At 50.5% G+C, this 115,343-nt stretch carries 97 protein-coding genes and 2 riboswitches (2 of these 99 cut by a window edge); of the genes, 72 read left to right on the forward strand and 25 right to left on the reverse strand.

From position 1 onward, the window contains the following. From GGC63_RS08285 to GGC63_RS08305, 5 genes are all read left to right on the forward strand, one after another. Positions 1-51: the 3' portion of an NAD(P)-dependent alcohol dehydrogenase gene (locus GGC63_RS08285; RefSeq protein ID WP_192701887.1), read on the forward strand. It extends 1,002 nt beyond the left edge of the window; the window shows 51 of its 1,053 coding nt (coding positions 1,003-1,053); the start codon falls outside the window, past its left edge; it ends in the stop codon at positions 49-51. 404 nt (positions 52-455) lie between these two features. Beyond that, the gene (locus GGC63_RS08290) at positions 456-1,211 is read left to right on the forward strand and encodes a carboxymuconolactone decarboxylase family protein (protein ID WP_192701888.1); all 756 of its coding nucleotides are present in this window, start codon (positions 456-458) and stop codon (positions 1,209-1,211) included. Between the two features lie 39 nt (positions 1,212-1,250). Then, entirely contained in the window at positions 1,251-2,114 is an 864-nt protein-coding gene (locus GGC63_RS08295) for an aldo/keto reductase (protein ID WP_192701889.1), read from the forward strand. Between the two features lie 82 nt (positions 2,115-2,196). Further along, a complete protein-coding gene (locus GGC63_RS08300) occupies positions 2,197-2,607 on the forward strand; it encodes a cupin domain-containing protein (protein ID WP_192701890.1) in 411 nt (136 codons plus the stop codon). A 242-nt stretch (positions 2,608-2,849) separates the two neighbouring features. Further along, positions 2,850-3,371 (forward strand): TetR/AcrR family transcriptional regulator, encoded by a 522-nt coding sequence (locus tag GGC63_RS08305; RefSeq protein ID WP_192701891.1) that lies wholly within the window; start codon positions 2,850-2,852, stop codon positions 3,369-3,371. A 26-nt stretch (positions 3,372-3,397) separates the two neighbouring features. On the opposite strand, the gene GGC63_RS08310 is transcribed toward GGC63_RS08305, so the two are convergent. Both GGC63_RS08310 and GGC63_RS08315 read right to left on the reverse strand, forming a co-directional pair. Then, positions 3,398-4,156: a hypothetical protein gene (locus tag GGC63_RS08310; protein WP_192701892.1), complete on the reverse strand. Its 759-nt coding sequence runs from the start codon at positions 4,154-4,156 to the stop codon at positions 3,398-3,400. 173 nt (positions 4,157-4,329) lie between these two features. Continuing rightward, positions 4,330-4,734 carry a DUF2188 domain-containing protein gene (locus GGC63_RS08315; protein ID WP_192701893.1) on the reverse strand — a complete coding sequence of 135 codons (405 nt, stop codon included), beginning with the start codon at positions 4,732-4,734 and terminating at the stop codon, positions 4,330-4,332. Between the two features lie 150 nt (positions 4,735-4,884). Between GGC63_RS08315 and GGC63_RS08320 the strand changes: the two genes are divergently transcribed. The 7 genes from GGC63_RS08320 to GGC63_RS08350 all read left to right on the forward strand — a co-directional run bounded on the left by GGC63_RS08320 (position 4,885) and on the right by GGC63_RS08350 (position 9,774). Continuing rightward, on the forward strand, positions 4,885-5,412 hold the full coding sequence (locus GGC63_RS08320; protein WP_192701894.1) for a hypothetical protein: 528 nt from the start codon (positions 4,885-4,887) through the stop codon (positions 5,410-5,412). 95 nt (positions 5,413-5,507) lie between these two features. After that, positions 5,508-5,867, forward strand: a complete 360-nt coding sequence (locus GGC63_RS08325; protein WP_192701895.1) for a phage holin family protein — start codon at positions 5,508-5,510, stop codon at positions 5,865-5,867. 272 nt (positions 5,868-6,139) lie between these two features. Next, the gene (locus tag GGC63_RS08330) at positions 6,140-6,844 is read left to right on the forward strand and encodes an HAD family hydrolase (protein ID WP_079914864.1); all 705 of its coding nucleotides are present in this window, start codon (positions 6,140-6,142) and stop codon (positions 6,842-6,844) included. Positions 6,845-6,959: 115 nt separating this feature from the next. Beyond that, entirely contained in the window at positions 6,960-7,385 is a 426-nt protein-coding gene (locus GGC63_RS08335; protein ID WP_079914865.1) for a MarR family winged helix-turn-helix transcriptional regulator, read from the forward strand. A 60-nt stretch (positions 7,386-7,445) separates the two neighbouring features. Further along, a complete protein-coding gene (locus GGC63_RS08340) occupies positions 7,446-8,717 on the forward strand; it encodes an MFS transporter (RefSeq protein WP_079914866.1) in 1,272 nt (423 codons plus the stop codon). Between the two features lie 376 nt (positions 8,718-9,093). After that, complete coding sequence (locus tag GGC63_RS08345; RefSeq protein ID WP_412973856.1) at positions 9,094-9,360, forward strand: metal-sensitive transcriptional regulator; 267 nt, start codon at positions 9,094-9,096, stop codon at positions 9,358-9,360. Between the two features lie 24 nt (positions 9,361-9,384). After that, positions 9,385-9,774, forward strand: a complete 390-nt coding sequence (locus tag GGC63_RS08350; RefSeq protein ID WP_192701896.1) for a rhodanese-like domain-containing protein — start codon at positions 9,385-9,387, stop codon at positions 9,772-9,774. A 448-nt stretch (positions 9,775-10,222) separates the two neighbouring features. Here GGC63_RS08350 and GGC63_RS08355 read toward each other — a convergent pair whose 3' ends face one another. Together GGC63_RS08355 and GGC63_RS08360 are read right to left on the reverse strand one after the other, a co-directional pair. Then, complete coding sequence (locus tag GGC63_RS08355; RefSeq protein ID WP_192701897.1) at positions 10,223-10,819, reverse strand: TetR/AcrR family transcriptional regulator; 597 nt, start codon at positions 10,817-10,819, stop codon at positions 10,223-10,225. Between the two features lie 88 nt (positions 10,820-10,907). Further along, the gene (locus tag GGC63_RS08360) at positions 10,908-12,413 is read right to left on the reverse strand and encodes an FAD-dependent oxidoreductase (RefSeq protein WP_192701898.1); all 1,506 of its coding nucleotides are present in this window, start codon (positions 12,411-12,413) and stop codon (positions 10,908-10,910) included. A 274-nt stretch (positions 12,414-12,687) separates the two neighbouring features. Here GGC63_RS08360 and cdaS point away from each other — a divergent pair, with 274 nt between their 5' ends. Continuing rightward, positions 12,688-13,326: a sporulation-specific diadenylate cyclase CdaS gene (cdaS, locus tag GGC63_RS08365; protein WP_079914871.1), complete on the forward strand. Its 639-nt coding sequence runs from the start codon at positions 12,688-12,690 to the stop codon at positions 13,324-13,326. Positions 13,327-13,446: 120 nt separating this feature from the next. On the opposite strand, the gene GGC63_RS08370 is transcribed toward cdaS, so the two are convergent. From GGC63_RS08370 to GGC63_RS08380, 3 genes are all read right to left on the reverse strand, one after another. Continuing rightward, the gene (locus GGC63_RS08370) at positions 13,447-13,869 is read right to left on the reverse strand and encodes a DUF6526 family protein (protein WP_192701899.1); all 423 of its coding nucleotides are present in this window, start codon (positions 13,867-13,869) and stop codon (positions 13,447-13,449) included. A gap of 134 nt (positions 13,870-14,003) precedes the next feature. Further along, complete coding sequence (locus GGC63_RS08375) at positions 14,004-15,008, reverse strand: phosphodiester glycosidase family protein (protein ID WP_192701900.1); 1,005 nt, start codon at positions 15,006-15,008, stop codon at positions 14,004-14,006. Further along, positions 14,995-15,537 (reverse strand): RNA polymerase sigma factor, encoded by a 543-nt coding sequence (locus GGC63_RS08380; protein WP_192701901.1) that lies wholly within the window; start codon positions 15,535-15,537, stop codon positions 14,995-14,997. Before GGC63_RS08380 ends, GGC63_RS08375 begins: the two co-directional genes overlap by 14 nt. Positions 15,538-15,834: 297 nt before the next feature. Between GGC63_RS08380 and GGC63_RS08385 the strand changes: the two genes are divergently transcribed. From GGC63_RS08385 to GGC63_RS08410, 6 genes are all read left to right on the forward strand, one after another. Then, positions 15,835-16,512 (forward strand): response regulator transcription factor, encoded by a 678-nt coding sequence (locus GGC63_RS08385; RefSeq protein ID WP_192702244.1) that lies wholly within the window; start codon positions 15,835-15,837, stop codon positions 16,510-16,512. After that, positions 16,509-17,879 carry a sensor histidine kinase gene (locus GGC63_RS08390; protein ID WP_192701902.1) on the forward strand — a complete coding sequence of 457 codons (1,371 nt, stop codon included), beginning with the start codon at positions 16,509-16,511 and terminating at the stop codon, positions 17,877-17,879. The genes GGC63_RS08385 and GGC63_RS08390 overlap by 4 nt, the downstream gene beginning before the upstream one ends. 218 nt (positions 17,880-18,097) lie before the next feature. Further along, positions 18,098-21,211, forward strand: a complete 3,114-nt coding sequence (locus GGC63_RS08395) for an efflux RND transporter permease subunit (protein WP_192701903.1) — start codon at positions 18,098-18,100, stop codon at positions 21,209-21,211. A gap of 76 nt (positions 21,212-21,287) precedes the next feature. Further along, on the forward strand, positions 21,288-22,613 hold the full coding sequence (locus tag GGC63_RS08400) for an efflux RND transporter periplasmic adaptor subunit (protein WP_192701904.1): 1,326 nt from the start codon (positions 21,288-21,290) through the stop codon (positions 22,611-22,613). Positions 22,614-22,636: 23 nt separating this feature from the next. Further along, positions 22,637-24,376: a hypothetical protein gene (locus GGC63_RS08405; protein ID WP_192701905.1), complete on the forward strand. Its 1,740-nt coding sequence runs from the start codon at positions 22,637-22,639 to the stop codon at positions 24,374-24,376. Between the two features lie 151 nt (positions 24,377-24,527). After that, a riboswitch (cyclic di-AMP (ydaO/yuaA leader) is annotated at positions 24,528-24,666 on the forward strand. Positions 24,667-25,004: 338 nt separating this feature from the next. Next, complete coding sequence (locus GGC63_RS08410) at positions 25,005-26,177, forward strand: KamA family radical SAM protein (RefSeq protein WP_192701906.1); 1,173 nt, start codon at positions 25,005-25,007, stop codon at positions 26,175-26,177. Positions 26,178-26,298: 121 nt separating this feature from the next. Here the strand turns inward: GGC63_RS08410 and GGC63_RS08415 are convergent, their stop codons facing one another. Both GGC63_RS08415 and GGC63_RS08420 read right to left on the reverse strand, forming a co-directional pair. Further along, positions 26,299-27,042, reverse strand: coding sequence for an SDR family oxidoreductase (locus tag GGC63_RS08415; RefSeq protein WP_192701907.1), 744 nt, complete (start codon positions 27,040-27,042; stop codon positions 26,299-26,301). A 275-nt stretch (positions 27,043-27,317) separates the two neighbouring features. Continuing rightward, a complete protein-coding gene (locus GGC63_RS08420) occupies positions 27,318-27,695 on the reverse strand; it encodes a MerR family transcriptional regulator (RefSeq protein ID WP_192701908.1) in 378 nt (125 codons plus the stop codon). 491 nt (positions 27,696-28,186) lie between these two features. Here GGC63_RS08420 and GGC63_RS08425 point away from each other — a divergent pair, with 491 nt between their 5' ends. The 6 genes from GGC63_RS08425 (at position 28,187) to GGC63_RS08445 (ending at position 33,568) form a co-directional block, all read left to right on the forward strand. Further along, positions 28,187-28,897 carry an AAA family ATPase gene (locus GGC63_RS08425; protein ID WP_192701909.1) on the forward strand — a complete coding sequence of 237 codons (711 nt, stop codon included), beginning with the start codon at positions 28,187-28,189 and terminating at the stop codon, positions 28,895-28,897. Between the two features lie 369 nt (positions 28,898-29,266). Then, positions 29,267-30,025, forward strand: coding sequence for a sulfatase (locus tag GGC63_RS34400; protein ID WP_225948053.1), 759 nt, complete (start codon positions 29,267-29,269; stop codon positions 30,023-30,025). After that, positions 29,973-30,656 (forward strand): sulfatase, encoded by a 684-nt coding sequence (locus tag GGC63_RS34405; protein ID WP_225948054.1) that lies wholly within the window; start codon positions 29,973-29,975, stop codon positions 30,654-30,656. The genes GGC63_RS34400 and GGC63_RS34405 overlap by 53 nt, the downstream gene beginning before the upstream one ends. A gap of 339 nt (positions 30,657-30,995) precedes the next feature. After that, positions 30,996-31,757 carry an ABC transporter permease gene (locus GGC63_RS08435; protein ID WP_079914887.1) on the forward strand — a complete coding sequence of 254 codons (762 nt, stop codon included), beginning with the start codon at positions 30,996-30,998 and terminating at the stop codon, positions 31,755-31,757. Next, a complete protein-coding gene (locus GGC63_RS08440) occupies positions 31,733-32,560 on the forward strand; it encodes an ABC transporter ATP-binding protein (RefSeq protein ID WP_192701910.1) in 828 nt (275 codons plus the stop codon). The genes GGC63_RS08435 and GGC63_RS08440 overlap by 25 nt, the downstream gene beginning before the upstream one ends. A 21-nt stretch (positions 32,561-32,581) precedes the next feature. After that, positions 32,582-33,568, forward strand: a complete 987-nt coding sequence (locus GGC63_RS08445; protein WP_192701911.1) for an ABC transporter substrate-binding protein — start codon at positions 32,582-32,584, stop codon at positions 33,566-33,568. Between the two features lie 209 nt (positions 33,569-33,777). Here the strand turns inward: GGC63_RS08445 and GGC63_RS08450 are convergent, their stop codons facing one another. The 3 genes from GGC63_RS08450 to GGC63_RS08460 form a co-directional block, all read right to left on the reverse strand. After that, on the reverse strand, positions 33,778-35,283 hold the full coding sequence (locus GGC63_RS08450) for an IMP dehydrogenase (protein WP_192701912.1): 1,506 nt from the start codon (positions 35,281-35,283) through the stop codon (positions 33,778-33,780). A 361-nt stretch (positions 35,284-35,644) separates the two neighbouring features. After that, positions 35,645-36,337 (reverse strand): response regulator transcription factor, encoded by a 693-nt coding sequence (locus GGC63_RS08455; protein WP_079912288.1) that lies wholly within the window; start codon positions 36,335-36,337, stop codon positions 35,645-35,647. Between the two features lie 6 nt (positions 36,338-36,343). After that, positions 36,344-37,858 carry a sensor histidine kinase gene (locus GGC63_RS08460; RefSeq protein ID WP_192701913.1) on the reverse strand — a complete coding sequence of 505 codons (1,515 nt, stop codon included), beginning with the start codon at positions 37,856-37,858 and terminating at the stop codon, positions 36,344-36,346. 747 nt (positions 37,859-38,605) lie between these two features. On the opposite strand from GGC63_RS08460, the gene GGC63_RS08465 reads away from it, so the two are divergent. Beyond that, positions 38,606-39,562 (forward strand): hypothetical protein, encoded by a 957-nt coding sequence (locus tag GGC63_RS08465; RefSeq protein ID WP_225948056.1) that lies wholly within the window; start codon positions 38,606-38,608, stop codon positions 39,560-39,562. A gap of 308 nt (positions 39,563-39,870) precedes the next feature. On the opposite strand, the gene GGC63_RS08470 is transcribed toward GGC63_RS08465, so the two are convergent. From GGC63_RS08470 to GGC63_RS08480, 3 genes are all read right to left on the reverse strand, one after another. Further along, entirely contained in the window at positions 39,871-40,446 is a 576-nt protein-coding gene (locus GGC63_RS08470) for a GerMN domain-containing protein (protein ID WP_192701914.1), read from the reverse strand. Between the two features lie 20 nt (positions 40,447-40,466). Continuing rightward, the gene (locus GGC63_RS08475) at positions 40,467-41,861 is read right to left on the reverse strand and encodes an N-acetylmuramoyl-L-alanine amidase (RefSeq protein ID WP_192701915.1); all 1,395 of its coding nucleotides are present in this window, start codon (positions 41,859-41,861) and stop codon (positions 40,467-40,469) included. A 465-nt stretch (positions 41,862-42,326) separates the two neighbouring features. Next, positions 42,327-43,826, reverse strand: coding sequence for a discoidin domain-containing protein (locus GGC63_RS08480; RefSeq protein WP_192701916.1), 1,500 nt, complete (start codon positions 43,824-43,826; stop codon positions 42,327-42,329). Positions 43,827-44,107: 281 nt separating this feature from the next. On the opposite strand from GGC63_RS08480, the gene GGC63_RS08485 reads away from it, so the two are divergent. The 6 genes from GGC63_RS08485 (at position 44,108) to GGC63_RS08510 (ending at position 51,604) form a co-directional block, all read left to right on the forward strand. Then, complete coding sequence (locus GGC63_RS08485) at positions 44,108-44,551, forward strand: MarR family winged helix-turn-helix transcriptional regulator (protein WP_225948057.1); 444 nt, start codon at positions 44,108-44,110, stop codon at positions 44,549-44,551. A 93-nt stretch (positions 44,552-44,644) separates the two neighbouring features. Continuing rightward, positions 44,645-45,829, forward strand: coding sequence for a multidrug effflux MFS transporter (locus GGC63_RS08490; RefSeq protein ID WP_192701917.1), 1,185 nt, complete (start codon positions 44,645-44,647; stop codon positions 45,827-45,829). A 109-nt stretch (positions 45,830-45,938) separates the two neighbouring features. Then, positions 45,939-46,376, forward strand: coding sequence for a carboxymuconolactone decarboxylase family protein (locus GGC63_RS08495; RefSeq protein ID WP_079912297.1), 438 nt, complete (start codon positions 45,939-45,941; stop codon positions 46,374-46,376). Between the two features lie 332 nt (positions 46,377-46,708). Then, positions 46,709-47,638: a cysteine synthase A gene (cysK, locus tag GGC63_RS08500; protein ID WP_192701918.1), complete on the forward strand. Its 930-nt coding sequence runs from the start codon at positions 46,709-46,711 to the stop codon at positions 47,636-47,638. 274 nt (positions 47,639-47,912) lie between these two features. Next, entirely contained in the window at positions 47,913-48,914 is a 1,002-nt protein-coding gene (locus tag GGC63_RS08505; protein ID WP_225948058.1) for an ABC transporter substrate-binding protein, read from the forward strand. Positions 48,915-49,108: 194 nt separating this feature from the next. Then, complete coding sequence (locus GGC63_RS08510) at positions 49,109-51,604, forward strand: O-antigen ligase family protein (protein ID WP_192701919.1); 2,496 nt, start codon at positions 49,109-49,111, stop codon at positions 51,602-51,604. A gap of 72 nt (positions 51,605-51,676) precedes the next feature. Here GGC63_RS08510 and GGC63_RS08515 read toward each other — a convergent pair whose 3' ends face one another. After that, on the reverse strand, positions 51,677-52,087 hold the full coding sequence (locus GGC63_RS08515) for a VOC family protein (protein ID WP_192701920.1): 411 nt from the start codon (positions 52,085-52,087) through the stop codon (positions 51,677-51,679). 399 nt (positions 52,088-52,486) lie between these two features. On the opposite strand from GGC63_RS08515, the gene GGC63_RS08520 reads away from it, so the two are divergent. The 7 genes from GGC63_RS08520 to GGC63_RS08550 all read left to right on the forward strand — a co-directional run bounded on the left by GGC63_RS08520 (position 52,487) and on the right by GGC63_RS08550 (position 61,243). Beyond that, positions 52,487-54,223, forward strand: a complete 1,737-nt coding sequence (locus GGC63_RS08520) for a sensor histidine kinase (protein WP_225948059.1) — start codon at positions 52,487-52,489, stop codon at positions 54,221-54,223. Between the two features lie 74 nt (positions 54,224-54,297). After that, complete coding sequence (locus GGC63_RS08525; protein ID WP_192701921.1) at positions 54,298-55,101, forward strand: response regulator transcription factor; 804 nt, start codon at positions 54,298-54,300, stop codon at positions 55,099-55,101. 182 nt (positions 55,102-55,283) lie between these two features. Further along, the gene (locus GGC63_RS08530; protein WP_192701922.1) at positions 55,284-56,936 is read left to right on the forward strand and encodes an extracellular solute-binding protein; all 1,653 of its coding nucleotides are present in this window, start codon (positions 55,284-55,286) and stop codon (positions 56,934-56,936) included. 61 nt (positions 56,937-56,997) lie between these two features. After that, complete coding sequence (locus GGC63_RS08535) at positions 56,998-57,888, forward strand: ABC transporter permease (protein WP_079912303.1); 891 nt, start codon at positions 56,998-57,000, stop codon at positions 57,886-57,888. A gap of 22 nt (positions 57,889-57,910) precedes the next feature. Continuing rightward, on the forward strand, positions 57,911-58,795 hold the full coding sequence (locus GGC63_RS08540) for a carbohydrate ABC transporter permease (RefSeq protein ID WP_192701923.1): 885 nt from the start codon (positions 57,911-57,913) through the stop codon (positions 58,793-58,795). 320 nt (positions 58,796-59,115) lie between these two features. After that, positions 59,116-59,907 (forward strand): endonuclease/exonuclease/phosphatase family protein, encoded by a 792-nt coding sequence (locus GGC63_RS08545; RefSeq protein ID WP_192701924.1) that lies wholly within the window; start codon positions 59,116-59,118, stop codon positions 59,905-59,907. 25 nt (positions 59,908-59,932) lie between these two features. Continuing rightward, a complete protein-coding gene (locus GGC63_RS08550) occupies positions 59,933-61,243 on the forward strand; it encodes a CehA/McbA family metallohydrolase (protein WP_192701925.1) in 1,311 nt (436 codons plus the stop codon). A gap of 64 nt (positions 61,244-61,307) precedes the next feature. Here GGC63_RS08550 and GGC63_RS08555 read toward each other — a convergent pair whose 3' ends face one another. Then, positions 61,308-62,783: a protein adenylyltransferase SelO gene (locus GGC63_RS08555; protein WP_192701926.1), complete on the reverse strand. Its 1,476-nt coding sequence runs from the start codon at positions 62,781-62,783 to the stop codon at positions 61,308-61,310. A 296-nt stretch (positions 62,784-63,079) separates the two neighbouring features. Between GGC63_RS08555 and GGC63_RS08560 the strand changes: the two genes are divergently transcribed. Beyond that, on the forward strand, positions 63,080-64,084 hold the full coding sequence (locus GGC63_RS08560) for a LacI family DNA-binding transcriptional regulator (protein ID WP_079912308.1): 1,005 nt from the start codon (positions 63,080-63,082) through the stop codon (positions 64,082-64,084). Positions 64,085-64,632: 548 nt separating this feature from the next. After that, positions 64,633-66,555 (forward strand): threonine--tRNA ligase, encoded by a 1,923-nt coding sequence (thrS, locus tag GGC63_RS08565; RefSeq protein WP_192701927.1) that lies wholly within the window; start codon positions 64,633-64,635, stop codon positions 66,553-66,555. 69 nt (positions 66,556-66,624) lie between these two features. Here the strand turns inward: thrS and GGC63_RS08570 are convergent, their stop codons facing one another. Then, entirely contained in the window at positions 66,625-68,277 is a 1,653-nt protein-coding gene (locus GGC63_RS08570; RefSeq protein ID WP_192701928.1) for a sulfatase-like hydrolase/transferase, read from the reverse strand. Between the two features lie 29 nt (positions 68,278-68,306). Next, positions 68,307-70,523: a glycoside hydrolase family 3 C-terminal domain-containing protein gene (locus tag GGC63_RS08575; protein WP_192701929.1), complete on the reverse strand. Its 2,217-nt coding sequence runs from the start codon at positions 70,521-70,523 to the stop codon at positions 68,307-68,309. A gap of 125 nt (positions 70,524-70,648) precedes the next feature. On the opposite strand from GGC63_RS08575, the gene GGC63_RS08580 reads away from it, so the two are divergent. Then, on the forward strand, positions 70,649-71,866 hold the full coding sequence (locus tag GGC63_RS08580; RefSeq protein ID WP_192701930.1) for a helix-turn-helix domain-containing protein: 1,218 nt from the start codon (positions 70,649-70,651) through the stop codon (positions 71,864-71,866). Between the two features lie 24 nt (positions 71,867-71,890). On the opposite strand, the gene GGC63_RS08585 is transcribed toward GGC63_RS08580, so the two are convergent. After that, positions 71,891-73,255 (reverse strand): MFS transporter, encoded by a 1,365-nt coding sequence (locus GGC63_RS08585; protein ID WP_192701931.1) that lies wholly within the window; start codon positions 73,253-73,255, stop codon positions 71,891-71,893. A 545-nt stretch (positions 73,256-73,800) separates the two neighbouring features. Between GGC63_RS08585 and iolD the strand changes: the two genes are divergently transcribed. From iolD to GGC63_RS08620, 7 genes are all read left to right on the forward strand, one after another. Beyond that, positions 73,801-75,666 carry a 3D-(3,5/4)-trihydroxycyclohexane-1,2-dione acylhydrolase (decyclizing) gene (iolD, locus tag GGC63_RS08590; protein ID WP_192701932.1) on the forward strand — a complete coding sequence of 622 codons (1,866 nt, stop codon included), beginning with the start codon at positions 73,801-73,803 and terminating at the stop codon, positions 75,664-75,666. 39 nt (positions 75,667-75,705) lie between these two features. Continuing rightward, on the forward strand, positions 75,706-76,587 hold the full coding sequence (gene iolE / locus GGC63_RS08595) for a myo-inosose-2 dehydratase (RefSeq protein WP_192701933.1): 882 nt from the start codon (positions 75,706-75,708) through the stop codon (positions 76,585-76,587). A 133-nt stretch (positions 76,588-76,720) separates the two neighbouring features. After that, the gene (gene iolG / locus GGC63_RS08600; protein WP_192701934.1) at positions 76,721-77,746 is read left to right on the forward strand and encodes an inositol 2-dehydrogenase; all 1,026 of its coding nucleotides are present in this window, start codon (positions 76,721-76,723) and stop codon (positions 77,744-77,746) included. 16 nt (positions 77,747-77,762) lie between these two features. Further along, entirely contained in the window at positions 77,763-78,584 is an 822-nt protein-coding gene (gene iolB, locus GGC63_RS08605; protein ID WP_192701935.1) for a 5-deoxy-glucuronate isomerase, read from the forward strand. Between the two features lie 24 nt (positions 78,585-78,608). Further along, positions 78,609-79,604, forward strand: coding sequence for a 5-dehydro-2-deoxygluconokinase (iolC, locus tag GGC63_RS08610; protein WP_192701936.1), 996 nt, complete (start codon positions 78,609-78,611; stop codon positions 79,602-79,604). A 34-nt stretch (positions 79,605-79,638) separates the two neighbouring features. Next, complete coding sequence (locus GGC63_RS08615) at positions 79,639-80,469, forward strand: class II fructose-bisphosphate aldolase (RefSeq protein ID WP_192701937.1); 831 nt, start codon at positions 79,639-79,641, stop codon at positions 80,467-80,469. 17 nt (positions 80,470-80,486) lie between these two features. Further along, positions 80,487-81,956 (forward strand): CoA-acylating methylmalonate-semialdehyde dehydrogenase, encoded by a 1,470-nt coding sequence (locus tag GGC63_RS08620; RefSeq protein ID WP_192701938.1) that lies wholly within the window; start codon positions 80,487-80,489, stop codon positions 81,954-81,956. Positions 81,957-82,083: 127 nt separating this feature from the next. On the opposite strand, the gene GGC63_RS08625 is transcribed toward GGC63_RS08620, so the two are convergent. Next, positions 82,084-82,539, reverse strand: coding sequence for a GNAT family N-acetyltransferase (locus GGC63_RS08625; RefSeq protein ID WP_079912320.1), 456 nt, complete (start codon positions 82,537-82,539; stop codon positions 82,084-82,086). A 138-nt stretch (positions 82,540-82,677) separates the two neighbouring features. After that, positions 82,678-83,997, reverse strand: a complete 1,320-nt coding sequence (locus GGC63_RS08630; protein ID WP_192701939.1) for an ABC transporter substrate-binding protein — start codon at positions 83,995-83,997, stop codon at positions 82,678-82,680. A gap of 211 nt (positions 83,998-84,208) precedes the next feature. Here GGC63_RS08630 and GGC63_RS08635 point away from each other — a divergent pair, with 211 nt between their 5' ends. From GGC63_RS08635 to GGC63_RS08685, 11 genes are all read left to right on the forward strand, one after another. Then, the gene (locus GGC63_RS08635) at positions 84,209-85,114 is read left to right on the forward strand and encodes a helix-turn-helix transcriptional regulator (RefSeq protein WP_192701940.1); all 906 of its coding nucleotides are present in this window, start codon (positions 84,209-84,211) and stop codon (positions 85,112-85,114) included. 443 nt (positions 85,115-85,557) lie between these two features. Further along, positions 85,558-87,597, forward strand: coding sequence for a beta-galactosidase (locus GGC63_RS08640; protein WP_192701941.1), 2,040 nt, complete (start codon positions 85,558-85,560; stop codon positions 87,595-87,597). A gap of 201 nt (positions 87,598-87,798) precedes the next feature. Next, on the forward strand, positions 87,799-88,305 hold the full coding sequence (locus GGC63_RS08645) for an ADP-heptose synthase (RefSeq protein WP_192701942.1): 507 nt from the start codon (positions 87,799-87,801) through the stop codon (positions 88,303-88,305). Between the two features lie 409 nt (positions 88,306-88,714). After that, positions 88,715-88,813: riboswitch (cyclic di-GMP riboswitch) on the forward strand. 74 nt (positions 88,814-88,887) lie between these two features. After that, positions 88,888-90,918, forward strand: coding sequence for a methyl-accepting chemotaxis protein (locus GGC63_RS08650; protein ID WP_192701943.1), 2,031 nt, complete (start codon positions 88,888-88,890; stop codon positions 90,916-90,918). A gap of 227 nt (positions 90,919-91,145) precedes the next feature. Next, positions 91,146-91,796 (forward strand): GntR family transcriptional regulator, encoded by a 651-nt coding sequence (locus GGC63_RS08655; protein ID WP_079912326.1) that lies wholly within the window; start codon positions 91,146-91,148, stop codon positions 91,794-91,796. 165 nt (positions 91,797-91,961) lie between these two features. Further along, complete coding sequence (locus GGC63_RS08660; protein WP_079912327.1) at positions 91,962-92,306, forward strand: cupin; 345 nt, start codon at positions 91,962-91,964, stop codon at positions 92,304-92,306. A 47-nt stretch (positions 92,307-92,353) separates the two neighbouring features. Beyond that, entirely contained in the window at positions 92,354-93,412 is a 1,059-nt protein-coding gene (locus tag GGC63_RS08665) for a TAXI family TRAP transporter solute-binding subunit (protein ID WP_192701944.1), read from the forward strand. A 25-nt stretch (positions 93,413-93,437) separates the two neighbouring features. Next, positions 93,438-95,321 (forward strand): TRAP transporter permease, encoded by a 1,884-nt coding sequence (locus tag GGC63_RS08670; RefSeq protein ID WP_192701945.1) that lies wholly within the window; start codon positions 93,438-93,440, stop codon positions 95,319-95,321. A gap of 2 nt (positions 95,322-95,323) precedes the next feature. Next, a complete protein-coding gene (locus tag GGC63_RS08675) occupies positions 95,324-96,718 on the forward strand; it encodes a UbiD family decarboxylase (RefSeq protein WP_192701946.1) in 1,395 nt (464 codons plus the stop codon). 33 nt (positions 96,719-96,751) lie between these two features. Beyond that, positions 96,752-97,333: a UbiX family flavin prenyltransferase gene (locus GGC63_RS08680; RefSeq protein WP_079912331.1), complete on the forward strand. Its 582-nt coding sequence runs from the start codon at positions 96,752-96,754 to the stop codon at positions 97,331-97,333. A 13-nt stretch (positions 97,334-97,346) separates the two neighbouring features. After that, positions 97,347-98,786 (forward strand): 4-hydroxyphenylacetate 3-hydroxylase family protein, encoded by a 1,440-nt coding sequence (locus tag GGC63_RS08685; RefSeq protein ID WP_192701947.1) that lies wholly within the window; start codon positions 97,347-97,349, stop codon positions 98,784-98,786. Between the two features lie 161 nt (positions 98,787-98,947). Here the strand turns inward: GGC63_RS08685 and GGC63_RS08690 are convergent, their stop codons facing one another. Then, the gene (locus GGC63_RS08690; RefSeq protein ID WP_192701948.1) at positions 98,948-99,601 is read right to left on the reverse strand and encodes a FusB/FusC family EF-G-binding protein; all 654 of its coding nucleotides are present in this window, start codon (positions 99,599-99,601) and stop codon (positions 98,948-98,950) included. 390 nt (positions 99,602-99,991) lie between these two features. Here GGC63_RS08690 and GGC63_RS08695 point away from each other — a divergent pair, with 390 nt between their 5' ends. From GGC63_RS08695 to GGC63_RS08705, 3 genes are all read left to right on the forward strand, one after another. Continuing rightward, positions 99,992-100,807: a TrmB family transcriptional regulator gene (locus tag GGC63_RS08695; protein ID WP_192701949.1), complete on the forward strand. Its 816-nt coding sequence runs from the start codon at positions 99,992-99,994 to the stop codon at positions 100,805-100,807. Positions 100,808-100,920: 113 nt separating this feature from the next. After that, positions 100,921-101,655: an AzlC family ABC transporter permease gene (locus tag GGC63_RS08700; RefSeq protein WP_192701950.1), complete on the forward strand. Its 735-nt coding sequence runs from the start codon at positions 100,921-100,923 to the stop codon at positions 101,653-101,655. After that, positions 101,646-101,972, forward strand: a complete 327-nt coding sequence (locus tag GGC63_RS08705) for an AzlD domain-containing protein (RefSeq protein WP_192701951.1) — start codon at positions 101,646-101,648, stop codon at positions 101,970-101,972. The genes GGC63_RS08700 and GGC63_RS08705 overlap by 10 nt, the downstream gene beginning before the upstream one ends. Before the next feature lie 116 nt (positions 101,973-102,088). Here the strand turns inward: GGC63_RS08705 and GGC63_RS08710 are convergent, their stop codons facing one another. Next, positions 102,089-102,721, reverse strand: coding sequence for an NAD(P)H-dependent oxidoreductase (locus tag GGC63_RS08710; RefSeq protein WP_192701952.1), 633 nt, complete (start codon positions 102,719-102,721; stop codon positions 102,089-102,091). Positions 102,722-102,855: 134 nt separating this feature from the next. On the opposite strand from GGC63_RS08710, the gene GGC63_RS08715 reads away from it, so the two are divergent. From GGC63_RS08715 to GGC63_RS08730, 5 genes are all read left to right on the forward strand, one after another. After that, positions 102,856-103,215, forward strand: coding sequence for a winged helix-turn-helix transcriptional regulator (locus GGC63_RS08715; RefSeq protein WP_192701953.1), 360 nt, complete (start codon positions 102,856-102,858; stop codon positions 103,213-103,215). Positions 103,216-103,471: 256 nt separating this feature from the next. Next, positions 103,472-104,593 carry a nucleotidyltransferase domain-containing protein gene (locus GGC63_RS08720; RefSeq protein ID WP_192701954.1) on the forward strand — a complete coding sequence of 374 codons (1,122 nt, stop codon included), beginning with the start codon at positions 103,472-103,474 and terminating at the stop codon, positions 104,591-104,593. A gap of 63 nt (positions 104,594-104,656) precedes the next feature. Then, complete coding sequence (locus tag GGC63_RS08725) at positions 104,657-105,388, forward strand: aminoglycoside 3'-phosphotransferase (RefSeq protein WP_192701955.1); 732 nt, start codon at positions 104,657-104,659, stop codon at positions 105,386-105,388. Between the two features lie 25 nt (positions 105,389-105,413). Continuing rightward, positions 105,414-105,536 (forward strand): hypothetical protein, encoded by a 123-nt coding sequence (locus GGC63_RS34850; protein ID WP_256865443.1) that lies wholly within the window; start codon positions 105,414-105,416, stop codon positions 105,534-105,536. 124 nt (positions 105,537-105,660) lie between these two features. Next, positions 105,661-106,110: a methyltransferase gene (locus GGC63_RS08730; RefSeq protein ID WP_192701956.1), complete on the forward strand. Its 450-nt coding sequence runs from the start codon at positions 105,661-105,663 to the stop codon at positions 106,108-106,110. 150 nt (positions 106,111-106,260) lie between these two features. Here the strand turns inward: GGC63_RS08730 and GGC63_RS08735 are convergent, their stop codons facing one another. Beyond that, entirely contained in the window at positions 106,261-108,516 is a 2,256-nt protein-coding gene (locus GGC63_RS08735) for a helix-turn-helix domain-containing protein (RefSeq protein WP_318781006.1), read from the reverse strand. 379 nt (positions 108,517-108,895) lie between these two features. Here GGC63_RS08735 and GGC63_RS08740 point away from each other — a divergent pair, with 379 nt between their 5' ends. The 4 genes from GGC63_RS08740 to GGC63_RS08755 form a co-directional block, all read left to right on the forward strand. Continuing rightward, on the forward strand, positions 108,896-109,873 hold the full coding sequence (locus GGC63_RS08740; RefSeq protein ID WP_192702250.1) for an ABC transporter permease: 978 nt from the start codon (positions 108,896-108,898) through the stop codon (positions 109,871-109,873). Positions 109,874-109,906: 33 nt separating this feature from the next. Then, positions 109,907-110,800 (forward strand): carbohydrate ABC transporter permease, encoded by an 894-nt coding sequence (locus GGC63_RS08745; protein WP_192701957.1) that lies wholly within the window; start codon positions 109,907-109,909, stop codon positions 110,798-110,800. 71 nt (positions 110,801-110,871) lie between these two features. Next, positions 110,872-112,437 carry an extracellular solute-binding protein gene (locus tag GGC63_RS08750; RefSeq protein WP_192702251.1) on the forward strand — a complete coding sequence of 522 codons (1,566 nt, stop codon included), beginning with the start codon at positions 110,872-110,874 and terminating at the stop codon, positions 112,435-112,437. 203 nt (positions 112,438-112,640) lie between these two features. Then, positions 112,641-115,343, forward strand: partial view of a family 43 glycosylhydrolase gene (locus tag GGC63_RS08755; RefSeq protein ID WP_192701958.1) — the 5' end (the start) only. It continues 2,817 nt past the right edge of the window; only the first 2,703 of its 5,520 coding nucleotides appear in the window; its start codon is at positions 112,641-112,643; its stop codon lies beyond the right edge, outside the window.

Genomic DNA, 115,343 nt, shown 5'->3' on the forward strand with positions numbered 1-115,343 from the left:
GATGTCCGTTATCGGTTTGTAATCGACATCCGCACGATGGAGAATGAATAACGTTAGGGATAATCAACAAGCCATTGTCTTTTTGGACAACGGCTTGTTTTCGTATGATTCATAGATTTCTATCCAACAATGCCCCGAGAATGCCCCGAGTTGTGCTGCCAAGACTTGATGTGAAAAAGGCTTATTGACGTGCTGATTCGCACATTTCCCGCAGTTCGTTGATCTGCTCCTAGATAATCAACATTTGTTGATAAATTGTTTAGTAATGAACAAATTCAGCTACATTAACGATTGAAAAACCGTTGATTCTATATAAAATTATAAACAGATGTTGAATAAGTAAACAATGTTGAATATAAACAGGTCGGTCGGTTGGATCGCAGCTATATCAGTCGCAATTGCCATAATTCTTGCGGTGGTCTCATCTAGCCGTAAAACAAGCAGGAGGGTTATTGATGAACCGAATTGAAAAAAGCAAAGAAACATACAAACAGCTATTTGGCGATGGTGTCCCAGCGGCATATGCTACTGATCCTGATCTTCAAGACATCCTGAGCCGCTTTATTTTTGGAGAGGTTTTTTATCAAGGCACCCTGGACGATAAGCAGCGTGAGCTTATAACCCTAGTAGTGCTTACAACGAACCAAACCTTGCCCCAATTAAAGGCTCATGTTCACGCCGCGTTAAACGTTGGGCTCACACCAGTGGAAATCAAGGAGGCCATTTACCAGTGTGCGCCGTACATTGGATTTCCCAAAACATTAAATGCTGTTACTGAGGTCAACGAAGTCTTCAAAGCTAGAAATATTGCATTGCCGCTTGAGAGCCAAAAGCAGGTGGAAGAGGATAATCGGTTTGAAAAGGGGCTTACCGTGCAGGTAGAAATTTTCGGGGATGTCATTGCAACAATGCGGGAAAGTACCCCATCCAATCAAAAGCATATTCAAGACTACCTCTCCGCCTTCTGCTTTGGCGATTTCTATACCCGCGGCGGTCTTGATTTAAAGACGCGAGAGTTGCTGACGCTCTGCATTATTAGTAGCATCGGTGGCGCAGAAGGTCAAGTGAAGGCGCATGTACAGGGGAACAAAAATGTGGGAAATGACAAGGAAACCATGATCACCGCCATCACTCACTGCCTGCCCTATATGGGCTTTCCGAGAACACTAAACGCTTTAGCTTGCGTCAATGAAATGATTCCCGAAAATTAAGAGCTACAAAAAATATATCAATGCTAAGGAGACAAGAGCATGTTTAACGAAACTTACAAATTATCCAATGGTGTAGAAATTCCAAAATTAGGTCTTGGTACCTGGCTGCTTGACGATGAACAGGCAGCACAGGCAGTGCGTGATGCGGTATCTATCGGATATCGCCATATCGATACGGCACAGGCTTATAAGAATGAAGCTGGTGTAGGCGAAGGAATTCGTTCCTGTGGCGTCGCAAGAGAAGAGCTTTTCATAACGACAAAGGTTGCTGCAGAAGCAAAGAGCTATGATGCCGTTACACAGTCCATTGATGAGTCTTTAGCCAAAATGGGACTGGATTACATTGATCTTCTGATTATCCACAGCCCACAGCCTTGGAAGGAGTTTCGTGAGGAGAACCGTTATTTCGAGGAAAATAAAGAAGTATGGAAAGCCATGGAGAATGCTTATAAAACAGGCAGAGTAAAGGCAATCGGTCTTTCTAACTTCCTTCAGGATGATGTACAGAATATTGTTGCAAGCTGTGAGATCAAGCCTATGGTAAATCAAATCTTGGCACATGTGAGCAATACGCCTCTGGATCTTATTGAATTTTGTCAAAAGAATGACATCCTGGTAGAGGCATATTCGCCTATCGCACACGGTGCAGTCCTTGATCATGCGGAGGTGAAGGTAATAGCTGATAAGTATGGAGTGTCGGTTGCTCAGCTTTGCCTGCGTTATGATATCCAGCTTGGACTTGTAGTCATTCCTAAGACGGCCAATCCAGATCACATGAGAATCAATGCAGAGCTTGATTTTGTTATCAGCGATGCAGATATGGAGATGTTGAAAAATGTAGAGCCCATCCAGAGTTACGGTGAGCATAGCTTCTTCCCTGTATTTGGCGGGAAATTAAAGTAAACCATTATTAATGGGGGACTTTTTATAGTAACTGATCAGCTAGGGGATACCACTAGGAAGGATCATTATTGGAGGAATGAATATGGCAAAGCATGAAGAAGTAAAACATGGCGTTATTTTCCCAGTGGGCGAAAAAAATGAAGCATTTGCACAATATTTTGTGGGACAAAGCTATCTAAAAACATTAATTGCTGATCCTAAGGTGAATGTTGGCGTTGGAAATGTGACCTTTGAGCCAGGGTGCAGAAATAACTGGCATATTCATCGGAATGGATTTCAGCTCTTATTGGTGACTGGCGGCGAAGGCTGGTATCAAGAAGAAGGAAAGCCTGCTCAATCCTTAAAAGCCGGCGATGTTATTGTTACCCATGATGGAGTAAAGCACTGGCATGGTGCTGCAAAAGACAGCTGGTTCGAACACATTGCAATCACTGCGGGTACGCCGGAATGGTTGGAACCAGTAACCGACGAGGAATATAATAAATTGAACTAATAAGGAACTGGATCGGGAAGTTGTTTCTCAATCGATCATATAGCTCACTAGCGCTGGCTTCATAGAGGCTGAGGCTGTTCCCGGAGCAGAGCAACTGCTTAAAGGGAATAGCCTCTTTTTCTTGGATGAACAGGAGCTGGAAGGCATAGGAAGATGCAGTTGTAATTAACGGCAGATTAGCATACAATGTATGTATCTATTATTAATTGATCAATCAATAAAATAAAAAAGGGGGAACGAATATGGCAAAAGGAACAGCATCTGCAAATCGCCGTACGGAAATCGTATCAGCGGCGATTGAAGTGTTCGCAGAAATCGGCTACTACCGTGCAACGACGGCCCAAGTAGCGGAGCGCGCGTCAATCTCACAGCCTTACGTCTATCGCTTTTTTACGAAGGAGTCGCTGCTGGTGGAAGCGCTGGAGGTGTCCTGGCAGCGAATAGTGCAAGCCTTTCAACGCGTGATCGACACAGCGGCCCCGGAGCAATTGGAAATAGGCTTGATCCGAGCCTATGAGGGCATTATGGAGTCGCATCGCAGCGAGATTTTGCTCCAAATGCAGGCCCAGACGATACGGGAAACGCCGATACGCGACGCCATGAGACAGGGGCTAAGCCAAGTGAAGACGCTGGTGGAGAACGCCTTTATCCAGGCCGGAATCCCGGATGCGGATGAACGGACCTCGAATTTTTTGGCAAGAGGCATGCTGTGCAACGTATCGATGGCGATGGATATGCCGGATTTGATGGTGAAGAACAAATAATAACGAAAGAGGAGCAGGCGGATGCCTTACTCCTCTTTTTCGTTCATCTTTTGCAGCTTTGCCGGGTTGTTGATCTTGTACGGCACAGGATGCTTGGTAAGCTTCTTCGCAACGATTTTGCCCTCGAAGGTGAGCTTGTCCCCGACTTCGAGCTCGAGCTTCTTCAGCGTGGCGCTGTGGCTGGACCAGGCGTCGCCGACCTCCGTCTCCGGATCAACGATCTTAACGGCTTCGTAAACGATGACCTCATCGTCATTGTCGGAGAAATGGTTCGGAACGGTCGCAAACTCCTTCACGACAGCCGTCATTTTGACCTTCTCCTCCGGGAGCTGAAGCTTCTGCTTCTTTCCTTTGCCCTTCGCCGGTTCGGCGGTCTTAGGCGTTTCCGGCTCAGTCTCTTTAGCGGCGGCTGTGCTCGCAGCAACGGGCTGCGTCGCTATCTCCTCCAGCGGTTTGGCTGCTTCCGCTTCTGCAGGAGCCGAAGTCTGCGCTTCCTCTGTTATGGCCGTAGCCCGCTGTCCGTAGCTGGCGGCTTGCATCTCCTTCAAATAGGAGGGATGGATGCAGTGCAGCTGCTTGTTGTCCAATTCAATGATGGCCGTCATATTGTCGACATAGCCGATAATATGGCAGGCCAGATTCATGCCGTTGCCTTTGTAAAAAAACGTTTTACTCTTGATCGCCTTCTCGGAAAGCAGGCCCCATTCCTTGCATTTATCAATCTGTGCCGCCTCATCTTCAAAGGCGATATATGTCGTGGGCTCGATGGTGAACGCATATGCCATAGGGTTCTCCGCCTTTCTTATTCTCCCTTCCATTTTACCATTTTTGATGAGTTGTTTCATTATTTGGTGAGGAATGCCGAGACGACAAATAGCCTTCCTTATAATCGGAAGGCAAAGGGGAGATTTCGATAGTGTCCGCAGCCATGCACACCGGCTCCCTATACGACTCCGCTCTACGAATAATTATAGGACGTCTCCACCGTACCGTCTTGGCGATGAATGATAGCGCTCTTGTTCGAGTCGGATGCCTGCTGTTTGGCATAGTCGACAGCCTCTAGCTTGGTATCCGTACGAACCAAGGCTTGTTTCGCCCCCTCCTTCTTGACGGCCCAGCCATCGCCATCCGGGACGACATGGATATTGCTTTGTCGCGACCTAGGCGAGCTTGAACCGGCAGGATGTTCATACAAAGGATGGTCGTCATTCCACCTCTTCGCTTGCGCGGTCGCAATGGCAATGGCCCGGCCTTCCTCGTAGCCTTCCTCCAGCAAGGCATTTGCAATTTCTATCGCTTTCCCCCTCACACGCGGATCCAAATGCTTCATCGAAGCGGGATAATCATTCTTTTTCCATGGCATACAGGCTCCTCCTCCGAACGTTCTTATTCTGTAATTAGCCAGTTACAGAAGTTTCTAAACATAGGCTTCGCTTTGTTTTCCTTATTTAACCAATATGGTTTCTAACTGTGATAATATGGATAGGAATGGGGTTAAGGAGGCAAGGGAGCAATGGTTGGAATACTTTATTTTGTCGGGGCTCTTATTATTGTGGTTGGGGTGTTAGCGGGGGTTTTAGTCCCGCTGGGGCTCCCATTTATCGGCGGGTCTATTGTGAGCGGAATATTTTTGATGGCGCTGGGAAGAATCGTGGAGCTTCTCGAGAAGATCGAACGCAAGCTGCCGGGCCAACTGACTAGCCAAACACAGCAAGTACAGGAATACACCGTTAGCTCATCGGATTTCGAAGTGTATGAGTCCCGCAATGAAACGTACCGTTTTTTTACGCTGGACGGGGATGATTTTATTCAGGCAAGGGTCTTTAAACATTATATGGAGCTGCATGGGGAATCTATTGTATTCAAGCTGCCCAACCAGGAACAGAGAGAGTGGATCAAGGAACCGGCGTACCATGCGTCTGCCCACTTATTTACAAGGGATCATATTGTATTCGTTAGACTATCCTCTTTAAATATTAAAGCCTCGCGTTTAGGGGATTCCATTGTATTAAGCTATTCGGACAGTAAAATATTCATTTAACTAGCGGACATGAACGGGGCCATTGATGGATAGTATGAGAATAGAAGCACCCAGGCTCGGGAGATCCGCTTAGATGCAAAGGGAGGAACATAATCGTGAGAAATCTCCTCAATTTCCTAGTAACCCTGCTTGTATTTTGGATCGGAAATGAATATTTCCACCAATATGTTGCCATTAAGGATACCAAGACTTTAATCATTGCTTCGGTTCTAATGTTTGTGATCAGCCTTCTGTTTAGTCTTGCGATGGTTCTCTCCGTGCTGCTGATTACAGTAGGGATCGGCTGTCTGACGACGCCGGCTCTGATGCTGGTCTCGCTTATTTTAACACCAATCAAATTATGGCTTCTTGATAAATACTTGTACGGATTTGAAATTCACGGGTTCTGGACCTATGTCATCCTAACCCTGGTATTGAGCCTGTTTACGGTAAAAGTAAAGCACAAAAAGGACTGAGCAAGCTTACGATCATATCACAAAATATACCAGCGGCGCAATGCGAAACCTCCTCGTGTTGCGTTTTTTTATTGTAATTGAGGAAATGGAACAGCATTCAGAGGAGATCGAGAATATCGTGAAGGTCATTTCGGGAGGAAATCGCTACTTCTTCGTCTTCCTTGTCCAGGATGGCTGAAGATCTTCGCAGTTTGGTCGGTAACTTTAAGGTATAATAGGGGGAAAAGGTTGAGATCATCATCCTTGATGGAACGGGGAGGAGCGAAAACGAGATGCCCAAAGCCATTTTATTAGATATGGACGATACCATATTATCTTATGACCACGGGGTGGACACGGATTCGTGCTGGCGGAGATCCTTCGGCAGTAATCCGGGATGTGACCCTGAGGATCTGCTGGCAGAGATTAAAGCAGCGGCCCGATGGTATTGGAGCGATCCCGAGAGGCATCGAATAGGCAGGCTGGATCTCTATAAGGCTAGACAAGACATCGTTGGCATGGCCATGAAAAAGCTGGACGTTGAAAATGCCCCGCTTGTTGACACCATCGCCCATACTTACGGAGAAGAACGCGATAAGTGCGTTGCGCTGTTCCCGGACTCTATCGCCACCATCCAGGCTTTGCGGCAAAAGGGGATCAAGCTTGCACTATTGACCAATGGGAATGCGAAGCCCCAATGGGCGAAGATTCATCGTTTTGAGCTGGCACCGCTCTTTGACTGCGTCCTGGTCGAAGGTGAATTCGGCATCGGCAAGCCGGATGAACGCATCTATCTGCATGCGCTTGAGCGGCTCGAAGTAACTGCAGAGGAAGCCTGGATGGTCGGAGATAACTTCGAGTGGGAGGTAGCGGCGCCTCAGCGTCTGGGGATCCGCGGCATCTGGCTGGACCATAAGGGAGCAGGCGTACCTGCTGGCGCCACTGCTGTCCCTCACAGAATACTTAAGTCGCTGGGTGAGCTGCTTACCATGGTTTAACCGCGGGGGGCTATAAGCCCCTTTTTTTATTCTCATAAAAGAAATGATTGACAAAGGCGGCTCCTCCACATATATTTGTTGTACATACAAAATAAATCGAAAGGGGATCACCATAATGGACGAAGGCTTTTTACACGACTGCTTATTTTTTACCGCCAATCGACTAGGCCGCGCCATTACCAAAATAGCCGAGGAAGAATTCGCGCCGACCGGATTGACGCCTATGTACGGATACCTGATTCGCCTGGTGAATGGAACCCCTGGCATTACGCAGAAGGAATTGTCCGAGAAGCTGTCCATCACACCTTCAACGCTTACTAGATTCATCGATAAGCTGGAAGGCAAGCAGTTGGTGGAGCGGAAGGGGCAAGGAAAGACCGTTCTGGTCTACCCTACCGACAAAGGAATTGCTCTGGAGGGCACGATCCGTCAAGCATCGAAAAATTTACGCGCACGCTATGAAGCCATCCTCGGTGTAGAGGCAGCCGAACAGCTATCTTCTCTTATTGAGCTTTCAAGCGAACAGCTGGAAAAGAAATAATTTTTTAAAAATATTATTGTATGTACAACTAAATTAAAATAAAGAGGAAGTGAATCACAGATGGAGAGTCATCTCAAATCACCTCGATTTCATTATGGCTGGGTAGTGATCCTTGTTACCTTTGTAACACTGCTCATTTCCGCCGGGGTTCGTTCCATGCCCAGTATTCTGATTGTACCGTTCGAAAAAGAGTTCGGCTGGAACCGGGGCAGCATATCCGGAGTTATCTCTACAGGAATCTTTTTATATGGGATGGTAGGTCCGTTCTCGGCTGCCGTCCTGCAAAAGTATGGAATTCGCAGAGTCCTGATCATCACCTTGTCCGTATTGGGGGTCAGTATGGCGGTTACCCCGTTGATGACAGCCTATTGGCAGTATGAGATCCTGTGGGGGATTGTTTCCGGTCTCGCTACGGGAATGATGGCGAATGTGCTTGGCGTTACGGTCAGCAATCAATGGTTTGTGAAGCGTAAGGGGTTGGTCGTCGGCTTGCTGACGGCAAGTGCCGCTACCGGTCAACTGCTGTTCCTGCCCATGCTTGCGAAAATTATGGTTGAAGCCGGCTGGAGATATGCCGTCTATACGGCTGTTGCGGCTATTGTGATCGTATTGATCGCCGTCGCCATATGGATGCGAAACCATCCTTACGACGTTGGGGCCGCTCCTTACGGATCGGAGGAGGTGGTTCCGCCGGTGCCGTTTCAAGGAAATCTGTTCCTTAGTCCGTTATTGGCACTTCGGTCTGCGATGACGAACACGACCTTCTGGCTATTGGCAGGCACCTTCTTTTTTTGCGGATTTTCAACGAACGGGCTGATTGGCACGCATCTCATTTCGGCCTGTGGAGATTATGGGATTCCTGAAGTCATGGCTGCCGGATTGCTGGCCCTGATGGGGATGTTCGATCTGGTGGGAACGACGCTGTCAGGCTGGTTATCGGACCGGTTCGACAGCCGGAAGCTGCTGTTCTGGTATTACGGGCTTCGCGGGCTTTCTCTGCTGTTCCTGCCTTATGCCCTCGGCGCAGGTCCCAATATGCTGCTCGTGTTCTCCATCTTCTACGGTCTGGACTGGATTGCAACGGTACCGCCGACCGTGAAGCTCGCTGCCCAGGAATTCGGCAAGGAGAAATCCGGCATGATCTTTGGATGGGTGGTTGTGGCCCATCAGGTAGGCGCCTCGGTCGCGGCGTACGGCGCCGGAGCGATGAGAGAATGGTTCGGCAGCTACACAGTACCCTTCATCGCGGCGGGCTTCGTCTGCTTGTTCGCAGCGATGATGGCGATACGGATTTCTAAGGCCGGTGCCGCGGCCGCTCAGGTTCAGGCTTGATTTTGCTTCATCCCCGTGGATCAATCCAACGCGCAGGCTGCAGAAGGCAGCCTGCGCTTTTTGTGCGGCAGAACAGATGCGGGAAGCAGTAACGGATAAGCATCGCAAGATTTGTCAAAAATCGAGAAATCGGTGCGATGGGAGAAGGGAACCAGGCGGAACCGATGGATGCATCAAGATGCGGACATGAAGTTACGCCTGTTTGCCGTTGCCAAAGGGGCGTAGCGGGAACGCGAACGACAACCTTTTTTTCAGCTATCCCCCTTGAACTTCAATGATGGCCCTCCCTTTACGGGAAAGCTCTCCATGTATTGTATTCGTGCTCTCTATCGGAGATAATATACCTATACCGGTATAGCAGAAAGGATGGATTCGCATGTCCATGAAATACGATGACGATGTGAAAAAAAGATTAAGACGCATGGAAGGCCAAATCCGCGGCATCTTGAAGATGATGGAGGAGGAGCAGGACTGCAAGGATGTCGTAAGCCAAATCTCCGCAGTGCGAAGCGCCGCGGATAAAGCCATAGCCTATATTGTGGCTGTGAATTTGGAGCAATGCATTATAGAAGAAATAGAAGCGGGCAGAGATTCCGGCCCAGTCGTTAAGCAAGCGGTGGACCTGCTGGTCAAAAGCCGGTAATACAGGTGAGGGGGAGATAGAACCGTGGATATACAGCTTATTATCAAAATCGTCGCTGTCGCGTGTCTGGTCTGGTTCCTGTATTCGCGCTTTGCAGGGGTCAAGGGATTAAAGACATTGAATTCCGATGACTTTCAGCAGGAGCTGAAGGAGAATCCGAATGCGCTGCTAGTCGACGTTCGTGAGCCGGGGGAGGTCAAGCAGGGATATATTCCCGGCGCCGTCAACATTCCGCTGACCCAGCTGAACCGAAGATGGGGAGAGATCCCTCGCGACAAAAGCGTTTATTTATACTGCCGAAGCGGGATGAGAAGCAAGCAGGCGGCCCGCGTCCTGATTAGAAACGGCTTGCGCGATGTCGCTCATTTGCAGGGCGGAGTCGCTGCCTGGAAGGGCAAGCTTGTAGAGCAATAGGGAGGCCGTTAAGGCCTCTGAGACTATTGAAAACCTATGGAATCTGAACTATTGCCAACATACTCCGGTGGGGTATGCCCCTCCAGCCGCTGTTGAAACCCGTGAATAGGATTAGATTTAGCGGTATTTTCACGGGTTTCAAAGGCGGACGTAAACTCCTCCGAGGCATACCCCACCTCTATATGTAGCATAGTTCACGTAAAACCAGGTTTTTTAACAGACTAGGAGGCCGTCAAGGCCTCTTTTTATATTTCACGGCTTCCCGCAGAGGCCTCGATAGAGCTCGGGGGCTGGCATTAGCTTTCCTGCCTAGGACCCCGACGGCAACAAGCTCCACTTGTGGGGCGGATGGCCCAATGACAGCAGCCATGCTTAGCTGCCGCCGCAAGGAAAGATTAAAGGTCGCCCTCTCATGAGGACGATCTTTAATCTTCTGGGCCAGTCTGGTTTAACGAGCCCGGACGATTCGTAATAATACTTCAATCTCAGGCTTTTTGTAGCCCGAACCCTCCTGCGCATTCAATACCATGAGACCCGAGAGCACAGATAAGTAGGAGGAGATCAAATCCTCCAGCTTGCCTGCGGCAATTTCTCCTGCCTCTTGCCCTTCCTTGAATAGGGGGAGCAGCTGATCGACGAAGGATTTCATCGAGTATTGCTCAACGAGCTGCCTTGCTTTGTCCGGCACGCCGTCCGACGTACGGGCTTGGTGAATCAGCATAAAGTAGGGCGCTCCGTTATCATCCAGAATATCTTCGGTTAGAGCTCTAATTTTGTCGAGCGGGGTACCCGGAAGCCCGTAAAGACTTCGTATGGCGTCCTCCGATGCCAGCATAGCCTCTTGAACAAGAGTGTTGAACAGCTCCTCCTTGGATTTGAAGTAATGGTACAAGAGTCCGTGGCTGATTCCGGCTTCGGCTGCAATCATGCTCATCTTCGTTCCGATGATGCCGCGCCGGGCAAAGACCTTGAGGGCGGCCGCTATGATTTGCTCCTTCCGTTCATCACGGATTTGGTGTAGTTGTTCATCGTTTAAAGGCGCCAATTGTCATTCATTCCTTTGCCATAATGGGCTTGCTGCTAATGTCTGATGAATTATCTACTTAGGAGTATACCATTTTTGGCCTTTTCTTTTAAGAAGCTTCTTGATTGGACGCTTCAGACTGAAGAGGGCGCGGTACAAAGACCTCCTGCGAAAATTGCGGCAGGATTTGCTCCAATGCGGCTTCCAGCGAATCGCCGAAACGTAGGTTCAGTTCGTCCAGCAGCCTTTTTCCGTCCGCCGTAGCTTGAAGCACGGTCCTTACCAGCTCAGGCTTCATGATTTGTGCCGGTGATACGGATAGCGTGTTGACCGCCCAATACAACCCGAACAGCTCCCAGTTCTTTGTCTCCGTAGCATACTGCAGGAACAGAGCCGAATACCGTTTGCCCCAATCGATTCCTTTCAGAGGCTCGCTCCCGGCATATTCAACGCCTCCCCACTGCAAATCGTTGGCACAATTCAGCCACCATGCGGGTTCAATGACCTGCTGCAATTGTTGAAGCACGGTTTGCTCAAAATGAGGCTGGGGATCACTCCACTGCCGCTGCATGCAGCTTTGCAAGGTCTCTGCTTCGATGGCGGCGACTGTCATGCCCTGCCCGAAGATAGGATCATAGATGCAAAAGGCATCCCCTAATACCAGAAGACCGGCAGGCCACTCCGTCATTCGTTCGTAATGGTGGCGGTACAGCTCCGGAACGCGGAATCCTCTTGGCGGAGCAAGCGGCTCCAGCTGCTGAAGAATGTTAGAGAGCATCGGGCTCGGCAGCTCTGCCAACGCCTGATTAAACTGCTCCTCCTGAGTGGGAGGATAGTGACCGCCCGGCCGGTACAACAGTACCTCTGCAACCTGATGTTCAATAAAGGAAAAGCAGCCGGAGAAGGTTTTGTTCTCAGGGTCCCCTGCCATGACGATGACATCCCATTCATCCGCCAGATGGGTGAGATGGGGAGGCAGCTTATAACGGCGGGTACTGTACCCGATATCGGCCTTTAGTACATCCGCAGCGGGGACATCGTAACCCATGCTTGTAAGCCAGGCCGGCAGCTTGGAGGAACGCCCGCTTGCATCGAATAGCATATCGGCATGCAAGACCATTTCTTGCCCTTGGTTTCCGCGCCCACGAACCAGAACTCCTGTAACCTGGCTTCGATCTGCGGTAGACATAAGCTGGAGGACATCATGACGAGGTAGCGAACGTACGTTGGCAATTTGCTTCACCCGTTCCCTAAGTACCCATTCCAGCGCGGCTCTGCTGAATTTAACATCATGACGCGGATATTTGCCAACCATGCTTCCGTATGGGTTCATATTGTGGACGGTCTTGTTGTAAGACGATGGGGAACCGAGAGCCAATAAATCCTCTTCATAGCCGGGAAACAGGCGTGCCGTAATCTGCTTGCCTCGCATAGTGAAGCGATGGGGATGATAGGCCTGCGGAGTGCCGCTGCGCTCTCCCGGCCGTTCAGGAAATTCGTCCTTGTCTACCATGATTACTTCTTCGTAGTAATCCGATACGACTCTCGCGGTCAGTAAGCCCGCAATGCTCCCGCCTATGATCACAGCTGTGCCCTTTTTTTGCATTTCTTTCATAAGTATCACTCCTTCGAAATTTTAGATTGACCTAATCAGTCAACAATGAGATAAAAATAAAGGATTGACTTGTTTAGTCAATGCTGAGGCAATAATATAGATTGATTCATTCAGTCAACGTTAGAATACAGTACGAATCGCCAGCTGTCAATAAGCTGCTGCGTTGGAAACAATCATGTAATACTTGATGGAAGGAATGAGCATATTATGACTGTTGCTTTTTTAGCAAGGGCTCCCGTTTTTTCTAATAGCTTCATGATTTGAGGTGGATAAAATGCTGCAGATCAATTGTGATGTGTCCCCCATGAAAGAAGAGCTTAAACTGCATTTGAAGCAAATCGCGGACCAAATTCACCGCAGCCTGGAAGATATCAATAACGAAGACCATTGCTTGCTAAGCCAGTTTGATGAGATTCGGGATTCGTTCAATAAGATGGAGTCGATAGCGGCTTCCTTTTATTTGCAGTGCTACTTGTCCTCCTTTACGAATAACTATTTGGATCTGTCCGTCAGCATCCAACACTTGTCTGAGCGAAGACACGGGGCGCTGATTGTAGTGGAAAGAAAAGATCCGCTGGACATGTTCCTGCATTCCGGTATTCCCCTCGAAGCGACCTTGACCAGCTCGCTCCTGGAATCTGTGTTCTTCCCGGGAAGTCCGCTTCACGATGGGGCGGTGCTGGTCCGCTCTGACCGTATTGTATCGGCGGCGAACGTTCTCCCCGTATCCCATATTGCCGTAGACAAAAAACTCGGCACCCGCCATAGGGCAGCGATAGGCCTTACGGAAGTTACGGATGCGCTCGTTCTTGTCGTATCGGAGGAAACGGGCAAAACCTCGTTTGCATTCAAGGGGACGCTGCACCCCATTAATGCCGTCGATGCTATTGTTGAAATGGAGAAGGCACGGTAATTTTCAATGAGGCAAGCAGCGCATAAAAAAAGCATCTCGTGCACGCCAAGGCGTTCATGGGATGCTTTTCATTTTGGCTAAGGCATAAGAACCATTCAGCGATCCGAAGTTCAACCGTCTTTATACCCGGTAAAAATCGCCTCTCCACTGGGTGATTGCCTTCTTAATATCGGCTGGCGTTAGGCTCTTATTGACCGCCTGCTCACATAGCGCGGGGAACTGTTCGTCACCGGCAAAACGCAGCGCTACGATTTGTCTGATGGTAAGACGCGGATTCAGCGGCTTGCCTGTCAGCAGATAATGGCGGAAGTTCTCTTCGCCGCGGATGATGCGGTCCTGCAGCTTCGCAGCATAGGTTCTGGTCAGGATAACGGTAACCAATAGACCAATCGAAGCGAGAACGGTAAGTACAGAAACCCAGGAGAACGAAGTAATGAGATACACCACGCTGCCGATAAGGGTAATAAGGGCCAAGGGCGCGCCGATGAAGTGGAACAGCGGATGAACTCTTTTGTGATTATGGTAATTTTGCTCTTGCGGCATGAATAATCTCCTTTCTGTTTTTAAGAGAGTTTTGAATATTCTATTCTACTGCGGAGGGGATATTCCTTTTTCAGAAGAGGGAGTACTCTGAAGAAAATTGTATATTTTAGGCCGAAGAGCGATCTCGGTTATGTTTATGGTGTCGGGGGCTCCGTCCAAGGGCTGTCGACCTTGACTTCATCAGGCTTTTCAAAAACGAGAAATCCTGTAGGGAGCTCCATCTCTCCACTTTCTTGGGGCGAATGGGTGACCAGCTCGCCTTGAATGACCATTTCAGAGGAGGCCCCTCCGCCCAGAAGCCCTGCATTTATCGCGCCTTGATCGATCAACAGATCCTGAACTTCTTTCAAGGTAGCTCCGAGGCTATTGCTCTGCCTCCCCTCAATGACTACAAAGATCACACTTCCGTCTGCTTTTTGCCCGATGGCCGTTCGCGGATTTTGACCCCAATGATAATCACCTCCGGTAATCAAAGGCTTGCCATTCGCTATGATCCGCGGGAACGCCGATACTGCTTCTTTGATCTGCATGTCCTTTAGCTCATCCATGGTATAGGAACCAATAACCAGGCTTCCCTCATTCGTAAATCCTGCGATCGGATACTTCTTGGTATCCTTATCCACAAAGAGCACCCTGCCATCCGACACCACAACGCCAGAAGGAAGCAGCCCGCCGCCGGAACCTCCGTCGGATTTCACGTAATGCCCCGCGTTAACCCCCGCAATGGCTCCGGTCCGCCGGACCATGTCAGTGATCCGTTCTCCAGATTCCTGTTTGGACGTCGTGACAACCCGGATGGAGGTTGGGTCGGGTACAAGCAGCATTTTTCCTTTCCAATGTTCCCCCGAAATATCTTCGACCATGACGGGTTCTTCTGCCTCCCCCCGTGATAAGACCTGCTTCTCCGTAAGCTCTGCAGCATGTCTAGCTTCAAAGACGTATTTCCATGGGGAAAAGCTTAAGATCGCGATAACTGCAGCGAGGATTACAGCGCTTGTGATCCGGGTTAGTCGAATCCGCGAGAGGTTAGTTTGCTTGACCCTTTCTTCAACAGCAAGCATGGACCGTTGGGTAAAGGTTTTTTGTGAAAAGGGTCCGCTCTGTAAGCGACGATACCAATCCGGTTTAAATGGTTCCATATTCCACATCCTCCTTTAAGGAATCACTGACTTTGGCTCTTGCTCTATACAGCCGGGATTTGACCGCTCCTTCACTGATGCCAAGAAGCCGGGCAATTTCCTTTAGCGACATATCGTAGCGGGCATCCAGCACTAATACCTCACGGTATTTTTTGGGGAGCCGCATAACAGATTCCCACAAGCTATCGGTTAGTATCAAGTCCATAGCCTGCTTTTCAGCTGAAGCTTCAGTACCCGGAGCGCGTATGAAGCCGGTCAACAACACCTTACGGAAAAATGCCAAACGCCTGTAATTGAACGATGTATTCCGCGTGATGGATAAAATCCATGTTTTTACGCTGGATTCACCGCGATATTGGCAGATATGCGTATAGACCTTCACAAATACTTCCTGGGAAATATCGTCTGCGGCGTCGTGTCGTTTCGTTATTAAATAGGCATAATTCCATACATCCTGCCCGTAGGTCTGCATAAGCTGACGTAACGTCTCGTCGTCCATTCGGGTCAAGTACTTTAATGAGTCTTCCATGAATTGTATTCACCTCAATAAATTAGAAACCGCAGCAGGGGAAAAGGTTTCAGACTAACTGAAATAAATTAAGGCTCAGCATAACATCCAATTGAGGAAACAGATCGCCACATACCCCCATTTTGTTCATATTCAGTTCATATTCGTCCGATATGATACAATAGGATAGGAATGCGCCTCAAACTTACATACGTGGAAACTACGGCATCCGTCTTTTGAATTTAAGAAGCGGGGTGTCATTGAATATAGAAAGTCGAAGCGCTTCAGTCCTGTGTATCCATGAAAGAGGGAACGATGATGACTAAAGTGTTAATTGTGGATGATGATCCTTTTATTAGACAGCTGATCAAGGTGGCTCTGCGCAACGAAGAGATGCAGCTGCTGGACAGCGGCAATGGCCTGGAGGCGCTTGAGCTGCTGGAGAGGACAAGAGTCGATCTGGTCATTCTAGATATTATGATGCCCTTGATGGACGGATGGGAGCTGTGCAGGGAAGTGCGAAGCCGGTATCCCGATCTGCCACTGCTGATGGTCACGGCCAAGAGCGAGCCCGCCCATAAGGTGAAGGGCTTCCAGCTCGGTACCGACGATTATGTGGTCAAACCGTTTGATCCGATGGAGCTCGCCATGCGGGTCAAAGCGCTGATGAAGCGGTACCGGATAAACACCTCCCAAGTCATGGTGATCGGAGAGACGGAATTGAACCGCAAAAATCTCGAGGTGAACCGGCACGGCAAAAGGCAGACCCTGCCCCGGAAGGAGTTCGAGCTGCTGTTCACGCTGGCGGGTCAGCCGAACCGGGTGTTTACAAGGCAGCAGCTGCTGGATCAAATATGGGGGATGGATTATGAAGGGGAAGAGCGCACGGTGGACGTTCACATCAGGAGACTTAGGGAGCGATTTACCGAGGAGGCTTCCGACTTTTCGATTGTGACGGTGCGCGGATTAGGTTACAAACTGGAGCTTACCCTATGATCCGGTCCCTTTATGTTCGAGTCGCACTGACCTTCATTGTGTCGGTCATCCTGGGATTATGCATCGCTTTTTACGCATCGAATTACTGGTTTAGAGACCTGTTCGAATCGGAAATGCAGAAGGATTTATACAATGCGTCGGAGGATATGGTCGCTATTTTCCAGGAAATGAGAGGCACGGATATGGAGGCTTATTTACATAACCTTCATTGGGCCAAGAGGTACTTCGTCACGCTATATGATTCGAAGCTGAATAAGAGCGAGTTCGGTACCCGACAGGACCGGGTAAGCCTGCCGGAATCAGTGGTGCAGCAAGTATTGAACGGTCAGGCTGCCAGACAATCCGGGGAGCCCTCCGAGCAGTACGTAGGCTATCCGTTTAAAATCAACGGCAATAGCTATGCGATCTTCGTTCGTCCGGTCGTGCGAAATACGGAGGACAATTTCAGATTCATTCTGATTACCGTACTCGCCGTTACTTTAATTATAGGAAGCGTATGTGTGCTTATTGCAGCGCGTTATTTGGTAAAGCCCCTGAAATTGCTGACACAGGCTACTCAGCGTATATCGAAAGGGGATTTCGACATTACTTTCAGCTGGCTGGACCGCAAGGACGAGGTCGGCGACTTGGCCCGAAGCTTCAGCCATATGGCTGGAGAGCTGAAGCAGCTTGAGCTGATGCGGCAGGATTTTGTCTCCAGCGTGTCCCATGAGATTCAGTCACCGTTAACGTCGATCGCCGGGTTCTCCAAGCTCATTCGCTATACCGAGCTGCCCGAAGACGAGCGTAATCAATATTTGGAGATCATTATGAAGGAATCGGAACGGCTGTCCCGGTTAAGCGACAATCTGCTCAGCCTGGCGTCCCTGGAATCGGAGCATCATCCGTTTCACCCCATAGCTTATCGTCTTGACGAGCAAATTCGCCGGATCATCGTATCACAGGAGCCGATCTGGAGCGCCAAGCAGCTGCAGATGGAGCTGGCTCTTCCCCCCGTCATGCTGATTGCGGACGAGGACCAGCTCAGTCAGGTATGGATCAACCTGCTCAGCAATGCGATCAAATTTACACCGCAAGGCGGCAAAATCAAGGTGAAGCTGGAGCTGCTGGTCGACCGGGTGCAGGTGACGGTGCATGATTCGGGAATCGGCATATCGCAGGGAGAAATCCATCATATTTTTGACCGGTTCTATAAGGCCGATCGGGCCAGGCAGAGGGAAGTAGGCGGCAACGGGCTGGGCTTATCGATCGTCAGGAAGATCGTTGAGCTGCATCAAGGTGCAATTACTGTAGACAGCAAGCCGGGCAAAGGTTCTGTATTTAAAGTCATGCTGCCCGGCGTGATGAAGAAGAAGGCCTTCTCTTAGGTTATTACCGCCTATTCCGATAGAGGTTATTCGAGGCTTTGACGGGTAAAAAAGTAAAGGTCGTCCCAACGGACGGCCTTTTATTTTTTCCAAGAAAGGGCAGTACGTGCTTTTTTTTCAGTTAATTCATATTGAGTTCATATTGCCATATTATGCTAGAATTCGTACGCAAAAAAATAGAAATAAGAAACCAGGAAAGGACCGAGGGGAGTGCTGAAATGAACCGATTAACCCAGTTTTCCATGAAAAATGTATCGGCCTTGTTCATCATCATGATTCTCTTGTTCGGAAGCGGCGTTTTTGCGACAAGCAAGCTTAAGGTAGAGAACATGCCGAATGTATCGTTCCCTATCGTCATGGTAAGCGCAACCTACACGGGTTCGCCGAAGGACGTTATGGAGCAGGTGACCGAGCCTCTGGAGAAAAAGCTGGCCAACATCGAGGATCTGGATTCGATGAGATCGACCTCGAGCGAGAATAATTCCAGAATTTTGCTCCAGTTCAAGCAGAACGTGGACACCGATAAAAAGAAACAGGATATCGAGAGTCTGCTGCAGGAAGTCATGCTTCCGGATTCAGCAGGCACGCCGAAGGCGTCGACCTTTGGTGCGGCATCGATGCCTTCCATTTATTTGGTAGCCAATGCGGAGAATGGAATGAGTCAGACCGAGCTGGATAAGCTCTATGAAGATACGATCAAGCCGGATTTGGAATCGATCAAAGGCATCGACCACCTGGATTCCATCGGGGTTCGGGATACCAGTCTGGATATCGAATTGGATGCCGATGCCATGAACGCCTACAGCCTGACTCCGAACCAAGTCACCTCGGCCATACGGGCAGCTGTGACCAAAAGTCCGATCGGTACCGTGGAAGTAAGCGGCAACGATAAAAGCGCTCGGGTTACAGGCGATATTAAGAGTGTGTACGATATCGAGCAAATTGAAATTACAGGCGGCAAGGGTAACGTTATTACGCTGGACCGGGTCGCCAAGGTGAAATCGATCACCGAGTCGGATTTTGTCGGGCGCTTCAACGGCAAACCGGCCATTTCCATGATTTTGTACAAAACAGGAAATGCCAACGCGGTTGATTTCTCCGATTCCGTTGAGAAGCTGAAGGAACAATGGAAGACAACCATACCTAACGCGGTTTTCAAAACAACCTATGATAGCGCAGATGAAATCAGAGAATCGATCAACGGCATGCTTCGTGAAGGCGTGGTCGGAGCGCTGCTTGCTTCGTTCATGATTTTGCTGTTCCTGCGCAATGTGCGGATGACGCTAATCGTGCTTGTGTCGATTCCGCTGTCCATTCTTATCACGCTTCTGCTGATGTGGCAGCTTGGTTTAACACTCAATACGATGACGCTCGGCGGGATGTTCATAGCCGTAGGACGGGTTGTGGACGACTCGATCGTTGTTATCGAGAACATATACACCTCCCTGGAAAAAGCGCAGAAACGCAATGAATCCGTGATAATGCTTGCGACCAAGCAGGTATCGATGGCCATCACATCGTCGACGCTGGCTACAGTCGGTGTCTTCGCTCCGATCGGGATGGTCAGCGGGGTGGTCGGCGGATTTTTCCGTCCGTTTGCGATCACGCTCGCTTGTGCTCTGCTGTCCTCCTTGCTGGTAGCCCTGACCGTCATTCCGATGCTGGCCAAGCTGCTGGTATTGAGAAGCAAAATCGGTAAGGGTCATTCCCATGAGGAAGCACCGCAAGGCAAGTTTATGCAAACCTATGAGAACATTTTGCATTGGTCCTTAAAGCACCGGATCAAATCGCTACTAATGGCTGCGGTGCTATTCATCGTCACTCTGGCTGCAACGATTCCGGCTCTTGGGGTCTCCTTCCTTCCGGACGGCAAGCCTTCCCGGACGATGTATTTCGTGTTGAAGCTGCCTAATGAAACGGCGTTCGAGGCTACGAATGCGAAGACACAGGAGCTTGAGCAGCTGCTGATGGATGAGAAGGACAGCCAAGGGAATCCGTTGTTCACCTACGTAGAAGGCTTGGCTGGATATAACGGCAGCGGCACCGACCGGGTGACGTATGCTTCCCAAATCTACGTCGAGGTGAACGAGCATGTGGATCCCGACAAAGTGATGCAGCAGGTAAAGCAGTTCCTTCTCTCTGAGCTTCCAGCAGGCTCGGAAGTGCAGCCACGGGGCGTAGGCGGCGGTAACGGCGTATCCGGCACCGACTTCTCCTATAACCTGAAAGGGGAGGATCAGGACCGGCTGGAGCAGGCGGCAGCTATCGTCAAAGCAAAGCTGCAGGAGTTCGAGGAGCTAAGCGAGATTGAGGATAGCCTGAGCGACGGGAAAACAGAGGTTGAAATTGCCGTCGACCAGAAGAAAGCCCGCGCCTTCGGCCTGACGGCAGCTACGGTCCGTGAAACGGCGAGCAACTGGATACAGAAGCAAAGGCTCGGCGACTTAAAGCTGGACGGAGTGACTTACACGACTACGATCTCCATGGATAAATCCGATAAAAACTCGCTCGAGAAGCTCGGCAATATTCCGTTAACCGGAACGAACGGGTCTGTCGTCTATTTGAAAGAGGTAGCCAAGATCAACCTTGTACCGGGCGCCGTTTCCTTAGGGCGCGACGATCAGAAGCAGCTCGTAAGAGTAACCGCAAAGATTAAGGCGGAAAACAAAAATGCTGTCAGCGCCAAGGTATCTGCAGCATTGCGCTCGGTTGAGCTTCCTGACGGCGTAACCCCGGAAGTCAGAGGGGTTAATGAGGACATTAACGAGAGTTTCACGCAATTATTCATGGCAATGGCTGTTGCCGTCTTTATGGTCTATCTGGTTATGGTCCTTGCCTTCGGAAATGCCGCAGCGCCTTTCGCGATCTTGTTCTCGCTTCCGTTGGCCGCAATCGGCGGTCTGATCGGGCTGGTCATAACCCGACAGGCTCTCAATGTCACCTCCATGATCGGCTTTATGATGCTTATCGGGATCGTAGTGACGAACGCCATCGTATTGATCGACCGCGCCCAGCAGCTGCGCGAGGAAGGCTATACGGTGCGCCATGCCTTGATTGAAGCGGGTAAGGTTCGTTTCCGGCCGATTATCATGACGGCGGGTGCCACGATTATGGCACTGATCCCGCTGGCAATGGGGCTGTCCGGAGAAGGAGCCCTGATCGGCAAGGGCCTCGGGGTCGTTGTTATCGGCGGTCTGACGACATCGACGATTCTTACGCTGATTGTCGTTCCGATCGTTTATGAGCTTATAGAGGAAGTTAAGGCGTATATTTCGAGGAAAATCCATAGAGGGAACCCTCCGATGAACCATGAGGGGACTCTGGAAGGATAGGTCTTCTGAGAAATCCAAAAAGCGTGATTCTTATAGATCAGATAGAGATTTGCAAAAGCATGGAGGAGGCAAAGCAATGAAAAGGATCAGTGCGGGCAGTAGAAAATCAAAGATTCGCCCTATACGCGTGCTGGCTGTAATGACATTGGCTGCAGTTGTGGCGGCAATGGCCGCCGGCTGTTCGGCTCCCGGGGGACCTAAGGGAATGGCGGAAGCGCAGCTTAAGGTCAGAGCGGTGAAGACCGAGGCGATCACGAAGCAGCGGATAGCCAGCCCGACCGAGCAGGTTGCGGATATTTCCGCCGGAACGGCTATTGATATCGTGAGCAAAGCCAGCGGCGAAGTGATCGAGGTGCTGAAAAAACGCGGCGATTACGTGGAGAAGGGCGATGTGCTGTTCCGAATCGACAGCAGGGATGCGGAATCCGTCAAGCGGAAAAACGAGCTCGCGGTAAGGAGCTCCCAGGAATCTCTGCAAAAGGCCAAGGACGATCAGGTCAATAATCGGAAGGATTTGGCGGATGCGGTGCAAAAAGCGGAGGTCGCTTTGAAAAATGCCGAGCAGGATTATAACAAGATGCGTAATGATTACGATTCCGGCAATGCGACGGACCATCAGCTGGAGCAAGCGCAGCAGCAGGTAGATAATGCGCGAATGGCCCTGAATTCGGCCAAGAATAAGCTTGCCGCCAACGATAATAACAATACGATTGCTTCTGTTGAAACGCAGGCCGAAACCAATCAGCTGGCTCTGGAGGATTCGATCCGCTCGCTGGACAATTACAATGTCAAGGCTCCGGTCAGCGGCATTTTGACTGATTTCACGCCGGAAACGGGCCAAACCGTCAACTCGGCCTCCAAGCTGGGACAGGTGCTCCAAATCGATCCAGTTAAGATTAAGACCGAGTTGAGCGAGACGAATATGCAGCTTGTCAAAAATAAACAAGAGCTTGTGTTCTACAGTCCGGACGACCCTGATCATAAAGGGAAGGCCAAGATCAGTTACTTGGCTCCGGTAATGAGCGCCCAGACAAAAACGTACACGCTGGAGCTAGAGGTAGCGAACCCGGACCATCGCATCACCCCGGGAACGCGCGTCATGGTTCAATTGACGACGGAGGATGAAGAGAAGGTCGTTGTTGTGCCGACGTTGAGCATTATCCGCGAAGAGGGCGGAACCTATGTGTTCGTCCTTCAAGGAGATACGTACCAGAAGCGCCAAATAAAGCTCGGCAGAATCAACGGCTCGTATCAGGAAGTGCTGGAAGGCGTGAAGGAAGGCGAAAAGCTCGTCACGACCGGCCAGCATCAGCTTAAGGACGGGCAAAAAGTCGAAGCTGCAACCCAGGCAACGCCTGCCCCTTCAGGGGCGGCTCCTCAAGAGCAGCAGAAGGCGAAATAATCAGAAAGCGAGGGTCATGACATATGAGCAAACGATGGAAAAAGACGCTGGCGTCTGTCGTGCTGGGAACAGCACTCCTCATGCAGGGAGGCATCCAGCTTCCTGCGGCTTCTGCCGCATCTGCCGAGGAGGCGGTAAGCAACCATTTGACGGAGGCGATCCAGGCTGCTGTAAAAAGCGTCTCCGTAGAGTCTACGCCGGACGGCAGCCGTATTGCCGTTACCGTGCGGCTGTATAACGGAGCCTCCGCGAAGCAGCGCATACCGGATTACGAGCTTCGGGTACAGACGCAGGATGGCGTCGAATACACGCTGGATGCCAGCTCGGATAACAAAAAGGCGCTCAAGCCTATGGAGATTGGCGAGCTGGTCTACATGAGCACGGTGGACAGCAAGGCTTCAATGAAGCTTGCCGGACTGTCCTTTGTGAAGGTCGATCCTTATGCTTATCCTAAGGCGGAGACCGTCTTACTGAGTCTTCCGCTTGGCTCGGAAGTATGGTACCCGTCAACCGGGAGCGCGCTTCCCGGCAAGGAACTAGCGTGGGGAACAGCCTTCTCTATCCCTGGAATCAACTCCGACCTGACCTATACGCCGGTCGGTTATGAGAGACAGAATACGGAGAAAGGGCCCGTAGCGGTCGTTACGCTTTTGGCTGAGAATCCAGCCGGAGGGCGGGAAACGATTCCAGATTTTCGAATCGATGCGCGTGCAGAGAAGACGTACACCGGCGTAAGGACGGAAAAGGATGCGGTCGGGCTGGAGCCCGGGGAGAAGCAATATATTCATTTTGCGATTCCGCTCGAAAGCAATGTAAATCCGGCCCGGCTGCTCGTTATGACAACCGACCTGTTCCTGCCTGCAAGCTCTCAGGCAAGCGGCTCTCAAGCTTCCGGAACAAGCGGGAAAGCGGGAGTCGCTATCGACATCGGCAGAGTGGCCGTCTCGCTGCCTTACGGGAATCAAGCCGGTTCCGCTGTGTCATCGGCTTATGCTATGGGAACACCGATCGCGGTAGACCCTCTCTCCAAAATTCTGGATCATACGCAGGTGTCGCTGATGGAGCTTCATATGACCCAGAATCCGGGAGAAGGCTACAAAACGGCGGTCGGTAAGTTTATCCTTACCAGCACAAGCGATAAGCCGATACCGATACCCGCCTTTGATGCGGAGCTTGTGGGCAGCGGCGGTGCAGCCTATTCCGGTGTTCGCCAGACGGAGGTATCCGCTTCAATGAATCCGGGGCTGAGCTATGTCGTAAGCTATGCGTTTAACGTGCCGCAAACCGAAGCGGGAGAGGGGCTTGTCTTGAGGCTGCTCGACAGCCAGACGGCGGCTCCGTACAAAGTCGCTGTCGCTTCCGTACAAACGGCGCTGCAGAAGGAGACGGATTCCGATACGATGCAGCTGTATCCTTTTGACATCAGGCTGGTTAATTCCACGGTAGGCACGAACTACCTGGCTACCAACAGCTCATACTCCTATAAAATGAAGCTGGAGCTGGAGATCAAGCAGGCGGAAAATGTGGTGGTCGATTCCAATTTCTCCAAGCTGCATTTTGAGGTCGTCGACAAGCTGGGCCGTGTGCTGGGAACGGCGGATGGAAGCTTTACCGGAGCGCAGAGGCTGGTCAGCGGCATTCAAAATATTGTAACGAATAATATTCAGAGCGAGCAGTTCGAATTCCCGATATCGGTCAATGTGTATGAGTTATTCGAAACGCCGGGCGGCCAGGCCAAGCGGTTTTTGAAGACGTTGAACTAAACGGTACATTTGAGGTAGTCCCGATCGCCGGGGCTGCCTCTTTTCATTAGGACAATGTACCCCGTGGGATATTGTACTGGGAGAGCAATGAAGCCGTTGCGATCCCAAAATTATCCTGATACAATTTGACTCAACCCTAGCCGTAGTGTATTATAAGAATACGCTTAATTTCCGGTTTATTCATCGGAAAGCGGGGGAACCACTTTTTGGGGCGAATCATGATTTGCATGTAGGGAACCATCTTTCCCGAGCCCGGCAGCTAACCTCGTCAGCAGTGGATGGGTCAAATTGAATTTTTATGCATGCTGTATTGCATTCATTGACCCGTGGTTTCGGGTCTTTTTATTTTGGCTGAATGGACCCGAATAGAGCGATAGTCGGCGTTGTACCGGACTGTATGCAAGCAGTCTAAAGTACAAAGGCCCTGTTGCTGCTCGGGTCTTTTTGTTGTTATCGAAACCAATAATTATAAAATTTTACTCATTATGGTAAAAACATATTAAGAGCGAGGGAGGGATGCTGCCAGACATTCAGTTAGTACAGGCAAAAATGTAAGGAGGAAGCCAAGCCCGCAGGAAAGTAGGTTCACTGCAGCCTAAACAATCTGTCAATTCAAGGAGGATCCCCCATGCCGCAACCGAAATATATTACCGATATTAACAAAATCACGGAAATCCCGGAGCAGGATAGAAAGAAACTGCAGCAAATAACGGATAAGTTCGTGTTTCGCGTGAACGATTATTACCTGAAGCTGATAGACTGGAGCGACCCGAGCGATCCTATCAAAAAGCTGGTCATTCCGAATGATGGGGAATTGTCCGAATACGGCCGTTGGGATGCATCCGACGAGGATACGAACTATGTGGTCCCCGGGTGCCAGCATAAGTATAAGACGACGGCGCTGCTCATCGTATCGGAGGTGTGCGGTGCCTATTGCCGGTACTGCTTCCGCAAACGGTTGTTTCGTAACGATGTCAAGGAAGCGATGTCCGATGTCAATCCGGGCCTGGACTATATCGCCGCCCATCCCGAAATCAACAATGTGCTGCTAACGGGCGGGGACAGCCTGATTCTTGCTACGCCGAAGCTTGCCTCTATCCTGGAACGGCTAAGAGCCATCGAGCATGTGCAAATTATACGGCTGGGCTCCAAAATCCCCGTGTTTAATCCGATGCGAATTTATGAGGATGAGGCGCTGCTTGATACCATTCGCCAATATTCCACAGCCGACAAGCGCATTTATATTATGGCTCATATCAACCATCCTCGCGAGATTACACCTGAAGCCAAGCGGGGCTTCGAGGCGCTGCATCAGGCGGGTGCTATCGTCGTCAATCAAACGCCGATTCTTAAAGGAATCAATGATAACCCGGCCGTCTTGGCCGAGCTGCTCGACAAGCTCTCGTGGGCAGGCGTGACTCCTTATTATTTCTTTATTAATCGTCCCGTTGCGGGGAATCGCGATTTTGTCCTCTCGCTGCAGGAGGTGTACTGGATTGTCGAGCAGGCTAAAGCAAGAACCTCCGGCTTGGGAAAAAGAATCCGGTTATCCATGAGCCACACGTCCGGAAAAATCGAAATTTTGGCGATAGAGAACGGCAAGGCTTATTTAAAATATCATCAGTCCCGCGAAGATCAATACGGAAAATTCATGATAATGGACTGCCCCAAGGATGCAGCCTGGTTCGATGATTTGCCCGGAAACGAGCAGTATTGGAAGCGGCCCAAGAAAAAATCAGAGGCTATTGTCTCTGTAAATGAGCTTCCCGACATGCCGCGGGGGAGAAGCTTGAGCAGTTGATTTATAGGGGGGAGGCATCCTGCCAAGGATGTCTTCTTTTGTGTTTCACGTAATTAAAAATTATGTAGTAAATGAAATCGCCGCCCAACTTCACCACTAATGGAAGTTGGGCGGCATCGTTTTATAAGCTTTGCGATGTGGGGCGGACAATCAACTCGTTAATCGTCACGTTAGTCGGCTGCTTGATTGCAAACAATATCGTTTTGGCAATGTCGTTAGGGTCAAGTTGGTTCCATTCCTGACTCCCCAATTTCTCGAGCGCGGGATAAATCGAGTTATCCGTAATGGTATCATACAGCTCGGTTTCTACTGCCCCAGGGGAAATGAGGGTCGTCCGAATATTTTGTTTGGCCCCTAGTTCGGTTCGCATGCCTTCCGTTAACACCCGAACGGCATGCTTGGTAGCACTATAAATAGAGCTCGACGGGAAGAGGATGTGCCCTGCAATGGAGGAGAAATTAATAATATGTCCCTCATTGCGTTCTTCCATATGTTTGTACACTGCTGCCATCCCATAGAGGACACCTTTAATGTTCACATCAATCATTCGTTCCCATTCGTCAACCTTTAAATTCCTGAAGAACGAGAGCGGCATGATCCCGGCATTATTAATCAAGATGTCGATTTGTCCATAGGTTTGAATGGTTTCATCCGCCAATGCTTCAACGTTGGCACGCGAAGTGACGTCAGTCACCTTGTAGCTGGCTTCGCCTCCAGCATTGCGGATTTCTTCCTGCAGCTGCTGCAATCGCTCTTCCCGGCGAGCGGCAAGCATGACTTTAATGTCGTGTTGAGCGAGAAGCTTGGCCGTAGCCGCCCCCATTCCGCTGCTTGCGCCTGTGATGATTGCTACTTTTGTATTCATGTGTACTTCCCCTTTGTTCATTTATTAGCCATTCATCGCTGGCTTGATTCTAGGTTATCAATTAGAGTTTACTATAAGTCAAGCCCTGGCTAATAAATCATTTGTGCAGGTGAAAAACCCTATAATTACGTGGTTATTCACACAAAGTGGAGTGATATGGAAATGAATAAGACAAAATTCTTTATAGTTTACTCTAATGGATACACCCAAAAAAAGCGCGCCCACCAACCAGTGAACGCGCTCCACTTAGAGAGAAATATTGCAAAACGATCGATCTAGGGCAGCATCTTGGTTATTCCTTTTTCCTGCAGATCGTATAACGCCAGCTTGTAATTGATTTGCTCCAAATATTTAATCGTTTCCGAGAGGTCCTTCTCCACTTCTTCCTTATGCTTAAGCATCATTTGTTTACGTATCTTAAGCGTGCTCTCGCCTTCTTGGTACAAATCCACATATCGCTTGATCTCGGCAAGCGGCATGCCCGTCGCCCGCAGAGCCAAAATAAAATTCAACCATTCCATACTCTCTTCGTCATACGATCGATTGCCACTCGAATCTCGCTTAACGTGCGGCAGGATACCTTCCCGTTCATAATAACGAAGAGTATAGGGGGAAATCCCGGTTTCCTTCGAAATTTCTTTAATCGTGGACATTTCTTTCTCCTCCTGCCATTAAAGTAAACTCTAACTTTTTCCGTCGTTCATATCCATATTAGTGACTTGAGTAATTGATTAGTAAGGGATAATCCTAATGTAATAGCGGGGTTCAAGAACCTCTTGCTTTAGAGTTTACTGTAAAGATTAAGATGAATTCAAGACAATATTTACTGAGAGGAAAGATATTGATTATGCCCGATCAATTTGAAAATGGCCTTTTGTTCTGGACAAAGGACAAGAACTTGAGCCTTTAAATTGGAGGAGGCCTCCAGGAGCGGTTTTCTATTCATATTCTCTGACAGGACGGCTCAATTTCGGATCTAAACTAGACTTTCTGTGAGCGTGAACAAGGAATGGCCACTCGGATATAGGGTATGCCGACTACACATTAGCTCGGATGCTTCTTTCCAAATGAACATAGCTGCGGTATAATATGGAACATACGTTCTTGATCGATTGAGCATAGATGATGGGAGGAGGATTATCTCTTGTTTCTGAGAAGCGTTGAAATCATGAAAGAGAAGTTCCCGAATGAAGCGGCCTATCCATTTTGTATCCCGGCCTTGCGTGGAGCAAAGTCGATTGCTTTCCAGGGAAACGTCACCTTCTTTGTCGGGGAGAACGGCTCCGGCAAATCCACGATGCTGGAGGCTATCGCTTACCAATGCGGGTTTAATACCGCAGGAGGAGGGAGGAATAATGTTTATGAGGTCGATGCGTCTGACTCCTCCCTGGGCAATTATATCCGGTTATCCTGGATGCCTAAGATAACGAACGGTTTTTTCTTGCGGGCAGAGACGTTCTACCAGTTCGCAAGCCATATTGACCAGATGCCGGAAAGCTTGAAGTATTATGGCGGCCGCTCGCTGCACGCGCAGTCCCATGGAGAGGCATTCCTGTCGCTATTCCAGCACCGCTTCGGCAAACGGGCTATCTATCTGCTGGATGAGCCTGAGGCCGCGTTGTCGCCCGCCCGGCAATTGGCGCTCCTCCGGATCATGAAGGATTTGGAGAAGGAGGCGCAATTTATCGTGGCGACACACTCTCCGATTTTACTGGGCTACCCGGATGCTCAAATATTGAATTTTGATCATACTCCGGTAGCGCCGATCCGCTATGAAGAGACGCTGCATTATATTGTCACCCGCCGGTTTTTGGAGAACAGGAAGGCGGTGCTGGGCGAGCTATTTAGTGAGTAGCTTGCTCATTATGAACACGGAAGGGGCTCTATTCCTCTCTATTCCTTCCCAATAGCAGGCAGCTTTCATTCAATGGCGGAAAAAGAGGACCTGCAGAATAGAATTTTAATGTTAACATAATCTTACGTTCAGGTTCTTTTAATAATTGTGCTTTACTATAGAAATCGACCCCCCTTAACATAGATCGCTGCCCACAGCATATGGCTGTGGGCAGCGCTGGTTTTATAAGCTAACCGTTCGGACGCCGCGGTTAGCTTATTTGTTATGCATAAAAAAGGTTGAAAATAGTTCAACCTTTTGAGAGCGGATTCCCTCCCCTATAATAACAGTATCTCACGAACGAAACATAGACAGGAGGTAAGCGCATTCATGAGAATCATCTATTTGGATATCGATTCGCTTAGACCGGATCATATGGGCTGTTACGGCTATCACCGGAATACGACCCCTAATATCGATAAAATCGCGTCGGAAGGGGTAAGGTTTAACAGCTGCTACTGTGCGTCTTCTCCTTGTGTTCCTTCACGGGGCAGCTTCATATCCGGCCGCTTCGGGATCCATCATGGGGCTTTAACTCATTGGGGACCGGGAGGGGAGTTCCAATATCCGGAAGGGGACGGGCATAGCAAGGAAATTCCGTTCTTTACCCGGTATTTGCGTGAAGCAGGAATGAAAACGGTTACGTTCTCCTCCTTCGGAGACCGTCACCATGCCTGGTGGTATTTTGCCGGCTGGAACGAAGTGCATACCCATTCGCTTAAGGAAGGCAATGAGAATGCCGATGAGGTCAATGCGTCCGTCATTCCATGGCTGAAGCAATTCGGAAAGGAAGACAACTACTTCCTGCACATTCAGTACTGGGATCCGCATACGTTCTATACCTATCCCATCGAATATATGGAACAGTGGAAGGATGCCCCGGTTAAAGCTTTTCCTGATGAAGCCACGATAGCTTCCCAGCAGCAGCACAGCTTCCCGCGGTCGGCTCCGTTCCTGCACTGGGGGGACAAATACCCGGCAACCATGCCCGGCCAAATCGCGAATCGTAACGATTTCAAGCATGCCGTAGACGGCTATGACGGCGGGATCAGCTATTATAAGTGCCGATCACGGCGAATCGATGGGTGAGCAGGGGATTTACATCGAACATGCAAGCGCTACCGAAGCGGTGCACCATCTGCCGCTGATCATCAAGGCTCCCGGCATGCCGAACCCTGGCAAGGCGATTGACGGGTTTGTCTACAATGTGGATGTCATCGCAACAATTGCTGATATGGCCGGTCTGAAGGTACCTTCCGGCTGGGACGGCAAGTCCTTTCTCCCTGCACTCCAGGGAGAGCATTGGCAGGGCCGGGACTACCTGGTGATGGATCATGCGCTGTATGTTTGTCAAAGAGCAGTGCGCGATGAACGCTGGTACTTTATCCGCACCTACCATCCTGGCCTGTATCTTCATTTTGAGGAAGTCACCTTGTACGACATGGTGAATGACCCTAACCAAACCAGGAATGTAGCGGAGCAGTATCCCGAGATCGTCAAGGAGATGGATCATCGCTTGTCCCAGTGGCAGCATGAGCAGGTCCGCAAGCCGGGCTATAAGGCCGATCCGCTTCAAAAAGTCATCGAGACCGGCCCTTGGAAATACTTGACTGTCGACGATTGGGTACGAAGACTGGATCAGAAGGGCTGGCGCGAGGCGGCTAATGAGCTGCGCACCACTTACTGCAGGGAAGCCATTCAGCCGGCTTACGACGGCTAGGACTACAATATATCGCAGAAGAGCTTTCCGTTGAAAGCTTTAAGCTTTTGATTAATGCGACTGGGCTTTTCCAAGCAAGCTTAAGGTTGTTGAAAAACCTTGCTTGCGTGAACATCGCTAAATATGGAGGTGGGGTATGCCTTGGAGGAGTTTACGTCCGCCTTTGAAACCTGTGAAAATACCGCTAAATCTAATCACTATTCACGGGTTTCAATAGCGGCCGGAGGGGCATATCCCACCGGAGTATATTGGCAATAGTTCTAGCCCCATAGGTTTTTCAACAGACTTGAGTTGTCGAAGAAAGCTAGATCTTTCCCAAAGCTCTTAGGAGGTCACATCATGAAAAAATTACCGCACTGGATGCTTACCGTCATCTCCATCGTGGTGGGGATAGCCGTGTGGTATCTGCTGTCGGCGATACCGGCCATAGGCGCCATCATTACCAATCCGACCGTCGTCATCGAGACCTTCGTGTCCGAAGCGGCCAGCGGAAGAATGTGGACGAACGTGGGAGCCAGCCTGTTCCGGGTGCTTGGCGGTTTCTCGCTCGGTCTTATCGTAGCGATTCCCGTAGCCTTCCTGATGGGCTGGTACGGTGTCGTTCGCTCGGTCGTGGAGCCATGGATCCAATTTTTCCGTACCATTCCTCCCATCGCCTTGATTCCATTGGTCATCGTGGCCCAGGGCGTCGGCGAGTCTGCCAAAGTCACCGTTATTTTCGTATCGACCTTTCTGGTTATGGTCATTTCGATTTTTCAGGGCGTGCGCAACGTCGATCCGACCTTAATTCGGGCCTCCCGGGTATTGGGAGCGAGAGATAAGGACATTTTCTTTGAAGTCATCGTGCCAGCCTCGTTTCCTTATATATTGGTCGGTGTCCGGCTCGGTCTCGCCGCCGCCTGGACAACGCTGGTAGCTGCCGAGTTAACGGGTGCGAACAAGGGGCTGGGCAACATGATTATGGAGGCGAGCTTGTACTTCCGCATGGAAGTCGTAATTTTAGGCATCATTGTCATTGGCATTATCGGCTTGGCGATGGATAAATTGGTGCTCTTTTTAGAGAGGAGGCTAACCGGATGGCAGGAAGTGCGCAACACCTAGAAAAGCAAAGCAATGCAGCAGCGTCGGTGCCACCCAAAATTGAAATACGCCAGCTCTCGAAAGTATATAAAGGGAGAACGGGGGATGTCACGGCACTGCAAAACACCGATTTAACCATTGGTCAAAATGAATTCGTCTGTGTAGTAGGTCCGAGCGGCTGCGGCAAAACGACCCTTCTCAATATCATCGCCGGGCTGGAGGATGCTACATCCGGCTCGGTCAAGGTAGACGGCGTGGAGGTCAAGGGACCCGGTAAGGAACGCGGCGTCGTGTTCCAGCAGTATGCGCTGTTCCCTTGGAAGACCGTTCTGAAAAATGTCGAGTTCGGCTTGAAGCTTCGCGGTCTTAACAAGCAGGAGCGGAGAGAAACGGCCGAAAAATATTTGGAAATCGTCGGTCTGAAGGATTTTGCCCACGCTTATCCGAAGGAGCTGTCCGGCGGAATGAAGCAGCGTGTCGCTATTGCCCGGGCGTATGCGGTGCAGCCAGAAGTACTGCTTATGGATGAACCGTTCGGCGCTCTGGATGCGCAGACGAGAGCACAGCTGCAGGAGGAGCTGCTCAAAACATGGCAGACGGAGAAAAAGACCTGCTTCTTCATCACTCACGACGTCGAGGAAGCCGTCATTCTCGCTCAAAAGGTCATTATTATGAGCGCGCGTCCGGGCCGAATCAAGGAAATTATCGATGTGGACATTCCTTATCCGAGAGATCAAGCGACGAAGCTCGATGAACGTTTTGTTCAGATCAAGAACGAGATTTGGTCCAAGGTGTATCGCGAATATCTGGAAGTGGCAAAATAACCTTATAAAGGAGAGATTCCAATGCTTCTGAAACGGAAATCCATTCCTGTTCTGTCTGCTGTTCTCGGTTTGACGCTGCTGCTCGGCGCTTGCTCTTCGGGCGGCGGCGGAGGCGGTACGTCCCCGGCTCAAGCCCCTGAGCCTAATAAGCCAACCGGGAAGACGCCAACCATCAACGTGGCTTATATGCCGGATATGAACGGTGCTACGCCTATCGTGATCGGGGAGGAGAAGGGCTTCTTCAAGGAAGCGGGTATTAACGTCAATGCGGTCAAATTTTTGAGCGGCCCTCCGGAATTTCAGGCTATGGCTTCAGGCGATATTGATATCGCCTACATCGGACCCGGTGCCACCTTCCTTGCAGCGCAGGGCAAAGGGCATATCATCGATATCGTGAGCCTCGGCAAGAGCGATATGGTATTCGCGACGAAAAAATCCGGCATCAAGGAATGGAAGGACTTGAAGGGCAAAACGATCGGTGTTCCCAAAGGAACGTCCGGCGAAATGGTGCTGAATTTGGGGCTGGAAAGAGGCGGTCTTAAGCCTAGCGACGTCAATATCGTCAATATGGATGTAGCGGGAGCCGTATCTGCCTATGTTGCAGGCAAAGTGGATGCCGTTGCCATCTGGTCTCCCTACACGCTGGAAATCGAGAAGCAGGTAGGCAAGGAAAATATGGTGAAGCTCGGAGATAACAGCGACTTCTTCCCGGATTATATTTTCCCGGCAAGCTGGGTTGTGAATCCGAAGTTTTTGCAGGAGAAGCCTGAGCTGGTCGAGAGCTTTCTGAAAGCGATTGCCAAAACCACCGATTACAAGCTCAAAAATAAAGACGAAGCGGTAAAAATGACGGCGGCTTATACGCAAGTGCCGGAGGAATCTTTGAGAATGCAGCTCGATGCGTTGGATGGCTCGATAACAAGCGTGTTGCGGATGCATTCAAGGACGGGACCGCAAAAAAATGGTATGAAAACCTGGAGAAGCTGTTCGTGCAAAACGGCAATTTGAAGGAAGTTACACCAGCCGACAAGTTCCTGATGGCGAATCCGTTTCTTAAAGTCGTAGGACAGTAGGATTGAACGAAAAATAACCCCACAAAGCGGGACCTTGGCTTCGAGCAGATTCAGGTGCTTTGCGCAAGGGCACGAAATTCCATCATGTCAAAAAAAGGAGGGGACAGTCACTGACAGCTCCCCTCCTTTTTGCTATTCCATTCCTCAATGGCTATCTTCAGAAAGGCTGCTTTCCTTCAGAATGACATCGTGAGCGCCGCCTTCTACGAGGCTTGTCGCCGAAACAAGCGTAATTCGAGCTACACGCTGCAGCTCCTTAATACTGGTGGCTCCGCAGTTGCACATGGTCGATTTGATTTTGCCGATCGTTTTGTCCAGATTTTCCTGCAGGCTGCCTGCATAAGGGACGTACGAATCGACACCTTCCTCGAACAACAGGTTGCTTTTGCCGCCGGTATCATACCGCTGCCAGTTGCGCGCGCGATTGGAGCCTTCTCCCCAGAATTCCTTGACAAAGTTGTTACCGACTCTCAGCTTGCGGGTCGGGCTTTCGTCGAAGCGGGCAAAATATCTTCCCATCATGACAAAGTCGGCCCCCATGGCTAATGCCAGCGTAATATGGTAATCGTGAACGATACCGCCGTCAGAACAAATAGGAATATAAATGCCGGTTTCCTTGAAGTATTGATCTCTTGCTTCTACGACCTCCATAATGGCAGAGGCTTGTCCGCGGCCGATCCCTTTTTGCTCCCGGGTGATACAGATGGAGCCGCCGCCGATTCCGACCTTGACAAAGTCTGCACCGGATTCAACCAAGTACAAAAAGCCTTCCCGGTCGACGACATTCCCTGCGCCGATTTTGACATCGAAATTCGCTTTCACATATTGAATCGTCTCCCGCTGCCACTCGCTGTAGCCGTCGGAGGAATCGATGACCAGAACGTCCACTCCGGCTTCAACTAGGGCAGGGACGCGTTCCGTATAATCCTTGGTGTTAATGCCTGCTCCTACAATATAGCTTTTGTTGTTGTCCAGCAGCTCCAGCGGATTTTCCTTGTGAGCGTCATAATCCTTGCGAAATACGAGATACTCCAGCTTTTGCTGTTCATCGACTATAGGCAAGCAGTTCAGCTTATGCTCCCAGATCAAATCGTTGGCTTCGGATAGCGAAATGCCGGATTGGCCGTAAATTAACGTCGAGAAGGGTGTCATAAAATCACGGATAGGCTTGGTGAGAGGGTCGCGGCTGACACGATAGTCGCGGCTCGTGACAATCCCGAGCAGCTTGCCGCTGGCTGTGCCGTCCTCGGTAATGGCCACAGTGGAATGACCGGTTTTTTCCTTCAAATCGAGCACATCCTGGAGTGTATGGTCCGGTGTCAAATTGGAGCGGCTGACAACAAAGCCGGCCTTATAGCTTTTGACCTTGCGAACCATTTCGGCTTCTTCCTCAATAGATTGCGAACCAAAGATGAAGGAAATGCCTCCGCACCGGGCTAAAGCGATCGCCATCCCGTGGTCGGATACGGCTTGCATAACGGCGGATGAGAACGGGATATTCAGGGATATCGCCGGCTCCTCGCCTTCCTTGTATTTGACGAGCGGTGTTCTCAGGCGAACGTTCGCCGGGGTACAGTCCTTGGTCGTCAGATTCGGAATTAACAGAAATTCGCTGAAGGTGCGGGATGGTTCCAAGTAATACGTGGCCACTTCATTCATTCCTCCTTGGATTATTTTGGTGGGGATGATAGGTAAATTTTTTCAATCTTATCACTGAACCTTATTTGGGGTCAATGCTTTTGGATAAAAAAGATCGCAGCCGTTCCTTGCTGCGAGTCTTTTGAAAAACCCATAGATCTGAAAATGGCTTTGGTACCCGGTGGGGTATCCCCTTCCGGTCGCTGTTGTTCTCGGGAAATTTTGATTATATTCGCTTATTAGCGGGGATCTCCCGAGAACAAAGGCGAACGCTATCGCTCCTACAGGGGACACCCCACCTTACCTTTCGCATTTTTCGTATAATAGGTCCTTTCAGTCGCCTGACAGCCGTGCCCGGCTGCGTTAAGGCTGGCTAGCTGTGGCCTCTAACTTTGTGGATCAGGTGCTGTACATTTAACTCCCGCAGCATCGCAGTGACTTCCTTGGACCTTTTTTTGTTGAACTTTTTCAGGATCACATTCATTTGCGTTTTGATCGTAGACAGCTCCACCTGGCGGTGCTTGGCGATTTCCGCGATTTTCATATCCTTAAGAAGGAGCTCCAGGATCTCCAGCTCGGTAGGGGTCATTTGCGACAAAATGATAGTGGCTTTCAGCAAGCTTTCCTCGTTGCGGCGGATGCGTGAGAATTCATTTTTGATTTTATATGAAAATTCGGGCCGGATCTGCACAATCCCGTCGTACGAATTGCGAATGCTCGAGATGATGACCTCGGGAGAGCTTGTCTTCAGCACATAGTCGACAGCCCCAGTTTCAAAGGCATTAAATACGGTCTCATCATCTTCATGCACCGTCAGAAAAATAATTTTCATGTGCGGATACAGCGCAAGCACCTTCTCGGCGGTCAGAATTCCGTCGTTTTTCATATCCATTTCAATATCCATGACGACGATATCCGCTTGATGCTCTAGCAAGCGCTGCAGCACCTGCTTTCCGCTGGAGGCTTGTGCGACAACGGTCATATCGGTCTCACGGCTGATCAGCTCGCAAAAATGCTCGCGCAGCACGTCGAGATCCTCCGCGACAAGGATTCGTATCGGATTCATGAATTCTCAACTCTCTTTCTGCTCGGATTTCAACACATAGAGCGGAACAATAATTTGAAAGGTGCTTCCCTCGCCAGGCTTGCTGTCCAGATGGATGCGGCCGTAGTGGCCCAGCACGATATGCTTGCTGAAGGAGAGCCCGACTCCCCAGTTCTTGGTCGTATTCTTATTGGTATAGAACGGATCGAAGATCGTTTCTTGCAGCTCGGCTTCAATCCCCGGTCCGTTATCGATAATTTGGATAATAACCCAATTCTCCTCCACATAGCTGTTCAGCTGCACCAGGCCTCCGCTATCTTCGTCAATCGCTTCTATGGCGTTAATCACCAAATTGTAGAGAGCCTCCGACAAGTGTTCGGCATCCGCCAATACCATGCAGCCGTCATCGGGCATGACAGCCTCAAACTCGACATGCTCCGGGATGACCTTCAGCCGTTCGAGCGTTTGCTGCATGAGCGATTGAACCGCAACGGGTCTCAGATGAAGCTGGTTCGTCTTGAACGAGTCATAGAGCTGATCCAATCTGCCGAGAGTATGTGAGACGATATCGCTTGCCTTCGTAAGCGGTTGCATGGAGCTGTTTGCAGGTGAAGCTCCTTGAGCCGCAGCCTGTTCCTGAGCCTGCCGGATCAGCAGCTGAATCATGAGCAGCTGATTTTTGATAGCGTGTGTGAAGACACGGGCACCCATATTGGCGGTATTGAGCTTGCGCTGCAGCTGCAGATCGCTCTTGCCCATCGTTTTCTCTACTTCGGTATAGCGCCAAATCGAAAGGATGCTGATGACGGATAGAACGCCGGTAAAGCCGATGCTGGCATACCAGCCGAACAAAGTAAGAGGGGGATTAAAGTTGGAAAAGTCCGAATAAAGCACATAATACGTGCGTACATCGAACACCTGAAGCGGTCCCATAAAGCCGAGATAAAAATAAAACAATACAAGGGAGACCACACCGTACAGAATGTGCTTGCTCTGCTTCTTGACCCAGGGGATGGTCATTTTCCGGTACTTGCCTATCATGAGCGCCAACGCAACGAGAAGGGAGACGACGAGCCAGCCGCGAGTGACCCAGCCGATCATGTAAGTAACATTGCGGTCCAGGACGGACAGGGCCCATTTATAAATGATAGGATCATAAAAAATAATATTCGCGATGGGAAGCAGTGTATTGAGGGCGAATATTTTCCATAGCTGCTGAAACGGACGGTAGTAGAAAAGTGTCACCGACAGCCCGATCAGGCTGAAGACGAATAAAGATCGTCCAATCGTGATCATACGGCTGATGCCTTCAATCTTGATAGGCAAATCAAGCAGAAAGTTGCGGATGCTGTCATTGAAGAACAGAACGATATTGACTTTATAGTAAAATCCGCCGTACTTGGCTATGAACAGGATCAAGCCGGCCATGCTGAGAAACCAGCCGACCAGAACGAAGCCCATCCAATAGGCGGACGGATTGTGCGATTTGGTAATAAACAGAACGATCGCAGCAATCATGAGCACAATGAGCAGAATAGTCATACAATCACCCTCGCGATGAAGTATATCTATTTTAACATAAATAGGCCTGTCATTCGCGCTTTTTCGACATTCTTCCCCAGGCTGTGCACAGCAAATTTTTACTTTTCAAACGGATCGCTTTTGTACTATAATGGAACCTCGTCTGTATGGAGGAAAATGCAGTTATCAACATCATTATCCACATTATCAACAACACTCAAAAGCCAAGCTGTGCATAAATCGGCGTGTACTTATGAACATATCCACAGCATTGGTTATCCCCAGCTTTTTTCATCCACAGATCCGCTGCAGCCCAAAAAAAGCAGATTGCCTCGGTAATCTGCTTTCAAGCTTAACCCTTACCTAATGGGGGGATTGGCTGTGTTCATCTGGCATCCCTAAAGACACATTGCGAATAGTTGGGCGAATGGATTCGTTGAAGACTTCGTTTGTGTCTGTGGAAGCAATGGGAAGTTGCCGAAAATCACGACTCCGAAACCTACGCTTCCAATCCGATTTTATTCGTATACGTTACTAGTCCCAGAGGCAAGGTCGAAGTTATTACTAATATTTTCAATCATCGTATGGGGATTACTTCCTGTTGATGAGACCGAAGCTGTCACAGAGCTATCCTATAAATTTGAACTCTGGCCAGAATTCTATTAATATAGACTATATTTTATGTGGGTGATTTTAATATATTTACCAAAAAATAACTAGAATCAATTACATTATTTTATTGATACTTAAAAGAACGTGGTGATTAAGTTGAAAACTCAAAATATTGTTATTCAATGGATCAAGAAGAATTCGTTTGTTTTATTACTTCTGTGTGCATTTATTTCTACCGATATTTTATTTTCGGCTTGGGATCCCATGAGAACTTCCCTTGTCTTCTATAAGGATGATTTTAATAAGACATTATTAAGTCATAATCAAGTTAGGGAAGCACCGCTCTTTTATGGTAATTCAGCAGTAGCAGCGGCTTTTATCGAACAAGAATCATCCTTACCCTTAGTTGAGATGGGACTATCCTATGGAAAAATTGCCGATCTGCAGGCCATATTGAAAAAGGATTTATATAGACCTGAAGGCATGCTTATTATTGGGATCGACCCTCATATCATGTTGGATAAATTGGATACGGATCCAACCTACCCATGGTTTAAAAGTTATTATGTGCCTTACGTGTACTTTTATCGTGATTATATGAGAGAAGTCCTCGTTAACTCGGCAAAATCATTTGCTGGAAATATATCGCAAGGTAAATTAGGAGCAGATTTGGAAAAAGTATGGACTGACAAGATGCTCTATTTTGGACAGCTCCCTCCTGACAAACTGAAAGAAAAATGGGAAGGGTATGAGCGGCAGTTTGGCTGGATGTCCGTTGAAAAAGACTTTGTGAATAATTTGGAGGCATTAATCTGGGTTCTTGAGGAAAGCGAGAGAAGAAAGCTGCCTGTAGGTATTGTATGGATGCCAGTTAATTTTAGCGAAAAGTACCCTGCACAATCTTATTGGGAACCACTTCAAAAACGAATACAGACTATTCTAGAAGCCTATCAAGTGCCATCGCTGGATCTGAGAAATCAATATCCAAGTCAAAATTTTCATGATTTCGTACATATTGAGAGAGTTGTTGGTGCACCTAAATTTACCCAAGACATTAAAAACTGGTTAAAACAGCCTAATAGTATTAGGCTTCCCCAAAAAAGAAGCACATGAGTAGATTAAATTGCCGTAACAGTAATGTCCAAGGCAAAGTTATCATGGCAGCCAACAGCCCACTCTTAGCCCAACATTCTGTTAGACGATCTGGATAAAGAATTGACATTGTCCCGCAGCATAAATAACGCCCTTAATCGTTCCTACTGGAACAACCAAGGGCTAATGAGTCTAACTTCTTGCTATCTTGAAATTCGTTAACCATTAGGAACCGCGCCGTATGCGGACCGGCATGTACGGTGGTTGAGAAGACGAGGGCTAGCCGCCCTCACCTACTCGATTGACCTGGAAATCCGAAACCCAAGCGGCTATCGTTTGATCGGATGAGGCAAATCCATATGACCCATCAGCGATTCTGCGGCTTGGCCATCCACCAGAATATCAATGGAGTTGACTTCCGGGAATTGGAACACGGTTTGCCGGATTGCCTGCAGAAGCATAGATTCGCCTCCGGAGCCAAGGCGTCCTTCGTCCGAAAGGCTCACATCCACGGTCAGCGCACCGTCTTTAAAGACTACGGATTTATAGCCGAGAGCCTTAGCGAGAGGGACTACATTGCCGTTTTCCGGCGCTTTCTTCAAAGCTTCCAACGCCGCCTTGTACTTATCCTTATCCTCGCTATAGCTGATAGTGACTTCCTTCTCCACCAGCTTCGTCGCTTGATCGTCCCCATAGTATACCTTGATTTTGCTGGTCATAGGCTCTTTCTTCGCGGGCTGCTGAGTTGGCTGTGGAGTCGGCGCTGGTGTCGCCTGATTATTGACAGGCGGATTATCGGAGCCCTGGGTTGTTCCTCCATTGGCCAGAGGCTTTTGGCCGCAGCCGGATAAAGCCATTACGACAGCACCTGTAAGGAGCAAACCGTTTACTATGTTTTTGTTCATTTCGTTCACCGCCTTATTCCTTACTGAATGTTGAGCTGCTCTTTGATGCCGGCCACAATAGCTGCGGCGACCCGATTCTGGAATGCTTCGTCAAACATGAGCGCGGATTCCCCCGGGTTGGACAGGTAACCCACTTCCAGCAGCACAGCCGGCATGTTTGTTATTTTTACCACGCGGAACGCTTCTTGACGCACCCCGCGGTCCGGCAATCCGGTCGCAGCCGCTAAATGCTTGTGCATGATGTTGGCGAACTCAACACTATCCGCCTTATAATAATACGTTTCTGTTCCCGTCGATGTTGCTACATAACTATTCCCGTGAATAGAAACAAATACATCGGCATTCAGGTCGTTGGCGAATTTGCCGCGATCGTCCAGAGGAATGAAGGTATCGTCGCTGCGCGTCATGGATGGCTGTATCTGTGGCTCCTTCTGAAGCAGGTTGTACACTTTGAGCCCCATCATCAGGTTGAATTCCTTCTCGTTGCGGCCGTTGGCGCCCTTAGCGCCCGGATCATGATCGCCGTGACCCGGATCGATGACGACTTTATATTTGGCTTTGTTAAGAACACCGACCAGTGCGGCCGTGTTAAGGCCGGATTCCCATTTGAGATCGACCGGTTCCTTCATATCCAGTACGATGCGAACGGTATACGGATTATTATTATATAAAGAATAGCGGACATTCGATACATAGACGTTATTCGAGACCGTGTCCCCGCTTTTGGACGCTTCATTTTTGTAAAGGGAAGGGTTCAAGGAGGCATTCGGAATATCGATAACGATGCGATTCGGATCACGCAGCGAAAATGAGCTAGGCTGAAGCGCGCCCTTGTCGGCTTTAATTAACAGCTGGTTCGGAGTCATTTCAATCGATTGAATGACAGGCAGCGGGCTGCCGTTGGCATCGACCGCGGGCTTGTCCGGTGTAGGCTGGCCTGCAGGCGGCAGAACGGTTTCCGTCTCTCCGGACTTGTCTTTCAAATAAACCGCACGGGCGACGTCGTTCCAGTTGACCTCGATCCCCATGTTTTCGGCAATAAAACGGACGGGAAGCAGGGTGTTTCCGTCAATCAGCAGCGGAGCGGCATCCAGCGGAAGCTTGACCCCGTTCACGGTAGCTGAAGGCTTGTCGATAACCATTTGTATGTTCAGCGAATCCTTCGTGATCGTAACTTGTTGCTGTGCCTGGTCCCAGGTCACCTTGGAGCCCAGCTCCTCGGCAATGATGCGGACAGGCACCATGGTCACGTCTTTAATAATTCGCGGCGCAACCTCGGGCTTCAATTGTTTCCCGTTGAAGTATAACGGGATGCCAGCGGCCGAACCTTGCGGAGCGGCAGAGGCGAAGGCAGGTATCAGAAGGGCAATAAGCAGCAGCGATAGCAATGTAGTTATGAACCTTAACTTCATCATTCACCTCTAAAATAAAAATAATCGTTGTGACCTTAAGCAGCATGTGGAAATTTTGCCCTGCAGCTCTTTAACGGCTGACAGCGCTTAACGTAAAACTTGCGATAATATGTAGATCCAATAACCTCCTTTTCGACAGAGTACATGTTATTAGACTCACACTTAGACGAAATGTTGCATTTTTCCAAGGCCTATTTCGCAGATTGGGACTATGGACGCAGTGACGTGAAACTGTATGGTTTGGGGAAAACTTGGGGTTGAAGGAGAGGGAGAGAACATCTTCAAACGCAACCCATGGAACCGTTCATGCTGGGGTACACGGCCGCGGTGATCCTTGTGGGATTATGTCGGATGAAGGTTTCTACCGCTGTCTATAAGGGCAAATGCGAAGCGCAGCAGCTAAAAGAAGGCCGATCCTCTCAAGGAAATCTCCTTGGAATACCGGCCTTCAATCATTTTACAGCAAGGTTAATTAGCGTATACTTCAAATTCATTCACGTTCGCTTCGTCGGAAGCGGATACGACATATAAGCGGATGTAGCGGGACGTTACAGGAGAAAAAGTGACTGTTTTGGAAGAGCCGATAGTAGTGCCGCTGGTTATATCCGTGAAGGTAGTGCCATCATTGGACGATTGCAGCTTGAAGGAGGTAATATTGGCGAAGTCGGTTTCCTTGATGATGACCTTGCTGTAGGTTTGGCTGGAGCCAAGGTCGACCCTCAACCATTGTCCTGCATTGGTTCCGGAAGCGGACGCCCAGCGGGTGCTTGTCGTGCCGTCAACGGCTTTGCCTGCCGCGTAGGTGGTGCTCCATTCCGTCGAAGCGGAGGCAGTTTTATTCAAGGCCAGATTGGCAGGCGTTGGTGTCGTGCTGCTGCTGTACGTTCCGCCGCCTTCGCCGCTCCAGGTTTTCTCGACGAACGAAGACGGACTCGCAGATGTGGCGGTTTTGGAGCCGGAGGCATACAGTCCGCCTGCTACATTGGTGGTCGTATAATCGGTGTACAGGGTGTTGTTGGTGAAGCTGCTGTAGATCAGGGAGCCCGTTAAGTTGATTCCGGTCAGCGCCTTCATTTCCAGGTTGCTGCCATAGGAATTGTTGTCCGAGGCGGTCATTTTATTAGCGCGGATGCCCTGTCCCGGACCTGCGTTATTTTTGATCGTTGTATTGATGACCTGCACGTTATTGGCCCGGATGAACAAGCCGCTATTACCTACCGAACTCTCAGGAATGGTGTTCTGGAAATCGATGGTTGCGCCGATGACTTTAATGTCATGAGTGCCTTCTTTGAAGTCAAAGCCGTCGTTCTTCATTTGGATGGCGCTGCAATTCAAGAAGGTAATATAGCCGCTTTGGTCGGCGTTGGGGGCAGTGGTCCAGTTCTGATCCGCATCTCCGACGTAGAAGCCCTCGCCGAATTTGCCGCTTTGTCCCGTATATTGGGAGGAGCAATTCTCGAACAGCCAATATTGGCTGTTTTTACGGATTTTGAAGCCCTCCGCCAGCGTGTTCTTCACGGTGACATTCGTTACATAACCGTGGGAGGCTTCAATCAGAAGTCCTTTGTTGGAATTGGAGTTGGAGTTGATCGTCAGGTTCTCCAGCTTGTAATAATTGTGTTTGATGTACACAGCGGAGTTGCCGGCTGACGCGGTGAAGTTGAACGTAGCGCCTCCGCCTGTCCCGCGAAGGGTAATGTAGTTTCCGTTGGTACCGCTTACAGAAGTGCTGAGCGTACCGTTCGAAATATTGTAGGTACCGGAAACCTCGATAATATCACCCGGCTGCGCGCTAGCCAGATAACTGCGAAGCGTTGCAACATCGCCTGCAGGGACGGTTTTGGTCGCTGCAAATGCGGTAGAGACGGCGAAGAACGGAACCAGTGCGAAGCACAGCAGGAACAGAATCGATACCGATATCGCGCGGCTTCTGAGCCAGCCAAGTACTCTCTTATTGCTTTTCATCATTAAGCATCCTCCTTAAAAAAATAATTTGGACTGCCGCAATGCGTGGTGCGAGTACAGCTCACCTCCCGGTTGGATGTAAGACGCCGGATGGGGGATTTTAGTCGGTTTCATGCGTCTTCCCCCTAAGCTTAGCGAATTTAGACCTGTCCCAACATAGCTAAAACTCACATGAATTTCGCGAAAACTAATAAAATAACGACTTGAAAAAGGTTGACGGAAACGTCTCCTTCGGTCTACACTAACATTTGGTTAGCTGGCTAATTATAAGAGGAGGGGCGTCCTTGAGCTTTCAACATACCGATGCATTGACGCATTTGATGAAGCATGTGCTGAAGCTTCATAGGCAAAACGTCGATAAGCTGATTCAGCAATATGAAGTGTATCCCGGCCAGCCGCCGCTGCTGCTAAGGCTAGCGGAGCAGGACGGGCAGATTCAGAAGGAGCTGGCTTCCCGGATTCATATTCAGCCTGCGACCCTTACCGTCATGATTACCCGGATGGAGAAGGTAGGCCTGCTTGAAAGAAGACCCGATCCGGACGACCAGCGCATATCCAGGGTGTATCTTACGGACAAGGGGAGATTTGCCGCGGAGAAGGTTAAGGAAGCGCTGCATGTCATAGAAGACAAATGCTTCGACCATTTCCGTCCGGAGGAAAAGATGCTGTTCCGGCGGCTGCTGATGCAAATGCACAGCAATTTGGAGTCGGAACACCAAAGTAATTAGATGCCTAATTAAAATGAACTGGAAAGGTTGGATTTTGTGAAAGAACAACATAGTGATGCCATATCATCATCCGTGCCTGCCCGGAGGCTGTGGATGGCTCTTATATTGGGGGCCCTGGCTTCCTTTGGGCCGCTATCGATCGACATGTATTTGCCGGCATTGCCGACGCTGGCCGACGATCTTCATACGACGACTTCCCTCGCCCAGCTCAGTCTTACCTTCTGCTTGCTAGGGCTCTCGCTCGGTCAGCTGCTCGCCGGTCCTTTAAGCGATGTCAGGGGCCGCCGCACCCCGCTGCTCGTCGGATTGCTCGTTTATACGATTGCTTCGCTTTTATGCGCATGGAGTCCGTCCATCTGGGCATTGATAGTGCTTCGCTTTATTCAGGGCTTTGCCGGTGCGGCGGGGATCGTCATATCCCGCGCTATCGTGCGTGATATGTACTCCGGTACGGAGCTGACCAAGTTTTTTTCCTTGCTGATGCTGATTAATGGCGTAGCCCCGATCTTCGCTCCGATTGCCGGGGGTCAGCTGCTCCGCGCAACGGCATGGCCCGGCGTCTTTATAGTATTGAGCCTGTTCGGTTTGCTAATGCTGACAGCGGTGATGTTCGGTCTTCCCGAAACGTTGCCGGCAGAGCGCCGTTCCAAGGGCGGTATCGGAAACACGCTCAGGACCTTCCGCAGTTTGGCGGGAGACCGGATGTTCATGGGCTATGCGCTTTGTCAAGGATTGGTCATTTCGGCGATGTTCGCTTATATCTCCGGCTCTCCGTTCGTCATTCAAAATATATTTGGAGCGTCACCGCAAATGTACAGCATGTTCTTCGCCATTAACGGGCTTGGCATTATCATTGCCGGCCAGATTACAGGCAGGCTTGCCGGAAAGCTCGGGGAGAAGAAGCTGCTGGTTAGCGGACTCGTCCTGGCTATGCTCGGCGGCGTAACGCTGCTTGCAATGATTCTTATCGGTGCAGGCTTGTATGCGATACTGGTACCATTGTTCTTCGTCGTGTCCAGCGTCGGGATCGTAAGCGCAACCTCCTTTGCGCTGGCGATGCAGAACCAGGCGCAGGCAGCGGGCAGCGCATCGGCGCTCCTGGGCTTGCTCTCGTTCATCGCCGGCGGCGTTGTCGCACCTCTTGTCGGATTGGGCGGCAGCGGCACAGCCGTGCCGATGGGGATTGTCATAGCGGTTGCGGATGTGGGCTCCGTCGTCTGCTACCTTCTGATGATCCGCCGCAGGAAAGCCGCACCGGCTTATTCAGCAAGCGCATAAAAAGTTGAATAGATCATGCTGCAATGTCACAAAATAGCTTCCCGATTGTCTTAATAATTGTAAAGACAAAATAACCCCTATCGACAAGGGACGAGGAGGCAATTATTTTATGAAAACAAGAATGGTCATGAATCAAGTGATTCCGGAAGGATACCAAGCGATGCTGGGGCTCGAATCTTATGTATCAGGCACAAGCATTGACAAGAAATTGAGAGAGCTGATCAAAATCCGTGCTTCCCAGATCAACTCCTGCGCGTTTTGCATCGATATGCACACCAAGGAAGCGCGCAAGCTCGGGGAGACGGAGCAGCGGATTTACGCATTGAACGCCTGGAGGGAAACTCCCTTCTTCACGGATGCGGAGAGAGCAGTGCTCGCTTTGACAGAATCCATCACCCTGCTGGCGGAGACCCATGTTCCGGACGATGTGTATGAGGAAGTAGAAAGCTACTTCAATCAGAAGCAGATTGCTGAGATTATTATGCAGATCGTTACGATCAATGCATGGAACCGGATCGGCGTATCGACCCGATTAATGCCGCAATAAGCGGGCAAAAGCAGTTTGAACAGCTCTGTTATGGCTTCTGCAGCCATAGCGGGGCTTTTTATATTCATGCGGAAAGGGGAGAGTCTTCGAATGATGTTACATAAGACGGCAGGTGTTTTTGCGGTAACGGTAAAAAGATGAGACAGATGCAGAAAGATAGATGCCTGTTGGGCATGTAGATACCGTATGACCCCGGAAGTTGCGGGTGATTTTGTACGCATTTTCGCGCGGCTGGGCGCACCGCTGATTTTACTTTCTATTTTTTTGGTGTTAAGATTTGAATACCATACATTAGGGAATCATATAATAGCAGTTTCACAGGAGGGGTTTCCATGCCTAATATAGCCAACAACTTGACCGATCTGATCGGAAATACACCTATGCTGCGGCTTGCCAAATTCGGCCAAACGCACCAACTGGAAGCGGCATTGATTGCCAAGCTGGAATATTTTAATCCGGCAGGCAGCGTTAAGGACCGCATCGGATTTGCCATGATCAAAGACGCGGAGGAGCGGGGCTTGCTGCAAAAGAATTCCGTCATCATCGAGCCTACCAGCGGGAATACGGGCATCGGTCTTGCTTTTGCAGCCGTTGCTTTAGGATATAAGCTCATTATTACGTTACCCGAATCGTTCAGTATCGAGCGGAGAAAAATTTTGCAGGCGCTTGGAGCGGAGCTTGTCCTAACTCCGGCTTCGGAAGGCATGCCGGGCGCAATGAGAAAGGCGGAGGAGCTGGCAGCAGAAATCCCGCATTCGTTCATTCCGCAGCAGTTCGATAACCCCGCGAACCCGCAAATTCATAGAGTGACGACAGCGGAAGAAATATGGCGCGATACGGAAGGCGGCGTAGATATTTTTGTCAGCGGCGTCGGGACAGGCGGAACGGTGACCGGTGTAGGTGAAGTGCTGAAGCAGAAGAAGCCGTCCGTGCAAATTGTCGCGGTTGAGCCTTTCGATTCTCCGGTATTGTCCGGGGGCAAGCGGGGACCGCACCAGATCCAAGGGCTGGGAGCCGGCTTCGTCCCGAGTGTGTTCAATCGGAATGTCGTCGACGAAATCTATAAAGTCAAAAACGACGATGCGTTCCAAACGACCCGGCAGCTTGCCAAAACAGAGGGCTTGCTGGTAGGCATCTCTTCGGGTGCCGCGGCGTACGCAGCTGTACAGCTAGCGAAGCGTCCTGAGAATAAGGGCAAGAACATCGTTGTCATCATGCCGGATAACGGCGAAAGATATTTATCCACTCCTTTGTTTGATTGATGAGGCCATAAACACTCCGAATGGAGTCTGGTTGTTGAGAAATCCTGTTTTGTACGAACTATGCTACATATGGAGGGGCATACCCCACTGGAGTATATTGGCAATGGTTTAAGCACTTCAGGTTTCTCAACAGACTCACTCCACAAGGAGTGTTTTTTTGCGGCCGAAATCATTCAAACAAAAAGACATTGACAACTCCGCCCAGTTCCAGTAGTATTATCGATGTGAATGAGAATCATTATCATATGAACGAGCCTGGGGGGTCTAGACAGAAATGCTTTACAAGAATCAATCCTTTCGAATGAGATCAGCGGCACTGGTCGCTGTCATTTTAATGCTGTCTGTATTTTTGGCTGCTTGCGGCGGAAAACAAGAGGCGCAGCCTAATGCTGGTGATAACAAAGCAGGTGCAGCGACGACTGCGGATGCTCCTCGCAAAATCACGCATGCCATGGGCGAGACAGAGGTTCCTGCACACCCGCAAAAGGTGATCATTTTGACCAACGAAGGAACGGAAGCCTTGCTTGCACTGGGTGTTAAGCCTGTCGGCGCGGTAGAATCGTATACCGGAAAGCCTTGGTTCGATCATATCAAAGCGGATATGGCCGGTGTTGCGACTGTCGGTACCGAATCCCAGCCTAACCTGGAAATTATCGCTTCCTTGAAGCCTGACTTGATTATCGGTAACAAAATGCGTCATGAGAAAATCTATGATCAGCTGAAAGCTATCGCTCCAACCGTTTATTCCGAGACGTTGCGGGGCGAATGGAAAAGCAACTTCTCCTTATATGCGGATACTTTGAACAAGAAGAAAGAAGGAGAGCAGGTCATTGCCGCTTTCGACAAGCGCATTGAGGACTTCAAGAGCAAAGCGGGCGACAAGCTGAAAGAGAAGGTAGCCGTGGTGCGTTTCATGGGCGGCAAGACAAGATTCTACTATGGCAACATGTTCTCCGGCGTTATTTTCCAGCAAATCGGAATTCCGCGTTCCGACCCTAAGAGCGACGAGAAATCGTTCGAGGACATTACGAAGGAGCGTCTGCCTGAGCTGGATGCCGCTGACCGCGTCTTCTACTTCACGTATGAAACCGGCGATGGCAAAGGAACTCAGCAGGAGAAGGAATGGATGAACGATCCGTTGTGGAAAAACCTGAAGGTCGTCAAAAACAACAAATTAATTAAAGTCGACGATACGACCTGGAATACAGCCGGTGGCGTGAAGGCCGCTAACCTCATGCTGGATGACCTGTACAAAATCTACGACGTAAAGCCATAAGATATTAAAGATGAAAGCCGAAAGCCCCGTAAAGGAGAGCTTTCGGCTTATTTTATTTATAAGCAATGTGATGATTCCGGATGGCAACAAAAATTGACAATATTTTTCATGATTTTAGGAACTTTTACCATAAAATTACCGTCTATGTAATAGAGAAGCAAGGAGTTGAGCGAAACCGATGGAGGGTCATTTACATGCAAACGCAAACGAAGTACCGCAGTAGAGGAGCGGGCTTGAAGTCCGCAAGGGGTGAAGAAAGAAGCACGGTGATGTACGGGCTGTTTTTTAGTTTTGTAACGGCCTATTTGCTGTTCGTTCCTTATTTAACGGGATTGTTCTTATCCGCAAGAATCGAGGGAGACCCGAAATCGAATATCGCCTATGAAGTGCCGATCCAGGGCACCTTACTGCTGGCGTCCTTTATTTTATTGCTCATCGCTGTCTATGCAGTCAAATATCGGGTACAGTGGAGGGACCACAGCCTATCGCTTGGGCTGGCATGGCTGATGCCGATCAGTGCCGTTTTGTCGTACATACAAGCCGTATCGGTCCATTATGCATTTTTGCTGATTCAGGTTCAAGTGTTTTATGCCATGATGTTCTTGTTAGGCCTGGTCATCACGATGCATGCTTCAGGCCGTAGATGGCTGCCGCAAATTCTTGTCGTAAGTACTTATATCGTAACGATATACGGACTTCTTAATTTATTCGGGAACGCGCATTATCAAGCGGCTGTCGTGGTAGAAGCCTATGGCTTGCGGTTAAATAACATCTTCCAATACCCGAATGCCAATGCCGGCTTTTTGCTGGTCGTGATCGCTTGTGCCGCTTATGGCGCTGTCACGTCGAGAAGCAGGGCCATGTCTTTGACCCACGCATTAATGCTGGTTCCCGCACTGCTGTCGCTCTTGTTGACTTTATCGCGCGGAGCTTTGTTAATGCTGCCTGCTATCGTGCTTCTCCTTCTGTTCCTGTTAACCATGTCCAGACAATGGATGCTGCTGCTTCACCTGCTGCTGGCCGGATTAGGGACGCTGGCGATACTGACTCCCATGACGGAAACCGCCTTGTTCGTACAGAACAACCATACAGCCGCTTCAATAGGGCAGGGCTGGGGGCTGCTGTTCGCCGTTTCTTTGGGGGCGGCGCTGATCGGCTGGGCACTCCAGCATTTCGTGCTGCTGCGTGGACGAAAAGAAGAGAAGCAGGGGCAAGACAGCCGGCCGGTGAAGCCGTGGACGCGGCGCTGGGTACTGCCATCCGGTCTTGTGCTAATCGGTCTGGTTGCCGTAGGGATCGTGATCATGGACAGCCCGCTGTTAACCTTGCTGCCGCAAACCTTGGAGCAGAGGGTACGAAGCATTAATCTGGAGCAGCACAGCGTGCTGGAACGCGGTGTGTTTTATCTGGACTCCTTGAAAATCATCAAAGATTATCCTGTGTTCGGAGCCGGAGGGGGAGCCTGGTCGTCCTTATATCCGACGTATCAAAGCTACCCTTACACAAGCCGGCAGGCGCACAACTTTATTTTGCAGCTATGGATCGAGCAGGGAACCGTCGGTCTTCTGTCGTTTATGACTCTGCTCGGCTATGCGGGCTTCCGGTATATCCGTTCTCTGGTTCGGTCCAAAAGCAGCTTTGAACCGCACGTGATGTATCTCATCGTTGCCGGCGCATTGCTGATGCACAGCCTGATGGATTTTGATTTAAGCTTTGTGTATTTGTCCTCGCTGGTTTACCTGTGCTTGGGCGGAATGGCGGCGGTCGGCGGAGAGCGTACGGCGCAGCCCGATGCCGCGGAGACAAGCCGGTATACAACGTGGAGCCTGACGAAGACGAAGCCTGCCTTCCTGTACGGAGGCTTGCTTTTAGCCGCGGCTATTTTTCTGATGATAACCGGGGCATTGTATGTATCCGGCGGGAGAACGATGCAGCATGCGATGAAGGCGATGTACGGGCAGCAGGAGGTCGATCTGCATCAAACCACCGACTTGATGAAGGAAGCCTTGAATAAGCAGCCGGACAATCCCGGCTATATGCTGCTGTTAATCAATCTTTGGCGTTCTGGCTATAACCAGACGAAGGATGAACGCTTCGATCAGGAAGCGCTGAAGCTGGAGGAACGGCTGCAGAAGGTAGAGCCCTGGTCGAGGGAGCTTGTGGAAGAAAGATGGATGAGAGCGATAAGAAAGAGGGACTATGAGTCTGCACTAACCTTAACGTTGGACGCATTAAACAAGTTTCCATGGGATCAGACGCTTTATGAGCGGGCGCTATCTGTCCGCTTTCAGTTAAGCGAGCAGGCACAGCTGGCTCAAGACACCAAAACAGCTGCCATGCATCGCGGCGAAGGCATTCAATTATTCCGTCAATTTGTTGAGAAGAGAAAGCAGCTAGAGGCAGTGCCCAAAACGATCAATGTGGGGGCTCCGTTCTCCGTTACTCCGGAAATGGCCATTGCGGTAGGTCAAATGATGTATATAGAAAAACAATATGATGAAGCGGCCTCCGTCCTGAAGCAGGGAATCAACGGGCAGCTGCAGCAGCAAATTCAGCAAATTATTGCCCGCTGGTATTTGGCGGCTCTAGCCAAAACCGGAAAAGAGGACAAGGAGATTTACGAGAAGCTGATTCAGGTAAATCCGGAGGAGAAGATGTTTATTGAGCAGCTTCAGCAAGCCTCCTATTAAGCGCCTGGACGCCAAACAGGACCGTCACATCCATCGTGACGGTCTTTTTAGACATGGTAAAGGGCTGGAACCTCATCTTTTGGTAAAAATTTGGAAAGTAACGCCGAACTTATCCGTTACCATACCGTAAGCGGGGCTGAAATGAACTTCTTGCAGAGGGAAAATCACTTGACCTTCCTCAAGCAGAGCATTAAATAATTGCTTCGCTTCCTCCTTGCTGTTGGTAGTAACGCAGATGTTGACGGTATTTCCCGCTTGATGGGCTTGACCGGGTGATGTATCGGCTACGAACAAATCGGCTTCCCCGATTTTTAACACGGAATGGGCCAGACGGTCCTTCGCTTCTTCGGGTAAAGATGAATCCGGCGCCTCCCCGAAGGTTTGCGTAAACAGGATTTTGGCATCCAATACCTGCTCATAGAAGCGGATCGCTTCCTTGGCTTTTCCATCCAGCATAATAAAAGGGGTCATTTGCAAAATCATTTTGGGCAGCTCCTTTAGCTTCTATAGTTCGTCCATCCGTAATGCCAACTTCAGCTGGACTTGATTATCAGTATAGACCATAATAGTGACAACTATTGTCATAGTTATTTGGGTGAAAAAGAATTGTGCCATGGCCAAATCCAATAAACCGGAAGCAAGAGAAACTAAGCCAATCAGGATTATAGGAGAAACCGAACTTTTAAGATCGAAGATTAAGCGCTTAATTGAAACTTAACCTGGATTCAACAAAAATCGGTTGTAAGCCGATTTTTTGCTCTATATAATAGGCAATAAAGAAGGGGAAACCGGTTTACACAATTGGATCATCCAGATCGTGCGCGGACAAAGAAAAGAATTTGAAAGCGCTTTATTAATGTTTCGTAAAGCGGGGTGTGTTTATTGAACCTATCGATGCTGCGAAGAAATTATTCGAAGCCCTATTCGTTAAAATACCAGCTGATCATTATTTTATTCATAAGCTCGCTTACCCCGCTGATATTGATCGGAAGCATTTCGTATGTTTCGATGTATGCCATTTTGCAGAACAAGGCGGAAGGCGGAGTGCAGAGCAATCTGCATCAGGTACGGATTTCACTTGAGGATACGATAGGCCAGCTGAACCATACCTCGCAGCAGCTTGCTTTTGACGGAAGAGTCGGTAAAAGCCTGGAAAGCTATTTGTCCGCCGACTTGTACGAGAAGAAAAGGTTGAATGACGATATCCGCAGCGAGCTCAGCCTGATCCATTTTACGAATCCGACGCTGGGTTTGATGTTTTATTACTTCGCCAACGACAATCAGAAGCTGTTTGAGAACTTCAACGTGCGTGACGATGACATCCTGAAGCTCCCCGTACTGATCCGTTTTGATAAAATTACGTATTACGGTCCGCATCGTTCATTAAACCCGATTGACGGTAATGAAGTGCTGTCCATTCTGCGCAAGGTGGAGCTTCCCGATCGGGACGATGTGTATGTCTATATAGAAACCAATTTTAAATTGGCGGAGAGCATCATCAAGGATAACGATCAGTTCGGCGGCCATTTGGTCCATCTTATTGTAGACAATAACGGCAAGGTGGTATACAGCGAGAACACCGCCGATTTTCCCGTCGGCTCCAGTGCTGCTGCGGCCAGAAAGAAGCAGGCGCCGTCCGGGGACTATTATATGTTCGAGGAGACGAGCAATCAGTCCTGGAAGGTGATGGCGGCCGTCCCTGAATGGGTCTACAAGCTTGAGATTAACCGGTGGATCAAGCAGTTCGCCATGTTTGCCGTACTGACCCTTGCCGTGAGCGGCTGTCTCGCCTGGCTCATATGGCGTGCCGTATACCGCCCGCTGAATGTATTGAATGCAGACATTCGCAGCGTGAAGCATAATTACGAGCATTTTCCCGTGAGGCAATCGCAGATATCGGAGTTTGCCGTCATTTATCGCGAGTTCGCTGATATGAGGAGGCGCATTTTCGAGCTGATTGAAGAGGTCGAGCAAAAGGAAAAGGGCAAGGCGCTGCTTGAGGTAGAAAAGCTGATGACGCAGATTAACCCTCATTTTATACATAATACGCTGGATACGGTTCGCTGGCTGGCCAGGGCCCATGGGCAAAAAGAAATTGACCGCCTTGTATCGATGCTGAATAAAGTACTGTACTACAATCTCGGTAAAGGGGGACCTGCCCGTATAAGGGACGAAATCGAAGCGCTGCGGCATTATGTTGAGCTGCAGGGCATTCGTTATCATTTTCAATTTGAGGTCCATATTCATGCGAACCCGAGGGCATTGGAATTACCGATCCCGAGATTCATCCTGCAGCCTTTGGTAGAGAATGCTTTGTACCATGGCATGGAGGATCAAGGGGCCATCGAGGTCGTTGTGAAGGAGGATGGGCCGGCGCATGTCCTTATCGAAGTGAAGGATAACGGGGAAGGCATGTCTCAGGAGGAGATCGACCGCCTTATGCTCGACGATAACCCGGAGAGACGCTTGGTGGGACTTGGCATAGGGCTTCAGTATGTATACCGTATGGTTAAGTTTCAGTTTGGCCCGGATGCAAGCTTTCATATCGAGAGTACGAAGGGGGAAGGTACAACGGTTCGTCTCCGACTGCCCGTCGCAGAGTCTGAGCATGCAAGCTGACCTTAAAGAGATGTACCCCGCATTGGAATGTGCATCCCTCTTCACGATAACAGGAACCATTGGAGGTGTCAGCGATGATAAAAGTACTGGTGGTAGATGATGACCATTTGGTACGCAAAGGCTTTATTTCCATGATGCCGTGGGACAATTATGGCTTGAAGGTGGTAGGGGAAGCGGGAAATGGACGCAAGGCTATGGAATTTCTCGAACACCATGAGGTCGATTTGCTGATCACGGATTTGGCCATGCCGGTCATGTCCGGAATTGATCTGATGCGTTCTGTCAAGGAACGGCACCGGCAAGTTGCGATGGTGGTGCTTACCTTTCATCAGGATTTTGAATTTATTCAGGAAGCGCTGCGTCTCGGGGCGTTAGATTACATTACGAAGGTGGAGCTTGAGCATGAGCATATGGGAGAAGTGCTGAAGCGGATCGTGGACAAGATGAAGGCGAATGCACCGGAGGCGAATTGGCGAGCCGGGTTGTTGGATTCTTTGCAAGAGCCGGCAGGAGAAGAAGGGCCTTATTCCCCGGAAGTAAAGGCTAGCGTCGCTAAGGCAGTTCAGATCATCCACGAGGAGCTGCAGGAGGACCTTCACCTGCCGGATATCGCCAGGAGGGTGAACATGAGCCGAAGCTATTTCAGCCGCTGCTTCCGGGATATCGTAGGCAAGACGTTCAACGACTATGTTAGGGAGGTGCGGGTCAATCATGCGAAGGAGCTTCTCAGCCGTACAGAGAGGACTATCAGCTGGGTCGCTACCCAATCGGGGTATCCGAATGAAAAATATTTTGGCAAAGTATTTCGTGAAATTGCAGGTGTGCTGCCGAGCGAGTTTCGAAAAATGGAACACGAGGTCTCAAATCGTCTTCCATGAAGTGCAATTTCGTCCACAAAGCCAGACGATCAGAGGATGATTTGTGCCCTACTTCAGGACGCAAACTGACCTGGTCGTCTTTCTTTTTTCTTAAAATGGAGATGAGCAAGTTTTCTACCGAAAACTTTGAGGACGATGCTTACGAAGTAAGTTTTCTATCGAAAACTTTGAGGAGGGGAAGTATGAAAAAGAAAAAAGCATGGCTGATGTTAGCGGCAATCACCGTCTTGATGACGGCCTGTTCCAGCAACACTCCCGAAAGCGGCAAGACGGCGGACATTCCAAGCCCGTCAGGACAGCCTAGCGCCAAAATCGACCCTTTCAAAATGCCGAGTCCCATCGAGGTAACGACCTTCAAGAGCGTCAGTGCGGGAGCCAAGCTGCCTGCGGGTGATACGGTGGAAAGCAATCAGTACATGAAATACATCGCAGATAAAACCAACATCAATTTTAAAATCTTATGGTACGCCTCCGGTCAGGATTATGACCAGAAGATGAAGCTGGCTGTAGCGAGCAATGATTTGCCGGATATGATGCTCGTCAACGAGCAGATGTTTCTGGCATTGGCCGATGCAGGCCAGATTGAGGATCTGAGCAAGGTTTATGAGCAGTATGCTTCTCCTTTAACAAAGGAGCTGTATGCGTCCACCAACAATAAAGCGTTGGAGAAAGCGACCTATAAGGGCAAGCTCATGGGCATACCGAACATTAGCGTTCAGGCGGATGCGGCCAGTATGGTGTGGCTTCGCAAGGACTGGATGGATAAATTGGGGTTGCAGCCGCCCAAAACGATCGACGATGTGATCTCCATTGCCAAAGCCTTCGTCGAAAAGGATCCCGATGGCAACGGCAAAGCGGATACTATAGGCCTGGCAGGCTCCGAAGGCTCGCTCAGCGTGCCGGGCAAAGCCCAGCGCATCGACTTTAAAGGCTTCTTCCAGGCGTACAATGCCTATCCCGGCAACTGGATTAAAGACAGCAAGGGCAATATTGTGTATGCTTCCATTCTGCCCGAGACGAAGCAGGCGCTCGGCAAGCTGCGGGAGATGTACTCGGCCGGCTTGATCGATAAGGAGTTTGCACTGCGCAAGGATCCGAACCAGGTCGTTGTTGGCGGCAAAGCAGGCATTTTCTTCGGCCCATGGTGGTCGGGAGGCTTGATCGCCGATGCGATCAAAAATGATCCGAAGGTAGATTTCGCCCCTTATCTGATTCCCGATGCCAAAGGGGTCGTTAACACCCTGATGATTCCGGTCAGCAACACGTTCCTTGTCGTCAAGAAAGGGATGAAGCATCCCGAAGCGGCGATGATTTATGCGAATACCTTCATTGCAGCTCAGCGCAAGGTCGATCCGGATGCATTGAAGCTGGACTTCTCCGTCAGTGCCGAGTACTGGCCGGTAGGGAACGCAACCTATGATTACAGCGACGCTGTGGAGCGTAAGGCGGATGTTCTCAAAAAAGCGCTAAGCGGCCAAACGAAGCCTGAAGAGCTTAGCCCAGAAATGAAGGAGCTGTACGACAAGGCGATGCGGGATCAGAAAAATCCGAAGGCCGATCTGAAGGATTGGTCCGGATATTACGGATACACGGTGCCTGCCGATTTGCTCAGAACGAATATGAACAAAATTTACAGCGAGTATACCGCCGTTACGAAGACGATGGAACGAAAATGGGCAAACCTGCAAAAGCTCGAAAAGGAGACGTTCTTCAAAATTGTCATGGGCGAGCAGCCGCTTGATGCGTTCGACCAGTTCGTCACCGATTGGAAATCGCAAGGCGGAGATGAGATCACCAAAGAAGTGATCGACGAAATTAATAAGGCGAAAAAATAAACATAAGGAGCACCTCCCGTGAAAGGCGGTGCTTTCTTCATCTAACCTGGGTGGTGGGCCTATGAACATTAAATCGTACCACAAGCATTATCACCTGATGCTGCTTCCGGGCATATTGTTTTTGATTATGTTTCATATCGTGCCGATGTTCGGCATCGTCATTGCTTTTCAGAACTTCAAGATCGGGCTCGGCATTTGGGATTCCCCTTGGATCGGCTTGGAAAATTTCACTTACATGTTCCAAATCAAGGACAGCGGGCTGATCTTTTATAACACCGTTTTCATTGCCGTCTGTAAAATTATCGCTCATCTGGTGGTCCCGCTTATTTTTGCAATCCTGCTCAACGAAGTCCGCTTCATGGTATTCAAGCGCTGGGTGCAGACGATCGTCTATTTGCCGCATTTTTTGTCCTGGGTCATCTTGGCTGGGGTTGTCATCGATATGCTGTCGCTTGACGGCATCTTTAATCAAATCGTCAAGGCGATGGGACACGAGCCGATCTTGTTTCTGGCCAGCAACAAATGGTTTCCGGCCATTGTCATCAGCAGTGATATTTGGAAAGAGTTCGGCTTTGCCGCCATTATTTATTTGGCCGCACTTGCGGGGATCAATCCCTCGCTGTACGAGGCGGCCGAGATGGACGGCGCGAGCCGCTTGCAGCAGCTGTATTACATTACGATGCCGAGCCTGGTTCCTACCGTTGTGCTGCTCGCAACACTCAGTATCGGAAACGTGCTGAACGCCGGCTTCGATCAAATATTTAACCTGTATAATCCGCTGGTCTATGAATCCGGGGATATCATCGACACCTATGTATACCGGGTCGGACTCGTTCAATCGCAGTACGGGTTCGCTACCGCGGTCAGTTTGTTGAAATCCATTATCGGCTTCGTTCTGATTATCATTTCTTACCGGATAGCTTATAAATATGCAAACTATCGTATTTTCTAGATAAAGCAGGTGATGACAACTCATGGTACGGAATAAAACCGTCTCAACCCGGTTGGCTGAGGCAGCCTTGCTGCTCATAATGCTCTTGATCTCGATCGTATCGCTTGCACCGGTTTTGCATACGTTCTCCGTATCGTTCAGCGATAATGCGGCAGCATCGGGAGGCTTCGTCAAATTTTGGCCGGTGGGCTTTAACATGGAATCGTACAAACGGATTATGGAGGAGCCGCATTTTCTTAATTCATTTTTCGTATCGGTTAAAAGGGTGCTCCTGGGAGGAGCCATTAACTTCCTGTTAACGGTTCTGATGGCTTATCCGCTGTCGAGAAGCACCAGGGAGTTTCCTCAACGGAACCTGTATATGTGGTTCATGCTGTTCACCATGCTGTTCAGTGGCGGCATCATTCCGCTTTACCTGACGGTTAAGGCGCTGGGTCTTTTTAATACGATTTGGGCTCTCGTGCTGCCGGGAGCGGTTCCGGTGTTTAACGTGATCCTGCTTATGAATTTTTTCCGCAATATGCCTAAAGAGCTGAGCGAGGCAGGATACATGGATGGAGCGGGACCATGGTACATGATGGTTATGGTGTTCGTACCTCTTTCTCTGCCGTCACTGGCCACCGTTACGCTATTCAGCATCGTGGGTCACTGGAACTCCTTCTTTGACGGGCTGATCTTCATGCGCAGTGCGGAAAATTACCCGCTGCAAACCTATATTCAGCAGCTTGTCGTGAACCTAAACATTGTGGAGCTGGATTCGTCGCAAGCCGAATTGCTGATGAAGGTATCGGATAAAACGCTTAACGCCGCCAAAATCGTCGTTTCTATGGTGCCTATTCTGCTCGTATATCCGTTTTTACAAAAGTATTTTATTCATGGGATTATGCTCGGATCGGTGAAGGAGTGAGTTTTGCCGAAGGCAAATTGGGATTGCGATGCTTGTGAGCGTTGGGGATGTTGAGAAACCCAAATAACTCGAAATATGCTATGTTACTTCCGGTGCGGTATACCCCTCCAGCCACTGTTGTTATCAGGAAATATTTAATTTAATGGTTTTACAGAGGGTATTTCCTGATAACAAAGGTGGACGCTAGCGCTCTTCCGAGGTATACCCCACCTCACGTATGGCCTATTTCTCGAAGAAATGGGCTTCTCAACAGCCGAGTAACAAGCATAAGCTTACGAAGCAAGTTTTGACTTCGTCAAAACCCTAAGGAGGGTAAAAACATGAACTACACGATGATGACCTTTAATTTACGGTGCAACACGCCAAACGACGGAGACAACGCATGGCCGAACCGCATAGAGCGAGCGGCGGAGATCATTAAGGAGCATGATCCCATTGTTGTCGGAACGCAGGAGGGTTATTTTTCCATGCTGACGGAGCTGCAGGAGCAGCTGGAGGAATACACGTGGATTGGCATGGGACGCTTCGGCGGATTTGAAAATGAGCATAACGCTATTTTTTATAAAAAGGATCAGTTGGAAGTCGTAGATCAGGGACACTTCTGGTTGTCGGAAACGCCTGATGAGGCAGCAACGAAAAGCTGGGGCAGCTATTTCCCGAGAATGTGCACTTGGGCTGCTTTTCGTGATGGAAACAGCGGCAAATCATTTACGGTATTTAACACGCACCTGGATCACTACAGCCAAGAGGCCCGGGATAACGGGGTAAAAGTCATATGGGACTATGTATCACGGCATAGGAATCAAGACATTCCTGTTATCGTAATGGGGGATATGAACAGTGCGCCTACGGACCAGCCGATCCGTTACTTAAGGGGACAAACGGGTGAAGAAGGGCCGCAAGGCTGGCTTACCGACGCTTATTCAGTTTATGAAGGAGCCGTGGGTCGGACAGCTCACAGCTTTCAAGGCGGCAGGGACGGGGAGCCGATCGATTATATTTTTGCTTCGCCCGGTGTGAAAATATTGGAGACGAAAGTGGATCGAAGACAGATTCGAGGGGCCTACCCCTCCGATCATTATCCTGTCATCGCATTAATTGAGATAGAGTAATTAAAACGGATAGGAGAATAGAGATATGGAGAGCGCGTCGAGACCATCGGTAACAAAGATATTCCAACGGAGCATCACTCCGGGCGAGCAGGGGATGTATATTGAAATTCCCTTTGATGTGCCTGAGCATGCGGAGGAACTATCGGTTGCGTACTCGGTAGATTCATTCGGTGAAACAAGAGCCGTCATTGATCTGGGCGTGAGGGATACGGAACGGGTGCGGGGATGGAGCGGTGGAGCCCGGAGGGAATTCCGGATCGGCCTGGAGAAAGCGACACCTGGCTATATGCCCGGCAAGCTGTCGCCAGGCTCTTGGGCGGTATTGCATAATGCTTACCGGGTGCCTGAGGAGGGCTGTCAGGTCACGGTTACTGTGGAAGTCCTTTTATCGGCGCCTCGCTGGCTCAAAGGCGATTTGCATACGCACAGCGTACATAGCGACGGCTCCTATTCTCTAGAGGAAAATGCCGCAATCATGGAGCGGCTCGGCTGTGACTTCATCGCAATGACGGATCATAATACGATAAGCCAAAATCAGGCTTATCCCCGCCATACATCGGTGGTGATGATTCCCGGAATGGAATTTACAACCAATCATGGACACAGCAATTTTCTGGGCATCGCTGATCCTCTGGATGACTTTCGCGTAAGGGACCGAGCGGATGTCGACGATCGGATTCGGATGGCGCAGGAGCGGGGTGCGCGGATAGTGCTGAATCATCCTCATTGCGAATTTTGTCCGTGGGAATGGGGGTTCAACATCGATTTTGATTGGTTCGAGGTATGGAACGGCCCCTGGACTGATCGTAACGCCCAGGCGCTGCAGTGGTGGCAGGAGCAGTTGGCAGACGGCCGGCGTATAACTGCTGTTGGCGGCAGCGACGTACATCGGCCCGATAAGTATGTCAAGCATGCGATGCCCTGCACTTGGGTCTATGCAGAGACGAAAACAGGGGAAGGGATTCTGAAAGGCATTGACCGCGGGCATGTTTGTATATCGTATGCGCCGGAAGGCCCGTTCATAGAGCTGCGATTCGGAAGCTGCCGAACCGGAGATTCGGTTCCACAGGAAGAACGGGAGCTGCACGATTCCGTAACAATGACGGGTACAGGGCTGCTGCCGGGGGATCAGGTCAGGTGGTTCACGGAGAAAGGGCTTGTGAAGGAAGAGGTACTGGCTTCGGAACCGGATGACGCCATTAGCTTGAATATACAAGGCTCTGCATGGGAAGGGCTCAGGTTGGTCCGAGCGGAGATTTGGCGGCGGTATGCTGCCGAGGGTGATCCAATGCTCATGGCCGCCCTTTGTAACCCCATATATTTTGAAGTTCTGTAAGTGAAAAAGGCTGCCGGTCGGGTAACTAACCAACCGGCAGCCTTCATGATGTCCAGCTTGCTTATCAAGTCCCGCAGTATGTCCGGTACCGGCAGGCTGATTCTGGGGGCAGCCCCGCATACTCCTCCTGTTCGGGACTATAAGCGTAGGTATTTGAAACAATATCGACTAACCGTTCCATCACACTGTAATCCTCTTGGTTAACTGCAGCCTCCAAGGCTTCTTCCACGCGATGGTTACGAGGAATAACCGCCGGATTGCTGCTCCGCATCAGCTGCAGGGAGGATGCCTTGGGCTCTTGCTGTCTGCCAAGTCTCGCCAACCAACGCTCATGCCACTCCGCGAATCCCGTCGTGCCGAAGAAGACCGTTTCCTCCGGCTTCTCCAAGGTCAATGCGCGGAACGTATTGGTAAAATCCGCATGATGCTTCTGCATCATTTGGAGCAGGTCATCCACTAAGGCTTCGTCCTGCGGCTCTTCGTTAAAGATACCGAGCTTCGCTCTCATCCCGGAGAGCCAATGGGCCTGAAATTGCTTGACAAAATCAGCCAGAGCCTCCTCTGCCATCTTGATAGCCTGATCCTCATCCGGATGCAGCAGCGGCAGCAAAGACTCGGCAAACCTGGCGAGATTCCAGGCAGCAATACTCGGCTGATTCCCATAGGCGTAGCGTCCTTGGACATCGATGGAGCTAAATACGGTCGCCGGATCATAAGCATCCATGAAGGCGCATGGACCGTAATCGATGGTTTCTCCGCTCAGAGCCATATTATCGGTATTCATCACACCGTGAATAAAGCCGACCAGCTGCCATTGGGTAATCAACTTGGCCTGCCGTTTGATAACCTCTTGAAGCAGGACAAGATAACGATGATCCTGTGTATCGGCATCGGGGAAATGCCTTTGCAATGTGTAGTCGGCCAAAGCTTGGAGATCTTCAACGGAGCCCCAATTGGCGGCGTATTGAAACGTTCCGACGCGCAGGTGGCTGGACGCCACACGGGTCAGAACAGCCCCGGGCAGCCCGGTTTCGCGGATGATGGTTTCTCCGGTGGTTACTACCGCCAGACTGCGGGTTGTAGGAATACCGAGTCCATGCATCGCTTCACTGATAATGTACTCCCTTAGCATCGGCCCCAGTGCGGCCCGGCCATCGCCGCGCCGCGAATAAGGCGTAATCCCGGAGCCCTTTAACTGAATGTCCACCCGCCTTCCCCCGGGAGTGATCTGCTCGCCGAGAAGGAGAGCCCGGCCGTCCCCGAGCATGGTAAAATGCCCGAATTGATGACCTGCATAGGCCTGTGCGAGAGGCGAAGCTCCCTCGGGAATCCGATTACCTGCAAACACGTCGACCCCATCCTGACCTTGCAGCGCCTGGATGTTCAGCCCCAAAGAGGAGGCCAAGGCATGATTAAGGACGATCAGCTTAGGCGATCTGACCGGAGTCGGCTTGAGCCTGGTAAACATCAATTCCGGCAGGCACGCATAGCTGTTGTCGAAATGCCATCCTGCTTCTGCTGCAGTAACTGGTTCTGTCATTAAATTGCTCCTTCCTTCTTGCGAGCTATTGGAATAGCCGCTCCATCTAAGCGTACTTCTGCCATTATTATACCCCGTTTCTGTAAAGATCGCCTTTTTTTCCTGCTGCACCATCAATTCCTTGATGTCTCGCCTAGCTTTAGTTTTTTCCATGGGAAAAAGAGGCTGTGGTTCCGGTGCTTCTGCTCTTCGTTTTCGCTTTTGGGGTAAGCGCTAATCCTTTTGAGTTTACAGTCATCGGGTGGATGTCGTATGATTAACAGTAAAAGACAGGAAAAGCTCGAAAGGAGCAGGAAATGAAGCCGACAATTTATGATGTGGCCGAGGCCGCCGGTGTATCCATTGCCACGGTATCCAAGGTGATCAACGGTACCGGCCGCATTAGTGATAAAACGAGAAAGCATGTCACGAACGTCATGGAGGAGTTGAAATACCAGCCGAGCATGGTAGCCTCCGCTTTGACCGGCAAAAGCACCTTCACCGTCGGGTTGACCTTACCGGATTTGGCGAACCCGTTTTTTGCCGAAATCGCTCGTGCGGTAGAGGATCGGGGGCATGAATACGGATTTAACGTGTTTATATGCAGCACCGATAACGATCCCGACCGGGAGATCAAATATTTTTCGCTGCTCACACAAAAAAGGGTAGACGGCGTTATTGTCGCGACTCGTACGCAAAAGGATTTATTCCTCAAAAAGCTCATCCAGCAAAATGTGCCGATAGCGCTTATTACCGGGGAAATGCCGACATTGGCCGTAGATACGGTGATGGTGGACGATTTCCTGGGAGGCTATCAGGCAGGAACCCACTTGGTCGAGCAGGGGCATCGGAGAATCGCCATCCTGGCCGAGGATGTGAACACAATGAGCAACCGGGAGCGGATTCGCGGCTGCAAGCAGGCGATGACTTCGGCTGGGCTCGAGGTGGACGAGCGTCTTGTGGCCTCCGGCGATTTCACGGTTAGCGGAGGGAAGGAGGCGATGCTTCGTCTTCTCGATATGGAAGAACCGCCAACCGCGGTATTCGCGTGCAATGATTTGCTCGCCATCGGTGCCATTCAAGGAGCACGCGAGCGGGGGCTTCAGCTGCCGCAGCAGCTGTCTGTCGTCGGCTTCGACAATACGATCTTGGCGACGATAATCGATCCGCCGTTGACAACGGTCGCCCAGCCGATTCAGGAGATCGGGAGACAGGCGATGGATCTGCTTGTTCAGGAAATTAAAGGCGAAAAGTCCATGAAGCAGCGGGTCGTCCTGATGCCGGAGCTGGTCGTTCGCGGTTCTACGGCAGAGCTGAACTAGGAAAATTTGCGTGATTTAAGCGGCGGAACTAGAGATACAGCCTGCATGACGACAGACCAAGCCCGCATCGGATGGGAGTGTTCGATGCGCTCTGTAAAGCGCCTGAATCGGCCTCCCGGCCAAATCACAACATTGCAGGGGGATTGAAAACGCCGCTTGACCTTTTGCAATACGATGATTATAATGGGGAACCAATAACATATTTCAGGCAATGACCAAAGACATGATTTCCTTCAAGGACTGTCAGAGAGAGGAGGTTAGGTGAGAGCTCCTTCAGCGACCGGAAGCGGAATTACCCCTTTGCAGCCGTGATGTCGAACCTGCGGATTGTAGAGCTGCAGCAGTAGATAGCACCGTCTCATCCGCGTTAATGGATGCTTGAGGAACTTGCATGCGGTATGCTTAAAGCAGCTTGCCCGCTGCTTGGCTTATTTGATGCAGGTTTGAATCAGGGTGGAACCACGAGCTGAACGCACTCGTCCCTTGGGAGAGTGTGTTTTTTTGCGTTCAAATAAATCCAAAAAAATGAAGAGAATGGAGGCGTCACCATGGGTAGTAATGAGATGAAAGTCACTTTGCCGAATGGAGCAGTTAAGGAGGTTGGACGGGGAACCACGATCGAGCAAGTGGCGGAATCCATTAGCCCGAGCTTGAGAAAGAATGCCGTAGCGGGCAAGCTGAACGGCAAGCTGGTCGACCTGAACCGGCCTATCGAGGAGGACAGTCTGGTCGAAATCGTAACGCTCGATAGTCAGGAAGGCTTGGAGGTCTACCGGCACAGCACGGCGCATTTGATGGCGCAGGCGATTAAGCGCATCTACGGACAGAAGGCGGTGAAGCTCGGCATCGGACCGGTCATTGCCGACGGCTTCTACTACGATATCGATATCGAGAAGCCGCTGTCTACAGACGATCTCGCTAAGATCGAGCAAGAAATGGAGAAGATCGTGCAGGAGAATCTGCCGATTGTGCGCAGGGAAGTCAGCCGCGAGGAAGCGATCCAGACGTTCGAAAAGCTGGAGGATCCTCTGAAGCTGGAGCTGATCCGTGATCTGCCGGAGGATGCGGTGATCTCGATGTATGACCAGGGCGAGTTTTTCGATTTGTGCCGTGGACCTCATTTGCCTTCGACAGGACGGATCAAAGCGTTCAAGCTACTTAATGTAGCCGGAGCCTACTGGCGCGGAGACTCCAAGAACAAAATGCTGCAGCGGATTTATGGAACGGCTTTTCCTAAGAAGGCTGATCTTGAGAAGCATTTACATCTCCTTGAAGAAGCCCGAAAGCGGGATCACCGGAAGCTCGGCAAAGAACTGGGATTGTTTATGTTTTCCGAGGAAGCGCCGGGCATGCCGTTTTACCTGCCAAAGGGAATGGCGATCCGCACACAGCTTGAGAATTATTCCAGAGAGCTGCAACGGAAGCAGGACTATGACGAGGTTCGCACGCCGTTCATGATGAATCAGCGGATGTGGGAACAGTCGGGGCACTGGGATCACTATCATGAGAATATGTACTTTACGGAGGTGGATGATACGAGCTTTGCGCTGAAGCCGATGAACTGCCCGGGGCATATGCTGATTTTCAAAAACAGCCTGCATTCCTACCGGGAACTGCCGATCCGACTCTCCGAATTCGGACAGGTGCATCGCCATGAATTCTCTGGCGCGTTAAACGGCATGATGCGGGTACGGACATTTTGCCAGGATGATGCGCATATCTTCGTGAGACCGGATCAGATCGAAGAGGAAATCGGCCGCGTAATCGCGCTTATTGACGAGATGTACCAGGTGTTCGGCTTCGACTACAAGATCGAGCTGTCCACTCGTCCGGAGGATTCGATGGGTTCGGAGGAGCTGTGGCAGCAGGCGGAAGCTTCCTTGCAGAACGTGCTGGAGCATCGCGGTATCGAGTACCGCCTGAATGAAGGGGACGGGGCATTCTACGGACCGAAAATCGACTTCCATATTCTCGACGCGCTCGGCCGGAGCTGGCAGTGCGGCACGATTCAGCTGGACTTCCAGATGCCGGAGAAATTCGACCTAAGCTACATCGGCGAGGATAACCAGAAGCATAGACCAGTTGTCATCCATCGTGCGATTTACGGATCGATTGACCGCTTCATCGGGATATTGACGGAGCACTACAGCGGTGCTTTCCCTGTGTGGCTCGCTCCGGTACAAGCGAAGCTGCTTCCGGTGTCCGACAACTATATCGACTATGCGCTTCAAGTGAAGAAGCAGCTGGAGGATGCAGGCATCCGCGTGGAAGTCGACATTCGCAGCGAGAAGCTCGGCTATAAAATCCGGGAAGCGCAGCTCGAAAAGGTCCCTTATATGCTGGTGCTGGGCGAGAGCGAGAAGAACTCCGGCCAGGCAGCCGTCCGCAGCCGCGGAGAAGGGGATCAGGGCGTAATGAGCATTGCGCAGTTTGTTGAACAAATCTCGGCAGAGATACGGAACAAACAATAAGCTCTGGCTTACAAAGCAAAAAGACCGCCTCGGGCGGTCTTTCCTCATTTTATCGATTACGAGAGGCGGCTATGCTTCCTTCGATTCCTTGATAACGTAGGACGCAACGGCTTCCTCACTGTCTTTATACCCGATTCGAACGGCCTTTGCGCGAATCCGGGTTGCTCCTTCAGTAAGAATAATCGGGCCGGTATACAGCTTCCAGCACGGCTCTGGTCCCTCATCTGTTGTGTAGGCGAGCGATGCGCCCTGAGTTGCGGAATGCAGCATGACGGCAGTGGGCTCATGGAAGACTCCGTTCGGAGAAGGCTCGACGCCGGACAATCCGTTATTGATCGGGATGTAAATAGGGGCTGCGGTAACAGGCTGAACCCCTTCCGGCCACATCTGATTGACCATCTGCTCTTCCGGGATTCCGCCCCAGACATCATATTTGTCCTGCCAAGCATCCAACGCCGTGCGCATTCTTTCCAAAACGCCGTTGTATTCGGGATCATCCGCTAAGTTGCGAATTTCATACGGATCCTTCTCGCAGTCGTACAATTCCTCAGCAGGACGGTGGTTCTGCATCAGGATTTGCCGGTCTCCCTCAAGCTGTCCGGCTAATTGCAAACGCCACAGCTCTTGGAACATCGGATGCTGATGACTGAAAGGAATCCATTGCAAATAAGGCTTTTCCGGATAGTAATTTCTTATATATTTGAACTGTTTGTCGCGTACGGCGCGTACCCTGTCGTACGCCTCATCGTACCGGTCGCGTGTAGCATAGACGTAGTCCCGTGCCTTCATGCTCTTGCCCAGGAACGGCTGTCCTTCCAAATGGTAAGGCATTGCCGCTCCCGCAGCGGATAACACCGTCGGACCCAGATCAATCAGGCTCACGAGCTGGTCACTCACTTGTCCCGGTTCTAATGCGCCTGGCCAACGAACGATAAGCGGCACGCGGATTCCCGCATCATACGGCCACCGCTTCGCTCGGGGGAGACCTTCGCCATGGTCGCTCCACAGGAACACGATAGTATTATCGGCGAGTCCGTCCTCCTCCAGCTGGCGCAGAAGCTTCCCGACAAATTGGTCCGCTTCCTCAATAAGATCATAATATTTGGCCAGCGCCTGACGGGATTTCGGCGTATCCGGCAAATAAGGAGGAATGGTGACTTTATCGGGATCGGTTCCGAGCGGCTTCTCTGCCGTCTCATTCGGATAATACGCTTTTCGAACCATATCTCCCCACATGGAGCTTTCATGAGTCAGTATATGATTGAATACGGCGAAGAACGGCTGTCCGGGCTCCCGATGGCGCCAATGGGCTTCCATTCCATCTTCGTCCCAGGCGGTTAAAGGCGAAGCGAATTGGTAGTCGGTTTTAAAATTATTCGTACAATAATATCCTTCCACCCGTAAATATTCGGTAAATGTCTTGACGTGGGCCGGAGGAACGGCAAAATACGGCGTAGGCAGCTCCGGCGTATTCACATTGGTATGCTCCGTACGCATATGGTGCGTTCCTATCGAGGTTTGGTACATACCCGTGATAACAGCCGACCGGCTTGGCGCGCACACAGCTGCCGTTGCGAAGGCATTGCGATATGTTACGCCTTCTTCAGCCAGCTTGTCTATGTTAGGAGTCCGCGCTAACGGATCTCCGTAACAACCGAATCTGGGACTTGTATCCTCCAGCGAAATCCATAGGATGTTAGGTCTGTCTGGTCTCTTGTTCATAGCTCGGTTCCTTTCTTACGCCTCGAGGGCTATTCAAAAACGCTTCGAATTTGATCCGTCAGCTCCTGCGGGTAGCCGAACGAAGGCAGAAAGTTCAGAATGGTACGGATCGGCATGCCCAGATAAAGAGCATACATCGGGTTATCTTCTGTGATCTTCATTTGATCCATCAGGGTTTGAGCCTTATCCTTATAGCGTTCATCACTTAGCCAAGCTTGAAGGGAGTGAAGCGTCGTTAATGGCTCTCGAACCTCCCGGGCATTAATAAATTCAACCGTTTCCGTTAGACGAATATCTCTAGAAGAGGCCCCTACAAGAATTTGGAACTCGCCGGATTCAACCTCAAACCTTGAGAGATGCTTCATGTAATGAGCGAAGGCTCGTTCATTCAGTTCGATTTGCACGGACTTCGTTTCCCCCGGAGCCAGCTCGACCTTGGCAAAGCCCTGCAGCTCCTTGTCGGCTTTTATAACCGAGGATTTCAGATCGCGCACATACACCTGCACGGTTTCTTTACCTGCACGGCCACCGGCGTTTTTCACATCAACCGTTACCGTTAACACATCTCCGTTGGTTAAAGTTTGTCCGGAAAGGCGCAGGTTGGAATACTCGAACTCGGTATAGGAAAGGCCGAACCCGAACGGGTAGAGTACATCCAGCTTTTTCGTGTCGTAATACCGATAGCCTGCAAAAATGCCTTCCGAGTACTTGACCTGCTGGACATTTCCGGGAAACGAAAGATAGGACGGGTTATGCTCTAAAGCTATTGGAAACGTCTCCGTAAGCTTACCGGAAGGATTGACTTCGCCGAATAAGATGTTCGCAATGGCCGCGCCGCCCGCCTGGCCCGGAAGCCAAGCCTGTACGATTGCCTTAGCCATCGGCTCGTACGCTCCGATCTGTGTGGCGGAACCGCTGTTCACGACGACAATGACGTTCGGATTGACCTGGGATACCCGTTTAATGAGCTGAGTATGGCTGTGAGGGATGTTTAAATCCGTTCGGTCATAGCCTTCACTTTCGATTTTTTCAGTCGTACCGACGAAGAGGATCACCGCATCTTGTCCTGCGGCCAGCTCACAAGCTTCCTTGATGTACTCTTCCGAATCCGAATCATCATCATAGCCTCTGCCGTACACGGTGTTTGCGAACTTGGAGATTTCATGCAGCGGAATGTCCAGCTTCGCAGGATTCATATGGGAGCTGCCGCCGCCCTGAAAACGGGGCTTCACCGCAAATTCTCCCAGCACAGCAACCTTCACTTGCTTGGCAAGCGGCAGGAGGGCATTCTCATTTTTCAGAAGCACAATGCCTTCTTCCGCCACTTGGCGTGCCATTTCATGATGCCGCGGCATATCAATCGATTTTACTTCCCGCTTATGCTCAAGCACCTTTTGGATCACCTTCAAAATTCGGCGTACATGGTCGTCAAGCTGTTCGTCAGTGATCAGGCTTTGCTTGTATGCCTCCAGGACCTCCTCGTTTCTTGTTCCCGGACCGGGCATCTCCAGATCGAGGCCGTACTGTACTGACTTTACTTTATCTATAACAGCTCCCCAGTCGGACATGACCAAGCCGTCAAAGCCCCACTCTTGCTTCAAAACTCCGTTTAAATATTCGTCGTAATTCGCCATGTGGGTTCCATTGACCTTATTGTAGGAGCACATGACTGTCCACGGTTTGGCTTCCTTTACCACCATTTCAAAAGGGAGCATGTACAATTCTCGTAGCGTTCGTTCATCTACCTCCGAGCTGACCACCATTCGATTGGTTTCCTGCTCATTGGCAACAAAATGCTTAATGGATGTTCCGATCCCGCCTTCTTGTACCCCGCGGACAAAAGCGGCTCCCATTTTCCCCGTCAAGTAGGGGTCCTCGGAGAAATATTCGAAGTTGCGTCCGCCGAGCGGGGAACGTTTTCCGTTCAATCCGGGACCCAGCAGAACCCCGACGTCATAGTACTGACACTCTTCCGCCATCACACCGGCCATCTCCCGGATCAGCTGTTCATTCCATGTCGCCGCCATGGCCGCCTCGATGGGAAAAGCAGTCGCAGATTTCGTATGAGAAAGCATCTCGCCAGGCTCCGTACCCGTTGATAGTCTGACTCCATGGGGACCATCGGTAAGGACAATGGATGGAATGTTCAGACGTTCTATCGCCTCCGTGCTCCAAAATGTTGCGCCGGCTAGCAAACGGATTTTCTCCTCGACTGTCATTTGGCCGATAAGTTCTTCAATATTCATAGGTTTACCTCCTTGGGACTTACACTCATTACAGTTCTTACAATCCAATGTACTCCCTATTCGTAATTATTTATGGTATGATTCGAAGAAATTTTGTAAATTTTAAACGTGACGGGGGGAGAAGGATGACGAATACTCCACTGACCATGACAGAAATTGAAGTCATCAGCCGCTTGTTTCATGATAATTTCGGACTATCCGTTCATTATCTCGATGATTTGGGAGATACGCTATGGAATCTTGGCGAGCAAGCCATACCGTTCTACATGAATCGGCAAGACTGGTACCGTCCTATTCAGGCGTCGAAGCAAAAATCCATCAAGCCGATCCTTATTACAGTCACAGGTGTAGAATATTATGCTGTTATACACGCGCGTCGAGGGTCAGCCATAGAAACCTATGTTATTGGTCCGGCAACGCTGTTGGAAGTAACGGATGACACGATTTCGGGACTCCTGAACGACTATGGATTGAACTTCAAGCATCATGGAGAGCTGATCGATTATTTCGAACGGATTCCCATTATGAGCAGGAGCCAAATGCAGCATGCCTGCCGGATGTTGTATTACCTGCTGTTCCGCCAAGAACTTCGGCCTGAGGAGATTTCAGAATACGATCAGCCGGGCTCCGAGCCTATCCGAAATGAAGATGTCGTCAAAGCATTAATGGACCAAAGGGATAATTTTATTTTTCATCCGGATTATAATTTTGAGCGGCAAATGCTGCGGATGATTAAAGAAGGGCAGAAGGAGGAGCTGAAAAAGCTTCTGAATTCATTTCCGAATCAGCCTGGTAAGCTTGCCAAAAAGAGCCAGCTGAGAAACGGGAAAAACTACGCCATTTGCGCTATCACGCTGGCAACCAGAGCCGCCATTGACGGCGGGCTTAACGATGAAATCGCGCGAACGATGAGCGATATCTATATTCAACAGATTGAGGAATTAACCTCATACAGCGACGTGAAAATAAAGCAGAACGAATTTATGCTGGAATTCGCCCATCGTGTCGCGAAGCTTAGGGAGCAAACGTTCTCTAAAGCCGTTCTGACATGCAAAAACTATATATTTAATCATCTATATGAGGACATTACCGTTACCAAATTGTCCGAGCTGACCCATTTGCATCCGAACTACTTGTCCCAGGTTTTCAAAAAGGAAGTCGGTTGCTCCCTGAAGGAATATATACAGCAGGTCAAGGTGGAGGAAGCGAAAAGCTTGCTGAAATTAAATGAGCTTTCCCTTTCGGAAATTTGCTTCCGCTTAAACTTTAACGACCAAAGCTACTTTACAAAAGTATTCAAGAAGTTTACGGGCAAGACCCCGAAGCAATTTCAAAACGAATAAAGGGGCCCGAAGGCCCCTTATGCATCAATTCGTTTGCAGCGCTTCGCGCTCTTTAATCTCTTTCACATAGCGTTTAAAGGTGTTCTCGTCCAGTTTGTAGAAGGCCAGGATAGCGATGCCCACGACAGAGCCGATAATCGGGATTATCGTAACCATCACCAATATTCCATGGAGCGCACCGGCTGTTTGAACGGCATTAGGCACATAGCCGATGACGGTCAGAATGTTCGCGGACATTTTGGAGCCGATTGCCTGAGCCAGCAGCTGGATGAAGATGAATGCAGAATAAATCGTTCCTTCCGATCTTAACCCGGTACGCCAGACGCCGTACTCGATCGTATCGGGAACCATCGCCCATAGGAGCGGCGTCGATAAACCAAACCCCAGATAGCTGATTCCGCCAAATAAAAATATCATTTCCATGCTGGAATGAAGGAAATAAAATCCGAGCAAGCCTAGAATGACAATACTTTGGCTGATAATCCCCACATTTCTTTTGCCGAATTTCTTCACGAGCATAGGATTCAGAAGGATCCCCGCGATTTGAATCGAAAAGCCTACCAGCGAATAAATGGAAAACATATTGGCTTGGCCGATGTTATATTTAAAGAAATATAACGACGCAGCATTTTTCGTAGAAAGCGACAGCATGTTGACCAAAATAAACAACAGCAGCCATAGCAGATACTTATTTAGGAATACCGTCTTCAATTGATTGATAACGGTAACGCGTTCCGCCATTTGACTTGTTGATGAAGACGGAGCGGAGGTGTGCCCTACGCCTTTAGTTCCAAAGAAAGTAACCAGCATGGTAAGCACAAGAATGATACCATACAGCATATAAACCATATGAAACCCGTTCGACTCCGATTGGAAGGAGTGAACCATAGGCAGCGTAGCGCTGTTGACAATCAGTCCCCCAAACTGGCCGAGAAACACCTTGATGGAGGAAATCCGGGATCTCGCTTGATAATCATCGGACATGGCGGCAAGCGCCGAGCTGTAAGGAACGTTGATAAGGGAGTAAAAAACGTTGAACAAAATATAGGTCACATAAGCGTAAATGAGCTTCCCTGACGAATCAAAACCGGGAACGGTAAATAACAGAAAACCGATAATAGCTAACGGAAAACATCCGAATAAAAAGTACGGGCGGAATTTCCCCCACTTGCTCTTCGTACGGTCAACAAAAATACCCATTAACGGATTGGCGATCAAATTGACAAGCTGTGCGGTAAACATCAGCGTTCCTGCCGCCGTGGCCGAAATCCCCATGTTATCCGTATAAAAATACAAAAGGTACGTTGAAATAGAAATATAAAATAAATTCAATCCGAAGTTTCCCGTGGCATAACTAAAGACCTGTGATGCTTTGAATTTGTTGGACATCGTCTATCCTCCTCGTTACAAATTATATCCATAACCGGGCAATTCCATTGAATGCGCATTCATTTAGCTTTTGTATCCATTTCGTGGGATTGATTACTTTCTTCTGTAATGCATCTTCCTCCCTTATTACGGGTTGTTGTTTTACACCAATTCATCCTGAAGCAGTGGTTGTACTGCTTTAACATCATAAGAGATTCATTTTTATCGTTATGGTACTTTTCAAAGATTTTTGGATGAAAATCTAAACTTTTTCGAACGCATGCAGGTCCATAAAATCGAAGGTCTAACTAGCTCCAGCAGCCGGCGGGGAACCCTTGCCTGAGGGTTATCAGCAATCCATCGTGTTGCTAAACGGATCGATAGGCTCTAGAGAAAGTTTCTTTTTGCTCATTGACAACATTGGAAAGATGAGTTAAATTTGAGGTAAGGGAAAGCGCTTAACCAATATTTGAAATAGTTGAACACTCTGAATGTATTATTAGCTTGCTTATGCAATATATTGTTTTAGGTGAAGCGCTTAAATCTAATGGGTGGAGGAGCGGTTTATGAAAACGGTATCATTAACGATGGCGCAAGCCTTGCTTCGTTTTTTGAACAACCAGTACATCGAGATCGACGGCGTTGAGCACAAGTGCTTCAAGGGCGTCATGGGCATCTTCGGCCACGGCAATGTAACGGGGCTCGGTCAAGCGCTGGAGCAGTACAAGGATGAGATTCTGTTCATCCAAGGCAAGAACGAGCAGGGCATGGCTCACGCCGCCATCGCTTATGCGAAGCAGAAGAACAGGCTGGAGATGTTCGCCTGCACCTCATCTATCGGTCCGGGCGCGCTGAACATGGTGACGGCAGCCGGGGTCGCAACAGTCAACCGGATTCCGCTGTTGCTGCTGCCCGGCGACGTGTTTGCAAGCAGGCAGCCGGATCCCGTGCTGCAGCAGATCGAATATCCGCTGGATTACACGATGACGGCGAACGACGCGTTCAAGCCGGTCAGCAAATATTGGGACCGCATCAACCGTCCCGAGCAGCTGATGACGGCGGCGATCAACGCGATGCGGGTGCTTACCGACCCGGCTGAGACGGGAGCCGTAACACTGTGCCTGCCGCAGGACGTGCAGTGTGAAGCGTACGACTATCCGGAGTCATTTTTGGCCAAACGCGTGCATCACATCGACAGGAAGCCGGCGGCTCCAAGCGCCGTATCCCGTGCGGTGGAGCTGATCCGCGGCAAGAAGCGTCCGCTGATCGTAGCGGGAGGCGGCGCACATTATTCGCTTGCCGTCGATGAGCTCAGGCAGTTCGCGGAAGCGTTCAACATCCCGGTCACCGAGACACAGGCGGGCAAGAGCGCCATCTCCTGGCAGCATCCGCTCAGCTTCGGCGGTGTAGGGGTCACGGGAACGCTTGGAGCGAACCGGCTGGCGGCACAAGCGGATCTTATCATCGGCGTCGGTACGAGAATGTCCGACTTCTCCACGGCCTCCAAGACCGCATTCTCCCGGGAAGGCGTCGAGTTTCTGAATCTGAACGTCAGCTCCCTGGACGCTTACAAGATGGAAGGCACTTATGTTACGGCCGATGCACGGGAAGCTCTCCGGGCTATTGCTGGAGAACTGAAGGCCCTTAGCTATCAATCCGATTACTCTTCCGAGGAATTGGGGGGGCTGAAGCGGCAGTGGGATGACGAAGTGGACCGCTTATATCATCTCGAGCGCCCTGACGGCTTGACGCAGACACAGGTTCTGGGCGAGATTAACGGCTTCATCGGCGAAGAGGACGTCATCGTTTGCGCGGCGGGAAGCTTGCCGGGTGACCTGCACCGCGTCTGGAGAACGACACAGCCCAAGACGTACCACATGGAATATGGATTCTCCTGCATGGGCTATGAGGTGTCCGGCGCATTCGGGATCAAGCTTGCGGAGCCGGATCGCGAGGTTTATGCCTTGGTCGGCGACGGCAGCTATCTGATGCTTCATTCCGAGCTGGTGACGAGCTTACAGGAGGGAAGAAAAATCACCGTCCTCCTGTTCGATAACCATGGCTTCCAATGCATTCACAATTTGCAAAGAGGCCATGGCAGCGGCAGCTTCGGCAACGAGTTCCGCGAACGGTCTGAGTCGACCAGCCAGCTTACCGGGGAGTATATGCCGATCGACTTTGCAGCCCATGCCCGCAGCTTGGGAGCCAAGGCTTACTCCGTCCGCACGATAGAGGAGCTGAGAGCAGCCCTTCAGCAGGCAAAGGCAGAGCAAGTCACAACCCTGATCGACATGAAGGTGCTTCCGGGAACGAATACGGACGGCTACGAATCCTGGTGGCATGTAGGCGTTGCTGAGGTTTCCGAGATGGATAGTGTGAAACAATCCTATAAGGAGCTTCAGGCTAAATTAAGCACGGCGCCCAAATGGTAACTCGTAATCCATCGTCTAAACGAAGAGAGGAGACTCCCCATGAAAGTAAAGTATGGAATCTCGGCGATCAATTGGGTCAATGAGGACATTATGGAGCTGGGCGATCATTATACCGCCGAGCAGGTGCTCGGGGATATGTCCCGTCTGGGCTTTGAAGGAACGGAATTTTGCCGCAAGTTCCCGCGCGATACGGAACAGCTGAAGCAGCTGCTGGACCGCCACGGCATGGTATTGACCTCGCAGTGGAAAAGCGTCCACTTCAGCCAGCCGGAGCGCAGGGAGGAGGAGCTCCAGGCGTTTCGCGAGCATGCCGACTTTTTGAAAGCGATGGGCTGCCGCTATGTGGTGACATGTGAAACAGGTAATGCGTTCGAGGATCTGGAGAACAATTCGGTGCACATCGAGCCTTTAACCGACGAGCAGTGGAAGCATATGGCGGAAGGCTTGAATGAAGCCGGCCGCTACTGCAGGGACAACGGCATGCAGCTGGTCTATCATTACCATGGAGAGACCGTGGTTGAGAGCGGGGATGAAATCGCCCGATTGATGGAGTCCACCGATCCCGAGCTGGTGCACATGCTCTATGATACCGGGCACGCCTACTTCGGAGGCAGCGATCCGCTGCACATTTTGCAAACCTATTATGACCGTATCCGATATATTCATCTGAAGGACATCCGGCAGGAGGTGCTGGACTGGAAGCGCCAAGAGGGGATTCGATTCAGAGAAGCGGTGCGCAAAGGCATCTTCACCGTCCCAGGAGACGGCTGCATCGACTTCCAGCCGATCTTTAACGAGCTGAAGGCCCGCGGGTATGAGGGCTGGATGATCATTGAAGCGGAGCAGGACCCGTCCATCGCCGACCCGGTGGAATATGCGCAAAAAGCAAAGGCTTACCTAAGTGAAATTACCGGCAGCTAGCCTGTCGAGAGATCACGTTCAGATTTCAAAAAGAAGACCGTACGGGCACAGCAGACGATTCCAGTAGGCGGTCAGCACGCACTTATACTAAGATAAAGCGCTTAACCCATATGAGCGACAGTGAGGTCATACTATGGATAAATTATCAATCGGCATTATCGGAGCGGGGAGAATCGGAAGGCTGCATGCAGAGCATCTGACACGCAACGGCCGTGCCGACATTCGTACCATATCAGACGTGTACTTAACCGACGAGCTTAAAGAGTGGGCCGCCGGGTTAGGCATACCTAACGTAACGGACAATTACAGGGATATTATAGAGGACCCGGATATCGACGCGGTGTTCATTTGCTCCTCTACCAATACGCATGTTCCTTTTATTACAGAGGCGGCGCGGGCAGGCAAGCATATTTTTTGTGAAAAGCCCATCAGCCTGGATTATCGCCAAACGGCTGCTGCATTAGAGGAGGTAAAGTCGGCGGGAGTCGTTCTCCAAACGGGCTTCAACCGCCGCTTTGATCACAACTTCAAAAGAGTGCGCGAGCTGGTGAAGGCAGGACGTATTGGAGAGCCGCATCTGATCAAAATTACGTCCCGTGACCCGGCGCCGCCGAACCATGAATATATCAAAGTATCAGGCGGGTTGTTCATGGATATGGCAATACATGATTTTGATATGGCCAGATACTTGTCCGGCAGCGAGGTGACGGAGGTATACGCCCAAGGGGCGGTTCTCGTAGACCCGGTAATCGGCGAATTAGGCGATATCGATACGGCAATCATCAGCCTGAAATTCGCGAACGGAGCGCTCGGCGTTATCGATAACAGCCGCAAAGCGGTCTATGGATACGACCAGCGCGTAGAGGTATTCGGCTCGGAAGGCAGCATCGGAGTGCAGAACGATCATCCGAACACGGCGGAGATCAGTACGGCTAACGGAGTGATTCGGGATAACCCGAAATATTTTTTCCTGGAGCGGTACCACGATGCCTATATCGAAGAAACGCGCCAGTTCATCGATTGCATTCTGAATGGAAATCCGGTGCCGGTAGACGGCAACGACGCATTCCAGGCGGAGAAAATCGCCTACGCGGCCAAAGTGTCCCTGCTTGAGGGACGCCCCGTGAAGCTGAGCGAGATCGAAGTCGGAGTCGGCTGAAAAAGGAGGAGCGGAAATGTCCAAAAGCGAGCTGATTGTCAGCAGCGCTGCAGCGCCACGCGAAGACGGGTGCGTACTAAGCATAACGCCTCATTCCGCAGGCTGGAAATTCGTCGGCTTTGAGGTATACCGTCTGGAGGCGGGACAGCGGCTGCAGCAGGAGACAGGCGAAGAGGAAGTATGCCTTGTGCTGATCGGAGGCAAGGCCAATGTGGCTACGGCAGAGCAGAGCTGGGAGCAGATAGGGGAAAGGATGAGCGTGTTCGAGCAAATTCCGCCCTACGCGGTCTATGTTCCGTCCGGTGACCGTTATGAGGTCGAAGCGCTGACGAGCCTGGAATTGGCGGTATGCCGTGCGCCGGGCAAAGGAACGTACGAGGCGCGCTTGATCACCCCGTCACAGATCGAGGTGGAGATTCGCGGCAAAGGGAATGCCGAGCGGCGAATTCATCAGATTTTACCGGAGAACGAACCGGCGGACAGCCTGCTCGTCGTCGAGGTGCTTACACCTAACGGCCATTGGTCGAGCTATCCGCCGCATAAGCATGACGAGGAGCGCCTGCCTGAGCAGTCTTATTTGGAAGAAACCTATTATCATAAAATCCAGCCGGAGCATGGCTTTGCCATCCAAAGGGTCTATACGGACGACCGATCGCTTAATGAGACTCTGGCCGTAAGTAACGGGGATGCGGTACTCGTTCCGCGGGGGTACCATCCGGTATCGGCTCCGCCCGGGTACGACTTGTATTATTTGAACGTTATGGCCGGTCCGGTCCGAACGTGGAAGTTCAAGAACGATCCTGATCACGAATGGATCTTTAAGGAATGGACGAAATAACAAACCCTACCGAGGAGGACCAATATGAGCCTGGTTACATTTGATGAGAGCCGTCCGATGGATTTTATCGGCCTGGGCCGTCTGTGCATTGATTTGAACGCGAATGAAATTCACCGTCCGATGGAAGAGACGCGCACCTTTACCAAATATGTCGGAGGTTCGCCTGCTAACATCACGATTGCTATCGCTCGTCTGGGCAAGAAGGCAGGGTTCATCGGCAGAGTATCGGATGATCAGCATGGACGCTTCATTACGAGCTATCTGGAGCAGCGGGGAATTGACACCTCCAGCGTCATTACGGATAAGTCCGGGACTGTTACAGGTCTTGCCTTCACAGAGATCAAATCGCCGACCGAATGCAGCATCCTGATGTACCGCGATAACGTGGCAGATTTGAAGCTGGAGCCGAACGATGTACGGGAGGAGTATATCAAGAACGCCAAGGCGATCATGATTTCCGGAACGGCGCTTGCCGCAAGCCCTTCACGGGAAGCGGTGTTCAAGGCGGTCGAGCTTGCCCGCAAACATAGCGTCGTCGTCTTCTTCGATATCGATTACCGCCCTTATACATGGAAATCCCGCGAGGAAACGGGCATCTATTGCAGTCTGGTTGCAGAAAAGAGTGATGTGATCCTGGGCGGCAGAGAAGAATTCGATCTGCTGGAGGCTCCGTACGGTCCGCTGCAAAAGGACGATACCGCGACGGCGAACCGCTGGTTTGCCCATCATGCGAAGATCGTGCTGGTTAAGCACGGCGGAGACGGTTCGGTCGCGTTCACCAAGGACGGGCAAAGCTTCACGGGAACGACCTTCCCGGCCAATGTCGTCAAGACCTTCGGCGCAGGAGATTCGTTTGCAGGAGCGTTTATTTATGGCCTCATGAACGGATGGGACATTGCACGCAGCCAGCAGTTCGGCGCGGCCTCCGCTTCCATCGTCGTTTCGAGCCACAGCTGCTCGGATGCGATGCCGACGGCAGAGGAAATTCAAGCCGTCATCGATAAACATACGAATTCATAAAACGCGCCAGGGATAGGAAGGGAGAGACCCATTCATGCTAGTCACCTTGAAACAAATCGCCGATGAAGCCGCGGAGCGGGATTACGCGGTTCCGGCATTCAATATATTCGGATACGAGGACATCATTCCGGTCATTAGGGCCGCCGAGGAGAAGAAAGCCCCGGTCATTCTGGCGGCCAACATTCCGGCCATTCAGCATATGCCGCTCGCATACTTGGCTCCGCTTATGCTGCAGGCGGCCAAGAGCGCATCGGTACCGGTGTGCGTGCATCTGGACCACGGCAAAGATTTGCAGGCTTGCTCCGGTGCGATCGAGCACGGCTTCAGCTCCGTGATGTACGACGGCTCCCAGCTGCCGCTCGAGGAGAACATACGCCGGACCAAGGAAATCGCGGATTATGCCCATGAGAGGGGCATTTCCGTCGAATCGGAGATCGGCTCCGTCGGCTATAGCGATCCGTCCATCGCGATGAAGCACCAGCTGTCCGATCCGGACGAAGTCGAACAATTCGTTCGCGAAACCGGGATCGATGCGGTGGCGGTCTCCGTGGGGACCGTCCATCGGATGGAGACACAGGGCGCCAGCATCGACTTCGATCTGCTGGAACGCATTCAGAGCAGGGTCAGCATTCCGCTCGTCATTCACGGCTCCAGCGGGGTCCCCGACGATCAGCTGCGCAGACTGGCATCGACCCGAGTAGCCAAGATCAATATCGGCACGGCGCTGCGGATGGCTTTCGGCAACACCTTGCGCGATGAGATGGAGCAGAAGCCGAAGGCGTTTGACCGGATCAGCTTGTTCGGACGACCTATGGCAGCCGTTCAGGAAGCGGCGGCACACAAATTTTCCATTCTGGGGTTCTAATAAGGAGACGATACGCGATGACACAACCAACACAAACAGCGGCGGTTCCCGCTCTGAAAAATTTTATCGGCGGCCGGTGGGTCGAATCGGCCTCCTCCCAATACGAGGCGGTGCCGAATCCGGCTACAGGCGAGGTGCTGGCGACGGTTCCTTTGTCGACCCGGCAGGATGTCGATGCGGCGGTCGCTGCTGCAGCCGAAGCCTTCAAGGAATGGCGGCATGTGGCCGTTCCGAGACGCGCACGCATTTTGTTCAAGTACCAGCAGCTGCTGGTAGAAAACTGGAAATCCCTCGCTGAGCTGGTTACCAAGGAGAATGGCAAAAGCTACAGCGAAGCGTATGGCGAAGTACAGCGCGGCATTGAATGCGTCGAGTTCGCCGCAGGCGCTCCGACCTTGATGATGGGCAGCACCTTGCCTGATATTGCGACCGGTCTCGAATCGAATATGCACCGTTATCCGATCGGGGTCGTAGGCGGCATCACGCCGTTCAACTTCCCGATGATGGTCCCTTGCTGGATGTTCCCGCTGGCTATTGCGTGCGGCAACACCTTCGTGCTGAAGCCGTCGGAGCGGACGCCGCTCTTGGCCAACCGGTTGGCCGAGCTGCTGACCGAAGCCGGGCTGCCGGACGGCGTGTTCAACATCGTGCACGGAGCGCATGATGTGGTGAACGGCCTGCTCGAGCACAAGAGCATCAGCGCCATCTCCTTCGTCGGCTCCCAGCCTGTCGCCGAGTATGTGTACAAGACGGCGGCGGCTCACGGCAAACGGGTACAGGCTCTGGCCGGCGCCAAGAACCATTCCATCGTGATGCCGGACGCCAATCTGGATCTCGCGGTGAAAGAGATCATCAACGCGTCCTTCGGCTCCGCCGGCGAGCGCTGCATGGCGACTTCCGTCGTCGTAGCGGTGGGCAGCGTCGCTGACGAGCTGGTGGAGCGGCTCGCGGAAGCGGCTCAAGCCATCACGATAGGCGATGGCTCGAAGGACGGGGTGTTCCTGGGACCGGTGATCCGCGATTCCCACAAAGCCCGTACGCTTCAGTACATCGAAGCCGGTGCCAGCGAAGGAGCGCAGCTGATTCTTGACGGCCGCGAGGTGCCGGAGGCAAGCGGCAGCGGCTACTTCGTCGGGCCGACGATATTCGATCATGTGAAGCAGGGAATGAAAATTTGGACCGATGAGATTTTCGCTCCGGTGCTATCCATCGTACGGGTGGACACACTGGATGAGGCGATTGAGCTCGCCAACGCATCGGAATTCGCCAACGGCGGCTGCATCTATACGGACAGCGCCAAAGCGATTCGCCATTACCGCGAGAATATTGACGCAGGTATGCTGGGTGTCAATGTAGGCGTACCGGCGCCTATGGCCTTCTTCCCGTTCTCGGGCTACAAGAAGTCGTTCTACGGCGATCTGCATGCCAACGGCAAGGACGGAGTCGAGTTCTACACGCGCAAAAAAATGATCGTTGCGCGTTACTAGGATCTAAGCTGCACATAAAAACCAGCCTATGCCCGAACATCACATACGGGAGCATAGGCTGGTTTTTGACATTGCGGTCATCTTGTTGACCCAATCGGGGTATAACTGCGTTAAGACAAGGCTTCGATCAACCAAGCGCGAGCTTGGCGACGACCTCCTTATGCGTACCGTGGCTGATCACTTCACCGGTTTTGCGGAAGCCCAAGCTTTCGTATAATTTCTCCGCCGCCGTATTATCCGGGTTATAGGATATTTTAATGTCCGGACTGCAGTCAGGCAGGGAACGAATAAGCTCGATGGCACGAAGGAGAGCCGCTCTCCCGTACCCTTTTCCCTGATGCTTCTTATCGATCATCAGCCGAACAATCCAGTAGCAATCATCCTCAGGATCGCAGCCGTACATAACCAAACCCACCATCGTATTCTCGTTATAAATGGCCAAAGGCTCTTTATCCGGTTCGAATTTGGATTGAAGAATCGAGTACACATTGGGAGCGACGAACCGCTCCTGGTCTTGGTGTACAGACAGACGGACGCACTGCTCCCAATTGTCAGACGTTATGGCTTTTAGCTGAATCCTCAAAAGATACGCCCTCCTCCCATTCTATGATATCTTCATCATAGCAGACGGGGATGACATCTTCATGGGATAGTATCGTTCATACGGATAGTTTCCGACATGGCTCACTGGGGATCGGCAGTGAGGATGCCTTCTTTTCAGCTACGGCTTACGGTTCTGCTCGATAAATTTATCCATCTGTTCGTTGTACTGCCGCATAGCCGTATTCACATCCAGATTCTCCTTCATGATCGTCTTCATCAGATTGGTAATCTGATTGAACGCCTCGCTGGCAAATTCTGTCGGCGGGAAGGCCGGGGCAGGCTTGGTTTTGAAGACGGCCTGAATATTTTTCCCTTTGAGGAAATCGAGATCCTTACCGAACTCCTCCTGGAACTTCTTATCCTTCAGCACGGAGCCCTTGCCCATATGGGACATATCCAGCTGAACCTCGTCGGAGACGACCGTCGTCATAACCTTGAAGGCGGCGTCCTTCACCTTGGACGAAGGAGACATGAGCATGATGTGCATATCCGCCTGCGTACCGATGCCGGGTCTTTCCGCAAAGACCGGATAGGAAGCAAGGTCCCAGTTATTCCATACGTCCTTGACCTCCGCCAAATTCCCAAGGTTGTTCAAGCCGGCCAGCATGGCGATGGTGCGGTCCTTGACGAACGCATTCACCCCTGGGCTGAACGGCTGCACTTTGTTGTTGCCGGGGATGCTGTAGACGTTCTTGACCATTTCCAGCACGGTCTTCCATTGATCGGTATTTACAATCGACTTATAGGATTTGGGATCGATAAGAGGCAGGGAGAGCTGGGACGCAGGCCGGTAGACCGAATCCGGCTCCAAGCCCCGGTACTGCACGCCGTTATCCATTCGGGTCATTTGCTTGGCCAGCTCCGTAACCTCGTACCAGGTCATCCCGTCCTTCGGATAGGGGACCCCGAATTTATCGAAAATATCCTTGTTATAATAAAGCGCATTGAATTGAACATAGTAAGGGATGCCAACGAGATAATCCGTTTGGTTGTTCGCCTTGACCGTATCGAGCAGCTCCGATTGGAAGCGGCTCAGATCGTAGTTGTTATCCTTGATGATGGCGGTCATATCCTCTTGAATGCCGAGCAGTTTCGTTCCTTGCAGCGTTAACGAATTGGTGACGTTAATATCGGGCAGAGCCCCGGCGACGAGCAGCTTCTCGAAGGAATTGTTCTTGTCGTCCAGTTTGACAATGTCCACGGTGATGTACGGATATTTCTTTTTCACGGGATCGAGGATGTAGCGCTGAATTTCGCTATCGGTCATGTAGCTTGGACGGATGCCGAAGGTTACCGTTACAGGATCTTTATTTTCCTCCTTCACCGCCGGCTGGTCTTTCCCGGTTGCCGTCTCCTTCCCTCCGCATGCGGAAAGCATTCCTGCCAATAAGACGAGGCTGAGTACAGCAGCTCCTTGTTTTCCACTCCATTGTATCATGGCTCGAAGACCTCCTAGGTTGATTTGAAAACGATTCCATTACGTAAAATTATAGAAACAGCGGAAGAAAAATGATATTCTAATTTTTAATCATTCTTTATTCAAAATTGTCATTTACGATTTTTTAATATTAATAAAATGTTAAGGAGAAAGGGTTAAATAACATTCAAATTTGCTCTATTAAGGGTAGAAGTGCGGGAGGCGAAGAGGGATGGCTAAGCCTGTCGGGGCGATGGCAGAGGCAAGAAATGAGCTGGTGATTTATCAAAATCCGCTGCTGTTCCTGAAGGTATGGGAGCTGGAGCGCAGCAACGTACATATCGGGGATTGGCATTATCATAAGGAGGTCGAATTTTTGGCCGTAAGACAGGGACAGCTGGATATTTATACCAAGAATACGGCAAGGACTTTACAAGAAGGAGATGTCTTTCTGCTCGGGGCATCCCAGCTGCACAGGTCCGAGAGAAGTGCGGATCCGCTTCGCTATGTGGTGCTGCAAGTGAATTTGACCCAATATTTAGATCAAAGCACGCTTCCTTTCCTGCATGGGTTCTCCGAGCTTACGAATCCGCTGGACGATTTGAATTATATCTTCGCAAGCAATCCGGATGCCCGGAGGGAGGCGCATCGGTTGATTGTGCATATTTTTGAGGAAATGCAGGAGAAGCGCCGGGGGTATGAAATGGCGATTGCGATAGCGGTCAGAAGTCTCATGCTGCTGCTCGTCCGTTACGACAAACAAGGCGCACTCAAGGGCTCGGAAGATGTCGAGATCATCCGCTTGAAGCCGGTGCTGAACTACGTCGATACGTACATCGGAGAGAAAATCACGGTGCATGATGTCTGCAGTCTGCTGAATCTAAGCTATCATTATTTCGTGAAATATTTTAAGAAAGTGATGGGCATAACCTTCCTCGATTACGTGAATTTCAAACGGATCAAGATGGCTGAATGTATGCTGCTGACCCAGGATTTAAGCATTATAGAGGTGGGCTGCAGGGTCGGGATTCCGAATGTGGCGCAATTTTATAAAATGTTCAAGCGGTATAATCCCTGCTCGCCCAAAGAGTTCCGTTCGAGGCTTAAAGAGGGGGGCGGAGAGGGAAGCCCGGTATAAGGGGAAGCGGTTAGTTTCAAATCGTATTATCAGATTAAGATGTTGCGATTGCTGAGGTCCGAGAGTACTGGGTATGATAAAAAATGATCACAGGGACCTGTCTTATACGGCCACGGGATGACCGGTCGACTAGTTTCATATCGTGATATCCCGGAGCTCCCCGCAGTTCGGGGACCAAGGAGATGCTTGAGCCGGGTCTGTTTTTTCTGTGAGCCTTTCCCAAGCTTCATGCGCTAAACCTTCCTTGTCATCCGAACGGTTGTTTTCTCCTTTTGAAATCGTTATCTATTTGCCTGGCAAATGAACCTGAGGGAGTGAAGCCGCATGGAGAAACAAGGGGATAAGACCATGCTTGATCCGCGACACATCCTGCCTGGATCGATTCCGGATGCAGGGTGGGAAGCAGCAGATACACCCAGGATGAAAGAAAAGGAGAGTTCATCATGATTCATTCGAAGCTGCCCAAAATATTTTATGGCGGGGATTATAACCCGGACCAATGGCCCAAGGAAATCTGGGATGAAGACATGCGTTTGTTCAAGCTGGCAGGGATCGATGTGGCGACGGTAGCCGTGTTCTCATGGGCTCTGCTGCAGCCCGACGAAGTCGCCTATGACTTCGGCTGGTTAGATGAAGTGATGGATAAGCTGGCGCAGAACGGCGTCTACGCTTGCCTTGCCACATCCACCGCTGCAGTACCGGCATGGATGGCGAAGCGGTACCCTGATGTGCTGCGGGTCACGTCGGACGGCAAGAAGCGCAAATTTGGCGGGCGGCATAATTTTTGTCCGAGCAGCCCGACCTACCGGCATTTTTCCCGCCTCATGGCGCGTAAAATGGCGGAGCGGTACGGCCATCATCCGGCGCTAGCCGTATGGCATGTCAACAACGAGTACGGCGGCAGCTGCTACTGCGAGCAATGCGAGAAGGCGTTCCGCGTCTGGCTGAAGAAGCGCTACGGTACGCTGGAAGCGGTAAATAAGGCATGGAACACGCGCTTCTGGGGGCATACGTTCCATGACTGGGATGAGATTGTGCTGCCCAGCGTGCTGACAGAGCAGCTAGGAGACGGGAAGACGACATTCCAGGGAATCTCTCTCGATTACAACCGCTTTAACAGCGATGCGCTGCTGGAGTGCTACCGGGCGGAATACGAGGAGCTTAAAGCCGTTACCCCCGATATCAAGGTAACGACGAACCTGATGGGCACCTTCAAGACGCTCGACTATTTCAAATGGGCCCAATCGATGGATATCGTATCCTGGGATAATTATCCCCGTTATGACACCCCGGTGAGCGTAACGGCCATGAGGCATGATCTGATGCGGGGCCTGAAGGACGGGGACCCGTTCATGCTGATGGAGCAGACGCCGAGCCAGCAGAACTGGCAGGCCTACAACAGCCTGAAGCGTCCCGGCGTCATGCGCTTGTGGAGCTACCAGGCAGTGGCCCGCGGTGCGGACACCGTCATGTTCTTCCAGCTGCGGCGTTCGATCGGCGCCTGCGAGAAATATCACGGCGCGGTCATCGAGCACGCGGGCCATGAGCATACCCGCGTTTTCCGCGAATGCGCGCAGCTTGGCGAGGAGCTGCAGCGGTTAGGAGACACGCTGCTGGATTCGCGTATTGAATCCAAAGTCGCAATCCTGTTCGATTGGGACAATTGGTGGGCGGTGGAGATGTCCTCAGGGCCGAGCAAGGAGCTCAAGTATCTGGATGAGCTCTCGAAGTACTACAAGGCGCTGTTCGACCGGAACATCCAGGTCGATTTGATCGGCGAGGATACGCCGCTGGATTCGTACAAGATCGTCCTGGCACCGCTTCTCTATATGGTGAAGCCGGGGATCGCCGGGAAGCTGGAGCAGTTTGTCCGGCAGGGCGGCAAGCTCGTCACGACGTTCTTCAGCGGCATTGTGAACGAGAACGACTTAGTTACGCTTGGCGGTTATCCCGGCGAGCTGCGTTCGTTGCTTGGCCTATGGGCGGAGGAAATCGATGCGCTGCCGCCGGAAGCATCCAACTCTATCGTGATGGAGGCTTCCTATGGGGAATTAGCAGCTGGAAGCTCTTACAGCTGCAGGTTGCTGTGCGATTTGATTCATGCCGAAGGGGCCGAGGTGCTCGCCGTGTACGGCTCGGACTTTTATCAAGGCATGCCTGCTTTAACCCGTAACCGGTTCGGACAGGGAGAGGCATGGTACGTCGCAACGAGTCCGGACGCCGAATTTATGGACCATCTTCTGTTCAGTCTTTGCAAGGAGAGCGGAATTGAGCCGCTTCTTGTGGCTCCGGAGGGCGTTGAGGTGACCCGCCGAAACAAAGAAGGCCGGCAGTTTACCTTCGTGCTTAATCATAACGACCGTTCAACGGCAATTGATCTGGGCGAAGCGGTATATCGCGACCTGTTGGAAGGAAAGGAGCATACGGGCCTATCGGAGCTTCCGTCCAAAGGGGTCTGGATCCTGCAGAACGAAGCCCGCTGATGGCTTCCGTCCGTTGCTCGTGTATTGACTTAAGACGGTATACGCTAAGCCCGGCAATGAAGGCCAATGGCCCGGATTGCCGGGCCTATTTGCATGGAAGGGCCTTGTTCGGATGTGTTAAGGCTGCATTAATGCTATAATGGGATATTAGAGCGTTACAATCTAAGAAAAGTCATTACAGATAGAGAGGGGGACGGAGCGATGCCCAAAAGCTTTGTCATAGAGGCTGTGATGCTTGCTGTGTATGGAGAAATGCTCGTTCCGAGCCAACCGGTAGAATACCTCGTTCCTTACACCACGATTCGGGAGCTGTATGAGCTGAAGGACAGCAAGGAACCGATCATGCCGGATGCAAGAGATGAAGCGCATGTAAGAGGGAAAATTGCCGAGCTGATCGGGCTGCTGGAGGAGCCGTTGAACCGGAAAAGAATGGAGCGCGCCGTGAATGTTCCTTGGGCCAAAAGTCCACCGATGCCGATCAATGATGCGGTAACGTTAACAATGGTAAACTCTTACGACAACGAAGAGTTTGGCGAAGCGTTCGATCCGATCGAAACGGAGCTGATTTTGACATCCATAAAAGAGCAGGTGCCGATTTTGACGGATCAGCCGGATTTTATTGAAAAGGTAATCGAGGCGGCGATTCAGGTCCAGGTGTATGATTTGGATGATTTTGAGTTTGCGGTCGAGGAGGATGGGACAATATAGTCCTATTTTGGAACAATATTGAAAATAAACTTATTTTTATGACTAAAATCCGCTGAACAAGCGGTTTTTTTTGTTTCATTAGGAAGGTATATCCAGTTCTTCAGAGCGATAGTCAGCTGATTTTTCAAGGACAGCTTCTTCTTTAGCGCGGATTTATAGGAACGGAATCACATACGTTTTTTTGACAAGATTCCAAACATTTACTGGCATTCTTGTCGAAAGAACAAATGGATTGTCAAAAAATGTATTGACTGTAGTATTGAGTATTATGTACTATGTATACAAAAGTAAAATATTTCATTGCTCCTACGTGCATCCAAAGACCTACATAAGCTCGCAAGCGTATTAGTACAACGGCAGCTAGAGGTGATGTTGAGACAAGACTGCGTTCCTGTAACTGACAATTTCATAAGCAAAAAGGTAAACCCATTCGAAAGATGGAGACACAAAGCCACGGGTCTAAGGTTTCGATGCTGAATAAGGAAACTATGATAGCCGGGTTGCCAAAACAGAGGATGTTTGTATATTTTGGCTATTCAATTTTTGAATAGCCATTTTTTATTAAAAGTTGGGGAGAGGACTATGAAAACCAAACGAATGTCAGTCATTTTCCAGAGTCAAACCTGGAGGAGCTTCAAACTGCAGCTCATGCTTGCCGTTATTGCCGTTATTTTTGTAACGGTAGCCGTCGTCGGCGGCTTTATGTACAAGTCGTCTGCGGATATGCTCAAGCAGGATATTGAATTGAACGTCAGCCAGCAGCTGGAACTAAATGCGCAGCTCATTACACAATGGCGCGACAGAGTGACGGCGGAGGCAAATGGAATCACCGGTTTGCCCGCTTTTGTGAAAGGCAATTCGTTTGACGAGCGTGTCGGCGTGCTGCAGGGTTATTTATCGAGAAACTCCGATTTCCTGCGGTTTTCGCTTTTTGATACGCAGGGGCAGGGGCAGCAGATTGAGAAGAAGGCTCTCGGCACCAAGTTCGATATCAGCTCCCGTGATTATTATAAGGAGGCGTTAACGGGGAAAACGCTGATCAGCGAGCCGATGATTTCCAAGGCCGATAACAGCATGATCATGAACGTCGCTGCTCCTCTCCGTGACGCTAATGGTACCGTAACCGGCGTCATTACGGGCGCCATCGGACGCGAGCAAATCGCAGCCATCGTTCAGCGCATTCAGTTCGGCAAAACCGGCTATGCCTACATGGTTAACGATAAAGGCGATATTTTGGCTCATCCGGATGCGAGCAAGGTGCTGACGGAGAACATTCTGGAAACGGCAGCGACACCCGAGCAGAAAGCCGGCTATGAGCAATTTTTGCAAATGCAGGAGCCGTTTATCGGCTACATTCAAGAGGACGGTTCCAAGCATCTGGTCGGGGCAAGGCAAATCCCGGACAGCGTCTGGAAGCTGGTAGTAACAGCGCCTTATTCTGAATTTACCGAGTCTCTGGACAGCATGTGGCTCCGGACGCTGCTGATTGCCTTCGTCATCATGGTTATTGGCATCGCCATCGCTTTGTGGCTGGGACAAACGATGTCTCAAGGCATTGTTAGAGTAGGACAAGCGATGAACCAATTGGCGCAGGGAGATCTGAAGCAGCATTTGCAGGTCCGTTCGCGTAATGAAGTAGGACAGCTGGCTGAGGACTTTAACACCATGACGGAGAACTTGAGGAATTTGATCGGGCAAGTCTCGCTGAATTCCGAGCAGCTTGCAGCCACCTTCGAGGAGCTGTCCGCCAGTGCGGATCAGAACTCCGTCGCTTCCCAGCAGATAGCCCAATCGATACAGAGGGTAGCGGAGGGAGCGGACGTGCAGGCCCATGGAGCCATGCAAAGCGCCAGTGCGATGGAAGAAATGGCTACCGGTGTACAGCGTATCGCTCAAGGCACTTCCGTCATGGCCGAAAGTGCGTTAAAAACCTCGGAGGAGTCGGAAAAAGGGAAGGAACAAGTGGAGAAAATCTCCTACCAGATGGACAATATCCACGACAAGGTTACGGAATGTACTGCAGTTATTAACCGTCTGGATGCGAAATCGCAGGAGATCGGCGACATTATCAAGCTGATAACGGAAATCTCCGCCCAAACGAACCTTTTGGCCCTTAATGCTGCTATCGAAGCTGCGCGTGCCGGAGAACAGGGCCGGGGCTTTGCGGTAGTCGCCCAGGAAGTCAGAAAGCTCGCCGAGCAATCGGCTCAATCCGCGAACGAAATCACCGAATTGATCCGGGAAGTTCGCAACGATACGGTTCTTGCGGTTGAAGCTATGAATGAAAATGCCAAGGAAGTGGAAACCGGCATTCAGGTCGTGGCCGATGCGGGGGAAACCTTCAACCTCATCTACAAGGCAGCCCAGGAGGTGGCGGATCAGGTGCAGGAAATTTCCGCCGTCGCTCAAGAAATAGCAGCCGGTACGGAGGAAGTATCTGCTTCCCTTGATGAGTCCGCGAACATAGCGAAGGAATCTACCGGGCTGGCGCAGGAGGTTTCCTCAGCTGCCCAGAAGCAAATGGCGTCCATGGAAGAAATTACGGCAAGCGCAGGCGATTTGAGCAAAATGGCGCAGGAGCTTCAGGAGCTGATCGGACGGTTCAAAGTGTAGCAGCAGGAAGCGGCATAAGACGGCGCCGGCCGACAGCGTTGCTGAAGCAAGCATAAGAGGAAGAGTGCGGACTATCAGTACCGGTAGTCCCCTTCCCTGCTTTGTCGTTTTATAGGAAAAAACCACGCAAAACAGGTTGACCGTCCTTTAGGCATTAACGTATGATGTGTACATGCAGTAATTGATAAAATTGGATGGAATAACCAGATGTGTGAGGAGTTGTTCAGTTGAAATTTAACATGAACCCGATTGTTAAACCTACGACAACGAAGGAAAGAGTCTATAACGAGATCAAAAAGGTGATTCTCAACGGATATATCTCCTCCAAAGAGGTTTTCACCGAGGTACAGCTGGCCGACTCTTTGAACACATCGAGAACCCCGGTTCGCGAGGCGCTTCTGGATTTAATGAAGGAGGGCCTCATCACCTCCATTCCGCGAAAAGGGATGTCCATTCGGAAAGTAACCGACAAGGAAATCGAGCAAATTTTTATCGTCAGGGCATCTATTGAAAGCGAAGTCATGAAGAAGCTCGCCGAGACCATTACGGAGCAGCAGCTCAAGCAATTGAAAATCAGCTGCGATCAGCAGGAAAAGGCGATGAGAGACAATGATGAGGTTACATTTATCCACTTGGATCAGCAGTTCCACAGCACTTTGATTCATTTGGCAGGCTTCGAGCTTATAGAACAGATTCTGCTGAGCTTCCATAACTTATCGCAATTGATCGGTCTTAAGGCGATAAAAAGAAATAACCGCATGCAAGAAGTGCTTCAGGAGCATCGGAAGATCCTGTCCACATTGGAGCAGCGAAACGCCGAGGCGGCCGTTCAAACCATGGTTGAGCATCTTCAGAGAACGAAACAATCGATCGGATAAACGGGTACGGTGGCATGATCAGTCAGGACCTCCAAAAAAAAAATCATGTATACACCACACAGAATACCGAATATTTCGAAAATTCCGACTTATTTTGGGCTGGGGGTGAAACAGCTAGAACTTGATGTGGAACGCTAATAAGCTTGATGAGAGGAGGTATGGCAGATGGCAAAGCCGGAACTGGAATTTACGGATTACCGACAATTTGAAGAGAAGCCCTTTAGTGCTGTGGAAGGGCTGACAGAAAGAGTGATTGCCAAGGATCCGGATTCGGGAGTGGCCACGCGCATCCTTATTTTTGCACCGAATACGGACACGACCCCGAACGGCGTTCAGGTTCACGATTTCTGGGAAGAGCTCTACATTATTGAAGGCTCTATCATTGATTTGAGCTTGAATCAAGAGTTTACGGCAGGCATGGTGGCATGCAGACCTCCCGGTATGAAGCATGGTCCATGGATTTCGCCTAACGGCTGCAAAACGTTTGAAGTTCGTTATTATTCCAAGTAGGGAAGGCATGTAGTGCCTAAACCAATACATTTGATGGAGGGGCAGTAATGAAATTATTCAGCAAAAAGTTTATGACCGCAGGCTTGTTGAGTCTCGCGTTAGTTGCAACGGCAGGATGCGGCACCAGTGGAGGAGCCAAAACTCCGGCGGCGCAGCCGGCTTCCAACGCGCCAAGCAGCACGATTCCGGCCAATATTAAATTCGCGACGAATACGCAGGGCAGCGCATGGTATGTGTATGGCGCTTCCATTGCGGAAATGATGCGTCCGGTGCTCAAAAATTCCACCCTGGACGTGCTTCCGTTCTCGGGAGGAGTCGGCAACGCGACCATGCTGAAGGATAAAAAGGCGGACATTGCGTTATCCTTCAGTATCACAAGCAAATGGGCCTATGAGGGTACCAACGCCTACACGGATAAACAACAGGACCTGCGTGCTCTTGTAGGCTCGATGGACCAATATTATGTGGGGCTGGTAGCCTCCAAATCGTTCGTAGATAAAAACAGCGTGAAATCGATCAAGGACATCGCCGACAAAAAGCTGCCGGTTCGCGTATACACGAACACCAAGGGAAGTTTGGCGGAATTCGCCACCAGACAAGTGTTGGAAGCTTATGGCTTGACTTATGACAATGTGAAAAAATTCGGCGGCAAAGTGGAGCTGACCTCCAATGACGTAATCCAAACCGCGTTCCAGAACGGTGAAGCCGATTTGCACATTCTGGTTATGCCTAAAGGCCATCCGACGATCAGCGAAATTGCCGTACATACTCCAATCGCTTTCATTCCGATGGAGAACGACGTCGTAGACAAGTTCAAGAAAATGGGCTACCAGGCAGCTACCTTGCCTAAGGATTCCTATAAGGGTCAAACGGCTGATGTACCGACGATCGGCTTCTCAAGCATGATCCTGACGACACTCGGCTTGAATGAGGAACTCGCCTACAACATTACCAAAACCATTATGGAAAACAAAGATAAGCTGGTTAACGCCCATGACGCGTTAAAGGACTTCGATACGACGAAGGCGATGGATCCAGCCAGCATCAACGTTCCGCTTCATCCAGGGGCTGAAAAATACTATAAGGAAAAGGGACTGTTAAAATAATGTTTGGAAGGAAGGACAATGCCGTATGAAAAAATTTCTGAGCTTACCCTCGCTTATTGCTATTGCATGGTCCGTATTCCAGTTATACACAGCCAGTTTCGGCAGTTTTCCCAGCGTCACTCAAAGAGCGATCCATGTCGGATTCGCTCTTGCTTTAACCTTTAGCTTGTTCAATGCGAAGAAAGAACACACCAGTACGTTGTCCAAGGTGTACAATTATGCGCTTGCCGTACTGGGCTTGATTCCCGGATTTTACATCGCTTTTTCCAGCGAACGGTTAAATTCCCGAATTCCTTATGTCGACGATATAACTGCATTAGACTGGATCATTGGCGTACTGACCGTACTCCTGCTTCTGGAAGCGTCCAGACGGACGGTCGGCTACGCCATGACTCTATTGGCCGTCATGTTCCTCTTGTACGGCTTCATTGGCCCGAGCTTGTCCGGTCTTCTTCAGCACCGCGGAATGAATTTCACGGAAATGGTAGACCTTCAATTTCTTTCCGTTGACGGTATTTTTGGTTCTCCTGTCGGAGTATCCGTTGATTTCGTATTTTACTTTATATTGTTCGGCGCCTTTCTGGAAATATCGGGGGGTGGCAAGCTGTTTATCGATATTGCTCACACCATTACCCGCAGAACCGTGGGCGGACCGGCCAAAGCAGCCGTTGTCGCCAGCAGCTTGATGGGAACGATCAGCGGCAGCGCCGCCGCCAACGTTGCGAGCGTCGGGATTTTCACCATTCCTTTGATGAGAAAATCAGGCTATACCGGCATGTTTGCCGCATCGGTTGAAGCGCTGGCCTCCACAGGGGGGCAAATCCTGCCTCCTATTATGGGCGCCGCTGCGTTCATTATGGCAGATATGCTGGGGGTTAAGTACAGCGCGGTTTGTTTGGCGGCCCTGATTCCGGCCATTCTGTATTATCTTTCCGTCTATGTCATGGTCGACCTGAAGGCTAGAAAAGAAGGCATGGGCCGCAGCGAGGTCGAGGACGAGCACGCCGTAGAGAAAAAGGAAATATTGAACAGGCTGCATCTGCTCATTCCTTTGGCTCTGCTGGTTGTCCTGATCTTCGCCGGCTTCACCCTTCAAAAAGCGGCGTTCTGGTCTATCGTCGTTATTGTTATTACCAGCTTTATCCGCAAAAATACGAGGTTTACGCTCGTGAAAATATTTGAAGCGCTCGAAAGCGGCGCCAAGCAATCGATTCAGGTCGCCATTCCGTGTGCGGTAGCGGGCATTATCGTCGGCGTTATTGTATATTCCGGCCTTGGTCTGAAATTCACAAGCTTGATCATCGAATTCTCCATGGGCAATTATGTGATCAGCTTGCTGCTTATATGCCTGGCCTGCATTATTCTCGGCATGGGAATGCCGACGACCTCGGCTTATATTATGGCCGCCGTATTGATGGCTCCGGCGCTGCAGCAATTCGGCGTTGAGAAAATGACGGCTCACATGTTCGTATTTTACCTGGCTTGCTTGTCCATGATTACACCGCCTGTCGCCCTGGCCAGCTACAGTGCTGCGGGGATCGCAGGTACGAAGCCTTTCCAGACAGGGTTTGTAGCGTTCTACTATGGCATTCCGGTGCTGCTCATTCCGTTTGCGTTCATCATGAGTCCGGAATTGCTGTTAATCGGTGATTGGCAGCACATTCTATTAGCGGTCTTCTTTACCTGCGCCGGCATATTCGCTCTGTGTGCGGGCGTGGTCGGCTACATGTTCCGTGATATGAACATCTTGATCCGACTGTGCTTCTATATTGTATCGATCTGCATGATCGTTCCTGAGATTATATCGAGCATCGTCGGTCTGGCCGGATTGATTGTGCTGTGCATTTATCAAAAGTACACCAAACCGCAGGTCAAGCAAGTACTATCTCATGATGGAGGCGGAGTATAAAGATGATAGCAAATAGTTTGAGATCCTGGCTGCAGTATATGAACGAATCCGGTCAATTGGCGGTAGTAGACAAGCATGTATCGACGGAATTTGAGATCGCGGCGTTGACCAAGCAATATGACGGCGTCAAGCCGGTGTTCTTCCCGAAGGTTTCTGGCTACACCACTTCGGCTGTAGCGGGGATCGCCAGCACCCGTTCCCATTTTGCACAGGCGCTCGGGTGCAAGGAAGAGGAGATGATTCCGAAATTTCTCGAAGCCATTGATCATCCGCTGCCGACCGAGCCGGTATCGAGCGACGCGGCTCCTGTCCATGAGGTCGTTATCGATACGGACATCGATCTGTTGAAGCTATTCCCGATCCCGATTCATCAAGAGAAGGATTCCGGTCCGTATATCAGCGCGGGGCTTGCCATTGTCCGGGACCCGGAAACCGGCAATCAGAACGTCTCCATTCACCGGCTTCAGGTTTCGGGGCCCAATCGTCTCGGGGCGCTGATTTTGCCGAGACATACGTTTAATTTTTACAAAAAGATGGAAGAGAAGGGGCTTCCGTTGGAAATCGCCATCGTCATCGGCGTCGATCCGATTCTGATGCTGGCTTCACAAGCCATTGCGCCGCTGGGTCAGGATGAATTGGAGATTGCGGGCGCTTTGAAGAACGCCCCGATCCCGGTAGTCCGCTGCAAAACCGTCAATATCGATGTTCCCGCACATGCGGAGATCGTGTTGGAAGGTAAAATTTTGCCGAAGGTACGTGAACCGGAAGGTCCATTCGGGGAGTTCCCGGCTTATTACGGAGCCAAGAGCAATAAAGAAGTCATAGAGATCCATTGCGTTACGCACCGCAAGGACCCGATTTATCAGACCTGCCTTGCCGGCTCGGACGAGAACCTGCTGCTGGGAGGAATTCCTCGTGAAGCGTCGCTGTTAAGATCCTTGAAAAATACGGTACCGACGGTTCGTAACGTTCATCTGACCAAAGGCGGCAAATGCCGCTTTCACATGGTCGTTTCCATGAAAAAGCGGAACGAGGGCGAAGCGAAAAACGTGATTTTGGCTGCCTTTGCCGGCCATTACGATGTGAAAAAAGTGATTGTCGTGGATGAAGAAATCGATATTTTTGATATGGATCAGGTCGACTGGTGCTTGGCGACGCGGTTTCAGGCGGAGCACGATCTGGTCGTCGTTCACCGGGCGTTAGGCTCGAAGCTAGATCCGTCGACGGACAACGGGGTCGGCTCCAAGATGGGCTTCGATTGTACGGTGCCGTTAAGTGCGGCCCCGAATGACTATGAAGTCACCCGGATTCCGAACTTTGCGGAATACGTGCAAAACGCGGTCGTGACGGACCGGCTGCCGCAGCAGATCGTCGACCGTTATTTTGGAAATAACTAAGTAACGAAACGACAAACGACGGAGGACTCCTGAATGAAAAGAATCATCGTTGGTATTACCGGAGGTTCAGGTGCCATCTATGGCGTGCGATTATTGGAAGCCTTGAATGAGCTGGGGGCTGAGACCCATCTGATTATTAGCGAATGGGGAGAGAAGACGATTCAGATGGAAACATCGTATTCCCTCAATCAGGTGAAGAAGATGGCTTCCGTCTATCATAGCGTGAAAAATCAGGCTGCAAGCGTATCCTCCGGCTCCTTCCGCGTCGACGGTATGGTCATTGCTCCGTGCAGCATGAAGACGCTGGCAGGGGTTGCCTCCGGATTAGCCTCCGATCTGGTAACCCGGGCAGCGGACGTCATGCTGAAGGAAGGCAAGAAGCTGATTTTGCTGACAAGAGAATCCCCATTAAACCTGATTCATGTGCGGAATATGGAAACAGTCATTTTGGCGGGTGCGATGGTCTTTCCCCCGATGCCTGCTTTTTACAATAAACCGCAGACGATTGATGATATCGTAAATCATACGGTAGGCCGGGTTCTCGACCAGTTTGGCTATGATCCGGATTGGGTCAAACGGTGGGGCTCCATCGAGCGGGGGCCGGAAGCCAGGTGAAAGGAAGAAAAGGATGGTAAGGAACGGCAAGCAATACAAGGAATCTTTGAAGGATCATCGCTGCATCTATATTAACGGCGAGCGCGTTAAAGATGTGACGACCCATCCCGCCTTCTCAGGTATTGTCGAATCATTCTCCAAGCTGTACGATATTGCCGCCGATCCGGCGAACCGAATGACCTACACCACAGTGGACGGTACCATTGCGAATCGAATCTTTATGATACCGAGAAGCAGGGAAGACTTGGCGAACCGCCGTCAAGCGATAACCCGTTGGGCAGAGGCGACCTGCGGTTTTGCCGGGAGGAGCCCTGATCACGTTGCCAGTTTTTTGTCAGGCTTTGCGAGCCACCCGGAAGTGTTCGGTGATAGGGCGCAAAACGTTCTCGATTTCTATCAATACGCAAGGGATCATGATCAATTCGTTACTTATGTCATCATCCCTCCGCAAATCGACCGTACTAAAACGGCACATGAGCAGGAGGAGAAATTCCTCCCTGTCGGAGTGTATGAGGAACGAGAAGACGGGATCATCGTACGAGGATCGCAAATGCTAGGGACCAGCTCGGCTGTGTCCAATTATTTGTTTTGCAGCAGCATTACCCCTCTGCGTCCTGGGGACGAGGATTATGCGATATCGTTTGTCGTGCCGATGGATGCGCCGGGGCTGAAGCTGTACGCACGGCAAAGCTTTGCCGCGGATAAGCCGAGTACTTATGATTATCCGTTATCGACCCAGTTCGATGAAAGTGACTCACTCGTGGTCTTTGATGATGTGTTCATCCCATGGAAGCATGTTTTTGTCTACAAAAATATTGAAGCGACTCGTGCGCAGTTTATGGTGACGCCAGCTCACGCTCTGGGCAACAACCAGGCACAGACCCGTCTGGCCGTGAAGATGAAGTTCCTGATCGGAGTGGCGAGGAAAATAACGGAAATGAACGGAACGGACAAATTTCCTCAGGTGCAGGAACGGCTCGGGGAGCTGGCTTCGTTAGCTGCTTCGGTAGAAGGGATGCTGCTGGCCTCCGAGTACGAATGCATCATTGACGGCAATGGGGTAGCCAGGCCGCACGGACGGTTCTTGTACGGGATTGTCGGCATGCAGGATAAGATCTATTCTTCGGTCATCAGCATTCTGCGCGAGCTGGTAGGCGGCGGCGTCCTTCAGGTGCCGTCTTCATATAGAGAGCTTATGAATCCGGAGACACGGGGAGATATGGAGCGTTATATCCGCTCGACCGGCGTGAAGGCGGAGCAGAAGGTCCAGTTGTTCAAGCTGGCGTGGGATATTATCGGCTCCGAATTCGGGGGGCGGCACCAGCAGTACGAAATGTTCTACAACGGAGCGCCGTATGTGGCCAAAGGATATTCCTTCCGTCATTACGGCTATGAGGAGCCGCTTGCGCTGGTCAATGCCTTTTTGGACAGCTATGGCTTGCCGTCCTCCTAATACTTCATGAGCTAAGCTATGAACTGGGGTATTCTTTTTCCTGGTACATTATGTCCGGTAGAGCTTCATGGATGGGAAAATAAATCAAAAGGGGATAATACGCAGATCGTATTTATCCCCTCTTGAACGTGAAAAGGGCGGCTGATAGCCGCCCTAGTTTGTTAGCCTATGACATGATGGATAAACTTCTCTAAGGAAGTCAGATCCGTAATGTTTTTGTTGCATGCATCGCTATGGATGCACATATAGTTGCCGACCGCTTTGTAATAATCGGAAGAAGCATTTGCAGGCCGAGATTTGGATATGGCGGAGAATAAAGCGACCTCTTCGTGCCTGTTGCATATGAAGCAGACGCCTTTCTTATGGGTCGGCGTAAATTTTCCTTCCAGACCGATAATTTGGCCATTCAGCTGATACACAATAAACATCTTGTTGGTGGAGATATCCAGCCAGCCAAGATAGGTGATGCGGTCATTGCGGATAGAGCTCCAATCCGGCATCGCCAATTTTTTGTTTTTATGAAACAGCTTCTTGATCTGCTTCTCCGTTACTTGCGGAAATTCGATCAAGTACGGCTCCAAGGAACGTCCATAGGCATGAAAGTCCTCCGCGGTTTTCAAGCTGGAAATCGCGGACAGCAATTGCCGCTGTTCTTCCGTAAGCGATTCAAAGACTTCTATGATTTTGGACTCTGCGCTGAACCGGACGGATTCTATGATCTTGGGGTCCGCCACTGTTCTGTACGTATGCTGCAGAATGTCCATTTGTTTGAGAATAAGGTTATACTGGTGGTTTCTAATAAAAGGTTGAGTCATGAGTTTCAGCTCCTTATAGTTTGAAAATGAAAAATTATAAGGCGCAAAACCAATTATTAGAAACGATATTAAGCTCAAATGGGCGATATAATGTTTATCTGATGTCCCGCCCCATGCAAAGTATCGCCTCCAATACTAGGCTTTGCATGAGTGAAGCGAGCCCCGGCAAAGTGTTTTGCCACTGGTTATCACCTCCATAAGAAATTATATAATGCCTGCACTCCGCATTCAACAGGTAACTTCTGTTTTAGTCATTTTTTCGTCAGCATAGGGCAAAAAAATACGGCTTGGCAGCACAGACAGATGGACGAAATACGGCGAATTTCCTCATTGACGAATAAATCGATTGTTTGTATAGTAAGTATAACACTAACTACTATAAGGAGTCTTATGGACGACATCTATAAAGAGCTGCAAAAATTAGGGTTTTCCCAATATGAATGCAAAGCTTACGTAGGCTTGTTGAAGAACTACCCGATTACCGGTTATGAGATCAGCAAGCGTTCAGGAGTTCCTCGTTCCATGATTTATGAGGTGTTAGGCAAGCTGTTGGATAAAGGTGCTGTCTATACAGTACCTTCCGAGCCGGTGACCTATGCCCCATTGCCGGCCAAGGAGCTGATAAGCCGCCTGAGAAGCACCTTCGAGCAATCGTTCGATTACCTGGAGAAAAGCCTCTCCGCGCTGGAAAGCGAGCAGGAAATCGACGTCATCCGGCGTATCAGCAGCGATGAGCTCGTGAACGCAGAGATGATCGAAATGATAGAGAAGGCCGATAAGGAGCTGTGGCTGTCGATTTGGGAGCCTCAAGTCGGAACGGTGAAGGAGGCTGTCGACCGCCGCGTGAAGGATGGGCTGGATGTGTTTTCCTGTGTGTTCGGGGCTCCGGACATCAAGCTCGGTACCACGACCCATCATAACTACATGGCTCCCGAAGTTCCCGAACAGAGGGCGAACGGGCATCTGACAGTGATTACAAGAGACCATGAAGAGGTGCTGATCGCCAACTTCAATCCGAGTGCCGCCGCGACGGCTTGGGCGGTCAAAACGCAGGACCCTGCGCTCGTGTTAGTTGCCATTGAATACATAAGGCATGACATCATGTTTGCGGAGGTTGCGACTCATTTTGGTCCGGACAAAATCAAGGATTTTTGGACGAATCGGCCAGATTTGTACCAGGTAGTGACGGGGAAACGATTTAAGTGATTTGTTTATCTAAGCGGTTCAATTCGTTGAACCGTATTTTCTTTGAAATTTTGGTAGTAGTTAGCTGAATAACCTCTGTTATTCGCAAGATGAACGATGAAGAAGGGACTGCTATGAGTACAAAACCAATTCACGCACAGACCGTATTGTCGCAAAAGGATGAGGAAAGCTTTCTTCAAGGAGTCAAAGACTGCCTGCCGACCCTGCTCGGATACGTAAGCATAGGGATCGCCGCGGGGGTCGTGATGACGACAGCGGGCTTGAGCATCTCCGAGATTACTTTGTTTTGCCTGCTGCTCTACGCCGGTTCGGCACAATTCATTGCCGTCGGAATGATGGCTTCCAGCAGCTCTGTTACGGCTATTGCTATCACGACTTTATTCGTGAATGCCCGTTACATTTTACTAAGTGCGTCCATTTCGCCCTATTTCAAGCATCTTTCTTCATTTAAGAATTTTCTGGTCGGTACCCTGCTGTCAGACGAGACCTTCGGAGTCGCCATGAACAAGGCGGTGAAGACGAAGGAAATCAACGAGAAATGGATGCATGGGCTGAACATTACCGCCTATCTCGGATGGTGGCTGGCTAATTTGGCAGGCGCCTACCTGGGACAATGGATCACGAATCCCGAGCAATGGGGGCTTGATTTTGCCTTGGTGGGCATGTTTATCGGCCTGCTGGTGCTGTCTCTTGCCGGCAGAAAAAATATGAGACGCGATCTCGTTGTCGGTATCGTAGCGGTTGTGGTCGGGATAGGCAGCACCTTCATCGTCTCCGGGAGCTTTGGCATCATCATTGCAACTGTTGTTGCGGCTACGGTAGGAATGGGGATGGAAAAGTGGAAGTAAGAGGGTACGTCTTGTTAGTCATTATCGCGGCGGCTGTCGTCACGCTGATTCCCCGGGTCGTACCGTTGATGGTGCTAAGCCGCTTTGAGCTCCCGGCGTGGGCCATGCGCTGGCTCAACTACGTGCCTGTTGCAGTCATGGCTGCGCTAGTAGGTCAGGAGCTATTTGTCCATGATGGAGCAGTGCCTCCGATTTCCCGAAATCTGGAGCTTTGGGCGGCCATCCCGAGCTTTATGGTAGCCGTCTTGACCCGCAGCATCTTGGGGACTGTATTATCGGGCGTTGTCGTCCTGATGGTTTTGCGTCATTTTTTTTAGATCGGAAAAAGACACCGGCAAGGTGTCTTTTTTGTAAGCTCCTCAGCCTGTTGAAAAACTTCAGCAGGCTTTTTTGTATTTGCGGATTTCGGCTCGAGAACGATGCCAACGCCTGGTTAGAAACGTTGGGCAGCTTCCTTCGCATGAGCGATTGCTTTTTCCTTAATAGCTGGAGCTCGCTCTAATGATGCCGTTCCTTCCACAAAAATGGCCTCCATAGATGGAATCCCATAGAACTGTAAAATCTTTTTCAGATAGCTGTAGCCCATTTCAATTGAAGCAAGGGGACCTTCCGAATAAACGGAACCGCTGGCTTGAATGTGTAAGGCTTTCTTGCCGGACAACAGACCTACAGGACCATTTTTGGTATATTTGAAAGTCTTGCCCGGAATGGAAGTCGCATCCGTATATGCTTTCATTACCGGCGGGATCGAGAAATTCCACATGGGGGAAACATATACGTACTTATCAGCAGCCACGTATTGATCAACAATCGCCTCAAGACGAGCTACTTTTGATTTCTCGGCATCAGACAGTTGATCGAAGGATGATCCCGACCGCAGCTTTCCCCAACCACGTAAAACATCGGCATCAAATTGCGGAGTATTCTCTTTGTACAGATCCAAATGAACAACTTCATCTGTCGGGTTTGCTTCTCGGTACGCTTCAATAAATGCGTTGCCGACCGTAAGGCTAAAAGATTCCTGAGGATCAAGAGGATGTGCGGTGATGTACAGTACTGTTGCCATGAATTAAAACTTCCCTTCTGTAATAAGAGTAAATACAGTTTCTGGACTGATCATATAATATATATATGGTTTTGTTAAGTAGGCACAAATATGTGGTATAGTATTAAAAAAGGTACTGTATCGGAGGTCAACGTATGCAAAAGAACCCTGTCCAATGTCAATTCGTCGTGGCTCTGGATTCGATCGTCGGCAAATGGAAGCCGATTATCCTTTATCATTTGCTTCAAGGTAAACCTTTGCGGTTCAATGAGCTAAGAAGATTGCTGCCTGATATCACTCAAAGGATGCTTACGCTCCATCTGCGGGAATTGGAGGAGGAAGAGATCATTAAACGAGTCATTTATCCGCAAGTCCCGCCGAAAGTGGAATACTCCATCACGGAATACGGCATGACCCTGTCTCCCATTTTGGAAGCCTTACATCAATGGGGAGTGGCCCATGTCGAGCGAAAGCAGCTCAAAAAAGCGAAAAATGAACAAGCAGAAACGGACTAGCGTTCGATACGACGCTAGTCCGTATCATTCTGCATCGAATCAGCCATGGGTCCACTTTGTGGGGGGTTCTTATATATTTCGGGGCTCCCCGCAAAGTACCAGAATAGGCTCCGAAGCTAAGGCTTCACTTTGTGGGGCCATCAATGGGCAGGTAAAAAATGATTATAGTACTACATTATTGGAAAAAAATCCTATATAGTTATTCCAGCGGGATCCAATATCGGATTCGTATGATGGGATATAGGGGGATAACACGGTGGATGTTTTTGCTGTAGCGGAGCTATTGGTCCAACGGATCAGGAAGCATTATCCGCAGGATATAGCCATTGCCGGTTACTACGGCTCTTATTTGCAGGGAAGGGCCACTGAACGGTCGGATCTTGATTTTTTCTTCATCCCCGCCACGGACAGAGGGCAGGAAGTAGAGCTTCAGTTTATTATAGATGGAATCGGCTTCGATTTTTGGCCAATCCGCTGGGAACGTGCCGAGAAGATGGCGGCCTTCGAGAATTGGAGCACCACCATTATTGCGGACTGCGAGCTGCTGTATGTCCGGTCGGAGGAGGATTACGCCAGATTTTTGGGCCTCCGAGATAAAATCGCTTCAATGAAGGAGCCGGATCAGGCTGACGGCCTGCTTGATAAAGCGGAAGCCATACTGCACAATGGACTGCTGAACTTGACGAAAATGCGCCTTGCCGGCGGCAGCCTGGACTTATCTTATTGCCGGATGCTGGCTCACGAAGTCATCGTGTCTCTTTTTGAAAGCCTCGCTTTGGTAAACCAAACGTATTATACGCGCATGTGGGGCCATTTTCGCGAGCAGGTACGAAGCCTGCCGATTCAGCCGGAAGCGTTGGACAGCTGCCTCGATACGGTGATGTTCAGCCGTTCAACAACAGAAATTGTGCAGGCCTGTGAACAAATGACCGGGGATATGCTGCATCTCCTTGCCAACAAAAGGAAGAACAGGCGCGGGAGCAGGGGCCGCTCTTATCATGAACGCATGAAGGGATACTACGAAGAAACGAAGGGCCTGCTGAACAAAATGCTGACCGCCTGCGAGCAAGGTCACTATGAAACGGCCCATTTTACCGCGATCCATGTTCAAGACAGCCTGGCGCAAATTCTCTATGAGGCGGAAGAGGGGCAGAAACCTCCGCTCCTTGACCTGGGGGACTATCGCCATTATTACCAAAGGTTCGGCTACCCGGACATGATAGCTCTTCTGGACCCCGACGATTTTGAGCCGCTGCGTGCAGCTGTATTGGAGATGGCCGAACGGCTGGAGCGGCATCTTCGCTCGGAAGAGGTGACTATACGCCAATTCCATTCGGTTGCTGATTTCGAATGTTATTTAAATGGGCTGCATCCATAACCCGTTTCTAATGCGGTGTGCGTGTTTGGTCCTATGAATGAATAGGGATGGAGTGGATGATTGATGAGAAAAAACATAACGGACTTTGATAAGGAAACTGTTCCTGCCTCCGTTAGACCTTTATTAGACAAGGCAGTGATTTATGACAGCAGCTGCTCGGAAGAAGCCAGAACCCTGCTTGTGGAGGGAACCGACAGGTCTTTTCTCAAAATAAGCAAGCGGGGGCGTCTGAAGCGGGAATTTGAAATGACGCAATACCTGCACCGCTGCCATGGGCTAGCTCCTAATGTGATGGCCTATGATTTCGATGAAGATCACGACTATTTAGTTACGCAAGCGGTAGCGGGAGAAGACGGTACGTCGGAAGCACATATCGCAAATCCGATGAAATTAGCCGGTGTGTTCGGGGAGTATTTAAGAATGCTTCACTCCCTTCCGGCAGAGGGCTGCCCCTATCTTCATAGAACGATGGAAATGCTGGAGGAAACGGGGAGTCGGCTTAGTCCGGTCATCGTACAGCAGATTCAGAGTGCGGCGGAGGATCATGTATTAATTCATGGGGATTACTGCTTGCCTAACATCATTATGGATAACTTCGCATTGAAGGGGTTTATCGACCTCGGATACGGCGGGGTTGGAGACCGGCATTATGATCTGTACTGGGGCATGTGGACGCTCGCCTATAATTTGAAGACAGACCGATACATGGATGCATTTCTTGATGCCTATGGGAGACAGGATGTGGATGAGGAACGGTTGAAACTTTTTACATTGTGGATGGATTCGGTGGATTGAGTGGGCAGCACAGCTGGTCAATAAAGTGACGGAGCCGATAGAGAACGATCATCTTATGAAATGGATTGATATGGGGCGGGCGGAGGAGTTGTTCCATGAGCATCATGTCTGGGCAGTTAAGCGCTGGCTGGAACTAAAGCCGCAATAAATTTATACACAATCCTCTCCTGCCGGACAAAAAAAGAAGTAATTCAAAGGAAACTTTTTACAATCTTGTACGTCTACATAGTATAAGGATGCAAGGGAATGAATGCCGAAGGAGAGGATAGGGAATGAAAGGCAATCAATTTGTTCTAGTGCTGCTATTGACCACACTTTGTATTCTTAATGCCTGTGCCGACGACAAGGCTGACGGCTCCAAGAGCATGGTTTATGAAAATACGAAGCATCGCTTTACGCTGGACATTCCTGTGAAGTGGAAGAATCAATATACGGTAACAGAGGGGAATGATCGAATTACCTTTGCCAACAAGATCAACGGTCCGGCAGGGCAGTTATTTACGGTAGAGGTATGGCCCAAGGCAAAGTGGGAAAAGGATGGGACGGAGCTTGTGAAGCTTATTCCTGTTACGAAGATTGGCGAGACCGGGGATACGGTCTTTACTTTTCATACCCCTTCCGATGTTCAATATGTGCCGGACGACGAGAACAAGAAGCAGCAGTACCTGTCTATGTTTCACGATGTGGAGTCTATTCGCAATTCGTTCAAGCTGAAACACTAAAATGTTGTAAACGCTTACTATAGAAAGATTAAGGAGATACAATATGGCCCAAATGCTGCTGACCTCCTGCGGGTTCCCCACTGCTCCAAGGCCGGCTAGTTTTCGCAAAATGGGAAACACAGGCGCGCAAAGCGGCCTGTGTTTTTATTTTCACCCCATGCGGACGTTCACAGCCTTCCGGTATTCAGCCGGGGTTACCCCGAACCGTTTTTTGAACATGCGGTGGAAATAGGAGCTGCTGGTATATCCCGTTTTCTCCGCAATTTCAGCAATCGAGCTGTCGCTTTGCTCCAGGTGCTCCTTGGCTTTCTTCAGACGGACCTCGTTAATCACATCCACAATGGCATTCAGCGTCTGCTGTTTATACACGCGGCTGACATAAATAGAAGACATGGAGACCTGTTCTGCGATCCAGTTGAGGCACAGATTCGGATCGGCATAATGCCGGTCAATAAGCTCGTTGATGCTGCGGATCAGATCACCCTGCTTCATCGTTCTCTTTTCTACGAGCTTGCTTTGGATTTCATCCAGGAAAGCATGGAAGGAGCTCGTCAGCTCCTCCACCGTCTCTACGGTTTCGACCGACGGCATATAAATGTCCAGCCCGCTGCGAAACTCCAATGCCCCGTTCTTCTGGATCGTATAGATCAAATTATTGATCGTCATGGACAAATGGGAGATCGCAAGCCGCATCACATGAATCGGATAATGGGACGTCTCCTGAACAATGTCGTCAAAGATCGCCTTCGCTTCCTCCATTTTCCCCGCCATAATCGCATCGCTTAGCCGTTTGCCCTTTTCTACAGGATATACATATTCCCTCGATTTCAACGCCACAATATCCTCGGAATCAATCAGGCAGCCATGTCCGTAAAACATGCGGTGCAGCGCCGCTTCCTTTACCTGCTCATAGAGCGGATGGAGGTGGTGAGGCTGGTTAGTAACCGGACTGTAGGCAATAGAGACGCTGATGGACAGGAAATCATGAATCGCTTTTTGAATTTGCTGAAGCCGCTCCACAAACCCTTTTTCGCTGACTGAAGTCTGCTCTTCCGATAGATTCACCAGCATCGTGATGCTGTCATCGTCCATGTCTACCGTTTCCGCTTGATAGGGGCTCGACATAATTTCCGAGCTGATATTCATCATGGCGTACTTATAAAGGGGCAGATCCTTGCCGTTACTGGCCTTCAGCTTCTGGAAACGGTCGATTCTCAGAATAACGACCCGGTAATCCTGATGGAATTGAAAGGTGATGCCAATGCTTTTCAAGCTTTCCGGCTTCAGCTCGCTCGATAAAGAACGCGTGCCGAGCAGCAGCCGCCGAAGGGCATTTTGCTTGATGGTCTGGAAATGATCACGCCTCTCGGTCTCCAGCGAATGGACCTTATGCATCATTCGTCGAATCGGCCTGTACAGGATGCCGGATAGCAGCCAGGAGATGATGAACCCTGCAAGCAGGATAACGGAGGCAATAGCCATCGTCGTATTCCGGATCGTTCCGATGCTGTTCGTTAACGCACGGTAAGGAGTAATTCTTACGTACTGCCAGCCCAGGGAATCCTTCTCGGTAAACGTGACCAGGGCTTTCTCCCCGTTAATCTTATCGATGAAGTAACCGGATTTGCTGCCGGCCACATGGTTCAGAATCAGAGCATTATCCGCTTCGGACCAGTTGGGGGGCAGCAGCGTCGTGATGGACAGCATCCGGTTCTTGTCATCCAGGATGTACGCTTGCCCCGGCGTGCTCTCATGATCCGGCGCAATGTCCTTATTAATCCATGAGGCCGAAATATTCACCACGACAGCCGAATTGATCGTCTGATTTTTGTTAATGGCGTCATAACAGAGATAGGTGTAAGCGCTTATCGTTTCCTTCGTATCCGAGCTGATATCGTACGATCTGGGAATCGGTGTAAACGGTTTATATTCATTGAAATGCGACAGGATATCAAGAATGCCGGTATCCGCCAGCTCGCTGCGCGTGAAGATTCCGTTCTGCCCGGAATGCGCCGCTACGTAAAAGGTATCCGAAGCCGAATTATACACCAGAATCGATTCGATAAACGGCATGGAATTCAAATAGTTGGAAATTTCCACCATAGCGGCTGTGACGTCATAAATATTGGGAACCGGATAGTACAGCAGCTTCCCGATCGTACTGTTGCGGTAAATCTGAAAGGAAAGGGCCTGTGCGCTGTCCGTCATGCCAATGACTTCCTTGCTCTTGCCGGTCAAGCTGTTTACATCGGATTGGTAAGCCTGCTCCAAAGCAATGCCCGTGTAGTTTCTATAATAGACGTATGAAGAGATCATAAGCGTTACCGCAATACACAAAGTGATGCTCATGAGAAAGACCGTGTAGAGCTTGCGGTTTTTTACAAAGGATCGGATATTCACATTCACTAGGGGCACCTCCACTCCGAACTAGGAAATCGTGTAGAAATCATACTATACCAGACAAAACGTAGTCCAGTTAAAAAACACAACCGAAGTGAACTATTCTTACTTTTGTGAACTGCGAACCGGAAGTGAGGCCATAGTGCAGCAGCTTGAGGCGGTTGCAGCCGGGATTCATTCCTGTAGCTATTGTTCATATACCCCATCGCAGCATAGTTCACAAACCTCCGGAAGCTTCAGTTTCCATTCGAACAGGCATCCCCTATACTTCGAATCAGGGAACACCCCGGCCCAAGGTCAGGGCCATGGTCAGGGGATTCTCCAACGACGAATAGAACAACGGCAGATTATTCAAGGAAGGTGATGCAGGTTGAACGCAAGCACAATGATGGAAGGAAATAATAATCGGATCCGGGCTGGAGAAGCCGATAAGCCGGTGGGCAGCAAGAAGAGAGGCTTCTGGCATGAGGTGAGAATAAACCGCGTGATGTTTTTGATGCTGCTGCCTGCGGTTTTGTTTTTTCTGATCAATTCGTATTTTCCGATGGTTGGAATCTACTATGCTTTTACCCGTTTCGATTTTAATACGAGCCTGTTCGGGAGTGAATTCGTAGGCTTAGAGAACTTCCGTTTTTTATGGAAGTCGGGTATTTTGCTTCAGCTGACCTTAAACACGTTCGGATACAATCTGGCCTTTATCGTGCTGGGCAACGTGCTTGCGGTAGCCTTGGCCATTATGCTCAGCGAGCTGAAGACCAAATGGTTCAAGAAATGGACGCAGTCGATTATGTTTCTCCCGTACTTTGTATCGTTTGTTATTTTGAGCGTTATCGTCTATAACGTGTTCAATTATGAAACCGGCGTAATGAACACGACGCTCAAAAGCTTCGGCATGGAGCCTGTGGATGTGTACAGCAAGCCGGTGGTTTGGATTTTTCTGATCATCCTCTTTTATCTGTGGAAAAACATCGGCTACAGCATGGTCATCTATCTGGCCGCCATTACCGGCATAAGCGACGAATACTACGAAGCGGCCAAGATCGACGGAGCGAACATTTTGCAGCGGATCTGGCATATTACCGTTCCCATGCTGCGAACCACCTTCGTCATGCTGCTCTTGTTCGCTCTCGGCAGCATCATGAAGGGTCAATTCGACCTTTTTTATCAGCTTGTCGGCAATAACGGCTTGCTCTATAACACGACCGATATTCTCGACACGTACGTGTATCGTTCGCTGAAGGTGACCTTTGAAATCGGTATGGCTACGGCGGCAGGGGTATACCAATCGCTTTTCGGATTTGTCCTGATTATGACGGTCAATTATATCATCCGGAAAATTAACGATGAATACGCGTTGTTCTAGTGAACATGCCAATGACGCCAGGGAGAGGATTCTATGAAGATCAAGGAAGAAAAGTATTACAATGTGTTCCAAACGATGGCCTATATTGCCGTTACCCTCGTCACGCTTGCCTGCTTGTTTCCGTTTCTTCTGATTATTTCGGCCTCTTTTACGGACAATGAAAGCATCATCCGGGACGGGTATCACCTGATTCCAGAGAAGTTATCTTTTGAGGGCTACCGGATGGTATTCAAGTTTCCGGAAGAGGTACTGCAGGCTTACTGGGTAACTACCTCCACGACAGTGATCGGCACGCTGCTCGGTCTTTTCTTTATCACCATGGCCGGGTATGTGCTGCAGCGCAAGGATTTCAAGTATCGCAACCGCTTCTCCTTCTACATTTATTTCACCACGCTGTTCGGAGGCGGGCTGATCCCCTGGTACATCATGCTGACCAAATATTTTAAGCTGATGGATACGTATGCCATTCTGGTGCTGCCTGGGCTGATGTCCCCGTTTCTCATTATTTTAATGAAGAACTTTATCCGTTCGGCCGTGCCTGACGAAATCATTGAATCGGCCAAGATCGACGGGGCTAACGACTTTACGATTTATTATCGGATCGTGCTTCAGCTCTCGCTGCCGGGGATTGCCACTGTTGGGCTGTTCCTCGCGCTTCATTATTGGAACGACTGGTTTACTTCCTCGCTGTTCATCAATGACAGGTCGATGTACCAGCTGCAGTATTATCTTTACAACATCATTAATACGATTGCCTTTATTACGAATATGGGGGCGGGCACCGGCATCAGTCTTGGGGAGGATATTCCTACAGAATCCACGAAAATGGCGATGGCGCTAATCGTAACGGGGCCGATCGTGCTTTTGTATCCATTTATTCAAAGGTATTTTGTCAAGGGCTTGACGATTGGCGCGGTAAAAGGTTAAATCCGGGATAGGATTCCATTCCCGCCCGGCTAACATATATCAAGTGAACTTAAGGGAGGATGTACATGAAAATGAATAAAGGAAAAACAGCCGCATCGCTGTTCATGGCGAGCGTGTTCCTGTCGGCAGCATTGTCCGGATGCACGGGCGCTAGCAATGCCCCCAAGCCTGCCGCTTCCGATAATACCCCGACCGGCTCGCAGACCCCGGCGAAGGCAGGCGTCGATACCTCGAAGAAGGTGGAGCTGCAATTTTACATGCTGGGCAGCGCGCCCAAGGATCTTCCTATTATAGAAGAGGAGGTCAACAAGCTGGCACTGGCCGACCTGAACGCAACCGTGAAATTCAATTTCACCACGTGGACCGATTGGGAGCAAAAATACAAGCTGTTATTGTCATCCGGGCAATCCGTTGACTTGATTTTCACGGCGGAGTGGACCAAGTTCCAGGCTTATGCGAAGAGCGGTGCCTTCCTTGCCCTCGACGATCTGCTGCCCAAAGCGGCGCCTAAGCTGCAGGCCCATGTTCCGAAGGATATGTGGGATGCGGTCAAGATCGATAACAAGATTTATACCGTTCCGGCCACCTACAAGGAGTATGTCACGAACGGATTTGTATGGCGCGAGGATCTGCGCAAGAAATATAACCTGCCGAAGCCTGTCGATCTGGCTACCTTCGAGGCTTATCTGGACGGCATCAAGAAGAACGAGCCGACGATTATGCCTCTTGCCGCCAATTCGGACATTTCCGGCTTGACGGACCGGATTCGCGAGTTTAACAAATGGATCGGCGGACCGATTCCTTATGGAATAGGGATCAAATACGATAAGCCGAACGAGGTGTACTCCTACTGGGGCTCCGATGAGCAGAAGAAGGAGCTGACTATGGTCAAACGCTGGGCCGATAACGGGTATTTCCCTAAAAACGTCCTGAACGTCAAGGACACCATACCGGACCAAGTCGTCAACGGGAAAGCGGCGGCCATTATCGGCGACAACCCGACCCGCTTCAACGATTCCCTTATCAAGATGAAATCGGCGCATCCGGATTGGGATCTCGGGTATCATCCGTACGGGCTGACCATCGGCTTTGCTACGCCGGTGCATCCGATTCATAACGGCTTCGCCATTCCGAAGAGCAGCAAGAACGCGGAGCGGGCGTTGGCCTTCTACGAGAAGCTGGTTACGGACAAACGCTATAATTGGCTGACCCAATACGGTATTCAAGGCAAAAACTTCGAAATCGAAAACGGCTACTACACAATGCTGGGCGATAAAAACACAAACGGCTTCCCGCGTGAAGGCATGCAGGGATGGGCCTGGAGAAATCCGGAGTTCATGCTGTTTGACAAAGGCTATGACAATGTAAAAGCGATCTTCGATGAGCTGGACAAAATCCAGAAGCCCGACATTTTCCTCGGATTCGCGGAAGATTACACCTCTTATCAGGCAGAGCGTGCGGCATTGGAGCAGGTAGAGAAGCAGTATTTGTATCCGCTGCAGGCCGGACTGGTCGCTAATATCGATGAAGGGTTAAATACCTTCTTGAGCAAGGCCAAAACAGCCGGGCTGGAGAAGGTGCAGGCTGAATATAAGAAGCAGTGGCTCGAATACACGGCGAATAAAGGAATCAAGTAGGAGAGTGTAGGAATAGGACCGGTGAACCTAGGTATAGGTAAGTACCGGTCCGAAAGCCTTTCTTGTGTGAAGGTACAGCTTGAAATGTAAGCGGTTTATTTTGGAGACTGTGGGTAGTAAATGGAGTTTGGAAAGGAGTTTATGAATAACAGGCAAAGGTATGCGCGTACGAAAACCATTTTAGAACGGGTGGGGTGTGAGCATTGCGTTTAAGAAGATGGCTGTCCATAATATTGATTTTGCTTCAAGCGGCTGGAATCCTTTCGTTCGCTTCGGTTAGTCAGGCTGAAGCCGCCGCAAACCAAGGGGTATTAATGTCCGATACCTTCGAGGACGGAAGCTTTGCCCGCTGGACGATATCGGGTGGGACATGGTCGGTCACCGATGACGGGACCGCTTCAGGCAACAAAATGCTGTATCAGAGCAACACCAGCCAGGAAGCCTATGCAACGGCAGGAGATAGCGGTTGGACGGACTATATCTATGAGACCAGGATACAGCTTGTTGATGACGGACCTTATCCGGGGATGCTGGCCCGATTCAAGGATACCAATAATTATTACTACTTCAGGCTGAATCCTACGAGCATTAACAAGCTGGAGCTGAACAAGAAGGTCAATGGAACGGATTCCACTCTGGCCTCGGTCAATTTCCCGACTCAAAAGGGCCGGTGGTACACGATGCGGATGGCTCTGGAAGGAGCCTCCATACGGTGCTATTTGGACGGCAATCTGATTTTTAATGTGACCGACAGCTCGCTAGCCTCCGGTAAAATTGGCTTTCGGACCAAATGGGGCAAAGCGGGGATGGACGATATTGCCGTGAAGCCGATCCCGGATCCGAAGCCGGCCGCCCCGGCATTAACGGCGGGCACGCCAACCTTTACTACGATTCCTCTAAGCTGGGCTGCAGCAGAGGGAGAAGCAAGGTATCGTCTTTACCGTTCGGCGAAGCCGGATAGCGGCTTTGTGCTGGTGTATGATGGGGCAGGCACCTCCTACGAGGATCAAAATCTGACGTTGGGAACTACGTATTATTACAACGTTACGGTCGAGCAGAACGGGTATGAGTCCCCTCCCTCCCCGGCCCTCAGCGTTACGACGGCCTCACCTTCTGATGCTGATTCGGTAGCGTTGGATAAAGCGGCTCTTACGGTTCCGGAGGTCGTTACGGGTCATCTGAGCCTTCCGCATACGGGAGCGTACCTATCGGAAATCAGCTGGAAGTCCGATCATGAAGCTCATCTGCGTCCGGACGGAGTCATCAGCCGGCCTCCGATCGGAGAGGCGGATCTTCTCGTGAAGCTTACGGCGACTATAAAAAGAGGTAGTGTAACGGACGCCAAATCCTTTATAGTGACAATCCGTGCGCAGGACCCTTTTACCGGTTACTTGATGGAATACCGCAAGAAAAGCTCCTTGCCGGGAGAACGGTTCTATGCCGTCAGCAGGGACGGTAAAGCTTGGACGGGGCTGAACGGCGGGAACGCCGTACCGCAATCGATCCTGGACAAGGTGCTGGGGACGGCTGGACCGGATCCGTCCGTCTTTAAGGCTCTGTCGGAGGACAAGTGGTATAAATACGAGTTCGCCAATGGAAGCTGGTCGCTGTATTCCACGCTGAATCCGGCAGGAGGCTGGTCGAAGGAGAGCTCTAATGTTTCCATGCCAGCCGATGCGGTCACCGGCAGCTTCAAGCTCATTTCGGAGAAAGAATGGGGCTATCTTGTCAATGAGCTCTCCAGCCTCAAATCGCCGAACGTTCTTAAGCTGACCACCAAAGCGGGCTTCGCGCCCAGACTTCCTGAGCTCGTGAAGGTCGACTATACCAACGGATTGTATGCAAATCTGGAAGTGGTGTGGGATGCTGTAGACCCGAAGCATTACGCCGCTGTCAGTACCTTCACAGCCGGAGGGACAGTGAAGGGCGGAACAACCCGCGTTCAAGCAGAAGTGACTGTCATTGATGATAGCGCATACAGCGATACGATCCGCAATGGAGAATATTGGTACGACACGTCCGGGGGTATGATCCAGGCTCATGGCGGCAGCATCCTCAAGGTCGATGATACTTATTATTGGTTCGGCGAGGACAAGGGGCATAACTCGGCGGTGCTGAACGGGGTATCGATCTATGCCTCGAAGGATTTGAAGACGTGGGAATACCGCAATACAGTCTTGAAGCCCGATTCCCACCCGGAGCTGGCTTATTCGAAGATTGAGCGCCCGAAAGTGCTCTATAATGCCGCCACGAAAAAGTATGTCATGTGGGGGCATTGGGAAACAGCCAACAGCTACAGCCCTTCTAATGTTGTTGTGGCTGTCTCGGATACGGTGGACGGTCCCTATACCTTCCTGTATCACTTCCGGCCGTACGGGATCGGTTCCCGGGATTTCACCTTGTTCCAGGATGACGACGGAACGGCTTATTTAATCTCGGCCACTAATAACGGAGCCGACACCAGCTTTTTTCAGTTGACCGACGATTATTTGTACCTCGATCATCACATGTACACCATATTGGAGAATGTCCGGCGGGAGGCACCGGCCTTAGTGAAGAAGGACGGCATTTACTACATGTTCTCCTCGGGGCAATCCGGCTGGTACCCGAATCAGGGCAAGTACACGACGACGAAGAACATCAAGGACCCGGCGAGCTGGTCGGAACTGAAGCTGTTCGGCGATCCGACGAGCTTTTATACGCAGCCTGCGTTTATTATGACACTGAACGGCAGCAAAGAGACCCATACGATCTATGTGGGGGATCGCTGGAATCCGTCGGAGCTGCGCAACTCCCAATATATCTGGCTTCCTCTCCAGCTGGAGAACGGGATCGCGGACATGAATTACGAGAGAGAATGGAATTTTGATGCGGCAACGGGTGAAGTACAGCCGTCCAAGGACCTG

Source organism: Paenibacillus sp. OAS669, assembly GCF_014873645.1.
Lineage (GTDB): Bacteria > Bacillota > Bacilli > Paenibacillales > NBRC-103111 > Paenibacillus_S > Paenibacillus_S vulneris.

Excerpts from the sequence above, each read along its gene's own strand:
- GGC63_RS08290 (WP_192701888.1), top strand. The coding sequence starts at position 456 with ATGAACCGAATTGAAAAAAGCAAAGAAACATACAAACAGCTATTTGGC.
- GGC63_RS08295 (WP_192701889.1), top strand. The coding sequence starts at position 1,251 with ATGTTTAACGAAACTTACAAATTATCCAATGGTGTAGAAATTCCAAAA.
- GGC63_RS08300 (WP_192701890.1), top strand. The coding sequence starts at position 2,197 with ATGGCAAAGCATGAAGAAGTAAAACATGGCGTTATTTTCCCAGTGGGC.
- GGC63_RS08305 (WP_192701891.1), top strand. The coding sequence starts at position 2,850 with ATGGCAAAAGGAACAGCATCTGCAAATCGCCGTACGGAAATCGTATCA.
- GGC63_RS08310 (WP_192701892.1), bottom strand. The coding sequence starts at position 4,156 with ATGGCATATGCGTTCACCATCGAGCCCACGACATATATCGCCTTTGAA.
- GGC63_RS08315 (WP_192701893.1), bottom strand. The coding sequence starts at position 4,734 with ATGCCATGGAAAAAGAATGATTATCCCGCTTCGATGAAGCATTTGGAT.
- GGC63_RS08320 (WP_192701894.1), top strand. The coding sequence starts at position 4,885 with ATGGTTGGAATACTTTATTTTGTCGGGGCTCTTATTATTGTGGTTGGG.
- GGC63_RS08330 (WP_079914864.1), top strand. The coding sequence starts at position 6,140 with ATGCCCAAAGCCATTTTATTAGATATGGACGATACCATATTATCTTAT.
- GGC63_RS08335 (WP_079914865.1), top strand. The coding sequence starts at position 6,960 with ATGGACGAAGGCTTTTTACACGACTGCTTATTTTTTACCGCCAATCGA.
- GGC63_RS08340 (WP_079914866.1), top strand. The coding sequence starts at position 7,446 with ATGGAGAGTCATCTCAAATCACCTCGATTTCATTATGGCTGGGTAGTG.
- GGC63_RS08345 (WP_412973856.1), top strand. The coding sequence starts at position 9,094 with ATGTCCATGAAATACGATGACGATGTGAAAAAAAGATTAAGACGCATG.
- GGC63_RS08360 (WP_192701898.1), bottom strand. The coding sequence starts at position 12,413 with ATGAAAGAAATGCAAAAAAAGGGCACAGCTGTGATCATAGGCGGGAGC.
- cdaS (WP_079914871.1), top strand. The coding sequence starts at position 12,688 with ATGCTGCAGATCAATTGTGATGTGTCCCCCATGAAAGAAGAGCTTAAA.
- GGC63_RS08370 (WP_192701899.1), bottom strand. The coding sequence starts at position 13,869 with ATGCCGCAAGAGCAAAATTACCATAATCACAAAAGAGTTCATCCGCTG.
- GGC63_RS08375 (WP_192701900.1), bottom strand. The coding sequence starts at position 15,008 with ATGGAACCATTTAAACCGGATTGGTATCGTCGCTTACAGAGCGGACCC.
- GGC63_RS08380 (WP_192701901.1), bottom strand. The coding sequence starts at position 15,537 with ATGGAAGACTCATTAAAGTACTTGACCCGAATGGACGACGAGACGTTA.
- GGC63_RS08385 (WP_192702244.1), top strand. The coding sequence starts at position 15,835 with ATGACTAAAGTGTTAATTGTGGATGATGATCCTTTTATTAGACAGCTG.
- GGC63_RS08390 (WP_192701902.1), top strand. The coding sequence starts at position 16,509 with ATGATCCGGTCCCTTTATGTTCGAGTCGCACTGACCTTCATTGTGTCG.
- GGC63_RS08395 (WP_192701903.1), top strand. The coding sequence starts at position 18,098 with ATGAACCGATTAACCCAGTTTTCCATGAAAAATGTATCGGCCTTGTTC.
- GGC63_RS08400 (WP_192701904.1), top strand. The coding sequence starts at position 21,288 with ATGAAAAGGATCAGTGCGGGCAGTAGAAAATCAAAGATTCGCCCTATA.
- GGC63_RS08405 (WP_192701905.1), top strand. The coding sequence starts at position 22,637 with ATGAGCAAACGATGGAAAAAGACGCTGGCGTCTGTCGTGCTGGGAACA.
- GGC63_RS08410 (WP_192701906.1), top strand. The coding sequence starts at position 25,005 with ATGCCGCAACCGAAATATATTACCGATATTAACAAAATCACGGAAATC.
- GGC63_RS08415 (WP_192701907.1), bottom strand. The coding sequence starts at position 27,042 with ATGAATACAAAAGTAGCAATCATCACAGGCGCAAGCAGCGGAATGGGG.
- GGC63_RS08420 (WP_192701908.1), bottom strand. The coding sequence starts at position 27,695 with ATGTCCACGATTAAAGAAATTTCGAAGGAAACCGGGATTTCCCCCTAT.
- GGC63_RS34400 (WP_225948053.1), top strand. The coding sequence starts at position 29,267 with ATGAGAATCATCTATTTGGATATCGATTCGCTTAGACCGGATCATATG.
- GGC63_RS34405 (WP_225948054.1), top strand. The coding sequence starts at position 29,973 with ATGACGGCGGGATCAGCTATTATAAGTGCCGATCACGGCGAATCGATG.
- GGC63_RS08435 (WP_079914887.1), top strand. The coding sequence starts at position 30,996 with ATGAAAAAATTACCGCACTGGATGCTTACCGTCATCTCCATCGTGGTG.
- GGC63_RS08440 (WP_192701910.1), top strand. The coding sequence starts at position 31,733 with ATGGCAGGAAGTGCGCAACACCTAGAAAAGCAAAGCAATGCAGCAGCG.
- GGC63_RS08445 (WP_192701911.1), top strand. The coding sequence starts at position 32,582 with ATGCTTCTGAAACGGAAATCCATTCCTGTTCTGTCTGCTGTTCTCGGT.
- GGC63_RS08455 (WP_079912288.1), bottom strand. The coding sequence starts at position 36,337 with ATGAATCCGATACGAATCCTTGTCGCGGAGGATCTCGACGTGCTGCGC.
- GGC63_RS08460 (WP_192701913.1), bottom strand. The coding sequence starts at position 37,858 with ATGACTATTCTGCTCATTGTGCTCATGATTGCTGCGATCGTTCTGTTT.
- GGC63_RS08470 (WP_192701914.1), bottom strand. The coding sequence starts at position 40,446 with ATGAACAAAAACATAGTAAACGGTTTGCTCCTTACAGGTGCTGTCGTA.
- GGC63_RS08475 (WP_192701915.1), bottom strand. The coding sequence starts at position 41,861 with ATGATGAAGTTAAGGTTCATAACTACATTGCTATCGCTGCTGCTTATT.
- GGC63_RS08480 (WP_192701916.1), bottom strand. The coding sequence starts at position 43,826 with ATGATGAAAAGCAATAAGAGAGTACTTGGCTGGCTCAGAAGCCGCGCG.
- GGC63_RS08490 (WP_192701917.1), top strand. The coding sequence starts at position 44,645 with ATGGCTCTTATATTGGGGGCCCTGGCTTCCTTTGGGCCGCTATCGATC.
- GGC63_RS08495 (WP_079912297.1), top strand. The coding sequence starts at position 45,939 with ATGAAAACAAGAATGGTCATGAATCAAGTGATTCCGGAAGGATACCAA.
- cysK (WP_192701918.1), top strand. The coding sequence starts at position 46,709 with ATGCCTAATATAGCCAACAACTTGACCGATCTGATCGGAAATACACCT.
- GGC63_RS08505 (WP_225948058.1), top strand. The coding sequence starts at position 47,913 with ATGCTTTACAAGAATCAATCCTTTCGAATGAGATCAGCGGCACTGGTC.
- GGC63_RS08510 (WP_192701919.1), top strand. The coding sequence starts at position 49,109 with ATGCAAACGCAAACGAAGTACCGCAGTAGAGGAGCGGGCTTGAAGTCC.
- GGC63_RS08515 (WP_192701920.1), bottom strand. The coding sequence starts at position 52,087 with ATGATTTTGCAAATGACCCCTTTTATTATGCTGGATGGAAAAGCCAAG.
- GGC63_RS08525 (WP_192701921.1), top strand. The coding sequence starts at position 54,298 with ATGATAAAAGTACTGGTGGTAGATGATGACCATTTGGTACGCAAAGGC.
- GGC63_RS08530 (WP_192701922.1), top strand. The coding sequence starts at position 55,284 with ATGAAAAAGAAAAAAGCATGGCTGATGTTAGCGGCAATCACCGTCTTG.
- GGC63_RS08535 (WP_079912303.1), top strand. The coding sequence starts at position 56,998 with ATGAACATTAAATCGTACCACAAGCATTATCACCTGATGCTGCTTCCG.
- GGC63_RS08540 (WP_192701923.1), top strand. The coding sequence starts at position 57,911 with ATGGTACGGAATAAAACCGTCTCAACCCGGTTGGCTGAGGCAGCCTTG.
- GGC63_RS08545 (WP_192701924.1), top strand. The coding sequence starts at position 59,116 with ATGAACTACACGATGATGACCTTTAATTTACGGTGCAACACGCCAAAC.
- GGC63_RS08550 (WP_192701925.1), top strand. The coding sequence starts at position 59,933 with ATGGAGAGCGCGTCGAGACCATCGGTAACAAAGATATTCCAACGGAGC.
- GGC63_RS08555 (WP_192701926.1), bottom strand. The coding sequence starts at position 62,783 with ATGACAGAACCAGTTACTGCAGCAGAAGCAGGATGGCATTTCGACAAC.
- GGC63_RS08560 (WP_079912308.1), top strand. The coding sequence starts at position 63,080 with ATGAAGCCGACAATTTATGATGTGGCCGAGGCCGCCGGTGTATCCATT.
- thrS (WP_192701927.1), top strand. The coding sequence starts at position 64,633 with ATGGGTAGTAATGAGATGAAAGTCACTTTGCCGAATGGAGCAGTTAAG.
- GGC63_RS08570 (WP_192701928.1), bottom strand. The coding sequence starts at position 68,277 with ATGAACAAGAGACCAGACAGACCTAACATCCTATGGATTTCGCTGGAG.
- GGC63_RS08575 (WP_192701929.1), bottom strand. The coding sequence starts at position 70,523 with ATGAATATTGAAGAACTTATCGGCCAAATGACAGTCGAGGAGAAAATC.
- GGC63_RS08580 (WP_192701930.1), top strand. The coding sequence starts at position 70,649 with ATGACGAATACTCCACTGACCATGACAGAAATTGAAGTCATCAGCCGC.
- GGC63_RS08585 (WP_192701931.1), bottom strand. The coding sequence starts at position 73,255 with ATGTCCAACAAATTCAAAGCATCACAGGTCTTTAGTTATGCCACGGGA.
- iolD (WP_192701932.1), top strand. The coding sequence starts at position 73,801 with ATGAAAACGGTATCATTAACGATGGCGCAAGCCTTGCTTCGTTTTTTG.
- iolE (WP_192701933.1), top strand. The coding sequence starts at position 75,706 with ATGAAAGTAAAGTATGGAATCTCGGCGATCAATTGGGTCAATGAGGAC.
- iolG (WP_192701934.1), top strand. The coding sequence starts at position 76,721 with ATGGATAAATTATCAATCGGCATTATCGGAGCGGGGAGAATCGGAAGG.
- iolB (WP_192701935.1), top strand. The coding sequence starts at position 77,763 with ATGTCCAAAAGCGAGCTGATTGTCAGCAGCGCTGCAGCGCCACGCGAA.
- iolC (WP_192701936.1), top strand. The coding sequence starts at position 78,609 with ATGAGCCTGGTTACATTTGATGAGAGCCGTCCGATGGATTTTATCGGC.
- GGC63_RS08615 (WP_192701937.1), top strand. The coding sequence starts at position 79,639 with ATGCTAGTCACCTTGAAACAAATCGCCGATGAAGCCGCGGAGCGGGAT.
- GGC63_RS08620 (WP_192701938.1), top strand. The coding sequence starts at position 80,487 with ATGACACAACCAACACAAACAGCGGCGGTTCCCGCTCTGAAAAATTTT.
- GGC63_RS08630 (WP_192701939.1), bottom strand. The coding sequence starts at position 83,997 with ATGATACAATGGAGTGGAAAACAAGGAGCTGCTGTACTCAGCCTCGTC.
- GGC63_RS08635 (WP_192701940.1), top strand. The coding sequence starts at position 84,209 with ATGGCTAAGCCTGTCGGGGCGATGGCAGAGGCAAGAAATGAGCTGGTG.
- GGC63_RS08640 (WP_192701941.1), top strand. The coding sequence starts at position 85,558 with ATGATTCATTCGAAGCTGCCCAAAATATTTTATGGCGGGGATTATAAC.
- GGC63_RS08645 (WP_192701942.1), top strand. The coding sequence starts at position 87,799 with ATGCCCAAAAGCTTTGTCATAGAGGCTGTGATGCTTGCTGTGTATGGA.
- GGC63_RS08650 (WP_192701943.1), top strand. The coding sequence starts at position 88,888 with ATGAAAACCAAACGAATGTCAGTCATTTTCCAGAGTCAAACCTGGAGG.
- GGC63_RS08660 (WP_079912327.1), top strand. The coding sequence starts at position 91,962 with ATGGCAAAGCCGGAACTGGAATTTACGGATTACCGACAATTTGAAGAG.
- GGC63_RS08665 (WP_192701944.1), top strand. The coding sequence starts at position 92,354 with ATGAAATTATTCAGCAAAAAGTTTATGACCGCAGGCTTGTTGAGTCTC.
- GGC63_RS08670 (WP_192701945.1), top strand. The coding sequence starts at position 93,438 with ATGAAAAAATTTCTGAGCTTACCCTCGCTTATTGCTATTGCATGGTCC.
- GGC63_RS08675 (WP_192701946.1), top strand. The coding sequence starts at position 95,324 with ATGATAGCAAATAGTTTGAGATCCTGGCTGCAGTATATGAACGAATCC.
- GGC63_RS08680 (WP_079912331.1), top strand. The coding sequence starts at position 96,752 with ATGAAAAGAATCATCGTTGGTATTACCGGAGGTTCAGGTGCCATCTAT.
- GGC63_RS08685 (WP_192701947.1), top strand. The coding sequence starts at position 97,347 with ATGGTAAGGAACGGCAAGCAATACAAGGAATCTTTGAAGGATCATCGC.
- GGC63_RS08690 (WP_192701948.1), bottom strand. The coding sequence starts at position 99,601 with ATGACTCAACCTTTTATTAGAAACCACCAGTATAACCTTATTCTCAAA.
- GGC63_RS08695 (WP_192701949.1), top strand. The coding sequence starts at position 99,992 with ATGGACGACATCTATAAAGAGCTGCAAAAATTAGGGTTTTCCCAATAT.
- GGC63_RS08700 (WP_192701950.1), top strand. The coding sequence starts at position 100,921 with ATGAGTACAAAACCAATTCACGCACAGACCGTATTGTCGCAAAAGGAT.
- GGC63_RS08710 (WP_192701952.1), bottom strand. The coding sequence starts at position 102,721 with ATGGCAACAGTACTGTACATCACCGCACATCCTCTTGATCCTCAGGAA.
- GGC63_RS08715 (WP_192701953.1), top strand. The coding sequence starts at position 102,856 with ATGCAAAAGAACCCTGTCCAATGTCAATTCGTCGTGGCTCTGGATTCG.
- GGC63_RS08725 (WP_192701955.1), top strand. The coding sequence starts at position 104,657 with ATGAGAAAAAACATAACGGACTTTGATAAGGAAACTGTTCCTGCCTCC.
- GGC63_RS08730 (WP_192701956.1), top strand. The coding sequence starts at position 105,661 with ATGAAAGGCAATCAATTTGTTCTAGTGCTGCTATTGACCACACTTTGT.
- GGC63_RS08740 (WP_192702250.1), top strand. The coding sequence starts at position 108,896 with ATGATGGAAGGAAATAATAATCGGATCCGGGCTGGAGAAGCCGATAAG.
- GGC63_RS08745 (WP_192701957.1), top strand. The coding sequence starts at position 109,907 with ATGAAGATCAAGGAAGAAAAGTATTACAATGTGTTCCAAACGATGGCC.
- GGC63_RS08750 (WP_192702251.1), top strand. The coding sequence starts at position 110,872 with ATGAATAAAGGAAAAACAGCCGCATCGCTGTTCATGGCGAGCGTGTTC.